Raw genomic sequence first — 99,508 nt, 5'->3', positions numbered from 1 at the left:
CTCGCAAGTGTTTTTTTTAAAATAATTTCCAAGTGCTGATTTATCACCCAAAACGGTTACTTTGTGATGCTTTTTAAGGCTTTTGGCAGGTCTGCAAGGCTATTAATCACCAGATCTGCACTCGCAATAGCGTCATCTGTAACAGGTTCTCCGCTTTTTACTAATACATTTGTCCCCACAAGAGCCGCTTTGCCCGCTTGCATATCTGCAAGCTTGTCGCCAATCATAATAGAAGAAGCCATATCAATGTTTAAAAATTGCTGGGCATCTAAGAGCATTCCTGGTTTTGGTTTGCGGCAATTACATTCTTGCTTATATTCTTCTACTGTTGCATCCAGATGATGAGGGCAGAAATAGATACCATCTAAATCAACACCACGGTCGGCAAGAGACCAATCCATCCACTCAGTTAGCGTCATAAACTGGTCTTCAGTATAGATACCACGGCCAATACCAGATTGATTAGTCACGACAACTAATGCATATCCCATTTTTTTGAGTTCAATCATGGCTTCAATAGCGCCATCGATAAATTCGAAGTCATCGATTTGGTGTACATAGCCATGGTCGATATTAATTGTGCCATCTCTATCTAGAAAGATTGCTGGAATGCCTTTGCTCACTGCTTTACTCCTCAAACTAAAATGGTTTTTAGTATCTCATGAAAAGAAATGAAATGAGAATAGAATAAATCCATCAAACTTTGTTGACTTAGACGTCTAGACGCCTTAACATCCAATACATGTTAGATACAGTATCTTGAATATAATTCGTCAGAGAATAGAAGATAGAATGATAAAGCTCTCAAATATTAATAAAGTGTTCCAGCAAGGAAACCGCAATATACAGGCGCTGACTGATATCAGCCTGCATGTTCCTGCTGGTCAAATATATGGTGTCATTGGTGCATCCGGCGCAGGTAAAAGTACCTTAATTCGTTGCGTGAATATGCTGGAGCGTCCAACATCAGGGCAAGTCATTGTTGATGGACAAGATTTAACGTCTCTGCCAGAGAAAGAAGTGACAAAAGCACGCCGTGGAATTGGCATGATCTTTCAACATTTTAATTTATTATCTTCGCGCACTGTGTTTGATAACGTGGCACTGCCACTAGAATTAGACAATACACCGAAAGAGACCATTAAACAGCGCGTTAATGAATTATTAGAGTTAGTCGGTTTATCTGAAAAGAAAGATGCTTATCCAGCGAATCTTTCTGGTGGTCAAAAACAGCGTGTGGCTATTGCCCGCGCCTTAGCAAACTCACCAAAAGTATTACTGTGTGATGAAGCAACAAGCGCATTAGATCCAGCAACGACGCGCTCTATTTTAGAATTATTGAAAGATATCAACCGTCGCTTAGGCTTAACTATCTTATTAATCACCCATGAAATGGATGTCGTGAAACGCATTTGTGACCAAGTGGCAGTAATCAGTGGCGGTCAACTTATTGAGCAAGATAAAGTGAGTGAAGTTTTCTCTCATCCTAAAACGCCTGTTGCTCAAGCATTTATTAAGTCAACATTAGTTATCGATATTCCAGATGACTATAAAGAACGTTTGCAGCCAGAATCAGGTAAAGATCTCTCCCCGTTATTGAAACTGGAGTTCACAGGGCAATCGGTGGATGCGCCATTAATCTCAATGGCCGTACGTAAATTTGATATCGATATTAATATTTTAAGCTCTCAGATTGATTATGCCGGTGGCGTTAAATTCGGTGTGATGCTGGCTGAATTACACGGTTTAGAAAATGGCATTGAGTCCACCATTACATTTTTGAAAGAGCACCACGTGAAAGTTGAGGTTTTAGGTTATGTCTGAGGGAATGATTTCACTGCTTATTTCAGGAACGATTGATACGATTATAATGACTTTCGTTTCTGCAATTTTAGGTTTTATTTTAGGTATCCCGACAGGCGTCCTACTTTATGTCACTCGTCGTGGGCAAGTGATGGAAAATACCGTTCTGTATAGCGTTATTTCTGCTGTCGTGAACGTATTCCGCTCAATACCGTTTATTATTTTATTAGTCTGGATCAGCCCGTTTACCAAATTCATCGTAGGTTCTGCGATTGGTATCGAAGGGGCGATTGTTCCATTGACTGTTGGTGCAATTCCATTTATTGCTCGCATGGTTGAAAACGCATTATTAGAAGTACCGAATGGTTTAATTGAAGCATCACGCGCTATGGGTGCAACACCGTTACAGATTATCCGCAAAGTATTACTGCCAGAATCTTTACCGGGGTTAATTAACGCAGCAACCATTACATTAATTATGTTAGTCGGTTATTCCGCAATGGGTGGTGCAGTAGGTTCCGGTGGATTAGGACAAATTGCAATGCAATACGGCTACTATACTTATAATCCATTAGTTATGAACACCGTTCTGGTTCTATTGATTGTCTTAGTATTCATCATTCAGTTCACTGGTGAATATTTAATGAAAAAAGTGTCACATAAATAGTCCGTAATCTAGATAGTCAGAAACAATAGCAGCGCCAAAAAACGCTACACAGTAGTTAAGGTGCTATAAATAGTGTCTAAAGGGGTAAATTATGTCTATTAAGTTGAAATCAATTGCAGTAGTTGGCGCGCTGTTAGGAACATTAGCTCTCGCTGGCTGTGGTGAAAAACAAAAAGATCCAAATAGCATCAAAGTCGGTGTGATCATGGGCAAAGAGTTTGAAGTTGCTGAAGTTGCACAAAAAGTTGCTAAAGAAAAATATGGACTGAATGTTGAATTAGTTTCTTTCAATGACTTCGTACTACCAAACGAAGCATTAAGCAAAGGTGATATTGATGCTAACGCATTTCAACATAAACCTTATTTAGATCAGCAAATTAAAGACCGTAACTACAAATTAGTGCCTGTTGGAAATACCTTCATTTATCCAATTGCGGGATATTCTAAGCAAATTAAATCTATTGATGAATTGGCTGATGGTTCACAAGTTGCGCTGCCAAATGACCCAACTAACTTAGGTCGTTCATTACTGTTACTGCAAAAACAAGGTTTAATTAAGTTAAAAGATGGCACAGGTTTAATGCCTACCGTGTTGGATGTTGTTGAGAATCCAAAAGGCTTAAAATTTGTTGAATTAGAAGCACCACAATTACCGCGTGCTCTGGATGATCAAAAAATTGCACTGGCTATCATCAATACAACTTGGGCTAGCAGCGCAACACCTAAATTGACTCCAGCAAAAGATGGTCTGTTTGTTGAAGATAAAGATTCTCCATATGTGAACATTATTGTGGCTCGTGAAGATAATAAAGATAGCGAGAATGTGAAGAAGTTTATTCAAGCATATCAATCTAATGAAGTGGCAGAAAAGGCCAACGAAGTTTTCGATGGTGGAGCAGTTAAAGGCTGGTAAGCTTTTCTCTTAAAAAAAATGTGTATAAAATGCTAGGTGACTTTATGTCACCTAGTTTTTTTGTATTATACCAACATGCTTTAAACCGATTTGTTTCAAATACATTAGCTTTAGACCGATTACATAATTAATGCGCTAGCGCAAATAATAAAAAGGTAATATCTATGAGATTGTTTTTGCTCGCCCTCGCTACATTTGCTTTAGCTGGGTGCGGAATTAATCAATACACCAGTCCAAGCATGAATAAAGGGTTTTCGAGCATGAAATTATCGAAACCTTTACCTGTAGAAACTGAAGAAGAAGATGTCAGTGCAGAAAACATTAAATTAATGAACAGCCCTGAAGAGTTATTAGGAATGCCATTTCGTGACTTAGGTATTGTCTCTGGTGAGTCATGCAGAAAAAATGCAAAGAGTCCGCCTATTAACCTTGATTCAGCTAAAAACAGCATGTTGACGCAAGCCGCTTATATCGCTGCGGATGCCGTGTTATTACATCAGTGCCAAACCAAATCAGCGCCGGGTTGTTACCAAGCAACGGTATGTGAAGGTAGTGCACTTAAAATTGTTGAATAATCAACTTATGCAATCTTTTCAATTTAATGTTATTGGGCATATCGAATCCCCTTATAAAGAAAAGTTTGCCATTCCTCGCCAGCCCGGGCTGGTTCAAAACGGCTTTGGGCGTTTGCATTTACATCCGCCATACAATGACCCTAATGCCGTTAGAGGATTAACTCAATTTAGCCATATTTGGGTGTTGTTTGTTTTTCACCAAACGATGGAAGGTGGCTGGAAACCTCTCGTACGCCCTCCCCGCTTAGGCGGCAATGATAAAATGGGTGTATTTGCCACTCGTTCAACCTTTCGACCAAACCCTATAGGGATGTCGTTAGTTGAATTAAAAGACGTGACTATCGAAAACAACCAAGTCATTCTTGAACTCGGTAGCTTAGATTTAGTTGATGGCACACCAGTGGTCGATATCAAACCGTATCTGCCTTTTGCTGAAGCTATTACAACAGCCAAAGCCGGTTATGCTCAAGAAGCACCATCAGAAGATATGCAGGTTATATTTAGCTCACAAGCTCAAATTGAATGTGATAAATACCAATCTCGCTATCCCGGATTAGCGTCTTTTATTGAGCAAGTATTAAAGCAAGACCCACGTCCTGCCTATAAGAAACAATCCAATGAAGCCCGTGATTATGCGGTTCATTTATTAGATTTCAATGTGCGCTGGCGAGTGACTAATAATATCACTGAAGTGTTTGCCATCGAACGTAATGAAAAATCGCGTTAACCTCTTTTGACAAAGCATCGTCACTGGTAGACTAGCTGTTTATTCCGCTGCTTAGCAGCTTTAAATTATTGGGTAGGCATAAGCCCTACCATAATTTGTTGTTCTAATGGAACCTATACAATGCGTACTAGCAAATATCTGCTCTCAACTCTAAAAGAGACCCCTGCGGATGCAGAAGTTATCAGCCATAAGCTGATGCTGCGTGCAGGGATGATCCGTAAACTTGCTTCTGGTCTGTATGACTGGTTACCCACTGGCGTGCGTGTTCTGCGTAAAGTAGAAAACATCGTTCGTGAAGAAATGGAAAATGCAGGCGCTATCGAGGTATCTTTACCCGTCGTTCAACCTGCTGACTTATGGCAAGAAAGTGGACGTTGGGAACAATATGGCCCTGAGTTACTGCGCTTTGTAGATCGTGGCGAGCGCCCATTTGTTTTAGGTCCAACCCACGAAGAAGTTATCACTGACTTAGTGCGTAATGAGATCACTTCATACAAACAATTACCATTGAATTTATTCCAAATTCAAACCAAATTCCGTGATGAAGTTCGTCCTCGTTTCGGTGTAATGCGTTCTCGTGAATTTATCATGAAAGATGCATACTCGTTCCACACAAACCAAGAGTCATTGCAAGAAACTTACGATGCAATGTACCAAGCTTATAGCAAAATCTTCACCCGCATTGGCTTTGATTTCCGAGCAGTACAAGCAGACACCGGTTCTATCGGTGGTAACGCGTCTCACGAATTCCAAGTTTTAGCACAAAGCGGTGAAGATGATGTTGTCTTCTCTACTGAATCTGATTTTGCAGCTAATATCGAATTTGCTGAAGCGGTTGCACCAAATGTTCAACGTGCAGCGCCAAGCCAAGAAATGCATTTAGTGGATACACCAAATGCAAAAACGATTGCTGAATTAGTTGAACAGTTCAATCTGCCAATCGAGAAAACAGTTAAGACTCTGATTGTTCATGCAGTGAAAGACTCTGGTCATACTTTAGTTGCCCTGTTAATTCGTGGTGACCATGAACTGAACGAAATCAAAGCAGAGAAACACCCGTTAGTGGCAAGCCCATTGCAATTTGCTACTGAAGAAGAAATCCGTAAAGTCGTGAATGCTGGTCCAGGCTCTTTAGGTCCAGTGAATATGCCAATGCCAATCGTCATTGACCGCAGCGTTGCAGTGATGAGTGACTTTGGTGCAGGTGCAAATGTTGATGGTAAACACTACTTTGGCATCAACTGGGAACGTGACCTCCCACTGCCAGAAGTTTACGACCTGCGTAATGTGGTAGCGGGTGACCCAAGCCCAGATGGTAAAGGTACCCTGTTAATCAAACGCGGTATCGAAGTAGGTCATATCTTCCAGTTAGGCACCAAATATTCTGAAGCAATGAAAGCCTCTGTGCAGAACGAAGAAGGTCATAACCAAATCGTGACAATGGGTTGCTATGGTATTGGTGTAACTCGTATTGTTGCAGCAGCGATTGAGCAGAGCCACGATGAACGCGGTATTGTATGGCCAGATGCTATCGCACCATTCCACGTTGCTATCCTGCCAATGAACATGCATAAGTCTTATCGCGTTAAAGAAGTTGCTGAAAAACTGTATGCAGACCTGAAAGCACAAGGTATCGATGTTATTTTCGATGACCGTAAAGAACGCCCAGGTGTGATGTTTGCCGATATGGAACTGATTGGAGTTCCATACACTATCGTCATTGGTGACCGTAATTTAGATACTAACCAAGTTGAATATAAATCACGCCGCAGTGATGACAAACAACTGGTTGGTTTAGATAACGTGGTTAGCTTCCTGAAAGAAAAACTAGCTAAATAACCGTTACGTTAGCCTAAATACAAAAAGCTCAGAGTTCAGTTTTACTGTCTCTGAGCTTTTTTATTGTCACTAAGCCTTTTTACAATATAACCAAAACGAATTCAGGTTATTTGCAAGAGCGAGTTTTATCGAACTGAATATTCCCAGTAGGAATAAATGCAGAATCAAATTGACCATCTTCCATGGATGGGCGAATAGAGTAGAAACCATCCACCTCTAAATAAACTGGCGTGCCGCCATCCACATCAGTATCACTATAAGCTTTCTCTAGTTCAATGCCTGACGTTGCATATTTACGTCCAGAACCACATTCAGTAAATATAGCGGCATCGGCCATATAACGATATTCACCACGTTTTTTACTTGGAGTGACCTGTTTTAAGGTATGGTTCATTGAACTCTCAATCGCTTTGCCTTCTAAATCTAGCAGTGTGATTGATTGGTTATCAGGAGATTGTGCGAAGTATGTTCGCTCTGCTTTCGAGTTAGTTAATGTTAATACATTTTCCGTGCTAGACCAGTTTCCTGTTTCATGGAACATTTGATTCCCTTCACGGGTTTCTAAATAAAGCAGTTGCTCAACATAGCTGCCATCTGGATTGACTAATAATGTGGCTTCAATACCTGAACAATCTGCACAAGGAAGTACACCACTATAAACATGGTCTACAGGAGCGAAGTTCGCTTCGTTCACGCTGCTTTGACAACCGGATAATGCCACGGCACCCGCCGAAATAAGAGCCAATAAAAGTACTTTCTTCATTATAATTCCTTTCAGATCATTCAATTATTACTGTTACGCTTATTAATACATCATAGCATTTCAAGAAATAAAAAAATAAGGTATGCAAAAATTTACAATCGGATAAATAACCAGCTAAAGATATCAGTTTAGTGAATAAGAATTTTCCTTTTCCCACGTCACTGATTATAGTTATTAAATTACTATGCTATTATCGAGCGAAGCACTTTTTGATTTAGCTTTTTATTTCATCGGTAAATGCTTAGTCGATAAATGCTAGTGTTTTTAGATAAAACAAACATGTTCAAGGCGGCAATAACCGCCACTAACACAGTGGTGAGGGAATATGTCTACAGATAATGAATATCAACCAATCAATTGTGATGATTACGAATATCTAGAAATCGCATGCCAGCGTCAATTAAAGCTGCAAATTAAGCTTAATGACGGCGAGAATATTGAAGGGCAAGCCAGTGATTTGCTCCTACGAAAAAAAATTGAGTACCTCGTCCTGATCACACAGGAAGGCACTAAGGAGCTACGACTGGATATTATCTCATCCTTCAGTCATCCTGAAATCGGCACTATCGTTGTCGACCACTCCCACTAATACTCGCTTTTTCTGAGTTTCTTCTATGCCCCTTATGATAGTCACAGTCATAAGGGGTTTCTAATTTATAGATAGTTTATTCGCGTTATTCGCAGGAAAACTCATCGGTATTTGTCCAATGTTCGGAATTTTTCCAATCAATAGCCATGCCAATATTCTCCTCACCCACAAATCCATCAGGTGTAATAAAGCAGCCTACCGCACAAATAAGCGTTTCATTATAGTAAATTAGTGGGGTTCTTTCCCTCATCCACGGTGCAACACCCAGCTCTTGCCAAATTTTCTTGCTGCTACGTGAATGGTGGCGACCGACAATATTTAGCGAACCTTGTAATCCAAAGCGAACTGTCACTTTTTCTGTTTCTTGTGGTGGGCGTATCTGCCCGTCGCCATCCATCACAACCAGCATTCCCAGTGATTCAGGTAATAAATAATCCTCAGGATAATTCCACTGATATTGTTTTCCCATCAGGCTATTAATGCGCTTAACCACCCACAGAGCCCCTTGATAACGGCGAATTTCCACGTTACCCAAACGACAGATAGGTTCTGCATCCTGCCGAGCAAGTGCCACTTCCTGCCAAATCCGTTCCAATTGATTAAATGGCGGCATAGGTAACTGGTGAAAGCCTATCCAGCGGCGGATCAAGGCATTACGCTTGGCAACTGAACAATGGATAAGCCCATCGATATATAATCCACCTCGATAATCAATGATGTCATCCAGTGAATCTTGCAGTAGCTCGTCCAGCAGCGCCTCTTGTTCTGCGCATAATGAGGCACTTCGAGAAACTGCAGTCGCAAAATGTGGCCAGCGTTCAGATAATCTTGGCATAATATGCAAGCGCAGGAAGTTACGATCATATCGGTCGTCTTGATTACTATCATCTTCAACCCAAGGAAGTTGATATTCCGCTCGATAGTTTTCTAATTCATGGCGAGAAATGACTAATAAAGGTCGTAATAGAATCGTTTTTCCATTTTTCGCTTGAAAAGGAAGTGACTCCGGCATCGCGGAAAGTCCTGCGGGTCCACTGCCTCGCTTAAGCGCCAGCATGAATGTTTCAGCTTGATCATCAAGATGCTGAGCCGTCACCAAAATCTCATTGTCGAGTAGCTCATCACGATATGCTTGATAACGTTCAGTTCTTGCTGCCGCTTCAACACCAATCTGAGAGCTATCTACGGTTACACGCTGGCAAATAAACGGGATATTCCATTGTTGACATAATGAAGCACAGTGAGTTTCCCACTTATCCGCTTGAATATTTAAACCATGATGAATATGAATGGCGCGGATTTCTAATGACGGTAATTCACTGATTTTTATCTGATAAAGAGCATGAAGTAATACCGTGGAGTCGATACCACCACTGAATCCAACCAGAATTTTTCGGTAGCTTCCGATTTTTTCTCGAACTGTTGCGAGAATATGCTGTGAGGATTTCGCCATTATCTTCCCTTTATTCCACCCACATCTTAATTCAATATTATATTAAAGATAATAAAAAACGGGAGCTGGCTAAACCGACTCCCGTTTCAAAATAGAATGGATTGCACTTAATAGGTTAGCTAATTAGCAGTAACCATATCCCATCAGACGTTGATAACGACGATTTTTCAGTGCTTCTTCATCCAGAGTTTCTAACTCATTCAAGTCTTGCGTGATTTGTGCTTTCAGAGATTCTGCAATTTCATCGTAGTTACGATGAGCGCCGCCCAGAGGTTCAGGGATCACGCTATCAATCAGCTTCAGCTCTTTTAAGCGAGGCGCCGTAATACCCATCGCATCAGCCGCTAATGGTGCTTTATCGGCGCTTTTCCACAGAATAGATGCACAGCCTTCTGGTGAGATAACGGAATAAGTGCTGTATTGCAGCATATTCACTTTATCACCCACACCAATCGCTAACGCACCACCTGAACCGCCTTCGCCGATCACGGTACAGATCACTGGAACGGATAAGCGAGACATTTCACGTAAGTTACGCGCAATCGCTTCGGATTGACCGCGCTCTTCTGCACCAACACCCGGATATGCACCCGGTGTATCGATAAACGTAATAATTGGTAGGTTAAAACGCTCAGCCATTTCCATCAGACGCAGTGCCTTACGGTAGCCTTCTGGTGCTGGCATACCAAAGTTACGGCGAATTTTCTCTTTCGTTTCACGACCCTTTTGATGGCCAATAACCATCACTGGGCGGCCATCTAAACGAGCCAGACCACCAATAATCGCTTTGTCATCGGCATATGCACGATCACCCGCTAACTCTTGGTAATCTGTAAAAATACGGGAAATGTAGTCCAAAGAGTATGGACGACGTGGGTGACGAGCGAGTTTAGCAATTTGCCAAGCCCCCAGATCAGAGAAAATCTTACGTGTCAGTTCAACACTTTTTTCACGTAAACGAGCAACCTCTTCATCTAGGTTGACTTCTAAGTTGTTATCTTGACGGCTAACTGCAGTTAGGGAATCGATTTTCGCCTCTAATTCAGCAATCGGCTGTTCAAAATCAAGAAAGTCCAGACTCATAATATTCCTATTTTAGTCAAATTCTAATTCTACCTGCTCACTACCCAGCAGAGTTCGAAGGTCGTTCAGAAGGGGATCCACGGGTGTCACACGCCAAACAACGCCAAACTTGAGCTTAGCTCTGGCATCATCCTTCTGATAATACAAATGAACCGGTATCGTGCCTGAGCGGTGAGGTTCAAGAGCATTGCGAAGCCGATTCAGTAATTGATCGTTAATTTGTTTATCGGACAGCGATATTGCAAGGCCGCGCGCATATTTCTCCCTTGCTTCTCCGATATCCATCAATTCGCGCACTGTCATTTTATTACCACCATTGAAATCATCAAAGCTGACCTGACCGGTGGCAATCAAAATATTGTCTTTTTCCAACATATGTTGGTATTTATCCAGCGCATCTGAAAATAACATAATATCCAGGCGACCGGAACGATCATCAAGCGTACAAATCCCAATTCTATTCCCACGCTTCGTGGTGATCACTTTTGCAGAGAGCACTAAACCTACCACAGTTGTCACTTGACCGCGAGGGGTTGGGTTCACATCTTTCAATCTCAAACCATTTGTATAACGCTCTATCTCACTTAAGTATCGCGTTATTGGATGACCTGTCAAATAGAGACCCAACGTTTCGCGCTCACCTTCTAGCACGACTTGCTCAGGCCACTTCGGCACACTCGCGTAAGAACTTTCAACCTGCTCAGGCGCTTCAGCAAGCACCCCAAACATATCCCCTTGCCCGATAGCTTCTGCTTTCGCATGCTGATCTGCTGCTTTTAATGCGTCTTCAAGGGATGACATCAAGGCTGCTCGGTGAGGACCTAAATGATCGAATGCCCCAGCCATGATCAGCTTTTCCATCACGCGGCGGTTGATCTTTTTAATATCCACACGAGCACAAAGATCGAAAATTTCTTTAAAGATCCCACCTTGTTGGCGAGCTTCAATAATCGCTTCGATTGGCCCTTCACCAACGCCTTTAATTGCGCCGATGCCGTAAACTATCTCACCTTCATCATTCACATGGAAGTGATATAACCCACTATTGATATCTGGTGGCAATACTTTCAAGCCCATACGCCAACATTCATCAACCAGCCCCACCACTTTTTCCGTGTTATCCATATCCGCAGTCATTACTGCAGCCATAAATTCAGCCGGATAGTGGGCTTTTAGCCATAATGTTTGGTACGAGACCAGCGCATAGGCCGCGGAGTGTGATTTGTTAAATCCATAACCGGCGAATTTCTCCACCAAGTCAAAGATTTTCATCGACAATTCGCCATCTACCCCGTTTTTGATGGAACCTTCTTCAAAAACAGAGCGCTGTTTTGCCATCTCTTCAGGTTTCTTTTTCCCCATCGCACGACGCAACATATCCGCGCCACCGAGGGTATAGCCAGCTAAAACCTGAGCAATCTGCATAACCTGTTCTTGGTATAAGATAATACCATAAGTTGGCTCTAGAACAGGTTTTAATGATTCATGCTGCCAATTTACATCAGGATATGAGATCTCTTCACGACCATGTTTACGGTCGATAAAGTTATCTACCATCCCCGATTGCAGCGGGCCTGGGCGGAATAACGCCACCAGAGCGATCATATCTTCAAAACAGTCCGGTTGCAGGCGTTTAATCAGATCCTTCATTCCTCGGGATTCTAATTGGAATACCGCCGTGGTTTCCGAGCGCTGCAACATATCGAAGCTTTTCTTATCCTGTAAAGGAATAGCTGCAATATCAATCGGTTCTAAATTTTTCTTGGCTCGACGGGCATTGATCATCTCCAATGCCCAGTTAATAATGGTTAGCGTACGCAGACCTAAGAAGTCGAATTTTACCAAGCCAGCATATTCGACATCGTTCTTATCGAATTGTGTAACGGGGTTATTACCTTCAGCATCGCAATAGAGCGGCGCAAAATCCGTAATTTTAGTTGGTGCAATAACTACCCCACCGGCGTGCTTACCGGCGTTACGCGTTACCCCTTCAAGCTTACGCGCCATATCGATTAGCGCTTTAACCTCTTCATCTGCTTCATAAATTTCAGGCAGCTGCGGTTCTGCTTCAAAGGCTTTTTCAAGGGTCATTCCCGGATCAGGGGGAACAAGTTTAGAAATTCTATCAACGAAACCGTAAGGGTGGCCCAGTACACGTCCCACGTCACGAATAACGGCTTTTGCTGCCATCGTACCAAAGGTAATAATCTGGGATACCGCGTCCCGGCCATACATTTGAGCAACGTGATCAATAACTTGGTCACGTTTTTCCATGCAGAAGTCAACGTCGAAGTCTGGCATTGATACCCGCTCTGGGTTCAAGAAACGCTCAAACAGTAGGTCAAGTTCAAGTGGGTCTAGGTCAGTGATTTTTAGAGCATAGGCCACTAAAGAACCCGCACCTGAACCTCGTCCCGGGCCAACAGGAACGCCGTTATCTTTCGACCACTGGATAAACTCCATCACTATCAAGAAGTAGCCTGGGAATCCCATTTGGTTGATAACGTTGAGTTCGATTTCTAAACGTTCATCATATTCAGGACGTCTTTCTGCTCGGACTTTCTCATCTGGGAATAGGAATTTGAGGCGCTCCTCCAGACCTTCTTTTGAACGCATGACCAGAAAGTCTTCCGTTTCCATATCCCCTGTTGGGAATTTCGGTAGGAAATATTCACCAAGACGAATAGTGACGTTACAGCGCTTAGCAATCTCTACACTATTTTCTAATGCTTCAGGGATGTCGGCAAACAGCTCGCACATCTCTTCTTCAGTACGTAAGTATTGCTGAGGACTATAATTTTTGGGGCGCTTCGGATCGGCTAACGTGAATCCATCATGAATAGCGACACGAATTTCATGGGCGTCAAAGTCGCTGCTTTCAATGAAGCAGACATCGTTGGTTGCCACTACAGGCAGACCACGTTGGGTGGCTAGCTCAACTGCTGCATGGAGGTAGCTTTCTTCATCCGGCCGCCCTGTCCGGATAAGTTCAAGATAGTAAGCATCTGGAAAATGGGTTTGATAAAACTCAAGGCTTTCATCCACTAACGCTTGATTACCGCGCAGTAAAAATTGCCCCACATCTCCTTTTCGCCCGCCTGATAATAGGATCAAACCTTCTTTATGTTTGACAAGCCAATCCCGGTGAATCGTTGGACCAATGGCACCATAGCCTTTTTGGTATGCTTCGGAGATGAGTAAAGTGAGGTTTTGATAGCCTTCGTTATTGCGAGCTAGAACGGTTAAGTGAGCAACCTCATCACCCAGTTGCTCACTTTCCATATAAAAATCAGCCCCAATGATTGGCTTGATACCCACACCATGAGCCGCACCATAAAACTTCACTAACCCACAAAGGTTAGTAAAATCCGTGATGGCAAATGCAGGCATGCCCATGGCGGCGACTTTTTTCACTAATGGACCGGTTTTTGCCAGTCCATCAATCATGGAGTAGTCACTGTGAACACGTAGATGAATAAAACGAGGAGAAGCCATTAACCTTATACCTATTTTTCTTATGCCGACTATTTAATGTCTAACGCACGTCTTACAGGCGCGAAGCTTTTACGGTGAAACTCAGTAGCGCCAAACTCAGCTAATTTTTCTAAATGATACGCTGTGGGATAGCCTTTGTGTTTCGCAAAACCATATTCAGGGAAAGCTTTATCAAGCTCGACCATTTCTCTGTCTCTGACCACTTTCGCCAGAATGGATGCAGCGCTGATCTCTTGGACTAAACTATCACCTTTAACAACGGCCTGTGATGGCATGGTCAGTTTAGGGCAACGGTTACCATCGACTAAAACAAACTCTGGTTGAATGGAAAGGCCTTCTACCGCTCTTTGCATAGCTAACATTGTGGCATGCAATATATTCAATTGATCGATTTCTTCTGGTTCTGCGCGGCCAATACACCAACACAGCGCTTTTTCTTTGATCTCATCGAACAGCTTTTCACGCTTTTTTTCGCTAAGTTTTTTTGAGTCCGCAAGCCCTTCAATCGGATTGTTGGGGTCTAAAATCACAGCAGCGGTCACGACGGCACCGACAAGCGGCCCACGCCCCACTTCATCAACGCCAGCAATTAAGTTGGCTTTTGGGTATATAAATTCCATTATTTTCTAACCAAATCTAATACAGCATCAGCGGCTTGTTGATCTGCATCACAACGAATCAGTTGATGCAATTGTAAGAAGGTTTCCTTCAGCGCATCGACTTGCTCTCCGCCTTCCAACAATGGAAGTAACTGGTCGGCAAGCTGCTGTGGCTGGCACTCTTCTTGGAGTAGTTCTTTCACGATTTCTTTCCCTGCCAATAAATTTGGCAAAGAAACATAAGGCGTTTTGACTAAGCGTTTCGCGAGCCAGAATGTAAAGGGCTTCATACGATAGCCCACTACCATTGGGCATTTGGTTAGCATACATTCTAAGGCAGCGGTGCCTGAAGCGAGTAATGTCGCATCTGACGCAGTCATTGCGTCGCGAGCCTGACCATCCAGAATATGGACATTCAACTCTGGAGCAACCTGTTGTTTTATCTCATCGAATTGTTGGCGTCGTTTCTGATTTACCAGAGGCACAACAATATGTAGATCGGCAAAGTGGCTACTTAATAGTGTAGCGGTTTTTAAGAAATCAGCACTGAGCATTTCCACTTCAGAATGGCGACTCCCCGGTAACAATGCTAAACATTTTGCAGTCGCAGGGATATTCAAACGTTCACGCGCGGCCTGTTTATCCGGATTTAAAGGGATAGAATCCGCCATTGTGTGCCCGATAAAACGGCAAGGAACATCAAAACGGTCATAAAATGCTTTCTCAAACGGGAGAAATGCTAAGACTAAATTGGTGGAGCGACCGATTTTGAACACGCGTTTTTGGCGCCATGCCCATACCGATGGGCTGACATAATGGATAGTTTTGATACCTTTTGATTTTAAACGACCTTCAAGGGTGATATTAAAATCAGGCGCATCAATACCGACAAACACATCAGGTTGTAACTCAGTAAAACGCTGAGTTAAATCTTTACGGATGGATAATAAACGCGGTAAACGCCCAAGGACTTCAACAATCCCCATGACGGCGAGCTCTTCCATTTCATACCAAGCTTCACAACCTTCTGCTTGCATGAGTGGGCCAGCAACACCGACAAAACGGGCATTGGGAACTTGTTGTTTTAAGGCACGGATAAGCCCTGCACCTAAGATATCACCAGAGGTTTCTCCGGCAACAAGGCCAATAGTAAGTGGGCGGTTGCTATTCACCAAAATTCGCTCCTTATTAAAGGCCTTTTCTTGTGTTCATCTACAGCTGCAAAAATTAACGAATAATTCCGCGCTTAGATTGTGCTGAGTCTTCTAAGAAATCACTAAATACTTTGACGTGTTCGTCAGTTTTTGCCATTTCAGCAATTTCTTCACGTGCTTCTTCTAAAGATTTCCCTGAACGATATAACGTTTTGTAAGCGTTACGAATAGCATGCAGAGATTCTTTTTCAAAACCACGGCGTTTTAAACCTTCAAGGTTTAAACCAAATGGAGTTGCATGGTTGCCCTGTGCAATAACGTATGGAGGTACATCTTGCGCAACACCAGAGCATCCACCGACCATTACGTGCGCACCAATCTGACAGAATTGATGCACCGCAGTCATGCCACCAATAATAGCGAAATCACCAAGAGTGACGTGACCACCTAACGTTCCGTTATTCGCGATAATACAGCGGTTACCAATGATGCAGTCATGCGCAATATGGACGTTAACCATCAGTAAATTATCATTACCAATTTTAGTTAGGTCGCCGCCTTGTGTGGTTCCACGGTGGATAGTCACACTTTCACGGATGCGGTTACGGTCGCCAATCTCAACGCGAGTTGGCTCACCTTGGTATTTCAGGTCTTGGTTAATTTCACCAATCGAAGCAAATTGAAAAATAACGTTGTCGCGGCCAATTTTCGTGTGTCCGTTGACAACAACGTGAGATTTCAGCTCAGTACCTTCACCAATTTCAACATTAGCGCCGATATAGCAAAAAGGACCAATGCGAACATTGGCACCAATAACAGCTCCATCTTCTACAATAGATGAGGGATGAACATAGGCAGTTTTGTCAATCATATCAGACCTCACGACGACGGGCGCACATCATTTCTGCTTCGCAGGCCACTTCTCCATCAACTTTTGCAACACCTTTAAAACGTGCAACACCGCGACGTTCTTTGATAAATTCAACTTCCAGGATCATTTGGTCTCCTGGCAGAACGGGACGTTTAAAGCGTGCATTATCAATCGCTGCAAAATAATACAATTCGCCAGGTTCAAGTTTGCCTACGCTTTTAAACGCAAGGATACCCGTAGCCTGAGCCATTGCTTCTAAAATTAAAACACCCGGGAAAATTGGTTTGCTAGGGAAATGTCCCTGAAAGAATGGCTCGTTAAAAGAGACGTTCTTTACCGCGCGCAAAGATTTACCTTCTTCAAAATCCAATACACGGTCAACCAAAAGGAATGGGTAACGGTGCGGAAGTAGTTCTAAGATTTCTTCTATATTCAGAGTATGATTATCACTCATCGAAATACTCTTCCTGTCTATTAATACTATCTAATTAATGAATCGGCCCGCTTTAACTCAAGGGTGAGTTAACAGGCAGGCCGGAAAAAACGTAACTCAAGAAACTATTTTAGCTTGAATTACCAAATAATTACTGATTTTTTTGATTTTGGCTATCTAATTCACGTTCAAGTGTCTTTAGACGCTTATTCATCTCATTGATGTTTAAGACTAAAGCCGCGGTTTTACGCCATGTTTTATTCGGCTGTAAAGGAATACCGGAAGAGTAAACTCCTGGCTCAGTAATTGGTCGCATGACCATTCCCATACCTGTTACGGTAACCTTGTCACAGATTTCCATATGACCATTGATAACACTGGCTCCGCCAATCATACAATAGCGACCGATTTTTAAACTACCAGCCATGATGACGCCACCCGCAACTGCGGTATTATCACCTATTGTTACATTGTGCGCAATTTGGCATTGGTTATCGATGATAACGCCATTACCAATGACTGTGTTATCTAATGCGCCACGGTCAATTGTTGTACACGCGCCGATCTCAACACGAGACCCGATGATCACGGTACCTAATTGCGGGATCTTGATCCAATTACCACGATCATTGGCATAACCAAAGCCATCAGAACCGATCACTGTACCTGACTGGATCAAGCAACTTTCACCAATCTCAACATGATGGTAAACACTGACATTCGCCCATAAACGGGTGCCTGCACCAATGCGGGTATTTTTACCAATAAAACAACCTGCACCAATCACAACGTTATCGCCTAGCACAACGCCACTTTCGATAACAGCATTCGCGCCAATTGCAACATTCTGGCCAAGCTGGGCATCATCAGCGATAACCGCTGATGCATGGATATTCTCAGCAGGGGCTGGAGTGGTATCCATAATTTGCGCCATATGCGCATAAGCAAGATAAGGATTATCTACAACCAGTGCAGCAACCTTACAAGCACTCAGATCTTTTTCAGTTAATACCACAGCAGCAGCTTGGCAATCTGCCAACTTATCGCTGTAACGGCTATCAGATAAAAAAGTAATCTGCTGATTGTTCGCTGAATACATCGGTGCAATACCGGTGATGACGATATCGCCATCACCGTGTAACTGTGCATTCAACTGCTGAGCGAGGTCAGCTAATCGAATTGAAGACATCTATTATTTAACCTGTTTTTGAACCTGACTGGTGATATCGATACCATCTTTTGCATACGCAACCGCGTTTGCATCGATAACAACGTCATAGCCTTCTTTCGCTGCAACAGATTTAATAGAATCTTGGATACGGCTCAGGATCTTATTACGCTCTTCAGCTTGACGACGACGGTTGTCTTCTTCAAATTTTTGAGCTTTCTCAGCGAACTGGTCACGTTTAGTGATTAATTCTTTTTCCTGCTTTTCACGATCGCTAGTGCTCATAGTCGCACCGTCACGACGCAGCTTTTCTACGCGTGATTGCAGGTCTTTTTCCAGATTCTGCAGTTCAGTAGCACGGCTTTTGAATTCACTCTCAAGCTGTTTAGCAACGGCTTCACGAGCAGGCATGTTTTGGAAAACTTCGCCAACATTAACAATAGCGATTTTTTCAGCATACGCACCCGCAGACATTGCTAAAGCAATACTCACACCCGCTGCACACAACAATTTTTTCACACTAAACTCCTTAACCCATTCTTATGGCTGGAAATTTTGGTAGCCCTCATTATCTTATGAGGGCTGATTTCGATAGAGACTGAATTATTACCAAGTTCTACCAATATTAAATTGGAACTGTTCTGATTTGTCGCCTTCGTAATCCTTGATAGGTTGCGCATAGGAGAAGACCAGAGGCCCAAGTGGCGAAATCCACTGTAAAGCAATACCCGTAGAAACACGGACGTTAGTTGCTGTACCGTAGTCAGGCATGCCTGCACGCCATGCTGGGTTAATACTGTTCCAATTGGTATCCCATACGGTTCCCGCATCTACAAACAGAGATGTACGGATCGTATTCGCATATTTTTCGTCGATAAATGGCGTTGGTGTAATCAGCTCAAATGAACCTGCATACATCGCATTACCACCAACCGCATCGCTAGATGGGCTACCTGGCTCTGGACCATCTTTCCCGTTCACATTCTTCAAATAAACAGCTTTAGGACCAATGTTATTCGAACGGAAACCACGGATGGTGCTAGAGCCCCCTGCATAGAAGTTCTCATAGAATGGCATTTGCTTGCTGCCGATACCATCACCATAACCCGCCTGCGCACGACCTAACACAACCCACGTTTCATCATCATTCAGTGGGAGATATTGGGCAGTATCAAAACGCAGTTTGTAGTATTCGTTATCCGAACCTGGAATTGTCACTTTACCTGAAACACTGGTTTTGTTACCCGATGTTGGGAAGAAACCACGGTTTAAGGAGTTGTACGTCCAACCTAAATTCAGTGTAAAGTCATCTGCTCTAAAGCTTTCCTTGTTACGACCGTCTTTAGTCACTGGTGGGTTTTCACCCATAGATTGTAGATAATCCCACATCGCGGCTTGCGCACGCATGTCAGACAGGTCGTTATGAACATAACCCGCACCAATACGGAAGGAGTTATTTTCATTGAATGGGAAGCTTAATGTACTATCTAAACCATACGTTTTGTTGTTATAGCCAGATAAGTCCGCATCTTTCGCACTAAAGTCGTTATAGAAGATACGTCCACCCAAACTTACACCGTTAACCGTGAAGTAAGGGTCTGTCATTGAAAACTCGACGTTTGTTGAGTAGTCATTTCGGCTGGCGTTAATTCCAACCGCATTACCTGTACCCAACCAGTTATCCTGAGTGACACCGACTTGGAAGCTCACGCCACTTTCAGTACCAAAACCAACACCAAAGTTCATTGAACCGGTATTACGTTCTTTAACTTTATAGATAACATCAACTTGGTCTGGGCTACCCGGAATACGCTGAGTTTCAACATCAACCGTTTCGAAGAAACCAGTACGGTTCAGACGCTCTTTACCTAATTCAACTAAATCGTTACCTAGCCAAGCACCTTCCATTTGACGCATTTCACGGCGTAAAACAGAATCTTTACTGGTATCGTTACCTTGGAAACGAATTTGACGAACATAGAAACGGTTACCTGCATCAACGTTAACATGCAGTTTAACAGTCTTATCAGCATCATTAATTTCTGGCTGAGTCATTACGCGCGGATAGGCGTAACCATAACGACCAAACAGGTCTTTAATTTGGTTTTCCATCTGAGTCACTTGAGCACCATTGTATAACTCACCTGGAGTGATGGTGATCAGCTCTTGGATATCCGCTAAATGCTCTGCCGTATTACCATTAACATCCACACCAGAAATCTTATATTGATCTCCTTCAGTGACATTAATCGTAATGTAGATATCTTTTTTATCTGGTGTCAGACTCACTTGCGTCGAGTCGATATTGAAACGTGCATAACCACGATCAAGGTAGAAACTGCGCAGGGTTTCTAAGTCACCCGCCAATTTTTGTTTTTGATATTTTTGGTCAGCCGCCAAGTTCCACCATGGCACATCGTCACGTAATTGGAGCTTATTCACCAATTCCGCTGTTGAGTAGTTTTTATTACCCACAATGTTGATTTGCTGGATTTTTGCAGACACGCCTTCAGAGAACACAAATTTCAAATCCACGCGGTTACGTGGTAATGGCGTGACCACCGCTTTTACTGTCGCGTTGTATTTACCAACACTGTAGTAAAAGTCCTCTAAACCTTTTTCAATATTCGCAATTTTAGTGCGGTCTAATGCTTCACCCACACGGACATTGGATGCTTCCAAGTTCTGCTTTAGCATGTCATCTTTTACAGATTTGTTACCTGTAAAAGTGATACTCGCGATGGTTGGTCGTTCTTTAACTTGAACGATCAGCGTATTTCCATCACGCAGGACCCTAACATCTTCGAAGTTACCTGTAGAGAATAGTGAGCGAATCGAACGACTAATATCTTCGTTATCGATTGAATCCCCGACCCTGACAGGCATGTTCAATAATGCTGCACCAACGGCGACGCGTTGTAGACCTTCGAAACGAATGTCTTTAACTACGAATCCGTCTGAACCGTATGCAGTGGCGCTACCTAAAAGCAGCGACGCTATGAGCAACTTTTTCATCGCCATCGTTGTTATGCGTATTCCTTACTGGTCCCAAGCTTACAAAATTAGAAGCGAGAGAAATCATTAAAAAGTGCAAGTCCCATTAACAGAATCAATGCCATTGCACCAATTCGAAAACTAAAGTCTTGTACTCGCTCAGACACTGGACTCCCTTTAATTTTTTCAATTAATAAGAAGAGTAAGTGCCCCCCATCTAACACAGGCAATGGAAATAGATTGATGATGCCTAAGTTCACGCTAATCAGCGCAATAAACATCAGATAATATACCAAGCCTGACTCCGCCGAAACCCCCGCACCTTTTGCGATAGATACCGGCCCGCTCAAGTTATTGAGTTTGACATCCCCAACAACCAGTTTACCCATCATATTGACTGTCAGTTTCATTAACTGCCAAGTCTTGTCGCTAGCTTGAAACAGTGCAGATACAGGGTTGTATTGCTGCACTGTTTTATATTCATCAGCTAGCGGTAATACAGTTAGTTCGACACCTGCAACGCCAAAACGCTCACCTTTTTTACCTTCCTGAACATCAGGAACCAAGGTTAAATCAATCAATGTCGAATCACGTTGTACGGCTAATTTTAATGGTGTCCCCGGATTATTTCGGATTATTCTCGTCACTGGATTCCAAGTATCCAGCAGCTCTCCGTTGACACTGATAATTCTATCTCCCGGCTTTAAACCGGCACGCTCGCCCGCTAAGCCTTCCGTCACCTTATGGATGACTGGGTCAACCTTCGCAGACACTGGCATAATCCCTATAGATAAAATAGGATCCTGCTTTTCAGGGTCAAATTGCCATGCGCTTAAATCCACTGTTTTAGAAACTGGCTCATTATATCCTTGAGGTAAAACTTGTGCAGTAAATTCCCTATCACCAATTTTACTCACTAGCGCTAAACGAACTGAATTCCAATCAGGTGTTTCGATACCGTCTATCGATTTTAGTTCCATTTGAGGCTCAAAATTTGCCTCAGCAGCAATGGAATTTGGCTTAATGTTATCAATGACTGGGCGAACAGACGGAATCCCAATCATAAAGACAATCCAGTAGACAACAATAGCGAGCAAAAAGTTCGCAAGAGGCCCTGCGCTGATAATGGCGGCACGTTGTCCAACGGTCTTATTATTGAAAGCTAAATGACGGCGTTCAGGGCTTACTTCACCAACACGCTCATCGAGCATTTTGACGTAGCCACCAAGTGGGATCAACGCTAAAACAAACTCTGTCCCATGTTTATCGACTTTACGCCATAGCGTCTTACCAAACCCTATAGAGAATTTTTCAACATAAACACCGCAACGGCGCGCGACCCAATAATGCCCAAATTCGTGCACTGTAATCAGCACGCCAATCGCAATAATAAACGCCGCTAAGCTCCAAATAAATCCCATTAATCTTCCTAAAGACCAAAACCGTTAAAAACTAACAAATTCAGCCCTGCAAATACAGGGATTGCCGCAGTTAGACTATCAATTCTATCGAGTATCCCACCGTGACCTGGAATTAAATGACTGCTGTCTTTAATACCGGATTGGCGCTTAAACATACTCTCTGTTAAGTCACCGAACACAGATACTACAACAACAATAATTGAAGTCACTAGTAAATAATCTGGCATTGCAGGGATTGGTGCATATAAGCTAAATAACCATGAGATAATTCCAGCGGTAATTAAACCACCGATTAACCCTTCCCATGTTTTCCCTGGAGAAACTTTTGGTGCCATTTTATTGCGACCAATTGTACGTCCAAATGCATAAGCACCAGAGTCAGCCCCCCACACCAATAACATAACGTAGAGTAACCACCATGCCCCTACAGAAGTATCAGCTTGGTAACCAATGGTTCTTAATACCATCATGCCACTATAGAAAGGCACAATAGTTAATACGCCGAACAGTAAGCGAATGATGACCGATTTGCCCCATGAGGCAGAAGTTGGGTATGTCACAACTAATAAAATGGCGGCAACCCACCAGATTAAACCTGCCCAGAGGCTATATAAAATAAACGGAGAACTTGAAAGTGCTATCATGTCTGGTAAAGAAAATTGAATTGCGAGTAATGCCGCCGCAAATACAACCGCTAAACCGATACGTTTAGTTTGTGAATGCCATCCTGCAAATTGCGCCCATTCCCATGCACCCAACGCGCAGACTGCGATCACCACTAAACCGAAATTTGCTGGGGACAGTAAAAAAAGTGCAGCTATAACAATTGGAATTAAAATCACCGCAGTGAGTAAACGATACTTCAGCACATCCATCCCCTTTTATTTGACGAGTTCGTCATCTGATTCTGCTCCACCATAGCGCCGTTCTCGCTTGCTAAAAGCATCGACTGCATCCTGAAACACCATTTCATCAAAATCTGGCCATAAAACGTTGGTGAAATAAAATTCCGCATAAGCAACCTGCCATAACAAGAAATTACTAATGCGATGTTCTCCACCTGTACGGATCACCAAATCGACACACTCTTGGTCATGCATACAAACATGGTCGCTAATCGTACTTTCAGTTACGTCATCAATAGATAACTCCCCACGACTCACTTTTTCATAAACTTGTTTAACGCTATTAACAATATCCCAGCGTCCACCGTAGTTAGCGGCAATATTCAGTTGTAAACCTGTGTTACCTGCGGTTAATGCTTCCGCTTTATCAATTCTTTTTCTTAAGGTTTCACTAAAGCGACTAACATCACCAATAATTTTCAGTTTTACGTTATTTTTATGCAGGTTTTTGACTTCATTATCTAATGCAAAAACAAACAGATCCATCAACGAACTGACTTCTTTTTCTGGTCTTTTCCAATTTTCACTGCTGAATGCGTAAAGTGTCAGGGAACGAATATTATTCTTTACTGCAAAACGCACAGAACTACGTACAGATTCAACACCTGCTCGATGACCAGTAATTCTGAATTTTCCTCTCTGTTTTGCCCATCGCCCATTACCATCCATAATGATGGCAACATGCTTAGGCATCATAGAATCAGAGAGATTTTCACCACTAGAGTTCATTAAATGTTAATCCTTGTCTGTACTACTTGGGAAATCTGACTCAATCATAACTCTTATGATTATAATTGCTGATAAGACACATCCTTAATATGCTTATTGTTGATAAGCTTTCTATTCTCAACACGCCACATATTAAAGATATATTATAGTTATCAGCAACTAAATAAATCACATATCAAGATTAAAATTCTTGAGTAATTAGCTGAGCTGCTTCACGACGAGCACAAGCATCGATTTCTAAGACCTCGTCAATGGACGTGGGTTCCGAAAAATCTAATTTATCCATAATCTTGTGATTGATTTTTGCAATATCTGTAAAGCGAATTTTCTCTTCTAAGAAAGCACCGACAGTAATTTCATTCGCGCCATTTAATACAGTCGTCGCCGCTTGCCCTTGGTGACATGCATCAATAGCCAGTTTCAGACAAGGATAACGTTGGTAATCAGGCTCCACAAAAGTCAGTGAAGATAACGTAGTGAAATCCAATGGCTTAGCGCCCGACATAATGCGCTGAGGATAAGCCATGCTGTACGAAATAGGCGTGCGCATATCCGGCGTTCCTAACTGGGCGATAACACTTCCATCACGGTAACGAACCATAGAATGGATTACAGATTGAGGGTGAATAATCACTTCCATCTGTTTTTCGTTAGCATTAAAGAAATAGCAGGCTTCAATATATTCCAGACCTTTATTCATCATAGTCGCGGAGTCTACTGAGATTTTACGCCCCATTGACCAATTAGGATGATTACATGCCTCATCAGGTGTCACCTGGTCAAAATAAGATAACGGCGTATCTCTAAATGGCCCACCAGACCCAGTTAATACGATGCTGGAAATCCCAGAAGCCGTCAGGTCGGCAAAGCCTAAATTCAATTGAATCTCTTCAGGTAGGCTTTGAAAAATCGCGTTATGCTCGCTATCAATCGGAAAAACTGTCGCTTGGTGCTCTCGAATCGCATTAAAGAATAAACGGCCGCTGGTAATCAGAGACTCTTTATTCGCTAATAATATTCTTTTCCCTTTGCGGATTGCAGACAACGTTGGGAGTAGCCCCGCCACGCCAGTAATTGCTGACATCACTTGATCCGCTTCATCCAATCCAGCAAGTTCAATTGCAGATTCTGTACCGGATAAAACCTCTGTTTTGCAGTTATTTTCCGTCAGAATAGTGCGTAACGCTTTCGCTGCGCTTTCGTCAGCCATTGAGACATACTTAGGATTAAATTCAAGGCATTGACTTGCCATCTCAGTCACATTTTTACCTGCGACTAATGCAAGAATTTGGAATTGATCAGGATTTTGACGAACAACAGAAAGTGTACTTGTACCGATTGAACCTGTAGAACCCAGGATAGTAAGACGTTTCATAGTGATCAGATACTCTGTATTAATTCAATACTGAGATTATATCAGCTTAGCGATGAGAAAGGATTGTTTAATAGAAATGATAAATAATAAAGCCATACTAAAGCACACTTTTAAAAAATGTGTTCAGATGGCTTTATTATCAAGATGGATTAAAACTCCATCAGCTCCGCTTCTTTCTGAGCTAATGCTTCATCCACTTTTTTGATGAAGTTATCAGTCAGCTTTTGGATGTCATCCTGTGAACGGCGCTCGTCATCTTCACTGATTTCTTTGTCTTTCAGTAAAGCTTTAACTTTATCGTTAGCGTCACGGCGAACGTTACGAATCGCGATACGACCTTGCTCTGCATCACCACGAACCACTTTAATTAAGTCTTTACGACGCTCTTCCGTTAATGGAGGAAGTGGAACGCGAATAACAGTACCTGCTGAAGATGGGTTCAGACCTAAGTCAGACGCCATGATCGCTTTTTCAATTGCAGGTGACATGCTACGGTCAAAAACAGAAATTGCTAATGTACGTGAATCTTCAACAGTCACGTTAGCTAATTGACGCAGAGGCGTCGCAGAACCGTAATATTCAACAGAAATGCCGTCTAACAGGCTTGGTGAAGCGCGGCCAGTACGAACTTTGCTGATTTGACTTTTTAGTGCTTCAAGGCTCTTTTCCATACGGTCTTGAGCATCTTTTTGGATTTCGTTAATCACGTTATCAACCCTTAAGAACTTGTTATTAAAGGCCGCAAAGCAGCCTCGCTTAAATTGTCTGAATTTATGTTAGATAATACATTCAAACTCAGGTCATGTCTCTGAGTATTAATTGTGAGAAATCAGAGTTCCTTCGTTTTCACCCATCACAACACGGCGTAATGCGCCTGGCTTATTCATGTTGAAAACACGAATTGGCAGGTTGTGATCGCGTGCTAGCGTAAATGCAGCTAAATCCATAACTTTCAATTCACGCTCAAGAACTTCTTGATAATTCAGGTTTTCATACAGAACGGCATCAGGATCTTTGGCAGGATCTGACGAGTAAACGCCATCAACTTTTGTGGCTTTCAGTACAACATCAGCTTCAATTTCAATACCGCGTAAGCAAGCTGCTGAGTCCGTTGTGAAGAATGGATTTCCTGTTCCTGCAGAGAAGATAACCACACGGCCGTGACGTAGTAAGCTGATAGCTTCAGCCCAGCTATAGTTGTCACACACGCCATTGAGTGGAATCGCAGACATTAGTCTTGCGTTAACGTATGCACGGTGCAGCGCATCACGCATTGCCAGGCCATTCATCACAGTTGCTAGCATCCCCATATGGTCACCAACAACGCGGTTCATGCCAGCTTGTGCCAGACCGGCACCACGGAACAAGTTACCACCACCAATAACCACACCGACCTGTATACCCAGTTCTATAAGTTCTTTGATTTCCTGAGCCATACGATCTAAAACGCTAGCATCGATACCAAAACCTTCTGCACCTTGTAGAGCCTCGCCACTTAGTTTTAGCAGAATACGCTGATAAACGGGTTTTGCATTGGTTGCCATGAGTTGTGTCCTAACAGGTCATTATTGGAGTCATACATATAGAGCCTCGCTCTATATGCCGAAAAATGTATTTGATACAGAATGCTACACAAAAATAGTTCAAGTTGCAGGAAGTTGAATCGCTACACTAAAAGAGGCGAATGCATGCAGCTTGAAATATGCAGTGTATTAAAGAAAGGCCGCCAATCGGCGGCCCTTTTCGTTGATTACTTGCTCATTGCAGCAACTTCTGCTGCGAAGTCAGTTTCAACTTTCTCGATACCTTCACCAACTTCAAAGCGGATGAAGTTAGTTACGTTAGCACCTTTTTCTTTCAGTAAGTCACCAACAGATTTGCTTGGATCCATTACGAAAGGCTGGCCAGTCAGAGAGATTTCGCCAGTGAATTTGTTCATGCGACCGATAACCATTTTTTCAGCGATTTCGCGTGGTTTACCAGATTGCATAGCGATGTCTAACTGAATTTGGTGCTCGTGAGCAACAACGTCAGCTGGAACGTTTTCTGGAGTTACATATTCTGGCTTGCTTGCAGCAATGTGCATAGCGATGTGTTTCAGCAGTTCTTCATCTGCGCCTTCGCCAGCAACCAGAACACCGATACGAGCGCCGTGCAGGTAGCTACCTACTTGTGCGCCTTCCAGAATAGCAACGCGACGGATATTGATGTTTTCACCAATTTTCGCAACTAAAGCTGTACGAGCTTCTTCGAATTTTGCTTTCAGAGCGTCGATGTCAGCGTTTTTATCAGCAACAACTGAAGCTAAAACTTCTTTACCGAATGCTAAGAAACCAGCATCTTTAGCAACGAAGTCAGTTTCGCAGTTCAGTTCAATCAGCGCACCAGTTTTACCGTCGTTGAAAACTTCAGTCAGGATAACGCCTTCAGCAGCAACACGGCCTGCTTTTTTAGCTGCTTTCGCTTGACCTGATTTACGCATGTTGTCGATTGCTAATTCGATGTCACCGTTAGCTTCAACTAATGCTTTTTTACATTCCATCATACCTGCGCCAGTACGTTCGCGCAGTTCTTTTACCAATGCAGCGGTAATTCCAGACATGTGATTTATTCCTCGATATGCCTCACGGGACTTTCCCACAAGGATAATTCTGATTCACAGAGACAAAAGGGGCCTAAGTAGGCCCCTTCTAACCAATATATAGCAATACCTGGTTAATAAGGGCTTTTGCCTTATTATTCAGCTTCTACTAAGCTTTCTTCTGCTTGAACAGCCAGATCTTGTGAACGACCTTCACGAACGGTGTTTGCAACAGCGCCCAGATACAGTTTGATTGCACGGATTGCATCGTCGTTACCAGGGATAACGAAGTCGATACCGTCTGGATCAGAGTTAGTATCAACGATAGCAAATACTGGGATACCCAGGTTGTTAGCTTCTTTGATAGCAATGTGTTCGTGGTCTGCATCGATAACGAACAGAGCGTCTGGTAAACCGCCCATATCTTTGATACCGCCTAAGCTGTTTTCTAACTTACCAAGTTCACGAGTACGCATCAGCGCTTCTTTCTTGGTCAGTTTGTCGAAAGTACCGTCTTGTGACTGAACTTCCAGATCTTTCAGACGTTTGATTGACTGACGAACAGTTTTCCAGTTAGTCAGCATCCCACCTAACCAACGGTGGTTTACGAAATATTGATCACAGCTTCCAGCAGCTTCTTGAACGGCTTCGCTTGCAGCACGTTTAGTACCAACAAACAGAATCTTGCCTTTACGAGAAGCAATTTTAGTCAACTCAGCCAGAGCTTCGTTGAACATTGGAACAGTCTTTTCCAAGTTGATGATATGAACTTTGTTACGAGCGCCGAAAATGAAAGGTTTCATTTTAGGGTTCCAGTAACGAGTCTGGTGACCAAAGTGAACGCCCGCTTGTAACATATCGCGCATGGAAACAGTTGCCATTTTATACCTCTGTATATAAGTAATTGGGGTTATGCCTCCACGAATCCCATGCTACCGACTCTATAGCTGCGTCTAAACGCATAAGAGCACCCCGGCGCACGTGCCGATTCGTGTGTGTTATTACACAATTGAGTTTTAGTTTACGCACATCCAATCGATGCCTTTAAGATTCACTCACTAATCCAAATTAGATTAAAAAATGAGATAAAGAGAAAAATATGGATTGCCGGCGCGCTTTATACCATAAAATGCAGTTACAATCCAATAATTGTTGTTTTTTTCGCTGATAAAAACCAAGACCATTATTTAAATCTCAACGAATTTTGCCCGTTACAAAAGAACCACTGAGCAAATATAGAGCAACAACAAAACGATAGCGAAAAATAGCCAAGATGAAAAACTCATCATCAAAAATCGACTGGTAATTTTGACAATTTGTGCTCTAAAAAGCTCAATTTGAACAAACCACGCCTGCGGCTTGGCTTACCCTGTGCTCCATTATCTGTTTTTAATCGGCTTGTATAATCGAATTGTGGGCATCTAAACATATCGCCTACTAGTTGGCAGAAAATGCGGTGACTGTTACCATACTCGGCATCAACGGTAAAAATGTCGCAACAATTGCCCATTTCCAAACCCTTTTTTTAACATGTCGCAAATCCCTGCTGACATATATGGACTGAACTCATGGCTATTATTATCAAAACTGAAGAAGATATTCAGAAAATGCGTGTTGCTGGTCGCCTAGCAGCTGAAGTGTTAGAAATGATCGCACCGCATGTTGTGCCGGGAGTCAGTACAGGTGAATTGGATCGCCTTTGCCACAAACACATTGTTGAGCAACAACAAGCGATCCCTGCCTGCCTTGACTACCATGGTTTCCCTAAGTCTGTTTGTATTTCTGTGAATGATGTTATCTGCCACGGTATTCCAAGCGACGATAAAATTCTGAAAGATGGTGATGTGGTTAACATCGACGTCACTGTCATCAAAAATGGTTTCCACGGTGATACCTCTAAAATGTTCATCGTCGGTAAACCGACTATCCAAGGTGAGCGCCTGTGCCAAGTGACCCAAGAGAGTCTGTATCTGGCCATCCGCATGGTAAAACCAGGTATCCGTTTACGCACCATTGGTAAAGCCATTCAAGAATTTGTTGAGAAACAAGACCTGTCAGTAGTTCGCGAATATTGCGGTCACGGCATCGGTGAAGGTTTCCACGAAGAACCACAAGTGCTGCATTATGATGCAGATGACAGCGGCGTTGTGCTGCAAAAAGGTATGACTTTCACTATCGAACCAATGGTGAATACCGGTGATTTCCGTATTCGTACCATGAAAGATGGCTGGACAGTCAAAACTAAAGACCGTGGTTGGTCTGCACAGTACGAGCACACTTTAGCGGTGACTGACAACGGCTGTGAAATTTTAACTCTGCGTAAAGAAGAAGAGCCATTTATTTCTGCGGTTCTGATCAACGAGTAATCGCATTTCAAGCTCCTCCTAGGGGGAGCTTAGTTTTTCTGTTCATCCCCCCTAAAAAAACGTAAGCTGATCATAATTTCTGTATGGCTCTCAACACGGACAGATGATGATGACGGCACCTTCAAACAGCTATTTATCCCCCACGCAATTCCAACCTTCCGATCTTGAGCTCTCAGCGCTTCGGCAACACGTTGACCAATTTGATGCTTGGCTAGAATCTGCTTTTCACCAAGGGAAAAATGTCGTGGATTTACTCCGCGCTCGCAGTGACTACCTTGATACCCTGCTCACCAAGCTTTGGCAGAATTACCATTTTGACCAATGTTCAGGGATGTCGTTAATTGCCGTCGGTGGCTATGGTCGTCATGAGCTACACCCGCTATCAGACATCGACATTTTAATTCTCAGCCAGCAACCACTTCCTGAAGAAATTGCCGCTAAAGTCGGTCAATTTATTACCTTACTCTGGGATTTACGTTTTGATATCGGGCACAGTGTTCGCTCATTGGAAGAGTGCATTGAAGCAGGAAAACAAGACTTAACCACAGCGACTAATCTGATTGAATCGCGCTTAATATGTGGTGATATCACCCTATTCTTAAGCTTACAGAAAACCATTTTTAGTGATGATTTTTGGCCTTCCGCCACATTTTTTGCCGCAAAATTAGCCGAACAGCAGGAACGCCATCAGCGTTATCACAGTACCAGCTACAACTTAGAGCCAGATATTAAAAGCAGCCCAGGCGGATTACGGGATATTCATACCTTACTTTGGGTAGGTCGCCGTCATTTTGGTGCGACAACCGTCGATGAAATGGTCGGCTTTGGTTTCCTCACCGAAGAAGAACGTCAAGAGCTCAAAGAGTGTTTATCGTTTTTATGGAAAATCCGCTTTGCTTTGCATTTAGTGGTCAAGCGCTATGACAACCGACTACTGTTTGATCGTCAATTTAGTGTCGCACAATCATTAGGTTACACTGGCGAGCGGAACCAACCTGTCGAGCTCATGATGAAAGATTTCTATCGCGTCACTCGCCGCGTCAGGGAATTGAATCAAATGCTGCTGCAACTGTTTGATGAAGCTATTTTGGCCTTGAATCCCAATGAAAAACCGCGTCCTATTGATGAATACTTTCAACTACGTGGCAACTTAATCGATGTGATTGACGAAATGCTGTTTATTAAACAGCCAGAAGCTATTTTGAAAATGTTCTATCAAATGGCTCGCAACCCCAATATTGAAGGGATCTACTCCACCACATTACGCCAATTACGCTTTGCACGGCGCGATCTGAAAGTCCCATTATGCGAAATCCCTGAAGCTCGCCGCATGTTTATCAAAATATTGCGCCACCCAAGAGCGATAAAGGGAGCCTTTGTGCCGATGCACTTACACAGTGTTCTCAGCGCCTATACACCATTTTGGAGCAACATTGTCGGACAAATGCAATTCGACCTGTTCCACGCCTATACGGTGGATGAGCACACTATTCGCGTCTTACAGAAAATCGACAGTTTTACACAGGAAGAGAATCGCCGCGAGCACCCGCTATGCGTCAGTGTTTACCCTAAGATTTTGCAGCCGGAACTGTTGCGCTTAGCAGCGATGTTTCATGATATTGCTAAAGGGCGCTCTGGGGATCACTCCGATTTGGGCGCTGAATTTGTCTATGAATTCGCCCTTCAACACGATTTTACAACCAAAGATGCCGAGCTTGTATCATGGCTGGTGAAAAATCATCTATTGATGTCCGTGACAGCCCAACGCCGAGATATTCAAGACCCTGATGTGATTAAACAGTTTGCAGGGGAAGTAAAATCGACAGCGCGCTTAAATTACCTAATGTGCTTAACAGTTGCCGATATTTGTGCCACCAACAGCACATTATGGAATAGCTGGAAGCAAAGCTTGATCCGCGAGCTTTATCTTTCAACCGAGCATCAACTCAACCAGGGTATGCAAAGCACTCCCGACCTTCGCGAGCGCATTCGTCACCATCGCTACCAAGCGCTATCGCTACTGCGCCAATCTCATGTCGATGAAGAGCAGCTCAACACTCTGTGGTCACGCTGTCATGCAGATTATTTTCTGCGCCACACGCCGATTCAACTGGCTTGGCACGCCAACCATTTGCTCAAACACGATTTAACCCAGCCTTTGGTGTTAATCAGTACTCAGCCGAAACATGGCGGAACAGAAATTTTTATCTGGTGCCACGACAAAGCACATTTATTTGCAGCCGTTGCCAGTGAGCTAGATAGGCGCAACCTAAGCATTCATAGCGCTCAAATTTTTACCAATAAAGATAATATGGCGATGGATACTTTCGTGGTGCTAGAACCTAACGGCTCGCCACTTTCGAAAGATAGATATGAACATATTCGCAAGGCGCTGTTACTTGCCGTTCAGCAACCTGAAATTCCGTTACCAAAACCACGAACACTCCCAGCGAAGCTACGCCATTTCAGCGTACCAACCAAAGTGAATTTTCTACACTCCAATAATGACCGCCGTACCTACATGGAGTTATTCGCCCTTGATCAACCCGGCTTGCTCGCCAAAGTAGGCCACATTTTCGCTCAGATGGAGATTTCTTTATACGGCGCCCGCATCACAACCATTGGTGAAAAAGTCGAAGACTTTTTTGTATTGGCAGATAAAGAACACAAAGCATTGGATAAAAATATGCAACAAGAGTTATCAGAAAGGTTGACAGAAGCCCTTAAATCGAAGGATAAAATATAGTGCCAGTCTAATTTATGGCATGTTACCTGACTGAGAACCATTGAAGGAGAAACAGCATTAATGCAACAATTACAAACAATTATTGAGCAAGCATTCGAAGATCGCGCATCCATTACTCCAAATACCGTTACCCCAGCGGTTAAACAAGCCGTGATGGAAACCATCGCTTTATTAGATAGCGGTAAACTGCGTGTTGCAGAAAAAATTGCAGGTGTTTGGGTCACTCACCAGTGGCTGAAAAAAGCCGTTTTATTATCTTTCCGTATTCATGATAACCAAGTCATCGAAGGCGCTGAAAGCCGCTATTTTGACAAAGTGCCGATGAAATTTGCGGATTACGACAAAGCTCGCTTTGAACGTGAAGGCTTCCGTGTTGTTCCACCAGCAGCCGTACGCCAAGGAGCTTATATCGCCAAAAACAGCGTATTGATGCCATCTTACGTCAACATCGGTGCGTATGTTGATGAAGGAACTATGGTTGATACATGGGCAACGGTTGGTTCTTGTGCGCAAATCGGTAAAAATGTTCACTTATCTGGTGGCGTTGGCATCGGCGGTGTTCTGGAGCCATTACAAGCAAACCCAACAATTATCGAAGATAACTGTTTTATCGGCGCACGTTCTGAAGTCGTTGAAGGCGTAATTGTTGAAGAAGGCTCCGTGATTTCTATGGGCGTTTATCTGGGTCAAAGTACCAAAATTTATGACCGTGAAACGGGTGAAATTTTCTATGGTCGCGTACCTGCTGGCTCCGTTGTCGTTTCTGGTAACTTACCGTCCAAAGATGGTAGCTACAGCCTGTACTGCGCCGTGATCGTGAAAAAAGTCGACGAAAAAACCCGCGGGAAAGTCGGCATCAATGAGTTGCTAAGAAGTATTGACGAGTAATTATAAATGAGTGGCTTACTCGTAAGTTACCGAATCAATTACTCATCAAACTCTACACCCTCTCACCTTCCCTGACATTTTAAGGGGCATAAGGTGTAAAACGCGAAGCTACCCCGAAACGCATGTCCATCTGCGAATCGGGTAGCCGAGTGTCCCATTAAGCTATTGTTCCACTTTTCCATTGATTCGCAATGGAAAATCCTGCATTTCAAGCATAAACCTCGCATTGAGTCAGCAGAAACCTCTGGGTTATAGATAGATAATGTAAATAATAAAGTAGATTCTATTACAAACAGAGGTTGGTCAAACTGGATTAATCGCGCATAATATGACCGAGAATTTACTGCCCTTGGTCAATTAGCTGCTATTATTAGATGGTTATTTTGTCACTCATCATTTTATAAGCAATTAGGGCTCAGTAAATGGTTATAAAAAGAGACCGCTTTGTTTATAGCCCTTATTTATAACCTTAAAAGTCATCGACACAGTCCCTTACGATTAAGCGAGCTAACATGTACGACAATTTGAAAAGTTTAGGCATCAGCAATCCGCAAGATATCGACCGCTATTCCCTGCGCCAAGAAGCTAATAACGATATTTTAAAAATTTACTTTCGCAAAGATAAAGGCGAGTTTTTCGCTAAAAGCGTGAAGTTTAAATACCCACGTCAGCGTAAGACCGTTGCAGCAACTGATGGCAGCAACAATTTCAAAGAAATTAACGAAATCAATACTAACTTACGTTATGTAATTGAAGAACTGGATCAAATTTGTCAAAACGACCAAACTGATATTGATTTAAAACACAAAATTTTGGATGACCTACGTCATTTAGAACACGTGGTGTCCAATAAAATCGCGGAAATTGAAGCAGATCTCGAGAAACTCACTCGTAAATAATCAGCTTCCTCACTGCACTGTAAGCCAATATGTTTACAGTGCAGATGCGTAATGCTCGCTATTTACAGCATGTCCGCCCAAGACTGTAACCACGCTTTGGCAAACTCTTCAGGCTCTTCCACTTCTGTCGCATCAATAAACAGCACATCACCAATACGGCTGCCAGATTGCTCAGCTAATAACTCATCAAACTGTTTACCAGCCCCGCAGAAGTTCTCATAGCTGCTATCACCTAAAGCAATCACGCCATATTTCAATTCAGGCTGATAGCCGACAACATCTTTAATTTCATAGAAAAGAGGCGCAATAGTGTCAGGAATGTCGCCTTGTCCGGTGGTGGAGGTGATCACTAAAGCAACGCCTTCACCCGCATTGTAGGTTTGCCAGTCTGCCAGCGTTGGCTCCTCAAAAACTTCAATTTCATGGCCTTGCTGTTCGAAAATCTCTTGCGCCACTTCAGCAACCGCTAATGCGTTACCATACACCGTCCCGACAAAAATTCCGATTTTGGACATTACGCCCTCCTTATAAAAACCTGTCAAATAGGATAATCAATCACATTAATGTCGAGCTTTGAAACAGTATCAACCCATCCAAATTGCTCAACTAATGACAGCCATTGTGCATCCCATGGCGCGACTAACGATATTTTTTCTTCTGTTATAGGGTGAATAAATATTAGCTGGCTAGCATGCAGCATCAAGCGAGAAACTGAAAAATGCTCACTCACACCGCGGTTTTGTCGTAAATCTCCATGTTTACTATCCCCAATAATTGGATGACGTAAATGGGACATGTGGCGTCTTAATTGGTGTTTGCGTCCAGTTTCAGGTTTAAGCTCAACAAGGCTAAAACGCGCAGTATCATAGCGGCCAATCGCCACAGGGCATTCGACTGTCGCCAAAGGCTGGTAATGGGTGACACACTCTTGTAACCGAGGCTCTTTAGTGGCATGTTTATCCGCAATTTTGTCGAGTTCCTCGAGCAACGGATAATCCAATCTGTCCCCTTGTGTAACGTAGCCTCGCACAATCGCATGGTACACTTTTTCCATGGTATGCTGCTCGAACTGCTCGGCGAGCGACCTTGCTACCTCACTGGATAATGCAAACAACAACACACCCGATGTCGGCCTATCAAGACGATGGATTGGAAAAACATGCTGCCCAATTTGGTCACGCAGTGTTTGCATCACAAACACCGTTTCTTTGCTGTCGAGCCAGCTGCGGTGCACCAACATACCTGCTGGTTTATTAACAGCAACTACATACTCATCTTGGTAGATAATATCCAGCATCCGTTATTCACCCATCACGGTGAATTGAAAGTAGCTATCTAACTCACGCAAATGATCGAGGAATGCAATAAAGCGCCCTTCTTCATCGTCTTTGTAGATCTCTTCAAAATATGGTGCGATAGCAAAATTGCTCGGCAACATGGCACCTTGATCAATCATCGCAGTCAACCGAGGAATTAAAATCCACTGTAACCATTGCGCAGCTTCCATCGTATCGATGGCGAAAGGTTCTACACTTTCAAACGCGTCTGGACTTGGTGGTACTTCTTCCCATAAGGATTTGGCTCTCATCTCTATTTCAAGATGACCGAGTTTCTCAAGGATGCGTTGCTCAATATTCATACTAAAACCTATTCAACTATAATAATTCAAAATATACCGTATTTTTGGACACCGTTTTGTCGCAAACATGGTTCTGTCATAAACATAGTCTGTCGCAAATATAGCTCTGCCGCAAACATGGGGATGAGACAAGCAAAAAACAATCATGAGCCTAAAAATTGACTTTCAATTTTCCATTCTTAACATTTATTAAAATAATGAATGTTTGTTTATCATTTGTTGTATGCTCAGCATTTATTATCAAATGTTTTTCTACACAGTTTGCTTTTTTTCATTATTAACATAAAGATGGTTTATCTATGGGACTATTAAAGCAGTGGCGTCAACAAAACAAGACATGGAAATCTTTCACTAACAAATACGTACAGCTAAAAAGAAAGATCCGCATTGCTAAGTTGCCTTCACAACAATATCAGCAATATCAATCGATGTGCGATACATACCAAAGCGCCCAGCTATCAGCGACTATCGTTGGTGTACCTCAATTTATTGAGCGACCAATCAACAAATATCTGCATAAAGCATGGAGCGGTAAACAGAAATTATCAACTGCAAGCCACACGTTAGATTTAATTGAAAAAACCTTTACGCCTGAAGCTATTAACGCCATGTTTTCGGATAAACGAGATGGCTTAACGGTGGCGAATATTGAGCTAAAATCCGGTGATTTTGCCCAATTAAAAATGATTTATTCTCAATATCCACGTGAAGGGGATCTCTCCATCCATTTACTCAATGAAACGGGTGATGAAATCTATTTGATGAGTTTCTCATTTGGTGAACAAGGCCAGCTGTATGTCTGCTCTCTACAAGGACCATCGACAGAGCAGAGTGTAGAGCAAGTGAAATCCATCACAAAGCAGATGCATGCAATGAGACCTAAAAACCTTTTGATGTCTGCTATTTATGCGGTAGCTGCTTATTTCCAAATCAAATCTATTCTCGGAATTTCAAATAACAGCCATATCAAAAGCCAGCATTTAAAATCTAGCTACGATACCTTTTGGGAGGAATGTGGCGGCGTTTTAAATGCCGAAGGTTGGTATCAATTACCACTTCAAGAGCCGATGCGTGATATTGAGTCAGTGAAAAGCCAGAGACGTTCCGAATTCCGTAAGCGCGAAGCACTGAGAGAAGCTATGTCTCAAAGCATTATTGAATCCCTTGCTCAATACTCCAATGCAGCCCAAAAATAAAAAAAAAGTAGCCAGTTAAAAACTAACTGGCTACTTATCTCTCAATTGACTTGCATCCTGCAATGCGACTTCCTGCCGCCTAACATCCTGTTAGATAAAAATTTAGCAGACCAACTGTTCCGCTAGGTTATCCATTCCCTTGTTTTTTATATGTAAAAAAGCTAAACAACTACCCTGTCCAGCCCGATAAGAATGTATTAAATCCATTAAGCAAACAACCTAGTACTCTACATTCGGCTTATTCAAAAAATAGTAAAAAACTTAAAATGGATAGTAACGCTATGAAATTAAAAGTTAAATAGTTCTCATTTCGATAATATGAAAAATTATTAAGATATGGCTTAACCCAATTGTAGGCAATAACCTACAACACCATGCTATAAATCTCTTACCCCTGAGATGATATCACGGGCTTCAGTTGTTGAATAAAGCTCGCAAGATTTTCTGCAATAACTTGTCGTTGCTTGCTTCCAAACGTTTCTACAATAATTTCTCCGGTTAAATTACACAGAGAAATCATCTCTAATTCAGAGTCTAACGTAGCAATAAACAGCGTTGGTGCTAACTTTAAGCGCTTTTGAGTCACCAAATGCCCAATCAAGTTTTCCTGTAAGCGAATAAAGTCCTCTTCGCTCCACACTTGCACCAAATTCAATGACAAGTCACCAAACGTCGCACTCATATCTCCAGCTAACTGAGTGGTATAAAAAGCGTGAATATCGTCCTGTAATTGGAGATCTAGCGCATTAGCCACATTATTTAAGCTTTTCTCTTCTAATGGAAACGGTTGAGGCTCCCAATAAACCACATCATCACCAGTACGAACGATGCAAGGAGAAGGTACCCCATACAACTCGGCAGACACAGGCGGAAGCCCCGTAGCTTCTTGCCACTTAGCCACATACTGGCTGGTAAAATTTTTAATTAAATCAGAGATTATTGTATTCATCGTTTTTCAATTGTGAGAAATGACATTATTGAAACCAATTTAAATTGGCAGACTCAATATTACGGATAAGTGGTATTATGACAGAAGTTAACCAGCGAATAAAACGCACTCAGTTTGCCAATGTTCAGCACTGACACACCGAAAAGATAAGGATCACAATGTCTCACTATCAAAATAACCCCGCTCTCGATAATTTAACTCTCGGGAAAAAGACGGCTTATCATGACCAGTATGATGCCACTTTATTGCAAGCGGTGCCACGTAGCCTTAATCGCGATCCTTTGAATATTCATGCTGATACACAGCCATTCCACGGTGCCGATATTTGGACACTGTATGAACTCTCTTGGCTAAATGCCCGTGGCGTGCCTCAAGTGGCGATAGGCTCTGTCAGTGTAGATGCGACAAGTGAAAATCTGGTGGAGTCAAAAAGCTTCAAGCTTTATCTGAATAGTTTCAATCAGACCCGATTCGAAACGTGGGAAAATGTGCGAAGCGTTTTGCAAAATGACCTAAGCCGCTGTGCTAATGGCGAGGTTAAGGTTACACTTTATAAACTTGATGACTTCACTCAGCAAGCCATTCACCAATTTCAAGGTGTTTGTATTGATGAGCAAGAGATTGACATCGATAACTATGAATTTAATCGCGACTATTTGGTCGATTGCACCCAACCAGAGGTCGTCGAAGAAACCCTCGTCAGCCACCTGTTGAAATCAAATTGTTTGATAACCAACCAACCTGATTGGGGCTCAGTACAAATTCATTATCGCGGTCCAAAAATTGACCGTGAAGCGTTATTACGTTACCTCGTCTCATTTCGTCATCATAATGAATTCCACGAACAGTGCGTGGAGCGCATCTTCAACGACATAACAATACTGTGCAAACCAGAAAAATTATCGGTGTATGCACGCTATACTCGCCGAGGTGGGCTTGATATCAACCCATGGCGCAGTAATGAACAATTCGAGCCTGACACGGGTCGTTTGGCACGGCAATAAGTACCTACTAAATTGAAAATCAGTGTAATTTAAGAGAATGCTATTTAAATCATTTTCAATGTAATTCACGCGTCAAGAGCCCAATTGGGCAAAGGAGTGTTACTTGATTACTCATATCAGTCCATTAGGATCTATGGATCTATTGTCTCAACTTGAAGTCGATATGCTGAAACGTACGGCGAGCAGCCATCTGTATCAGCTATATCGAAACTGCTCCTTAGCGGTATTACATTCAGGAAGCTTAACTGACAGCAGTAAAGAGCTTTTAGAAAAAAGTGCAGGTTTTGATATCAATATTTTACGCCGTGAGCGTGGTATCAAATTAGAGCTTATCAACCCGCCAGAAAAAGCGTTCGTTGACGGTAAAATCATTCGCTCATTACAAGCAAACTTGTTTGCTGTACTGCGCGACATTCTGTTTGTTCACGCTCAAATCACCAACGCCAAACAGCAGTTCCATCTCGATTTAGAAAACAGCACTCACCTCACTAATATGATCTTTTCCATCTTACGTAACGCCCGTGCGCTACATATTGGTGAAGAGCCGAATATGATCGTGTGCTGGGGTGGACACTCCATTAATGAAAATGAATACCTGTATGGTCGTAAAGTCGGTAATGAACTCGGCTTGCGCGAGCTGAACATCTGTACCGGTTGTGGACCGGGAGCCATGGAGGCACCAATGAAAGGTGCCGCGGTAGGCCACGCTCAACAACGTTATAAAGACAGTCGTTTTATCGGGTTAACTGAGCCATCCATCATCGCGGCTGAACCACCTAACCCATTAGTGAATGAACTGATCATCATGCCAGACATTGAAAAACGTCTTGAGGCATTTGTCCGTTTAGCCCACGGGATCATTATTTTCCCTGGTGGTGTAGGAACCGCAGAAGAGCTGCTGTATCTATTGGGTATTATGATGGATCCTGAAAATACCGAGCAGGTGCTGCCATTAGTCCTAACTGGACCAAAAGAGAGCGCTGAATACTTCTCTGTTTTGGATGATTTTATTCGCCATACTCTGGGAGATGAAGCGAGCAAACATTACCAAATCATTATCGACAACCCGCAAGAAGTGGCACGCGTGATGAAAAAAGGTATGTCTGCAGTGAAAGAGTGCCGTCGTAATACGGGTGATGCATACAGCTTCAACTGGTCGATTAAAATCGCCCCTGACCTACAGCATCCGTTTGAACCAACCCATGAAAATATGGCGTCACTGAATCTGCATCCGGGCCAATCCCCAGAAAAACTGGCTTCCGATTTACGCCGTGCTTTCTCTGGAATTGTCGCCGGTAACGTCAAAGAAGTCGGCATGAAAGCGATTGAAAAACATGGTCCTTTCAAAATTCATGGGGATAGCGACATCATGAAACGCATGGACATTTTACTCCAAGGTTTCGTGAAACAGCATCGTATGAAGTTGCCGGGTGGCACCGCTTACGAACCTTGCTATGAAATTGTGAAATAATCACCTACGTGCCAAGGATGGCGCGTTTAACCACCAAACGGCTTATGATCCATTTATTAATTATTGATGCTTTAAACTTAATTCGACGCATCCATGCGGTTCAGGGTAGCCCATGTGGAGAGACCTGTTTGTCCGCTATTTCTCAGTTGATTAACCACACTAACGCCACCCATATCGTGGCGGTATTTGATGAAGAAGGTCGCCACCATAGTTGGCGTCATGAGAAACTGCCTGACTATAAAGCCGGGCGTCAGCCTATGCCTGAAAACTTGCAAGCTGAGTTACCTCAGCTCGTTGCTCAGTTTGAGGAAAATGGTATTCATTGCTGGCAATCTGAAGGTGATGAAGCTGATGATTTAGCCGCCACTCTTGCCAAACGTATTGCCGATTCTGGGCATACCGTCACCATCGTCTCTACCGATAAAGGTTACTGCCAGCTACTTTCTCCAAACCTGCGTATCCGTGACTATTTTCAAAAACGTTGGTTGGACGTACCTTTCATCGAAAATGAATTTGGAGTCACGCCTGAACAACTTCCTGATTACTGGGGTTTAGCGGGGATCAGCAGCAGTAAAGTTCCTGGGGTGGCAGGGATTGGTGCCAAAAGTGCCACGGAGCTACTTCAGCGATTCCACACGATTGAAAATTTGTACGCCCACTTTGATGGTCTTGAAGAAAAATGGCGGAAAAAACTGATTAACCAACAAGAAATCGCGCTTATCTGTCGCGATATTGCCACATTAAAAACAGACATTGCCTTGAAAGGTAATCTGAATCAATTACGCTATCAAGCTAAATAGTAGGCACAAAAAAGGTCACTTCACAGTGACCTTTTTACTATTCAAGCCAACTTTGACTTAATAATATTCACGTGCCATTGGGTTTGCAGACCAAACACGTTGGACATGCACAGTGACTTCTTCACGGTCATGGTAAAGCTGTTTCGCTTGGATCAGAACGTTGATACCATTCTCTTTCAGCTGAGCTTTCATTTTTTCCAGAATATGCGCCACTTCTTCATAGCGTTTTTTCATCGGCAGCTTCAAGTTAAAAATGGTCTCGCGGCACCAGCCTTCTTGCAGCCACTGAGTCATTAATGCAGCCACTTTGGCTGGTTTTTCCACCATATCACATACGAGCCACGTGATGTTTTGAGAGGTTGGCTTAAATTTAAAACCATCTTCGCGGTGATGTCGAACTTGTCCTGTATCCATCAGGCTTTCTGCCATTGGACCATTATCTACCGCTTCCACCATCATGCTGCGTTTGACGAGCTGGTAAGTCCATCCTCCCGGACATGCCCCTAAATCCACGGCTTTCATGCCACTCGCTAAACGCTCATCCCACTCTTCATAAGGAATAAACACATGGAAAGCCTCTTCCAGCTTTAACGTCGAACGGCTTGGTGCATCCGATGGGAACTTCAAGCGCGGAATACCCATATAGAAATTCGAGCTATTATTCGAATAAGAATAACCGGTATAGCAGCACCCCGGCGCAATAAAGAACACGTGGACGACTGGGCGTTTAAAGTTCTCTTGCGCTAATAAGACTTTCTCTTGGCGTAATGCATTACGCAGAGGCACCGTAAATTTACGGCAGAATTTCATCAATTCTTTTGATTCGTTGGTATCCGCAACCTCAACACGCAGATCACCCGCTCTCTCAACCTGCTGGCTAAGCGCGTTCACAATCGGTGTGACTCTATCTTCTGGCGGTAAATCTTTTAATAAATCACCCACCACAAACATTTGACGAGCAAAAATCAATTCACGAAATGGAAGTGTGCGCGCAAGGATGTCTGCATCCTCAGATTGATAACATTCGAAAATAACATAACCGCTATTTTCTTTAACGCGGGCAAAACCGTATATTTCGCGTTGCCCTGCTTTATCTGTAATTTCTGCTGCGCACTCTTTTTCAAAGCCCGGGCGGCAATATAATGCAATTTTATTACTCATTGCGTGACGCCGATTTCCTTAGACGCATAGCGCCAATAACAACTAAAAGCCAGCCAACGAGGAAGCAAACGCCACCTATTGGCGTAAAATAAGAGAAGTATTTTACCTGCAATAAGGCCATACAATAAAGGCTACCGCTAAAAAGAAGTATCCCTACGGAGAAAAACACACCTGCCCAATAGAACCACAAAATGACTTTACGCAGTAATACCGCACCCAGCACCATTAATGAGACGGTATGAAACATTTGATAACGTAACCCTGTTTCAATCCAAGCCATTTGATGAGCGCTCATAATTGGAGAAAGTGCATGAGAGCCAATGGCACCAAATGCAACAATAAAAAATCCACTAATCCCTGCAAAAATTAACATCAAACGACTATTCACAATAGCACCTTCGTTTTAACTGTTTGATTATTGTATATGCGTCAAATCTTGGTCATTGGTAATAAAGCCAAGCTTTTCTTGCTCACTGGCTGCTTGCGCAAGGATCCATTGACGAAATGCCGCTATTTTCCCTAAATCGGCCTGACTCTCTTGGCAGACCAGATAGAATGCATTTTTACTGACTAATACTTCGCTAAACGGACACACCAATCTGCCAGCATCAATCTCATTCTTTGCCATCACATTATTGGTTAATGCTACCCCTTGCCCATGAACTGCCGCTTGGATCACCATAGCGCTATGGCTAAAAATAGGCCCTTGCTGCACATTCACAATATTTTGCAAATCTAATTGCTTAACATAAGCTTGCCAATCACGGCGAGAAGAGTCATGAAGCAACGTATGCTTCGCTAAATCTTCCGGGTTCTTCAGTTGATTCCCTCCGGTCATTAACGAAGGTGAACACACTGGCATTAAATATTCGGCGTAAAGTCTGTCCGTTCTTAAGCCTGTCCAGTTTCCTCTGCCATAAAAAATGGCTACATCCACATCATCCGCTAGCTTATCTTCTTCCCGATCAACTGCTTGAATACGAACATCAATGCCCGGAAAAGCTTGGTTAAATCCTGAAAGCCGAGGAACTAACCATTGTATCGCGAAACTTGGTGATAAGCTTACAGTTAGTGCGCCTTTTGCGCTTCTGGCTTGAAGCTTTCTCGTCGCTTCATTCAAAGACGAGAAAATTTCTTTGATATCAAGGTAATAACTTTGCCCTTCTTCCGTCAGCAGCAATGAACGATTTCGACGGCGAAATAGTTTTAATCCGAGGAAATCTTCTAAGCTTTTTATTTGATGACTGACAGCAGCCTGTGTCACAAATAATTCATCTGCCGCTTTAGTAAAACTTAAATGACGGGCGGCGGCATCAAACACTCTCAGAGCATTTAAAGGCGGTAATCTTTTAGACATAATCTCTTCGACTCAGCTTCGTTATACGCATTAGTTTTTCTCATCCGAAGCATTATAAATTGTCCCTTGAGGATACGCCAGTAAATACCTATAGTATGCGCACTTCCTAAGCCGGAACGAAAAGTTGCAGAGTTTAGTTACTTTGAAACTTTTGGCTTTGTGGTTGTGATGTTGTGTTTGCAAGTTGTCTGGTTAATCCAGGCTTTGTAGCGATTGCTACTGTTTTTTTCACTTCCTGTACATTTACCCTGTCTGTCCATAGTGATTTTTATAGTGCACCGCCTAAGCGCGGTGCTTTTTTTATTTTGGGCGCCATAAAATCCATTATGAAAGATAAAAAAACATTATCCCATCGGATTTCGAGTAAAAAGCCCATAAAGTGCATCTTAAATTAAATTTAACCATTAAGTTAAAAAGCAAACCTTCATCCGCTGAGTGCGTTAACTTTTTTCAGGCGCGCAATTATTCAAAAATTTGCGCAAAAATCTTCCTATTAAGTGTAACAAATTATTTCTAATAATCGATAACTGAATAACATTTTTTATCTCCATCTACTTATTCACTGTTTTCCGTTATTATCATAATCAACGCATATTCATAACCACAACTATAGCCACATTCACCTGTTGGATAGCTAACACCAAAGAATCAGCATAATGGATAACTTTAACGCTCCTCAATTTCGCCAGCAATTTCCAGCCATCGGCTCTGACATTGTTTTCCTTGATAGCGCCGCCACCGCCCTAAAACCCTTGGATATGATCAACGCCTCTGACGATTACTACCGTTTTTCAGGTAGTTCGGTCTATCGCGGGCAATCCCCTGAAGCATTAAAAATTACTCGCTTGTACGAACAAGGTCGCGTATTAACGGCAAAATATATCCAAGCGCCAGACGAAAAATCCATTATCTGGACACGTGGCACCACTGAATCTATTAACTTGATTGCGCAGAGCTATTTCCGTGAGAAACTTCAAGCAGGTGATGAAATTATCGTCAGTGAGACTGAGCATCACTCAAACTTACTGCCGTGGCTGATGTTGGCACAACAAACAGGTGCAAAGATCGTAAAATGGTCGGTGACTCCTGACTTAACCTTAAACCTCAATGCGCTGCAATCAATCTTGAACGCCAAAAGTAAAATTGTTGCAGTAACGCAAATGTCTAACGTAACGGGCTACCAGCCGGACATTAGCGCGATAACCACACTTGCTCATCAATTTGGTGCAAAAGTCGTTGTTGATGGTGCTCAAGGCGTTGTACACCATCCTCTTAACGTCATGAAAACTAATGTAGATTTCTACGCGTTTTCAGCACACAAATTATATGGGCCAACAGGTTTAGGCATCTGCTATGGAAAACCTGAACATTTAGCCAATATGAGTCCATGGCATGGTGGCGGTAAAATGTTAAATTACGTTGATTTTTCAGGCTTCACCCTCGCCCCAATACCTCAACGATTTGAAGCTGGAACCCCGAATATCGCAGGTGTAATAGCCTTTTCTGCTGTACTCAAGTGGCTTTCAACGCAAAACTTAGCGCAAGCAGAAGCCTATACTTGTGCCTTGATAGACTATGCCTATGAGCAGCTTTCTCAACTCGAAGGTGCGATTTGCTATCGCACGCAAAATTCGCCACTTTTATCTTTCAATTTCCACAATATTCACCATAGTGATTTAGGGCTTTTCTTGACCGAACAGAAAATTGCATTACGCTATGGGCAACATTGTGCTCAACCCTTGATGGATTCACTCAATATCAGCGGCTGTTTACGTATCTCCGCCATGCCATATAACAACAGGCAAGATATTGATAAATTTATTGATTCAGTGAAATTTGCACTTTCGATTTTAAATGATTAAAAGGTAATCTAATGACTTTGTCTCGACATGAACTGGCTTCTCATCCATTTGGCACAGAAATTGTCATTCACGAAATCGTTGAACAGTTTTCCAAACAAAAAGCGTGGGAAGATAAATATCGCTTACTTATTCAACTCGCGAAAAAACTGCCCTCTCTCACAGAAGAAGAAAAGCAGCAGACTCAAGAAGTTCATGGGTGTGAAAACCGTGTATGGATTGGCGCTATTCTCAATGATGATGACACATTCCATTTTTATGGGGATAGCGAAGGACGTGTAGTAAAAGGGTTATTTGCTATTTTGCTCGCCTGCGTTGAACAGAAAAATGCACAGCAAATTTTAGCAACTGACTTCGATGAGATTTTCAGCCAGACTGGCTTATCAGGGCAACTGAGTGAATCCCGCCAAAATGGGATCCACGCATTGATTACTGCAATCAAAAACATTGCGGGTGAAATGACCCCAGCAGAATGATTATCCCGTTGAGGCTACACCCTAGCCTCAACTCTACTGTTTAGCTTCTCTTTGTGCCTTTGCGACCATCTTTTTCAACGCATGGGACACCGCAATAAAGCCAAAACTGGCCGTCACCATCGTGACCGCACCAAATCCTGATGCACAGTCCATACGTTTTGAACCATCTGCCGTGCTTTTCGCTGCGCACACCGTTCCATCACTCTGTGGATAGACCAACTGCTCCGTCGAAAATACACAATCGATTCCCAATTTACCTTTGCCATTTTTCACGACATTAAAGTCTGATTTCAGACGTTCGCGTAATTTTGCTGCCAAAGGATCTTGAACTGTCTTTGCTAAATCTGCGACTTGAATTTGGGTCGGATCGATTTGACCACCAGCACCTCCCGTCGTCACGACAGGAATTTTAAAACGTCGACAATATGCCAGCAGCGCCGCTTTCGGTCTTACACTGTCAATGGCATCAATAACGTAATCAAATCCCAAAGAGAGGTATTCAGCCACATTATCCACCGTAATGAAATCATCGATAACATTCACGGTACATTCAGGGTTGATTGCCAAAATGCGCTCTTTCATCACATCAACTTTAGGTAGCCCCACCGTTGATTTCAATGCATGAAGTTGGCGATTCGTATTTGTCACGCAGATATCATCCATATCTATCAGGGTGATAGTACCAATACCTGAACGCGCCAATGCTTCAGCAGCCCACACGCCAACGCCGCCTACACCAATAACACACACATGTGAGCGTGCAAAAAGATGAAGGGCTTGTTGCCCATATAAACGCCCGATTCCAGCGAATCGCTGCATCCACGCATCAGAAAGCTGAGCTTGCATAATCACAAACAACCTTAGTTAAAACGAAAACCGAATAAACAGTAAATGGGGGCTACATCGCACTAAAAACAGGCTGGCTCTTTTTCAGAACCCATACTCGACCATAGTGGTTATAAAAACCGGCCATTTTACCTGCATCGTGCCCTGTTCCATGATAAATATCGAAATGGTGCCCTTTAATTGCGCCACCCACATCGAGAGCTACCATCATACGCATTTCGTATCTACCCGTAAATTTCCCATTTCCATCTAACACAGGAACTTCGGCTAGCAATGCGGTTCCCGGTGGGATCAAGGTTTTATCCGATGCTACCGACGCTTTTGCCACTAATGGCACCGCACTCGCGCCTCTGACAGGGACGAAAGATTGCGGTTTAAAGAAAACAAACGATGGATTACTTTCAAGTAATTCACGCACTTCTTGTTCACTGTGGGTGTTTGTCCAGTCGTGAATAGCCTGTAGGGACATTTTTTCTAAAGGCACTTCGCCTCTATCAACTAGCACCTTGCCAATACTTTTATATGCATGACCATTTTTGCCTGCATAAGCGAAGAAATTCAGTGGGCTACCATCGCCAAAATCCACGTAACCACTGCCTTGCACTTCCATCATAAAATTGTCGACAGGAGAATCGCTGTAAGCCAAGATCAAATTGTTACTGAGTGCGCCATTATATATTTGCGCACGGCTAGGTAAGCGCCCCTTGCTTTTTGACGGCATACCATACAATGGATGGCGGTAATTACCTTGCGGCGAGCGGCGAGCTTCAATGACTGGCGTGTAGTATCCCGTGAATTGGACGTTTCCGTAATTGTCCATTCCTTCCATTTGGAAAGCCGACAAATTGAAACGCGATAACTGAGCAGGATCGCCCCCTGCCATCAACCAGTTTTCTATTGCGTGGTAAGTTTCATTATTGTTGTTGAATAAGCGTGGCGATGCATTTTGAATTTCCGTCACCTGGCGATTAAAATCCGGCGCATTGATTGGTCGTCCTTGCACGTTAACTTGATTAACTTGTTGCAAGTCTCTATGCAATTTTCCGTCTTTATATTGTTGCCCTTTATCTGTTGGATGAGATTGACACCCAGCCAGCAAAGAAAAGAAGACGCCCGCGATTAACCCTTTCAGCCATGAATTCATCTTTATACCACCTAACACATATCCAATATGAAGCGCACAATAGCAAACCCAAATTGAGAATGAAACGGCTATAAATATTTAGTGAGGTTATTTTTGGATTAGAAACCTTTAAAGAACAAAAAAACTACATTTTGTGCGATTTTTAAACGCCACTTAATGAAAAATGAAAAAAAAACACGAAAAAACTTGCATCAGATCTCATCCCGAGTATAGTGCCCGCTATCGGACGCGGGGTGGAGCAGCATGGTAGCTCGTCGGGCTCATAACCCGAAGGTCGTTGGTTCAAATCCAGCCCCCGCAACCAATTTCTTGATTTAGTCAAACTTGATTCAGTCAAAGTAAATTCAGCAGTAAAATCAAAGTAGTATCCCAAAGTAGTGAAATATTCAGGCGCGGGATGGAGCAGCATGGTAGCTCGTCGGGCTCATAACCCGAAGGTCGTTGGTTCAAATCCAGCTCCCGCAACCAATTCCTGATATATTTAACCTCTTCAGTCGCGGGGTGGAGCAGCATGGTAGCTCGTCGGGCTCATAACCCGAAGGTCGTTGGTTCAAATCCAGCCCCCGCAACCAATTCTTTTTTCTTTTCTTATATACCCTTTACTTCATTTTCCTTAGCCATATCAAAACCAAAACTGATTCTTAATCATTTAATTTCTTGTTTTCAGCCAATAAAAAAGGCGACTCACATTGCTGTTTGCCACCTTCTTCGATATGTAAAATCTCGCGATTAATTACGGATAGCTAGCTCACCACCATTACGGAAATAAGCTTTGATTCCTTCAAAAATCGACTCAGCCATCTGCTGTTGAAACTTAGCGGTTTTGAGTTTGCGCTCTTCCTCTAAGTTACTGATAAAGGCTGTTTCCACTAAAATGGATGGAATTTCTGGGGCTTTTAATACTGCGAAACCAGCTTGGTCCACTTTGTTTTTATGTAGCCGGTTAACACGGCCCATGCGTTTTAAAACTTCATCCCCAAACTTCAAGCTGTCATTGATCGTGGCTGTTTGCACCAGATCTAACATGGTGTGGTCGAGATACGCATCGCCGCTTTTACTCACACCACCAATTAAGTCAGCTTCGTTCTGAGTTTGAGCAAGGTAACGCGCCGTGTTACTGGTTGCCCCTTTCGTGGACAATGCGAAAACCGATGAACCATTCGCTGAACGGTTGGTAAATGCATCCGCATGAATAGAAACAAACAAATCGGCCTGCATCTTTCTCGCTTTCGCCACGCGAACTTTTAATGGAATAAAGACATCCTCATTACGCGTCATATAGGCCCGCATTTTCGGATCTTTATCAATCAGCGTTCTCAAGCGACGGGCGATTTGTAAAACCACATCTTTTTCACGGGTCTTATACTTACCAATCGCACCGGGGTCTTCCCCACCGTGGCCTGGGTCAATCATAATGACAATCGGCCTATCGGTACCCGCTTTCCCCGGTTTTTTCGCCTGTACCGGCATACTCTCTTCTAAATCACCTTTGTTGTAATCTTCAAGGAGTGCCAATAATGGGTCGTCGTTGGTTTCAACACCTTTACCTGGATAGAAATCCATGACTAAACGGTGTTTAAATTCAGCAACTGGCGGTAGAGTAAAGAATCGAGGAGATACTTTGTTTTTAACTTCGAAAACCAAACGTACCGTTTTAGGATCAAACTGCCCGACTCTCACTAATTTTAAGTAAGGGTCTCTAGACTGAATTTGGCTACCCATATTCTTAAGAACGTTATTTAATTGAACGCCCTCTAAATCAACAACAATACGCTCAGGATTGTTTAAAACAAACTGGCGATACTTTAAAGGAATGCTGGATTCTAGCGTAATACGGGTATAACTCGAGGCTGGCCAAATACGCACGGCAACAACGCTACTACTGGCAGCAAAACCGAATGGGCTGACACTTAATAGCATAACTGCCGCCGCACCTTGCAATAGGCGACGTTTTGATGGGCTGTGATCTTGATGACTCATCAATAATTCCGAATCTATATCCTGAAAAGTTTAATAATATCTAAGACAAGAGGTAATATATTAGCGACTAATTCGCACTCTATCTAGTTCTTCATCCTTTGTCATTACCAATCTATTCTATTTATATCCCAGCACGCATCTATTCAATGCAATATAAACGCCACACTTGCGTAATTTAAATAGTTAATGATGCTCAATTGTCGAATAACATTTATTGGCAATTATCTGATATGCAGATTGTATTGTTGTGATTATATCCATTTATATTTAGAGATATGTAAACCTTAAAAATAAATTTGTTACTTTTATTGTCCTAACTTTTACTTGATATTTTCCGCCAAAAAGAATAAAAATACAGTTATTCCGAATAAAAATTCAGTTAAGAGGGTAATTATGAAAGAGCGCAGCACCGAGTTGGTTGATGAATTTCGCCATTCGGTACCTTATATAAACGCCCACCGTGGCAAGACATTTATCATCATGCTTGGCGGTGAAGCAATTGCGCATGAAAATTTTCCTAGCATTGTCAACGATATAGGTCTACTGCATAGCCTTGGCATTCGTATTGTCGTTGTTTATGGCGCTCGACCTCAAATTGAAGAGATCCTCGCTGAACATAATTATGATGCCATTTATCATAAACATACCCGCGTCACTGATGCGAATACCCTTGAATACGTTAAGCAAGCTTCTGGAGCATTGCAGCTCGACATTACCGCTCGTTTATCGATGAGTTTAGGCAATACGCCATTACAAGGGGCACATATTAACGTCGTGAGTGGTAATTTTGTGATTGCGCAGCCTTTAGGTGTCGATGATGGGATTGATTATTGCCATAGCGGCCGTATTCGTCGCATCAACGAAGATGCCATCAATGCCCAACTCGATAATGGATCTATCGTGTTAATTGGTCCCGTGGCTGTTTCTGTAACAGGTGAAAGCTTTAATCTTACCTCGGAAGAGATTGCGACTCAGCTTGCCGTTAAAATTAAAGCCGAAAAACTGATTGGTTTCTGTTCATCTCAAGGGGTAGCCGATAAAGACGGTAATATTCTGTCTGAACTCTTCCCGAATGAGGCGGAAACACGGATCCAAGAATTAGAGTCTGAAGGGGATTATTATTCTGGAACAGTTCGCTTCTTGCGTGGTGCAGCTTCCGCCTGCCGCCGAGGCGTACGCCGTAGCCACTTACTTAGCTACCAAGAAAATGGCTCGCTGATCCAAGAACTCTTCTCCCGTGATGGTATCGGTACACAGATAGTCATGGAAAGCTCAGAAAAGACTCGCCGTGCGAATATCAATGATATCGGTGGGATTTTAGAGCTGATCAGACCCCTTGAGCAGCAAGGTATTCTAGTTAGACGCTCACGGGAACAACTCGAAATGGAGATCGATAAGTTCACAATCATTGAACGCGATAATTTGGTGATCGCCTGCGCAGCACTTTACCCCTATCCTGAAGAGAAACTAGGCGAAATGGCTTGCGTGGCTGTTCATCCTGATTACCGTAGCTCATCACGCGGTGAAGAGTTACTACAACGGGTTATGGCACAAGCTAAACAACTAGAACTGGATAAACTGTTTGTCTTAACCACAAGGAGCATTCATTGGTTCCAAGAACGTGGTTTTATTCCAGCAGAAATTGAGATGCTTCCTGTCAAAAAGCAGGCACTTTATAACTATCAGCGTAAATCGAAAATTTTAATGCTGGATATTAAAAGCCAAGCCGCTTGAAATCTCCCAGAAAGTTGGCAAACAAATTAGTTCGCCATACTCTCTAACTAACGTTCATAAACCCAGATATTCAAGTAATACTCTGGGTTTTTCTTTGATGCGACCTAATATTAAGTTAAGCGATTTGTACAACTCGGCACTTCTCGCACAGTGGGTTTTGCTCTAATAGTGGACGTAAAATCGCTTCCATTTCAGCAAAAGAGGTACCGTAAAAATAGAATGCGGTTTCTGTTGGGCCATCCCAAACACCGTGGATCCCACCGATATCTTCAACCGCTTCATCAAGCTGATCAAAAAGATCGTTAATATCATTATTTTCATAGACTTCATCAGCTAAATCTGTGCCATTGAAATAAATCGCCAACCCTTCATCCGCTCCAAAATCGATTTGAACGTCTTCACCATGAATAGTTAAGCGGGAACCTTTAGGGGCTAACATCGCCGAAAACATTTGAATAATCAGGCTGATATTCTCATCACTTGCATCGCTTAGTGCCAATTCAATATCACACTCAGCAACTTCGCCATTTTCAGCTAATTGGGTACCTCCACCACTAACTTGGATTTGCCCTTCTTTACCTAATTTTTCCATGGCTTGATCAAATGCATCTTCCAAATCTGCACGGCGAGCAGGATCAATTTTGGCATTCAATGTTACTGTCACGGCGGTCATTTGTTGCTGGTTTTCCATATTGGTACCTTAAATGTCTAAGAATTAATTTAACTGCTCAAACCGTAGTGTTCAAACTGTAGCGCTAAGCCACTACGGCGTTTAGTCGGTGTTTCTATCGCACGGCGTAACACTTTCTTGCTGCCATACAATGAAAGTTCATTTTTAGCTCGTGTCATCGCGGTATAGACGAGCTCTCGGGTGATTACGGGCGAATATACATAAGGTAAAACCAAGGCGGTATGAGCAAACTCTGAACCTTGAGATTTATGAACCGTCATCACGTACGCCGTTTCATGTGTTGGCAGTCGATTGGGTTGGATCCCACGAATGGAGCCATCAGGGAACTGGAAATAAGCTCTCATTTGCCGCTCTTCATCTAACAAGATAATACCAATATCGCCATTAAAGAGACCTAGTGCGCTATCATTACGGCTGATCATGATCGGTCTTCCAACATAATGCTTATGCTGCAAGTTATACGGTTTTGTAATTAACCCTTGGCGATGGAGTAATTTCTCAAGTTTGTCATTTAAACCAGAAACCCCGTAAGCCCCTTCCCTCAATGCGGCAAGTAGACGGTATTGATTAAATTTATGTAGAACATCAGCAGGGTTTTCCCTTGCTTTAACGGCTAGTAAATAGTGCTGATAGAACCCGACCGCATCTAATAACATGTTAGCGTAGCTTTCGCTCATTTCAGCTTCAGCATCGTTTTCGTTATCTGGCATGGCGCTAGGGATATAGTTATGAATATCCGTGAAACCCTGTGTAAGAATATCATCCACCCGTTTCACATTTCCAGCATTGACGGCGAAAGCCAGCTGGCCAATTCCTGAATCCGCTGAAAAACGATAACTGTGTCTTAATAGACATAAACTATCACGGATAGCAGGCCCTTCATTTGAGGTAAATTCACTTAATGAGCATTCTGCCAATCGCTCCAGCTGAGCGGCTCGCTCAGGGCTATAGCCTTTATTCGCGAAGCGGCAGATATCCCCTAAAACCGCCCCCGCCTCAACGGAAGCAAGCTGATCTTTATCACCTAAAAATATCAGTTTGGCAGAGTCAGGCAGTGCTTCTATGAGCTTGCCCATCATGGGTAAATCCACCATTGAAGCTTCATCAACAATCAAGATATCGAGTGCAAGCGGATTATCACGGTGATAACGAAACTGCTGGCTTTCAGGCTGAGCCCCTAATAATCGGTGCAATGTTTTGGCTTGAGAGGGGAGTGATTCACGCTCATCGTCATTTAGCGGCAGCTGTTTCATCGCATACCCTAATGACTCGGTTAAACGAGCGGCAGCTTTACCTGTTGGGGCGGCTAATTCAATACGCAAACGATGTTGCTGTTGATGACCTAACTTAATCAGCCCCGCTAAAATTTTCGCGACCGTCGTCGTTTTCCCCGTTCCAGGTCCCCCTGAAATAACCGAGACTCGGCTAGTTAACGCAATAGCAGCGGCAATTTTTTGCCAATCTATCTGCGTTGATTCAGGGAAAAGCTCCGTTAAAATCGGCTGAATTTTCGAATCATTAACAATATTATCATTCCTAACATCGGCTAACTCAGTTTCTGAAAAGAAGTGAGCTACGCACTGCTCGTATTGCCACATACGCTGGAAATAAAGGAAATCACCTGATAGTAGCAATGGAGCAACAGACCCACCCCCAACTTCACACACGGATTCACTGGATAATAATGCAGCTCTGATAGCGGCTTGATTTGGCTCTCCAATCATTTGCCATAATTGCGCCGTAAACTCAGGATGTCTTCCCATAAATAGTACGTCAGGGCGAATATCCTCCAACGATAAGCAAACATGTCCAGACATAGTTTCTGCACTAAGCAGCGCTGCCACTAGCAATAAAATCGGGTTATCTTCATTCGCAACGTTATAGGCGAATTGCACATCAAGAGGCGTGAATATACGCGCTTCAATAGCTTGATTAAATAACGCTTTCATCATTGTGGCTCCTTAGATTGAGCATCATGAAATAGCGCATCAAACTCACTGATAAATTCAATTGTTGGTCGATAAAAGAAGATGCCATTTTGAGAATCTATGCGTTCAGTTCCCCGTAAAAATAGATAATAAACGCCACCAAAATGAGTTTCATAATCGTAATTTGGCATCCTCTGTTGTAAAAAACGGTGTAATGCCAGCGAATAAAGCTGATATTGCAGATCATATCGATGGTCAATCATCGCTTCAGCCATTGCCTCTTGAGTGTAATAAGAGGCATCTTCACCTAAATAGTTGGACTTATAATCCAATAAATAAAACTTCCCTTTCCAGCAAAAGGTTAAGTCTATAAAGCCTTTTAAAATACCTTGTACCTGCTCAAAATTAAGCGGAGGACAATGTTTTGATAGAGGATCATGTTTGTGGGTAACGCGATCAACCTCTTTTGCATTGAGCAAGCTATCAATCGGTAAATAGAACTGCATTTCATCCAGCCTATCTTGAGCTGGAATAGCCGACAAACAGAGCCCATCATCAGCTAACGGTACATTAAGAATGGCATTCAACCAGCCTTGTAACATCGAAACCCATTGAGTATCAAAGCCTGATACTTGTAGTTTTTCTTCTAGCCATTCGGATGAAATGTCACCTGAAAAATCAATTTCTTCCATCAAACTATGTAAAAATGTGCCAGGCGCAGCACCTTTAGGGAATTGGTGCGGAGTCAGTGTATTTTCTTGTGTTTCTTGCACCTCAACATCATGACTGACTTCAATATCCATCTTAGGGGCTAATGAGTTAGCAAATTGCTCAGCAGATAAGGTTTGCTCTTCTTCTCCATGGGAGGTGCTATAACTCAGACCAGAATAGCTTGTTACACGCCAGCTATCATCAAAGTGTCGAGAAACCGCTCTTGCTGATAATTCATCACTGGCCTCTTTAGTTAAATCCAGTTTTACCATTTCAGGGAGATCTATCGGTTGCACATCAATCACATCATTACTGAGTGCTTCAAGCGTACTGCTGAGTAAAACACTGTCGCCTTCTTGGCCTTGTTGCAGCAAATACCCCAGCGCGGATAGGTGCAAATCCGTATTACCTGCTTTTTTACGATTGCCTTTGATAAGCGGCGCGACTCCAACACTACAGTGATAAATAGCGCGAGTGAGTGCCACATACAATAAGCGTAAATCTTCAGCTAAACGCTCTTCATCCGCTAATTCGACATACTCTTGTGAATCATCAAGGTCGAGCTTCGTAACGTAATCATCACGGTCATGGAACAGGCCTTTTGATTGAGGCAAAAAGTTACTCGCAAACGGCAACCAGACAATTTTATATTCTAGCCCTTTAGACTTATGTATGGTGCTGATTTGCACCAAATGTCTATCACTTTCAAGGCGCATCTGTTGTGCATCTGATTGATGGTCTGGGTGAGCGATCTGCTGCGCTAACCAACGGGTTAGTGTATGCTCACCTTCAAGTTGGAGAGACGTCTCTTGCAGTAATTCGCCGATATGCATGAGATCCATCAAACGGCGTTCACCTTCAGAACCCGATAGTAAGGTTTCAGCGATATGTCGCTTAGACATAATCCCACGTAACATGGGTAAAACACCGCGTTTACGCCAAATTACAGCATAGTGAGCAAACTCATCAACTAAGTTTTCCCACGCTTTTTCATCGTAATTTAGGTTATCAATATCTTCTGCTGTTAAGCCTAATAACCCCGTCGCTAAGGCGCTGCGCAACACCCGTTCTTTTTCTGGTGTTAATACTGCCAATAATAGCCAGAGAATTTCTTTGGCTTCTTGGGTCGCAAACACGCTTTCTCGATTTGATTGGAACACCGATGGGATATTCAGTTGATTTAGCGCATCACGGATCAATATCGCCTCACGACGACTGCGCACTAATACGGTGATATCCGAAGCTTCTACAGGCGTTTGCTGCTGCTTATTTTCAAAGTAAGTGGTCCCTTTCAAACCACCAGCAAGATATCGTCCTATTTGTGCCGCACATTGCTGCGCAAGGGCTTGTTCATATTCAGAAACGGAAACAGCTTCAGCTTGCTGCTGCCAGAAAGTGAGCGCTTTCACTTCTTTCCCGTTATGGATCAGTTTTTTATGGCTATTATGAACCGCAAAATTAACGCCTTGAAATGGAATTTGCTCAAAAATAAATGGGTTTTCAGCATGGTGAAAAACCTGATTAACCGCCTCAACCATACTCTGGGATGAGCGATAGTTTGTCTCTAACGTATAGTGAGCACTAACTTGCTTTTTCGCCGCAATATACGTGAAGATATCCGCACCACGGAATGCATAAATAGCTTGCTTTGGGTCTCCGATAAACAGCAATGCAGTGCCTTCAGTTTTCCGATAAATACGCTGAAAAATACGGTATTGCTGGGGGTCGGTATCTTGAAATTCATCAATCATCGCCACGGGGAAGCGCTTAGCAATCGCTTCGGCAAGTAATGCCCCACCATCTTGATGCAGCGCTCTATCCAGTCGAGTCAGCAAATCATCAAAACCTAATTCACCGCGCGTTTGCTTTTCATGGGCGATGGTCTGGCGCACTTCAGTGATCGCCTGAGGAATAATCAAATCTTTGATCGTCAACGCTTGGGTGAGCAACTCATCCACTAATCTAAAAACAGCATGCGAAGGCCCTGAACCGCTTTTGGATTTTTCATCTAATCGAGATTGAGCAAAACGCTCTAAAATATCTCTTGGCAATTGATAATCATCGGTGCTTTGTTCTGCCCAACTGGTTATTTTTTCTAGCCACGCTGGTAAATAACGTGCGCTGTAGCTGCGTTTATCTACATCAGAATTAGAAATTAGCTTTTCAAAATCAGCGACATTTTTTGCCCATAAATCTTTTAAATTCTGAATTAAACCAATCAAACGTTGATGGCGCTCTTCAAGAGTTTCAGGTAATTCCGGCTGATTGATAATGGCAGGAATATCCCCTTGCAAAAACGGTTTAATATCGTTCAATAGTGCTTCAGGTCCACTCCACTCGGCATGAACCACTTTGGTCATCGAATAATCCAGGGGATAAAAATGACGACGCCAAAAGTCCGCACATGCTTGTTTCTGGATAGGAAATTCATCTTGGATCATGGTTTGTTCAAACAAAATGCCTGACTCAAATGCATTGTGCGCTAACATTCGTTGGCAAAAACCATGAATGGTGTAAATAGCCGCTTCATCCATTTGACGCTCAGCAGCTAATAGCCAATTCGCCGCAAAAGCGCGTTGTTCTTCGCTCGATAATTCTGTTAACAGTGTGAGATATTCTGGTTCCGATTCGAATCCCAAGCCATTTCGTAAACACGCCAAGCGCATCTTATGAATACGCTCACGAATACGCCCACGTAATTCATTAGTCGCCGCCTCGGTAAAGGTCACAACCAGAATTTCCTCAACACTTAAAGGTCGAGGGAATGCATTTTCATTCCCTAAACCTAATAATAGGCGCAGATAGAGGATCCCTATCGTATAGGTTTTGCCTGTACCAGCCGATGCTTCAATTAACCGCTGTCCACGTAACGGAAGTGTATAAGCATCTAACAATTGGGAACTCATCTGCACCTTATTCACTCAACATTTTCCTTGATAGGTAACATCTTCTGAAGATCTGACGCTTGTGGGTACAACACCCAATTTTTCAGTTTTGCATACCCTGATTTTTCATCAACACCCTGACCAATCACTTGAGATGCCATTGCTAAACCTTGGTGTTTTAAAACTGCATTTTCATAATATGCAATCACTTCAGCTTGAGTGGCTGTCGCTAATCTCGATAACACTTTATCTCTAGAGTCAAAACTGAAAATATTACGAGAAAAATCGGAACCATAGCGCCCCACTTCTTCATAGAATGTTTGTGGCGGCTGTTTCATTTCCGTAATAATCGATTGTTTATATTGTTCAAATTCAGCAGAAGGTAATTTCTTCAGCTTATCCAGAGTGACTTTATAGAAATCTTGATAGCGAGTATTGAGATAATCGGGGGCTTTGGCATTACTTTGCAGCAAGAAGCCAATACCCCACTGATCACCAAGCCCCACCTTAAAAGCAAATACGGCATAACCTAGTTGCTCATTGGTTCGTAATTGGTCGTAAAACCACGGCTGAACAATTTTAGATAAAATGCCAGACAGAACCGCACCATCGATACGGTCATAACCATCAGGAATAAATAACTCGGCCAATGCGTTATCGCTGCTATTACCTTGCTTATGGAAATCGGCTAGATAGGTTTTATTCACCACAACGATGTCACCACTCCACCAATTTTTACCTTTGCTCTTTAACAGCTTACTGACATCTTGGATAGTTTGAATACTTTGCTGCTGAGTAATGTTACCCACAACTAATGCTTGTAAGGCGGCACCTTCAACGACGGAACTACGGTAGTCCGTAATATCTTTCAAAGTGATCGTGTCTAAAGCGGCTAACCGTTGCTCCTGTTCAAAATACGGAACACTGTTAAGGCGCTGTAATGGCTGCATGGCTAGCTCATATGCTTTCGCATTGTTTGCCACTTCGATTTGTTCTTTGTACCAAGATTTTGCCTGAATCAACTCTCTTTCTGTTGGCTCAAAACTTAAATACTCCTTGGTCATGGATAAAAACAGCTCCGATAAATGCTGAGTATAACCGCTCGCATTTAACTGTAACCCAACCCCTTGAGAGACGGAGACGGACATCCCAGCCACGGAAGCTTGATACTGTAATTCATCCATTTTTAACGATGAAATATATTGCAGTAAAGAACCTACCACTTGAGATTTTGCTGTTTCATCTTGATCGTTATAGCGCAAATCTAACGTAATACTCGCCTTCGGTTCATCAGCAAAATACTGACTTGGCATATACAGCACACGTGTATTCCCTTCCTGATAAACCATTTCAGGATGCTTATATGCTTTATCCGTTTTAATCAGGGATAAGTTATCCGGAATATAAGGGTTCAATTTTGGCAATTTAAAGGTCATTTTTGACTCTAAACCAGCCCATTCCGTGAACTGTTTTTCACTGATTTTATCGACTTGATAAGGCGCATCGACAAAGTAAGCTTTTTTATTACTCGGTTCATTCGGGCTAATAAACCAAATACGTGCATTTTGTGCTGTCAGTTCAGAAAGTCTCTGTTTTATCGCTGCAGGATTATATTTATCTGCAACATAATCAGAATCTAGAACGTGATTAACAGGCATTGTGATCATTTGGTCAGAAAGCCATTCGATATAATTCATGTCTCTAACAATGGAACCATAACGAAATGATAGATTGAGCACTTTGGCTATTTCATCAAAATAATCTTGGTTAACACCTTGTTTTTTAATCAAATCAATATAAGCAAAAATAGCTGCGATAACTTGATCACGCTCTGCTAACCCTTTGTCCGTTAACGTGACATAGATAGAAAATGAGCCATAGTTACGATCAGCATTTGGTGACGCAGATGCGCTGATACCTTCTGCTAATCCTTGAGAAATAAGCCAATCAGATAACGTTCCCGGACTACGATTTCCAATTAAGTAGCTGATGTATTCATCACTCTTGCTACGAAAATCGGCCATATTGTTTTTGATGCTAAATTCGATTTGCAATGCTTTTTGTGGCTGAGAGGGAACATAGTGGATCACAATCCCCTTTTCTTTATCCGTCACTGCGGGGATCGTAACCGCTGGTACTGAAGCATTAAAATTAGGAATACGTCCAAAGGTTTCATTGGCAATTTTCGCTAATTGTTCAATAGATTGGTCACTATACAATACGCCATTCATTAAGTTTGCTGAGTAATAACGTTTGTAGAAACTCACTAACTCATCTTGGAGCTTGCTATTGGGTTTGTCCTTCAACGTTTCCAGATTTCCACCTGCAAAGCGAGAGTTTGGATGGGCAGGGTTTAGCGTTTCAGAACGAATTTGCCAAATACGCATACCATCACGAGCACGAGCCATGGTGAGTTCAGCGTTGACGGCATTACGTTCTTTGTCTGCATTCACGGGGTCAAGTAACGGCTCCGCGAGTGCATCCGCAAGTCTATCCGTAGCAGCCTCAAGAGCCCCATTTTCAACTTCAAAATAGTAAGCAGTGCGATGTGGTGCCGTGCTGGCATTATGGCTTCCGCCGTGTTTTTGTAAAAACTCAGAGAAGCTACTTGGCTCAGGGTATTTTTTAGAACCCATTAACACCATGTGCTCTAAGTAGTGAGCAAGCCCTAACTGGCTACTCGGGTTTTCAATACTCCCTACGGGTAATGAAACTGCCGCTAACGACTTAGTTGCTTTAGGGTCTGAAACCAGTAAAACAGTCATATCGTTATTAAGTTTGATTGCTTTATATTCTCGCGGATCACTGACGCTTTTATTGATAGTCTCTGGCAAAACTTGCCAAAGTGGCTGCGCAGCAATGGCACTACCGACAAACAGTAGTGATAACAAGAATAAATGAGCGATATGTTTCGATAATCGTAACATTCTTAGATGCTCTCCCTTATTTTAAGTACTCTGCCATCGGCAGTAAGAAGCGCCGAGTATTACTCAGCAGCGATTCAATCAATGAACTATTTATGCTTCTGCAAGCTCTCAATACATAATCATCTTCCATTTCACCCACTTTCATTTGGCTTCCTTGTAGGCTTTGCAGTAGCGCCGATAACGCCTTTTGCTGCACATCTTCTGACGTAAAGTCATATTCCTTCGTTTTTTTATCAAAACACGCCGAAATCCAATTCCAACCACTCTGATTTAACAGTATTAGCGGCGTATTCATTCCTTCACAATACCCTTCAATAAGCGTATTCAAGTGTACTTTTGCACACTCTGAGGATATGGCAGAAAAATGCCAAACACTGTTTTCTCGCCCTAATGCGATGCTTTCACCTTCACCAACAAACGCATTAAAAAACAAATGTTCTATCCATAATTGCACGCCATCATTGGCAGTAAGATAAGCAGGTCTATAACGCAATATTCCTGACTCGTGAACATTTCGCAATAAGCCTGTAATTTTGATCTCATGTATTTCACACTCAATCGGATAATCGACACGTCGATCGCCGTACTCTTTCACTTTTTCAGCTAATGGAGCAATATCATTCAATTGCTTCTCCCAAAATAGCTGGCCAAATTGTTTGGCGGGTAATTGCCCTGAGGCTTTTAATGCATGATAAAGGGGATTTGGGTCTTCATCTTTGACTAATAAATCTAGCACTTGGTCATTGATTTTATAGCGTTGTAATCCCCCCAATACAAATGGCTCCTCCTCTGGGAGTTCAGTCTCTTCAATTGAAAAATGCACTTTTAAGCGTTGTTGAAAGAAGCCACGTATAGGGTGTCGATAAAAACGTAAAATCTGTTCTAACGATAACTCTGTAATAGGTTCACGTTGTTCTAATACTGACGTAAACGACTTAGCCGTTTGCTCTGCACTTTTTGCGACTGGCAGCCATTCTTGTGCGAAGCTTTGATAAAGCGTGTTAGGGATAAAGTTTTCTTTCGCAAATGGCACTCGATTATGCTCAGTGACTAAATACTGTTTTAGCCGCAGTGAACTTTCATCGATGTTCAATGATTGGTCGCCCTGTAAGCAGAAACTCTGACAGATATACTCCAATAATTCAGTGACTAGCACCGATGGATTGCACTCTTGGTTATCTCGAATTGAACGTCCAATGTAGCTAATATAGAGTTGCTTCGTCGCTGAATTTAATGCTTCTAAGAATAGATATCGGTCATCATCACGGCGCTTTCTATCCCCTCGCTGGACTTTTTCTGCCATTAAATCAAAACCGAGGGGCGGTACATTACGTGGATATGCACCATCGTTCATACCCAGTAAACAAACGACTTTAAACGGTACAGAACGCATTGGCATTAGCGTGCAGAAATTCACTGCACCAGCAAGAAAACGCTGGCTGATTTTTTCGTCGTCAAAGCAAACCGATAGCTCGTCACGAATTAAACGTAATGGAATAGCTTCTTGATAATTGGCAGTCAGGGCATTTTCAATAATTTTGTGCCATTGTGTCGTGAGTAAGGTTAAGACGATTTCAGTTTCACTATCGACTTTGAAGCAGCTATCAATTAATTGCTGGCAGATCTCTTTCCACTCATCGAGTGTACGTTCTTGCTCTAAGCCTGTTCGCCATTCTCTAAGTGTATCGATGAGTAATGCTAATTTGCCTGCCAATTGAGCTGCGAGCCCACTGCATTCATCGTACGGAAGCACACCATTCCACGGGCCATTACGGCTATCCATCGCATAGCCAAGTAACATTCGGCTTAAACCAAACTGCCACGTATTTTGCCCAATAACCGGTAGCGATAGTGCTCTGACATTATCATCATCCAGCCCCCAGCGAATTCCGGATTCATTGACCCATCTCCTTAACAAACTCAGCTCACTCTCATCAATATCGAAACGCGCGGCAAACGCTGAAACTTCTAATAACGCCAGTACTTGCTCCGTTGAAAAGCGGCTTTGAGGCAAATCCAATAACATAATAAAAGCTTGTAAGATTGGATGGGCTTGTAGTGCCTTTCTATCTGAAATAGAGAATGGAATATAGTGTGATGAGCTAGTGTTACCGAACACAGCTTGAATATAAGGCGCATAACTGTCGATGTCAGCGACCATGACAATCACATCACGGGGGGTTAATGTAGGATCTTCTTCAAATAGAGCCAATAAGCGATCCTGCAAAACTTCAACTTCACGCTGAGCACTATGACATGAATGAAATGTCACGGATTGATCGCTTGGATGGAGTGAGCGCTTCTGGGAGCTACTTTCATACTCATCTAATGTCACGCCTAGCTGTGCGTGATTTTCAAGATCGAGAATATCTTGCTGTAAATTTTCGAGAAGGTTATTTCGCCCATTATCAACAAAGGCAGAGACTTCATTGGCGGCATCAATTTGAGAAATAAAATATAAGTTATCCCGACCAAGCTTGCCCCACGATGCTAACAGTGGGTTTGCTAAATTTTGTTCACCTTCAGCATTGAATAAGTTGATAGCGTGCTCATCAATTTTAAAACGGGAAATTTCGTGCTTATCCAAATAGTGGCGCAATTTTCGTTGCTGTAATCGCGCTAAAAAGGTACTGCTTTGAATGTCTCCCCAGTAATAGCGACACGGGTTGGTAAACATTAAATGGATATCTGAGTGTTCGGCAATTGCATTAAGCGCTTGTAAATACACAGGCGGCAACGAGGAAATACCACAAATAAATAGGCGCGATGGTAAATTTTTAGCTAACTCTGGCGATACTTTAAGCTTATCGATAAAACTCTGATAGAGGTTTGCTCGGTGCCAAGGAGATTGACCCAGCTGCTCTGTATATTCCACCAAACATAGCCATAATCTTTTTTGCCACAATTGATTTTCACTGAGCCCATCAATCAACTCATTACGTTGCCACAGAGCAATCCACTCCGGTCGGTAAACCAAATATTGGTCAAATAAATCGGCAATACGCCCTGATAATTGGTGCAACTTACGCTTGTCTGAATCGTCTTGCAGATAGTGACGTAGAGGCTCAAATTCAGCTTCATTAATGACATTGGGTAAAATCGTCATTAACTTCCACGTCATCGCCTGCTTAGTATAAGCGCTTTCTTTGGGGATATCAGGAAGCACTCGGCGGAACATATCCCAGATAAACGTAGCAGGTAATGGGTAGTTAATATTGGCGGCTATTCCAAAGCGTTTAGCGAGCTCTATCTGTAGCCATTGAGACATACCGGGGCTTTGTACTAATACAATTTCTTGCTCAAAAGGATGAGGTAGCGGGTCATTCTCCATTAAGTGTGCAATTAGCTCTTTGAGTAGATCTAATTGGTTAGAATGATAAACCTGAAACATGACTCTCTCCTTTTGCACACATCCAGCGACTTATCGAATACAGTTTCCCGCCCACTAACAAGGACACCTTAGATTCACTACAGTTCCCAAGGATTGTAGAATGCACGATTTTTATCTGTTCTCTCTGCGGCTGATACCCTATTTCCAATGGAACTTTATCATTAGAAGAGCGTTTACCTTCTAAAGTACCATGTAGAGACCGAACTGCCTGTGAACCTTGGTATATTTGATTAAAATTCAAAGCGATATATTGGCTGTAGTTTAGCAGAGCTATCAGCAAGATAGCAAAAACAACCACCGCAATCATCGACTCTACCAGCGCAAATCCTTGCTGTGAATTCTTCATTGGCAAAATCCTTTAATCGCCACAGGACAATAATCAATCCAGCCATTTTCTCGCGCTTGTAAGCGCCCTTCATTCCATATCGGCACAACCCATCGATATACCGTTAGCGATTGGTTTTTCGATAATTCACCTTTACCCGATAAAATGAATTGGTTATTTTTATAATGCTTAAGGCAACTCACCCACCCGTGATTTGTTTCTCGTTGACATACCCAAGGACTCGCTTTTTCTGCTTTTAATTTCCAATGTTGAGCGAGTCCCCATGACAATGCTGATTCTGCCAAATTGAATGATTGATAGTATTTTTCTTCGCGGCTTAATTCATGGCTAGCCCGCGCTTGGTAATAATTTAGTGCTTTCAGCAAGATAAGCCCGACACTCATTAGTACCATCACCATGACTAAGGCAATATTGCCTCGCTGCGCTTTTGTTTCCCTCATGGCACATTCCTTAACATCACGGAGGAATGATAATCAAACGTTCTATTCGGCAATAAAATACTTTCAACTGTCATCGACATGTCTAAAACTTTTGTTGCAGGCCGCCAATCAAAGGTCAGTTTATTAACTTTCACCATGTTCGGGTCAAACAACGAGTGCCAACGGGTACCATCGCAATTTGTCACATTACGGTTAGATTCCAGCTTATTGTTATGGAGCCTGAATCCAAAGAAATCGGAATGTAATGAATGACTTGGCCCTATAACCCATCCCCCAGATAAATCTTGGTCATAGGCAAAAATAATGCAGGAGTTAGCCTGACGACTTAAGAACTTAGTGCTGATGGTAATTGCCTTTCCTTCACAATGAGGTTTGGAAGGTGACTGGCTGCAATGACCAATTCGACGAAAATATTTTTCCATATTAATCAACACCTGCCTGACCTCTCTATCCAATTGATATTGAAAAAAAGCCTGAAATAGTTGCTTAAATAACACGGGGATCGTATTCATCGCTGCAATGCAGACTAGACAACCAATTAGCATCGCAATCAGTGTTTCTAGCAAAGAGAAACCTTTTTCTGCTTTATACTTTTTAGTGTGACTCAACATTTGGGCACACCTGCTAATATTTGTGGGCTGCAACTGCGAACCCGACCCGCAGATGAAATAATCACGGATATTTGGTCACTTTCATTGTTGAGCTCAATTCGAAAAGGGCTACTTGTCCCTTGCTTACCGTAAAAATGAATCGATTGTCTAGACGCGTGCTTGAGCTCAATACGCTCAAATTTGTCACCCTTAAATTGGCTAATTTGTTGCGCTGTATCTGCATCCGTAACCACTAAATGCCACTCTTTTGATGTGAAACTTACTGTCATAATACGGTGCTGATTTAAATAAATGCCTTCCATTAGATTACTGTAGATAAATTCGGCAGTTTGCCTAGCAGCATCAATAAGTTGTAGCCGTTTCACTTGCTGTTGCCATTGATAAAACGCAGGCAGAGCAACAATTGAGCACAGAAACAGAACAACCAGTATTTCAATTAAAGTGAATCCCTGCTCATCAATGTTGCGCTTTAGCCACTTTATTTTTCCATGTACCAAATTTGTCTGTTCTGGCATTTCCTTATCTCTCTCAACCGTTATCTACGGGGAGCTTGGATGAAAACTTCTCAGTCCAACAGACCTCATTTACCATTCTTCGTAGCGCTTCCCAGCAAAATGTCACTTTTGCATTTTCCTTGAATGCTTTTGGAAACGGCTTCGCAAAATTAATCGTAAAGATAAAAAAGTGTTCCCCCAAAATAAGAGAGACAGGTCAGAATAGCTTTCGGGGATAAGGCAAAAATGGGAAATAGCGGAAGTAATAAGGGTGAACGAGAGTAAGAGTTGACAGGGATGTAAAGGTATGGAGCAACTTAGAAAATCGAGTGAGCCGTAAAGATAATAAAAATAAAGGCATAAACCGTATTATTTACAGAGGCTATGCGTATCTATGCCTTTATATCAATCCACCCGAATTAGACCGTAAATGGATATTTTATTGCTTCGTGGCACTGATAACCGTCTAAGGTGAAATCATCAGTTGTTACCCACGTTTCAAGATCTTCCAATGATTTAATTGCAGGGTTAATCGTTAAGCTTGGAGATGGGTATGGTTCACGTTTTAATTGAACATCACGCATTAAAGGCAGTTGATTTTCATAAATATGTGCGTTCACAATTTTATGATAAGCCTTACCTGCTTTATGACCCGTAATTCGCGCCATTAAAGCCAGTAAAACAAAGCATTGAACCTGATTGAAGTTGAGACCAAGAGGCACATCGCAGCTACGTTGATAAGAGGTTAAATGCAGCGTATCGCCAAGTAGTGAAAACGTATGGGTGTGCATACAAGGACGTAAGCAGCCCATTTCGAACTCTCCGGGGTTATAGAAAGTCACGATTTCGGCGCGGTCATCAATACCGTTTTTCAGGTTATTAACCACTTTCTTTAATTGGTCAAGATGAGAGCCATCTGGGCGCTGCCATGAGCGACCTTGGACGCCATAAACGCGCCCCATATCATCTTCACCTTTACGATGCGGGTTATCTAACCATGCTTGGTTTTCATTAGCATTGGCATTCCAAGTATTACAACCAATTTCACGGAACTGCGCTGCATTATCATAGCCACGTAAGTACCCTAATAACTCGGCAATGGCGGCTTTATAAAAGCTTTTGCGCGTTGTAATTAAAGGAAATTGATTGTTGCCCACATCATATTCGAGATCGGCATTAATCACGGTTAAACAGCGGACACCTGTGCGCTTATTTTCAACCCATTGACCTTCATCGATAATACGTTGGCATAACTCAAGATACGGCTTCATAGTGGCTCTCTTACTCCGAAATACAGGCGGTTTGTGTTATCAAATATCCCTCAATAACACAAACCAAAAATGACTGAATTTACTGCTTATTAACGAGATTTACTGTCTGCGTTATTTGCTGTCTACGTTATTTACTGCCTACGTGACTAGCTATATACGCTACTTGCTATCAACACTTTTAGCAGGCTTATGGGCAGGGATATTTTTACCGTATTTGTAAGCCCAGATAATCATCAATACACCGATAATAATCATCGGAATCGAGAGAATTTGCCCCATACTGATACCACCGAATAAACCTAACTGCGCATCTGGCTGCCTGAAGAATTCAACGATAATACGGAATGCCCCATAACCGATAAGGAACAGACCCGATACGCTACCCATTGGACGAGGTTTACGTACAAATAAATTCAATATCAGGAATAAAACGATGCCTTCTAAAACCATCTCATATAGCTGGGATGGGTGTCTTGGCAATACACCGTACTGCTCGAGAATAGGCAACAGAGACGGGTCTTGTGCCGCAAGTTGGATATCTTCACTTCTTGAATGAGGGAATAGAAATGCCCATGGTGTATCTAGGGTAACGCGTCCCCACAGCTCGCCATTAATAAAATTACCGATACGTCCCATTCCAAGACCAAAAGGAATCAAAGGTGCAACAAAATCAGAAACTTGTAAGAAACGGCGTTTCGTGCGATAGGCAAACCACATCATGGCACAGATAACCCCAATCAAACCGCCATGGAAGGACATACCGCCATCCCATACCTTGAACAGATACAGAGGGTCATCTAAGAAAACAGGCAAGTTATAGAAGAAAACATAGCCAAGTCGCCCACCCACAAATACACCGACAAAGCCAATATACAACAAGTTCTCGACTTCATTTTTTGTCCAGCCGCTGTTTGGCTTAGAAGCGCGACGTCCCGCTAACCATAGCGCAAAAACGAATCCGACAAGGTACATAAAACCATACCAGTGCAAAGAGACTGGGCCAATCGAGAACATTACGGGATCAATTTCCGGAAATGCTAAGTAGCTGTTACTCATCGTTCCCCACTTTAAAATAATTGAGTCAAAAATTATGCCGCATAATAACACGAGGTTATTGTCCGCATATAATTACATATTAATAACATAGAAGATCAAACTAGATCCCGCCACGTACAAAACCACCAAGTCCATTTCTCTCCATAAACTCGCTGATCTTATGCCGGACATTTTCGCTGGTTTCTGCACCGAGCAAATCAGGTACTAACTCAGCCATCAATTGAGGATCAAGCTGACGAATTAAATATTTCATGCGAGGAACACTGCGCCCACTCATACTCAAACTACGATAACCTAATGCAATCAGCACCATAGCACTTAATGGTTGCCCCGCCATTTCACCGCACACACTAATCGGCAAACCTATACGCTGGCATTCCATATGTACCATGGATAGAAAACGCACCACCGCAGGGTGCAGGTTATCATAGAGCGCCGCCACATGAGTGTTATTACGGTCGACGGCGAGTAAATATTGTGTAAAGTCGTTGGTACCGATCGAAATAAAATCAACTCGCTGCTTTAACTCTGGCAGCAAAAACAGGAGTGAAGGCACTTCCAACATCACGCCAATTGGAGGTAAATCAATCGATTTTCCGAGTTGTTGGCTCACTTCATTTCTGGCGCGATTAATCAGCCCGATCGCCTCATCCACTTCATTAATGCTCGTGATCATCGGCAATAAAATACGTAAATTGCCCGTATCTTGGTTAGCTCTCAGCATAGAACGCAACTGGATCAAAAATATTTCAGGTTGATCCAGCATCACGCGGATCCCACGCCACCCCAAGCAAGGATTTTCCTCGCTGATCGGCATATAAGGCAGTTGTTTGTCTGCGCCGATATCTAAAGTTCTTAATACCACCGGTTTCGTTGCAAAAAGTTGCAGTACATCCCGATATAACTGCTTCTGTTCATCCTCAGATGGGAAACCGTTGTGCAGCATAAATGGCAGTTCGGTTCGGTAGAGTCCAACACCATCCACCCCATCATGAATTTGCTGTTCATAGCGAGGGCTCAATCCGGCATTGAGGCAAATATCCACATGCTCACCGTTTTTGAGTACTGCATCTTGAGAAAGTGTGCCTTCCGCTAATCTGCTAAGCACATTTTCTTCTTCAATAATTTGCTGGTATTCCTGAGCGATGAAGTTTTCCGGCTCAATAAACACTTCGCCACGATAACCATCCAAAATCAGATGGCGATTATGTAATAAAGAAGGCTCAATATCCGCCCCCATAATCGCGGGGATCCCCATTGCTCGGATCAAAATCGCAGAGTGGGAGTGCGTTGCACCATCGCGCACAATCACCCCCGCTAATTGTTCAAGTGGTAATTCTGCAAGAACGCTCGCACTTAGCTCATCAGCCACTAAGATAAAACGGTCTGGCCATTGGCTGGTTGGTATCAGTGAATCATCGAGATGAAATAATAAGCGCTGCCCTAAGGTACGAAGGTCGGAGCCGCGCTCTCTTAAATAGAGGTCACGTAAACGTGAGAATTGCAAAGCGTAATCTTCGATGACGGTTTTCACCGCCCATTCAGCCACCGCACCTTGATTAATCGCCGTAAATAACCGCTTTTTCAGTTGAGGGTCATTAAGTAAATGGTTATACAGGTCGAAAATAGCTGCGCTTTCTTTAGATGAGCTCGCCATAAACCGCTTACTAATACGACGAAATTCTGCTGCCGCACTTTCCAGCGCTATCACCAAGCGTTGACGCTCTTCATCAATATTTAATGTAGTCGCTTGATACACATTGTCTAAAGAAGGTTGGGAGGTATCTTGCCAACCATAAGCCATCGAAATTCCTTGAGAAACAGGAATAGCTTTGAGACGGTTTTGCCGATATTGCCCGAAAATACCTTTTGTTTGCGCTTGGAATAATATCACCGCTAACTGCATCGATAGCGTGACCATAAAGGATTCTTCGGTTTCGCTGAATAACCGTTTTTCTCGCTGTTGAACCACCAGCACGCCCAGCAATTGGCGTCGATAAACGACAGGCACGCCGAGAAAGGCTTTGAGCTGTTCTTCTTTGAGTTGGGGAAGATATTTGAATTGCGGGTGTTCGCGAATATCGGCGAGGTTCAACATTTCCGATTGTCGACCCACTGCGCCAACAACCCCTTCGTCGAATCCTAAACGAATAGCAATCCCGCTAGGCTTTTTCAGCCCGCGGGTTGCCATTAGGTAATAACATTGGCGAGGATGATCGGCTAAGTAAATCGAGCACACATCGGTACGCATCGCTTTGCACGTCTCATTGACCAAAACTTCAAGAGCTTGAGTCAGACTGGTCGCCATCGCGACTTTTTCGACAATGTCACGTAAACGCGTCAACATAGGCTTACTTAACTCCGCGCCTACGATTATTAAAAACAGGTCGTTGTGGTAATTTCTGTTCCTGCAAAGGCATAACTACGGGAGCGAATTCCTTCATCACGCGGCGATAAACTTCGCGCTTAAAAGAGACCACTTGCCTAACAGGATACCAATAACTGACCCACCGCCAGCCGTCAAATTCTGGCGATTTACTGCGCTGCACGTTTATATCGGCATCATTACATTGGAGTTGAAGTAAAAACCAACGTTGTTTCTGTCCAATACAAACAGGTTTTGTATCCCAACGCACCAAACGCTTAGGTAATTTGTAGCGTAACCAATTACGGGTAGATGCAAGTAACCTTACATCTTTACGCTGTAGTCCGACTTCCTCGTATAACTCACGATACATCGCTTGTTCTGGCGATTCCCCAGGGTTAATCCCACCTTGAGGAAATTGCCAAGAATGCTGACCATAACGGCGAGCCCATAAGACTTGACCTTGCCGATTACAAATTACAATTCCTACATTCGGGCGGTAGCCATCATCATCGATCACTAGACTACCTCAATAACCAAATTTGAAAGATGCCTAATTGTTTCACACATACCCAAACTGGTAAACCTATATCAATACAGTTTGCAGATATGTCTGAAGTAATTACAATAGTCTGCGTCTCAACGGGGTGCCAATTTGGGCTGAGAAATAACCCGTAGAACCTGATCCGGCTAATACCGGCGTAGGGATTTGAGCTACCGCCTACAAATTATTGTATCGGTCCCTCCTCAAATCCTGTGTTTTTTTATGATTTACGCAGGAATTACAATGACTAAAAATAAATTCTTTACCTCACTCATTGCTTTAACCACCTTAAGTTTCACTGCATTCGCCTCTGCCGAAAAACCAACGTTGACGGTGTATACCTATGATTCCTTTGCTGCGGAATGGGGCCCAGGCCCGCAAATCAAAAAGAATTTCGAAGCACAATGCGAATGTGAGTTAAAACTGGTTTCTCTAGGGGATGGTGTTGCACTACTGAATCGCCTACGTATGGAAGGGGAAAAAAGCAAAGCCGACATTATCTTAGGGTTAGATAACAACTTACTCGATTCCGCAGAAAAAACAGGATTATTTGCCCCTGCCGATATCAAAACGGATGCGCTTAAATTACCTATCGAATGGACAAGCAAAACATTCATTCCTTATGATTATGGCTATTTCGCCTTTATCTATGACACCAATAAAATCAAACAACCGCCAAAAAGCATGGATGAACTGCTTGATAGCAAAAATAATTGGAAAATCATTTACCAAGATCCACGTACCAGCACCCCTGGTTTAGGATTAATGTTGTGGATTGAGAAAATCTACGGCGATAAATCTGCCGATGCATGGAAGAAAATGGCGGCCAAAACACTGACCGTAACCAAAGGCTGGAGCGAGTCTTATGGCTTGTTCTTAAAAGGCGAGGGGGATTTTGTCCTGAGCTACACCTCCTCGCCGGGTTACCAAATTTTAAATGATAAGAAAGACAACTACGCAGCGGCACTGTTCGATGAAGGGCATTATATGCAAATCGAAGTGGCCGCAAGATTGAAACACAGCCCGCAGCCTGAACTGGCAAAACAGTTCTTACAGTTTATGTTAACCCCTGAATTCCAAGGCACATTACCGACCACCAACTGGATGTATCCAGTTATCGATATGCCGTTGCCTGAAGTGTATAACGTGCTACCGCTGCCTGCTAAATCTCTGCAATTTAGTGCGGCGGAAGTGGCTAAAGAACGTCAAACGTGGACGCGTTTATGGCAAACCGCCGTCAGTCGTTAATCAATTTAACCTTATTACCGGGGGTGATAGCCTCCGGTCTTTTAATCGTCGTTGCCCTACTTGCTTTTGGGGCACTGTGGTTTTTCGCCCCTGAAATTTCCCTCAGTGAGATAATCGACGACGATTATTTATGGCATGTCATCGGCTTTACATTTTGGCAGGCATTACTTTCCGCGATTTTTTCTATTATTCCCGCAATTTTTCTTGCAAGAGCTCTGTATCGTCGGCGCTTTTGGGGACGCACACTGTTGCTCCGCCTGTGTGCAATGACCTTAGTCTTGCCGGTTCTCGTCGCTGTTTTCGGTATTTTGTCGATATATGGGCAAACCGGATGGCTAGCAAAACTGTGCCTATGGCTCGGCGTAGATTATCAATTTTCGCCTTATGGTCTGCGGGGCATTTTGTTGGCGCATATCTTTTTCAATATGCCGCTCGCCACCCGTATGTTACTTCAATCCCTTGAAAATATTGCGATTGAACAACGACAAAGTGCCGCTCAACTTGGGTTTAATGAGTGGCAACAATTTACCATTCTAGAGTGGCCTTATTTACGCCGTCAGATGTTGCCAACAGGGGCGCTGATTTTCATGCTTTGCTTTGCCAGCTTTGCGACGGTACTCGCTCTGGGTGGCGGCCCCGCAGCGACCACTATCGAACTCGCAATTTACCAAGCACTAAGCTATGACTTTGATTTAGGGCGTGCCACACTGCTTGCGTTGATTCAGTTGGGATGCTGCGTGGGATTAATGCTTATTTGCCAACGTATTAACCATGCTTTTTCCGTTGGGTTTAGCCATCAAACATCGTGGTTTGATCCTGCCGATAACCTGTTTCGCCGTCTACGTGACTGGCTGGTGATCGCAGCAGCGATTTTGCTATTAATCCCGCCGTTATTAGCCGTTATTGTTGATGGACTCAACGGTCAATTACTGGATGTTTTACAGCAATCAGCCCTATGGCAAGCCACGTCCACCTCGCTGTTTATTGCACTCTGTGCGGGGGTTCTGTGTGTGATCCTCACGCTAATGCTGCTGTGGAGTAGCCGTGAACTGCGTTTAAGAAATGCATTAAAACTTGGACAAGCTATTGAGCTAAGCGGGCTGATTATTCTGGCGATGCCGGGCATTGTGCTGGCGACAGGCTTTTTTATCTTTTTCAATGAAACCATTGGAATACCCGAAACACCTTATCCGTTGGTGATCATGACTAACGCCTTACTTGCGATCCCTTACGCGCTCAAAGTGCTGGATAACCCTATGCGAGATCTGGCTCAACGCTATAACCCGTTATGCCAATCACTCGAAATTACCGGTTTTAACCGATTTAAAATCATTGAATTGCGTGCATTACGCAAACCTATCGCCCAAGCTTTGGCATTCGCTTGTGTGATTTCAATTGGGGATTTTGGTGTGGTTGCCTTGTTCGGAAATGAAGAGTTCCGCACCCTACCATACTATCTTTATCAGCAAATTGGGGCTTATCGAACCAATGACGGCGCAGTGACCGCAATGTTATTGCTATTACTCTGTTTCTGCCTGTTTAGCTTACTCGAACGCCTATCGGGAAAAACTCATGATTGAATTACAAAATCTAGATTATCAATACGATAGCCTGAATATGCATTTTGATATTGCGGTCGCTCAGGGGGAACGAGTTGCCGTAATGGGTCCCAGTGGCGCAGGCAAAAGCACGCTGCTCAGCCTAATTAGTGGGTTTCAATTTCCTCGCAGCGGCACTATCACCTTAAATGATGAAAACCATACATTTACGCCTCCAGCTAAGCGCCCTGTGTCCATGTTATTTCAAGAAAATAACCTGTTTGCTCATCTGACGGTTAGGCAGAACATTGGATTAGGTCTACAACCTAGTTTACGGCTCAGCTCATCACAAATGGCTGACGTCGAACAAATGGCACAGCAAGTTAGTTTAACCGACTGTTTAGACCGAACACCGGCGCAATTATCCGGTGGGCAGCGTCAACGAGCCGCGCTCGCCCGCTGTTTCATTCGCAATCAACCGATTTTATTGCTGGATGAACCGTTTTCCGCCCTTGACCCTGCGCTGCGCAGTGAAATGCTGCAATTACTCAATGACATTTGCGTTAATAAATCCATCACGTTATTGATGGTCTCCCATAGTATTGAAGACTCACTACAAATCGCCCCTCGCAGCTTAGTGGTTGCCGATGGCGCGATTGTGTATGACGGCGATACTGAAACACTGTTACAAGGCAAAACCGACGCTTCTGCATTATTGGGCATTTCTAATTATTAGCTCGATAAATAATACTGTATAAATTTCCACTACTCGCGTATATTAATTTGCAGATTATTTACGCGAGTTTCCTTTATGCCTCAGTCAAATACCCCCGCTGAAAAAGGCTTTATTCTTAGCCGCCATTGGCGAGATACCCGATACGGTGTCGAGGTAAGCTATTGGTTACTTACGGATAATCAGCCGCAAAAAGTTATTGTTCCCTATCAGCAAGCGGTCGGTTTTTTACCTGAATCCAAGTTTCCACTCGTACGCCATTTAATTGAAGGGCAAGCCGATATCAGTTATCGCGCCGTTGAACTGCGAGATTTTAAACGCGAAAAAGTCTATGCCATCTATTGCCAGCAATATCGTCAATTACAAAATCTGGATAAAAACTGCCAAGCGCTAGGTGTTGAGCTGCTGGAAACCGATATTCGCCCTTGTGAGCGTTATTTAATGGAGCGCTTTATTACCGCACCCGTGTGGTTTTCTCGCAATCATCAGGGGAAATATCAACTCAAACCCTGTGAAGGTTATCGCCCGACACTACGCGCCGTTTCCCTCGATATTGAAACTAGCCAACATGGAGAGCTTTACTCGATTGGGTTATCTGGCTGCGGTGACAATGTGGTGTTTATGTTGGGCCCTGAACAAGGTCCAGCCCTCAACAATGAACATCGGCTAGTGTACGCAAACAGTCGCCCTCAGTTACTCGAACAATTAAACGACTGGATTCAGCAATATGATCCCGATGCCATCATCGGCTGGAACCTGATCCAGTTTGATTTGCAAGTCTTACAAAAGCATGCGGAGCGCTATGGAATCCCTTTGTTACTCGGTCGGCAAGGGAAAAAACTCGAATGGCGAGAACACGGTTTTAAGCAAGGCGTTTTTTTTGCCTCCGCTGAAGGTCGCTTAATTATCGATGGTATTGATGCGTTAAAATCGGCAACATGGAGTTTTAGTTCATTCAGTTTGGAGTCCGTTGCTCAGCAGCTACTTGGGGAAGGGAAAGCCATCGATACCCCTTATGATCGCATGGATGAAATTAACCGCCGCTTTGCTCACGATAAACCCGCCCTCGCCCATTACAATATTCAAGACTGTATTTTGGTGCATCGCATCTTTGAGAAAACCGATTTAATGGCGTTCTTGCAAGAGCGTTCGACGGTCACGGGGCTCGCCGCCGATCGCATGGGAGGCTCAGTAGCCGCCTTTTCCCATTTATATATTCCTCGGCTACACCGCTTAGGGTTTGTTGCCCCTACGCTCTGTGAGCAAAAATTTCAGCTAAATCCCGGTGGATTTGTCATGGATTCTCAGCCGGGTTTGTATGACTCCGTTTTGGTGCTTGATTACAAAAGCCTGTATCCCTCAATTATTCGCACCTTTTTAATCGACCCTGCAGGCATGATTGAAGGGCTTGCACACCCAGAATCTGAACACTCTGTTGAAGGGTTTCGCGGTGCTTGGTTTTCCCGTACGACCCATTGCTTACCCGATATTGTTAGCCACATTTGGCAAGGTCGTGATAAAGCCAAACAACAAAAAAACGCCCCACTTTCTCAAGCCCTCAAAATTATTATGAATGCTTTTGCGGGGGTCTTGGGTGCCGATGGATGCCGCTTTTTTGATCCGCGATTAACCGCGTCAATTACCATGCGCGGTCATGAAATTATGCGAATTACCAAACAGTTGATTGAATCCCAAGGATATCAGGTGATTTATGGGGATACCGACTCCACCTTCGTTTGGCTGCGAGATCCCCACACCGATGAACAAGCTCAAAAAGTGGGTTATCAACTGCGTGACCATGTGAATAATTGGTGGAAACAGCATCTTAAAGAAGAGTGGCAACTTGATGGCGTGCTCGAACTTGAGTATGAAACCCATTATCGGCGCTTTTTGATGCCAACAATTAGAGGTACAGACCAAGGTAGTAAGAAACGCTATGCGGGTTTAAGCCAAGATACGATGGTTTTTAAGGGCTTAGAAACCATTCGCTCTGACTGGACGCCCCTCGCTCAAAACTTCCAAAAAGAGCTGTATACACGCATTTTTTATCGCCAGCCTTATCGGGAATTTATTCGCGATTATATTCATGCCATTCGTTCAGGAGAATATGACGATCGCTTGATTTACCGCAAGCGGCTACGGCGTAAATTGTCAGATTATCAACGTAATGTGCCACCTCATGTACGAGCCGCACGTCAAGCCGATGAGTACAATTTGCAATTAAAGCGCCCATTACAATATCAAAATGGGGGGTGGATCAGTTATATCATCACTCAAGCGGGTCCTGAGCCATTAGAGACCGTGACTGCGAAGCCTGACTATGAGCATTATATTCTTAAGCAAATCAAACCTATCGCCGATGGAATTCTGCCATTTCTGCAAGATGAGTTTGACGCCATTTTGACAGGGCAAATTAATCTTTTGTTTTAAAGCCTAACGAACAGCGAGAATTGTACAATTCTTATTACAATTGCCGCATTTTTAACAGGTGACGATAAGCGAATGTTGAATTAATATAACGCCCCTTTGATATCTCGACCTGTTATACGCACAGCTTGGCGAGAAAATCGGCTATACTCATCATAATTCGAGCAACGCGACTCGAAAGAGAAAAGAGCTATAATTGCCAAACGGCAAAACGATTAAAAAATTTCGCATCACCCTTGGTATATAACCGTTATATCAACACTGGGCAAAGACACCGGTTAGTTGTCTTAAACATCTAAAAATAAACAATCAAAATTATGGAATTAAATTAAACCTATGCCATTTACTCTTGGTCAACGCTGGATCAGCGACACAGAAAGCGAACTTGGGTTAGGCGCCGTCGTGGCTATTGATGCCCGTATGGTGACGTTGCTTTTCCCTGCCACTGGAGAAAATCGACTGTACTCACGTAGTGATGCCCCAATTACCCGAGTGATGTTCAACGAAGGTGATACCATCACCAGCCACGAAGGTTGGCAGCTAAAAGTTGAAAGTATTCAAGAAGATAAAGGGTTATTGACCTATACAGGAACGCGTTTAGACACCCAAGAAACGGATGTCAGCCTGAGAGAAGTGTTCCTTGATAGCAAGCTAACGTTTAATAAGCCACAAGATAGACTGTTCGCCGGTCAAATCGATCGTATGGATCGTTTTGCTCTGCGTTTTCGCGCACGTAAATTCCAAAGCGAACAAGTTAAACACCAATCTACGGGGCTGCGTGGTATCCGCGCGAGTTTGATCCCGCACCAATTGCATATTGCTAACGAAGTCGGTAAACGCCACAACCCTCGGGTTTTACTGGCGGATGAAGTGGGCTTAGGGAAAACCATCGAAGCGGGTATGATAATCCATCAACAATTGATGGCAGGTCGTGCTGAGCGCGTACTGGTTATTGTCCCTGATAGCTTACAGCATCAGTGGCTGGTGGAAATGCTGCGCCGTTTTAACCTGCGTTTCTCCCTGTTTGATGATAGCCGCTACAGCGAAGCCCAACACGACAGCGATAATCCATTCGAAACTGAGCAATTAGTCCTGTGTTCTCTGGATTTTGTTCGTCGTAATAAACAGCGTTTTGACCAACTCGTCGAAGCGGGCTGGGATATGATGGTGGTCGATGAAGCTCATCATCTGCAATGGAGCGAAACCGCCCCAAGCCGTGAATATCAAGTGATTGAAACCTTAGCAGAGCATGTTCCTTCCGTTTTACTGCTAACAGCAACACCGGAGCAATTAGGTCAAGAGAGCCACTTTGCGCGTTTGCGCCTCCTCGACCCTAGCCGCTTCCATGACTACCAAGAATTCTTAGCTGAACAAGAAAATTATCGCCCTGTCGCTGATGCGGTTTCACTGCTACTTTCTGGTGATAAGCTGACGAATGACCAACAAAACCTGCTCAGCGAGCTTATCAAAGAACAAGATATTGAGCCGTTATTAAAAGCCGCTAATCTTGAAGGCGATGACAGTCAAGCCGCTCGCCAAGAACTGATCCATATGCTGATGGACAGACACGGTACTAGCCGCCTGTTATTTAGAAACACCCGTAATGGTGTCAAAGGCTTCCCACGCCGTGAATTGCATTCTTTAAAAATGCCACTTCCAACTCAATACCAAACGGCAATCAAAGTCGCTGGCATTATGGGTACCAAAAAGGATGTGGAAACTCGCGCGAAAGAGATGCTGTATCCAGAACAAATTTATCAAGAATTTGAAGGCGAAAACGCGACTTGGTGGAACTTCGACCCGCGTGTTGAATGGCTGATGGGCTTCTTAACCGCGAATCGCCATGAAAAAGTACTGGTTATCTGTGCCAAAGCTGCCACCGCACTGCAACTTGAGCAAGTTCTGCGTGAACGTGAAGGGATCCGCGCGGCGGTATTCCACGAAGGTCTATCCCTGCTAGAACGTGACCGCGCGGCAGCTTATTTCGCTTCACAAGAAGAAGGTGCACAAGTTTTACTGTGTTCTGAAATTGGTTCAGAAGGCCGTAACTTCCAGTTTGCTAACCAATTAGTGATGTTTGACCTGCCATTCAACCCTGACCTGCTTGAGCAGCGTATTGGTCGTTTGGATCGTATTGGTCAAAGCCGCGATATCGTGATCAACGTGCCTTATTTGGAAAACACCGCACAAGCTGTGTTGATCCGTTGGTACCATGAAGGCTTAGACGCTTTCGAGCATACTTGCCCTACTGGTCGAACTATTTACGATAAATATTACCAACAACTGCTGCAGTTTATGGCAGAGCCAACTATCACTGACGGGTTTGATGAATTTATTAAAACCTGCCGCGAAGAGCACGATGCACTCAAAGCACAACTAGAGCAAGGTCGTGACCGTTTGCTGGAAATGCACTCAAATGGCGGTGAAGCAGGTAATAAATTAGCCGAAGAGATTGGTGAAGGTGATAACGAAACCGAGCTGGTTAACTTTGCATTGAACCTGTTTGATATCGTTGGGATCAACCAAGAAGATAAGAGCGATAACTTAATTATCCTCACGCCATCTGACCATATGTTAGTGCCTGATTTCCCAGGGTTACCGCAAGATGGCTGCACTATCACTTTTGACCGTGAACAAGCACTTTCCCGCGAAGATACGCAGTTTATTAGCTGGGAACATCCAATTATCCGTAACGGTTTAGATTTAGTATTATCCGGCGATACGGGTAGCTGTGCGGTTTCTGTTTTGAAAAACAAAGCGTTGCCAGTGGGTACCTTGTTGACCGAACTGATTTATGTGGTAGAAGCGCAAGCACCGAAACAGCTGCAAATCAGCCGTTTCTTACCTGCAACTCCTGTTCGTCTATTGATTGATTTAAAAGGCAATAACCTCTCTTCACAAGTGGAATTTGAGAGTTTTAACCGCCAACTAAATGCCATCAACCGTCATATGGCGAGCAAGTTGGTCAATGCGGTACAAAACGAGGTGCATTCTGTATTACGCCTCTCTGAGCCGATGGTCGAGAAAGAAGCGAAATCCATTATAGAGAATGCTAAAGAAGCGGCGGATAAAGCCCTGACTCTGGAGCTATCTCGCTTGGAAGCGCTAAAAGCGGTTAACCCAAATATCCGTGATGAAGAACTCGACATTATCGAGGAAGAGCGTCGCCAATTGATGACCAACATCGACCAAGCTTCATGGCGCCTCGACGCTATCCGCTTAGTGGTTGTCACGCATCAGTAGAGAATGTTGCTCGGCACTAGCGGTGCTGGCTGATAGCAGCCAACGCCGCTACAGCGTGAAGAATGAAGAACAAAAAGTAGATATTTATAGCCTGGCTTTTGACTTTATATCTCTATTATTAGCCAAAATTATTCGCGTTGTAGCTAGGCGGCAAATGAAGATATCCCTAGGAGCATACACAAGTATGTGACTAGGGTAGCTGATAGCAGCCAACACCGCTACAGCGTGAAGAATGAAGGATAAAAAATGTTACCCTATAATCCCCCTACGGAACCATGGCTACACATACTCTACCAAGACGAGCATATTATTGTAGTCAACAAACCTAGCGGCTTACTCTCTGTGCCGGGGAAAGCCCCTGAGCACCATGACAGCATCATGAGCCGTATTCAGCGGGATCACCCTGCAGCGGAGTCTGTTCACCGTTTAGATATGGCAACCAGTGGTGTTATGGTGGTGGCGCTGCATAAGGCGGCTGAGCGTGAGCTTAAGCGTCAGTTTAGGGAGCGGGAGCCGAAAAAGCACTATGTGGCTCGCGTGTGGGGGCGTTTGGAGAAGCCGGAAGGTTTGGTGGATTTACCACTGATTTGTGACTGGCCAAATCGCCCGAAGCAAAAAGTCTGTTTTGAAACGGGGAAATCGGCGCAAACCGAATACCAAGTTTTAGAATATGAAGAGCAGGCAACGCGAGTCAAACTTTCGCCAATTACGGGACGCTCTCATCAGCTACGTGTGCATATGCTTGCGTTAGGGCACCCTATTCTTGGTGACAGATTTTATGCCCATGAAGAAGCTTTAGCATTAGCGCCGCGTTTGCAGCTACATGCTCAGGAGCTGTATATCACTCACCCTGAGTATGGCACACCAATGCATTTTACTTGCCCGCCCGATTTTTAATCTTATTGAAGCGCTTAGGCGATTTAAGCGCTCCAATTATTTAAAAGCTTAAGTTATTTAAAACCCTTCTCTTTTTTAACAAGATCATAAGCTGCCTGAATTGACTGCGCTTTTTGCTTGGCGATTTCCATCATTTCTGGCGGTAACCCTTTCGCAACGAGCTTATCAGGGTGATGTTCGCTCATCAGTTTACGGTACGCTCGCTTAATTTTCGTTGGGTCATCATCGACGGCAACCCCAAGTACTTTGCAGGCATCTTCCAGCGTTGGCCCATTATTTTGTTGATAATAGCCCCCGGACTGCTGCTGGGAATAACCATGACCAAACTGGCGACCGCTTTGGATCATATCTAAGAATTGCTCAAACTGAATTTTGGAGATACCCAGCTCTTCAGCAATGATAAATAGCACTTTTCTTTCGTTAGGATGTAGAGTTCCATCCGCGAAAGCAGCTTGTAATTGAATTTCCAGAAACATCTGAACAAGGTCAAAACGACCATAACAAGCCATACGTAATTGTTTAAGAACATCACGCAGTGGAAAGTCTGGGGATTTCCCCTCTCTAAAGGCTTGTTGAGCGGCTTTGCGAGTTTCTCCGTGCAGTTGCATTCTGTCCATCAGGTTCGAGGCTAACTGGATGTCAGTCTCGGTGACACGCCCTTTTGACTTGGTTAAATGCCCTAATATTTGAAAGGTACTCGCGAAGAAAATAATTTGTCTGTCGCGCTTATTGAAGGCGCCAGCGAACTTACGTTGAGCCGAAGCCTTATCAAAACCGTGCCCAATCAGTAAGCCAGCTAATGCTCCCCAAAACCCTAAACCGGAGACAATAGCGAGTATCACCCCAATAATTTTACCCCAATAGTGCATATATCCCTCAATTCTTCAATGCTCAGAATGCAATTTTGCATTATCATACTATCCATTCTGCTTTTGTGCATAACGATAAAGAGCCTAACAAGTTGCTAACTACGTTTATTCCAGTTTTGATATTATACTGGCGAAAACGGGTTGGCTAAGATAGTCTTTGAGCGTTTGCCGACTGTGCCCATTTGACGGACTCCCTATTTAATGATGAAGAAAAGTTATCCCACAATAATCGCCACCATGGTATGGGCGGCTATTTATAGCCAGCAAGCACATGCTGATCTTGCAGCACAATGTATGCTTGGGGTGCCTGTTTATGACAAACCTATTATCTCTGGTGATCAAAATAGCTTACCGATTGAGATTCAAGCTGACGACGTCACAGGGGAATACCCTAATTTTGTCGAATATACTGGTAACGTTGATATTCAGCAGGGCAACCAGACTCTCACAGCAGATAACGTTAAACTGACACAAACCCAAAAAGAGGGTGAAGAACCGGTTCGTGAAGTGACGGCGACGGGGAATGTTCATTACGATGACCCTCAAATTATCCTGAAAGGCCCTTCCGCGTGGTCAAACTTAGATAATAAAAATACTGACGTTGATGACGGTAACTACATGATGGTAGGTCGTCAAGGTCGCGGTGAAGCGAAAAAAATGAAAATGCGGGGTGAAAACCGCTATTCCATTATGGAAAACGGGACTTTCACCAGTTGCTTACCGGGCAGTAATACATGGAGCGTTGCAGGCTCTGAAGTGATTATTGACCGCGAAGAGGAAGTCGCAGAAATTTGGCATGCTCGTTTCCGTATCGCCGATGTGCCGGTGTTCTATAGCCCATATATGCAGTTACCGATTGGTAGCAAACGCCGTTCTGGTTTCTTAATCCCCATGGGCAGCTATTCAAACAACGACGGGTTAGAGTTCACGCTGCCATATTATTGGAACATCGCGCCAAATTACGATGCCACAATCACACCTCAATTTATGACCCACCGAGGCGTTAAATTAAATAATGAATTCCGTTATTTAATCACACCAGGTACGGGCACCATGGCATTCGACTTTATTAATCACGATCGTGCTTATATTAAAGATAAAGAAAATGGTAAGCGTGATGCTCGTGACAGCGATGACCGTTGGTTATTCTACTGGCGCCACTCAGGTACCTTTGCTCAGCACTGGAACTTTGGTGCCGACTACACCAAAGTAAGTGACCGCCAATACTTTACTGACTTTAGCTCTCAGTACGGTAGCACCACTGATGGTTATGCCACGCAGAAATTTAACGTCGGCTATTCGGATACCAATTGGAACATGAAAGTGTCTCACAAGCAGTTCCAAGTCTTTGTTGATGACCCGAACCGTCGTGCTTATAAAGCTGAACCGCAAATCGATTTTAACTATTACCAAAATAACGTCGGTATGTTGGATTTCCATACCTATGCACAAGCGGCCCGCTTTACCAGCGTGGGTGAAAATAACCCAGATGCGACACGTTTGCATATCGAGCCAGAAGTCAGCATGCCACTGTCTAACGGTTGGGCCCAAATGAACAACAGCATCAAGCTGATGGCGACGCATTACGACCAAGATATTCCTGATGTCAAAAAAAATAGTAGCTTAGATAAAAATGTCACCCGCGTGCTGCCAATGTTTAAGAGTGATGCGAAGGTGGTATTTGAGCGCGACTTATTCCAAGGCAGTGATTTTGTTCAAACTTTAGAGCCACGAGTTCAGTATTTATATATTCCGTATAAAGATCAGGACAATATCAATAACTACGACTCCGCACTATTACAGTCTGACTATACAGGCCTGTTCCGCGATCGTATTTATAGTGGTTTAGACCGTATCGCTTCTGCGAACCAGTTCACCACCGGTTTAACCACCCGTATTTATGATGAAAATTTAGCTGAACGCTTCAATTTCTCCGTCGGGCAAATTTACTATTTAGAGCGCCCACGTGCAGGTAATTCAAACCTGAAAATCGATGATAAGAGTGATACCGGTTCATTAATGTGGGCAACCGATGCTATGTGGCACATTGATGAAAACTGGGGGGTTCGTGGCGGATTACAATATGACCGCCGCCTTGGTAGCGTCACCATGGGGAACGCAGTTACTGAATATCGCTTTGATGCCGATAGACTGATTCAACTGAATTACCGTTTTGTTGACCGTGACTATATTCAAGCAACGTTCCGCCGTGAAGATACTGCGGGTGGTTATACCTACACATTACCAGAATACCAACAAGGTATTTCACAAGTAGGCACCGTGGTAAGTTGGCCATTAAGTGATAACTGGGGCTTTGTCGGTTCTTATTATTACGATACCAAACAGCAACAATCCGCCAGCCAGCTTGTCGGATTACAGTACAATGCCTGCTGTTGGGCGGTGAATTTAGGGTATGAACGTAAGATTGTGGGTTGGCAAAAAGAGAAGTTCAACAGCGAATATGATAATAAATGGTCAATCAACGTGGAACTTAGAGGCCTAAATAACAATCATAGTTTAGGTAGTCAGGAGATGTTGAAACAAGGTATTATTCCTTATCAACGTGCTTTCTGATAACAAACAACATAACGATCACGATTAGCCCGCATATGCGGAATAAAAGTCAATTTTATAGGACCATTATGAAGAATTGGAGAACGCTTATTCTGGGACTGATGTTCGCAAGCTCTGCAAGTTTAGCTGCGCCACAGCAAATGGATAAAGTGGCTGCGGTTGTCAACAACGGAGTTGTACTTGAAAGCGACGTCCAGAATATGATCAATACAGTGAAGTTGAATGCACGTAATGCAAATCAACAAGTTCCTGATGATCAAACCCTGCGCCAGCAAATCATCGACCGTTTGGTTATGGATAACATCATGTTGCAGATGGCTAACCAAATGCAGATTAACATCCCTGAAGAAGCCGTGAATGCGACTATCGCGGATATTGCTCGCCAAAACAATTTAACCTTACCGCAGATGGAAAAACGCCTGACTGCGGATGGCATCAATATGGGCAAATACCGCAGCGAAATCCGTAAGGAAATGCTGTTAGCGGAAGTGCGTAACAACGAGGTTCGCCGCCGTATCACCATTTTGCCTCAGGAAGTTGATGCATTAGCTGAGCAAATGGATTCTCAAATGAATGCTCAGAAAGGCGTAAATTTAAGTCACATTCTGATTCCACTGCCAGAGAACCCAACGCCTGAACAGTTATCAAAAGCAGAATCGTTAGTTGATAAAATCTTAACTGACCTGAAAAAAGGCTCTGATTTCGGTAAATTAGCGATTGCTTACTCTGCTGACCCTCAAGCACTGAAAGGTGGAAACATGGGTTGGTCACGTCTGCAAGAGCTGCCAGTGGTCTTTGCTGATCAACTGAAAAACTCGAAGAAAGGCGATATCGTCGGTCCAATTCGTTCTGGTGTAGGCTTCCATATTTTACGTGTTAATGACGTTACTGGTGATACTCACCAGCCAATTTCTGTCACCGAAGTGAAAGCGCGTCATATCTTACTGAAATCATCACCAATTATGGATGATGCAACAGCAAGACAAAAACTGACTCAACTGGCTCAAGAGATCCGTAACGGCAGAATTTCATTTGAAGAAGCGGCTAAAGAGAACTCCGAAGACCCAGGTAGTGCATTAAAAGGTGGGGAATTAGGCTGGAATATGCCTGATGTTTACGATCCAGCATTCCGTGATGCACTGATGAAACTGAAAAAAGGTGAAATCAGCCAACCTGTACCTTCAAGTTTCGGCTGGCACTTAATTCAGTTAGAAGATACTCGCAGTGTCGATAAAACCGATGCCGCGAAGAAAGATCAAGCGTACCGTTTACTGTTCAATCGTAAATTTAACGAAGAAGCGCAGACTTGGATGCAAGAACAACGCGCTGCGGCTTATGTGAATATCGTTGATGGTCGCCAAAGCCAATCTAATGATGAACAAGCAAAATAAGCCAATCGTCATCACCCCCGGCGAACCTGCCGGGGTAGGTCCAGATCTTCTGATCCAACTTGCTCAGCAGGCATGGCCTGTCGAGCTTGTGGCTTGCGCAGATCCAGACCTACTTCTTCAACGCGCTAAAACACTCAATTTACCATTAACCTTACGTGGATATGATGCAAAACAGCCACAGACTTCTGTCGCTGGACAATTGTCGATTGTTCCCATTTCACTGAGTGTACCGGCAGAAGCTGGAAAACTCGATGTGCGTAATGGTGAGTATGTTACTGAAACTTTAGCTCGCGCTTGTGATGGCTGTTTGAATGGTGAATTTTCTGCCATCGTAACGGGGCCTGTTCACAAAGGCATTATTAATGACGCGGGTATTCCATTTAGTGGACATACCGAATTTTTCGCAGATAGAAGCCACTGCGACCGCGTTGTGATGATGCTCGCCACACAAGAATTACGTGTCGCTTTAGCGACTACGCACCTGCCGCTAAAAGATGTCTCCGAGGCAATTACCCAACAAAGCTTGCATGAAGTGATCACCATTTTGCATCATGACCTGCAAACCAAGTTTGGCATTGAAAACCCGCACATTTATGTTTGTGGGCTTAACCCTCATGCCGGAGAAGGCGGACATATGGGAATGGAAGAGATTGAAACCATCATTCCAGCCCTAGAAACCTTACGTAAACAAGGCATTAACTTAATCGGGCCTTTACCCGCAGACACGCTTTTCCAACCTAAGTATTTAACCGATGCGGACGCCGTATTAGCGATGTATCACGATCAGGGGCTACCTGTGTTAAAATATCAAGGTTTCGGCAGAGCGGTAAATATTACCCTTGGTCTGCCATTTATCCGTACTTCCGTCGATCACGGCACAGCGCTTGAATTAGCAGGTACGGGTCAAGCCGATGCGGGCAGTTTCATCACCGCATTGAAATTAGCTATCCAAATGACACAAAAGAATTCATGAATAATCGAGTCCATCAGGGGCACCTTGCCCGCAAACGTTTCGGGCAGAACTTTTTAACTGACCAATTTATTATCGACAGCATTGTAGATGCAATGCACCCACAACCAGGACAAGCCATTGTAGAAATTGGTCCGGGTCTTGGTGCATTAACTGAACCTGTTGGTAGCCGCATGGATAAAATGACGGTTGTCGAACTTGACCGCGATCTTGCCGCTCGTCTGCACGTCCATCCACAACTGAAAGACAAACTGACCATCATTCAGCAAGATGCGATGACCGTAGATTTTGGTGAACTGGCGAAACAAGCTGGACAGCCAATACGCGTATTTGGTAATTTGCCTTATAACATCTCAACACCGTTGATGTTCCACCTGTTTACATTCACCAATCAAATTTCCGACATGAATTTCATGTTGCAAAAAGAAGTGGTTAATCGATTGGTGGCAGGTCCAGGAAGTAAAGCTTTTGGTCGTTTAAGCGTAATGGCGCAATATTACTGCAATGTTGTTCCTGTGCTTGAAGTCCCCCCTACCGCCTTTGCACCACCACCAAAAGTAGACTCTGCAGTAGTAAGATTGATCCCTCACAAGGAAAATCCATACCCAGTGAAGGATATTAAAGTATTGAGCCGTATTACGACTCAAGCATTTAACCAACGTCGTAAAACTATCCGCAATAGTCTTGGGGATTTATTCAGCGTTGAGCAGTTAACCGAACTGGGTATCGATCCAGGAACACGTGCTGAAAATATCTCCGTTGAGCACTATTGTAAGATGGCAAACTATCTGTGTAATTTATCGGAATAGAGAATCTGAGGAGGCACTATGCTGAATGATCCCAATGTGAGCATCCAAGTTCAAAGTGTCTACATAGAAAGCCAGTCCCAGCCCGACATTGCTCGTTTTGTCTTTGCGTATACTATTTGTATCCGCAATTTAGGGCGAATTCCTATACAGCTAATGAGCCGTTACTGGCTCATTACCAATAGTGATGGCCGTAAAACTGAAGTGCAAGGTGAAGGCGTGGTGGGTGAACAACCCGTTATCCTACCGGGCAAAGAATATCGCTATACCAGTGGTGCAATATTAGAAACGCCAATGGGTACGATGGAAGGCTATTACGTTATGCTGAGCGATCAAGGAAATCACTTTCATGTTGATATTCCTGCATTTCGTCTCGCAATCCCAACACTGATTAATTAATTATGTCCACATATATTGTAGGTGATATACACGGTTGTTATCGTGAGCTGCGAGAGCTTCTCGATAGCGTGAATTTCGATCCACAGCAAGATACATTGTGGCTAACGGGTGACCTTGTTGCTCGTGGGCCCGATTCATTGCAAGTCTTACGCTATGTGAAAAGTTTAGGCTCATCAGCACGCCTAGTGTTAGGCAACCACGACCTACATTTGATTGGCATCTACTGCAAAATCAGTCGCAATAAGCCTAAAGACCATCTTGATGAGCTACTCAATGCGCCCGATATCGATGAGCTAATCAACTGGTTACGTCGTCAACCACTTTTACAAGTCGATGAAGAGCAAAAAATGGTCATGACCCATGCTGGTATTACGCCGCAGTGGGATCTTGAAACCGCAAAAATGTGCGCTCGCGAAGTGGAAGCCGTGCTTTCTAGCGATGCCTATCCGCTGTTTATTGACTCTATGTATGGCGACATGCCAAACAATTGGTCTGAAAGTTTGATGGGACTAGCGCGTTTGCGCTACAGCACCAATGCCCTCACCCGCCTGCGTTATTGTTTTCCAAATGGGCAACTGGATATGATCTGCAAAGAGAGCCCAGCTAAAGCGCCTGCGCCACTGAAGCCATGGTTTTCTCTACCTAGTCAATTCCCTGAAGATTACGCTATTTTCTTTGGCCATTGGGCATCACTGGAAGGCAAATTTACACCAGAACATGTGTATGCAATGGATACGGGTTGCTGCTGGGGAGGGGATTTAACGCTGCTTCACTGGGAAACTAAAACATTCCATAGACAGAAATCCCACCAAAAACGTCGCAAAGAGTGAGTGTTTTCTCTAGAAACCAGCATGATAGATAGCAAAATGGCACCTAACAGTGCCATTTTTGTTGACTAGACCAACGACGGTTAAACGCGACGAGTCAGAACTTCAATGCAGAAACCGTGGCTATTCGCTTCGTCTGCTTCATGATATTCAGTAAAAATAGAGTCCCATTCATCAGGCTCGTAAGCAGGGAAATGAGTATCCCCAATCACTTCAGCATCCACGTGAGTCAAATAGAGTTTATTCGCCATTGGCAGGAATTGTTGGTAAACCTTACCACCACCAATCACCATAATTTCATCAGCACCTTCAACTGCCTTCGCGGCCTCTAATGCTTCTTCAACTGATTTAACCCAAATAACGCCAGTTTCTGTGCCTGCTTGACTGCTCAAAACAATGTTGACACGCTGCGGTAAAGGACGACCTAACGCTTCATAAGTCACACGTCCCATAATCACAGGTTTATTCAATGTTTGACGCTTAAACCACGCCAAATCACCTGGTAAATTCCAAGGCATCGCATTTTCCATGCCGATAACCTGATCGAACGCCATTGCTGCGATTAAGCTAATATTCATCTAACCACCTTAGAAACGAAATATAAAAATTGTGCACACTATACGGAAACAGACATACTTCGTCGACTAAATTTAATCTTCCTTAAATACCACTCAATCCCTTATACTCGAACGACTCAAGTCAATGCATAAACGATGTTTACAACGCTTTTAGTCCCTTATTACTCAGTTTAGTTCAACCTAAAATAAAGAGATTACATTATGTATCAGACCAGTATCATGGTCGCGACGATTGCCGCCCTTGGCATGATCTCACCGGGTCCAGATTTCTTTTTAATTATCAAGAATGCAGCGCGTTACCAACGTTCCGCAGCCATGATGACCGCCCTCGGTATTATCGTTGCTATTGCACTTCATATGTCTTACTGCGTGGCTGGGCTTGCCGTGTTGATCACCACAACACCATGGTTATTTAACATTCTTAAATATGCTGGTGCGGCGTATTTAATCTGGATTGGGATTAAAAGCCTAATGCCGCAAAAAGCACAAGGCGTAGACTTAACTGCCAATCAGCATGAGCATGTCACATTCAAAAAAGCCTTTATGCAAGGTTTCTTGTGTAACGTCTTAAATCCTAAGGCAACTTTATTCTTCTTAGCGATTTTTACTCAAGTGCTTAATGTGGATTCGACATTCTCAGAAAAGCTCTGGTTCGCCTTTATTATTTGGGGTCTTGCAGTGATTTACTGGCCAATTTTAGTGTGCTTAATTCAAAGTGCACCCGTTAGAAAAGGGCTAGCGAAAGTACAAAAATATGTGGATAAAGTCCTAGGCGTGGTGCTAGTCGCATTCGGTATACGCGTAGCATTAAGCTAATTTTCAAAGTAAAAAAGCCCGCTAATTGCGGGCTTTTTTACAGACTTTCAATTAGTTGCTACCATCTTCAGGTGTAATAACCAACTGCCCCGCCGAGCCTAAATCTGCTTTTTCGAGGTTTTGGCTATAAAATAGGAATGGGAAATGGTTGTAAGACGGTTGTAGCATCTGCACAAGTAGCTCACAGCGCCCATCAATCCAAACGGTATCTTTCCATCCAAAGTTATCTGGTTGAGCCGGCTGCCCATTACAGTTGATCACTTTAAAGCGAACACCTTCAATGTGGAAAGATTGAGGCTGTTGGCTACTCACATTCCAACGTTCCCAACTGCCTTGGCGAGAAGTAATATCCACACGCCCCGTCTCCAATTTCACGCCATTGATACCTACAGGATCATTTAGCTGGATATCACGGTTAGTAATCGAAGAGGTAATTTGTGTTGTATCCAAGACTAATTGTTTTGGAACATCGTCCGTCACCAATGACATTAATCCCGTCGCTTTAATGGTTAATATGTTGGTGGAAATTAAATTATTCGACGGTTCAAACAACCCTTTAACGCGATCCATCAACGAAGCAGATTCCCCTGCCGTAATGGTCAGTTCAGCCGTTTTCGCCATATCAATTAGCACTTCACGGCGTTCTCCCGGTGCAAGTGAAAGTTCTTGAACGCTGGCAGGCACCGTGAGCAATCCTTGGTCTGACGCTATCATCACGAAAGGACGACCGTCGCTGATTTTCATTACATAGCGTCTGGAGTTAGAGGCATTTAATAATCGTAAACGCACCCAACCGCGAGACACTTCAATATAGGGATCTTGCACCCCGTTAACCACTAATGTATCCCCGAGGAATCCATTCTCATCCATGTGATACTCAGGAACGCCAAAATTATCCAAACGTTTGTCTTGAATAATAATCGGGAAATCATCTACGCCGTAATGTTTCGGTAGACGTAACTCTTTTGTGGAATCATCATCAATGATCCACATTCCCAGTAAACCATTGTAGATTTGCTGCCCCATTTTACCTTGGGTATTCGCGTGATACCAAAGCGTGGCCGCATTTTGGCGAATAGGGATCACGGGAGACCAATCTGCATTTGGTGAAATTTGTCTCGCTGCACCGCCAATTTGCGTGCCGGGGATCTGCAACCCACTGATCGTCATTGAAACGGCATCAGGTAATCTATTGCTATAGATTAACTTGAGATCATCACCATTTTTTACGCGAATAGTGGGCCCTGGGTAAGAACCATTAATCCCTAAAACTTCCGCTGAATATTTACCATCGAAAGACCAATGGATTTTTTGTAATGTTAAAAAGAGTGGCTGTCCCGAACGGGATTCTAGCAACGGTGGAACAGGGAGTGCGGTCGTTCCTTCTGCACTCGCATAAGTTGATAACTGCAATAAGCACACAGCCAACCCGCTAATCAGCAATGATCGGCAACGACTGAATAACATAGATTCTCCGCTAAATAAAAACCAGCAAATTATTTTAATAAATCATTATAAATTAGTGACTTATACGATTATTTTTAGGTGCATGCTGGTAATACCACTATTTGGAATTCAATAATTTATCTTGCGACAAATTTGCGAGCCATCATATCGCGAAAGGACATGGAATTCTAAAAATATATGTATCAATAATTGAAATATAATAAATTTGAATGGTAATAATTATGGATGAGATTAAGTAACGGCGGGAATAGGGTAATAAAAGTCTCACAGTGAAAATGACATAGCCAAAATAACACAGAGGGAAGTTTTGAATGAACGTCCCTCTGCCAATACCAGTAAACTTAGTAAAATCATTGAGTTTAGTAAAATTATTGAGACTAGCGTTTATTCAACTCTTCAACTTCTTTATCTAACTCTTTGATTTTCGCCTCCATCAAATCATGGCAATATTCCGATAGCTCACGAACCTGGTCTTTAGAGTATTTCGAGGTATCAATCGGATCCAACATTTCAATAATCACATGACCATTATTCCAACGGTTCAAGCTGATTTTGTTCTGTGTGGTAGACACACACACAGGCACAATTGGTACGCCAGCAGCAATCGCAGCATGGAATGCACCCGTTTTAAATGGCAGTAAGCCTCGGCCACGGCTACGTGTTCCTTCAGGGAACATCCAGACTGAAATCTTACGAGATTTAATCTGCTCAGCAACTTGGGAAATGGTGTTATGCGCTTTCGAACGGTTGCCACGATCAATCAAAATATTTCCCGTGATCCAATACAAAAAGCCAAAGAATGGGATCAAAACAAGGCTCTTTTTACCCACGGTAACGGTTCTTGGTTGAACACCATTCGACATCGTGACCATGTCATAGTTATTTTGATGGTTACCGATATAAATACTTGGACCGTAATCCTTCGCTTTTGCCGGAACGCGGTCAATCATTTTAATACCGAACACATGGGACAAACGCCCAAACATACGACCAAACGTCATCACATGTCTTGGATTACGTGGGCTAAATAGGCAGTAGATACTACCGCCTACACACACAAAAATCGTAAATATGATCACAATGATAGCTCTAATTAGCGCTAGCATAATATTCCTTAACTTATGAAAAGGGCTTTAACCAAGCCCTTGAATTATTGTTATTTTTACTCTGTATCCACAGAATCAACATCAATACGTTCAATGTTATGTAAACCACGCGGTAACGATGTTCCTTTACGCCCACGTTCTGCACGATATTTCTGTAAGTCTTCTGATTTAAATTTCAGTTTACGCTTACCAAAATAGAGTGTGATCGAGGCTCTAGGTGGGATCACCATTAACCAAACCAGTAAGTCTTCACCACTTGCGGCTTGCGCCCCTGTGATGTTAATGATTTTATTCCCCTTCCCTTTGGATAATTGAGGGAGGTCAGACACAGGGAATAATAACATACGACCGGCTTTCGTGATGGCTAATAACAAATCTTCTTTTTCGTTATTTAGCTCAATCGGCGCCATGACTTTTGCATTTTCAGGCAACGACATCAAAGCCTTACCGGTTTTATTCTTCGTCACCAAATCATTAAAGGTGCAAATAAAACCATAACCCGCATCAGACGCCATTAAGTATTTCTGCTCTTCCGGCGCCATCAGCACATGCTCAATCGTCGCCCCCGGTGGAAGTGTTAATTTCCCGGTTAACGGCTCACCTTGGCTACGTGCAGAAGGTAATTCCAGCGGGTCGACAGAATAGCTACGTCCTGTGGTATCAAGGAATACCGCCGCTTGGTTAGACTTACCACGGGCAGCGCCTTTGAAGCTATCCCCCGCTTTGTAGCTCAGATTACTTGGCTCGATATCATGCCCTTTCGCACTACGCACCCAACCCATGTCCGACAGGACGACAGTAATCGGCTCCGATGGCAGAATTTCATGCTCGCTAAGTGCTTTGGCCTCTTCACGCTCTTGCAGTGGTGAACGACGATCATCACCATAAGCTTTAGCATCTGCCTGAATTTCTTTTTTAATCAACGTATTCAGACGAGCTTCTGAGCCTAAAATAGCTTGTAGCTCATCGCGCTCTTTGGCTAATTCATCCTGTTCACCGCGAATTTTCATCTCTTCGAGTTTCGCTAAGTGACGCAGTTTTAATTCTAAAATCGCTTCGGCTTGGGTATCGCTAATATTAAATCGCGACATTAAGACGGCTTTTGGTTCATCTTCATTACGAATGATTTCAATCACTTCATCGATATTCAAATAAGCGATGAGTAAACCATCCAAAATATGCAGGCGTCTTAATACTTTTTCTAAACGGTGGTTTAAGCGATTACGTACCGTTTGACGACGATACGTGATCCACTCGGTGAGGATCTCCACCAGCCCTTTCACTGCCGGACGGTTATCTAAGCCAATCATGTTTAAGTTAACACGGTAGCTTCTTTCAAGATCTGTCGTTGCAAACAAGTGGGTCATCACTTGATCAAGATCCACGCGGTTGCTGCGCGGAACGATCACTAAACGCGTTGGATTTTCATGATCCGATTCATCACGCAGATCTTCGACCATTGGCAGCTTTTTCGCGCGCATCTGGTTCGCAATCTGCTCAAGGATTTTAGCGCCGGAAACTTGATGAGGCAGCGCGGTGATTACCGCATTACCGTCTTCTTTTTCCCATACCGCACGCATACGCACTGAGCCACGACCGTTTTGGTAAACCTTACGGATATCTTCCGGTGAAGAGATAATTTCAGCTTCCGTTGGGTAATCAGGCCCCGGAATAAACTGCATGATCTCATCAAGATTTAACTTTGGTTTTTCCAGTAGCGCCACCAGCGCACTTGCTACTTCGCGGGCATTGTGTGGTGGAATATCGGTCGCCATACCCACGGCGATCCCCGTAGTACCATTTAATAAAATATTTGGCAGACGGGCAGGCAACATTTTCGGCTCATTTAATGTGCCATCAAAGTTAGGTACCCAATCAACGGTACCGTGGCCTAATTCGCTTAACAGAACTTCTGCATATTTTGATAAACGAGATTCGGTATAACGCATCGCAGCGAAGGATTTCGGATCATCCGGAGCCCCCCAGTTACCTTGACCGTCAACCAAAGGATAACGGTAGGAGAATGGCTGCGCCATTAACACCATCGCTTCATAACAGGCGCTATCACCGTGTGGATGATATTTACCTAATACGTCACCGACGGTTCTGGCTGATTTCTTATATTTAGCCGTGTTGCTCAGCCCCAATTCGGACATGGCATACACAATTCGGCGCTGAACAGGTTTAAGTCCATCGCCGATAAATGGCAACGCTCTATCCATGATGACGTACATCGAGTAGTTCAGATAGGCGTTTTCAGTAAAGGCATGAAGCGGTAAACGCTCCACACCGTCATGAGTAATTTCACTCATTCAATACGTTCCTTACTCTTATTCATCCGATTATGATCAGACCTCAATTTCTGCCGTATCGCCTTTTTCTTGCAGCCAGTTACGACGATCTTCCGAGCGTTTTTTAGCTAAAAGCATGTCCATCTTCGACATGGTTTCTGTGTAATTATCATCATCGATAGTTAACTGAACGAGGCGGCGAGTATTTGGATCTAACGTCGTTTCACGCAATTGTGGCGGGTTCATTTCACCCAGTCCTTTAAAGCGCTGGACGTTTGGTTTGCCTTTTTTACGGCTTAATCTTTCCAATACCGCATTTTTTTCACTTTCGTCTAATGCGTAGTAAGTCTCTTTGCCTAAATCGATACGATACAGTGGCGGCATTGCCATATAGACATGCCCCTCTTTGACCAATTTAGGGAAATGGCGCACAAACAAGGCACACAACAATGTGGCAATGTGCAGTCCATCGGAGTCCGCATCCGCGAGGATACAGATTTTTCCGTATCGTAGCTGAGAAATATCTTCGCTATCAGGATCCATACCAATCGCGACAGAAATATCGTGAACTTCTTGGGAGGCTAAAACCTCGTCAGAAGAGACTTCCCACGTATTAAGGATCTTACCGCGCAGCGGCATGATGGCTTGATATTCACGATCACGCGCTTGCTTTGCCGACCCACCCGCAGAGTCCCCTTCCACTAAGAACAGTTCTGTCATGGAGAGATCTTGAGAGCTACAATCCGCTAATTTACCCGGCAATGCTGGGCCACTCGTAAGTTTTTTACGCACCACTTTTTTCGCCGCACGCAGGCGACGCTGGGCACTAGAAATCGCCATTTCAGCCAATTGCTCAGCAACTTGGACATTCTGGTTTAGCCATAAGCTAAAGGCATCTTTCACCACACCAGAAACGAAAGCCGCACATTGACGGGAAGAAAGGCGCTCTTTAGTCTGCCCTGCAAATTGTGGATCTTGCATTTTCACCGATAAAACATAGGCGCAACGATCCCAAATATCATCCGCAGATAACTTCACTCCGCGCGGCAAAATATTACGGAATTCACAGAATTCACGCATCGCATCGAGTAAGCCTTGGCGTAACCCATTAACGTGAGTACCACCCTGCGCTGTTGGGATCAAGTTAACATAACTTTCAGTCAGTAGCTCACCACCTTCAGGCAACCATAATAGCGCCCATTGAGCGGCTTCAACTTCAGCAGAGAATTCACCCGTAAACGGCTTGGTAGGCAGTGCTTCAAAGCCATCGACCGATTCCATCAAGTAGTCGGTTAACCCATCGCTATAGCACCAGCTTTGCTCAGTTTCATTGAGCAGATCCTTAAACGTAATTTGTACGCCAGGGCATAAAACGGCTTTTGCTTTTAAGTTATGAGTTAAACGCGAAACAGAGAAACGCGGGCTATCAAAATAGCTTTCATCAGGCCAGAAATGGACACTGGTTCCGGTGTTACGTTTGCCACAAGTACCAATGACTTGTAAATCTTCGACTTTTTCGCCATTTTCAAACGCAATTTGATAAACCTGACCATCACGACGCACTGTGACTTCAATACGCTTTGATAACGCATTGACCACAGAGATACCAACACCGTGCAAACCACCCGAAAATTGATAGTTTTTATTGGAAAATTTTCCCCCAGCATGCAGTTGCCCTAAAATCAGCTCAACCGCGGAGACTTTCATTTCTGGGTGGATATCAACAGGCATACCACGCCCATCATCAATCACTTCGAGGGATTGATCGGGGTATAAAATCACTTGGATGTGTCCGGCATGTCCAGCTAAGGCTTCATCGACACTGTTATCAATTACTTCTTGAGCCAAATGGTTCGGTCGGCTGGTGTCGGTATACATGCCAGGACGACGGCGAACAGGCTCCAAACCACTGAGAACTTCAATGTCCTCTGCGTTATAACTAGATTGAGTCATGTTGTCATTCTGCGGTAATAGATGATTAATTGAACTATACCCTAAATAATTCAAGAAGATTGGGGTTATTCAATCAGTAGATTACTGTTGATAATAACAGTGTATTGGCGTTTTCGCACTATTTCTCTGCGTTATCAACCAGAGACAAAAAGCGAATGATCTGCGGGAAATAACGTTCAAACCCAGCAAATGCATGATCCCCATCCGGTTCCACCGTTTGCTTACACTCTGAAAGATAGGCAACGGCTTGACGATAATCAAGTACCTCGTCCCCCATTTGCTGCAATAACCAAAGTAAGTTTGGCGAACGTATCTTTCCGAGATGCAGAGCCTTCAACTCATACATATGTTTGGGTTCTAACACATACGTTTCATGGGTATATGGATTGGTGTTTTCTCCAAGATAGTCACTGAGTAAATCAAACGGGCGCACCGCCGGATTCACTAATACTGCGGGAATTTGATAACGCTCAGAAAAATAAATGGAGAAATAACCACCCAGTGAGGAACCCACTAAACCGATTGTTTCATGCTGATGTTCCGCAAGGATATCATCGAGTAGCTTAGCTGCTTGCTGAGGAAAATTAGGCAATTGCGGAACAATCATGTTGATCTGAGGATAATGCTCTGCCAACCACTGTTTCAGATTATTCGCTTTCTCAGACAGTGGTGAGCTATTAAACCCGTGGATATACAGTAATGTTGCCATTAGTAACCATCTGAGTCAAAGTCAGGGCTAAATTCCTGAGTATTTAAACGATAAACTTGGGTTTCAATCACTTTTTCCCCTTGCTCATTCACCGTTAGCTCCAAATAGCGCCAGCCCGGAGCAACCGTATCTAAAGCAAAATTGGTACAGTGAGGCTTGAACTGTACACAGGTCGATGGCGTTGCTAATAAACGGATACCGTGCCAATTCTCATCCATCTCTTGGTGAATATGCCCACACAGCATCGCTTTCACATTAGGGTAGTTTTTAAGATAGTCCGCCAAAATATGTGAATTTCGTAAACTGTGCTGATCTAACCAAGTGCAGCCAGAAGGTAATGGATGATGATGCAGC

The 99,508-nt window shown here is 43.4% G+C and carries 82 protein-coding genes, 3 tRNA genes and 1 riboswitch (1 of these 86 only partly in view); of the genes, 34 read left to right on the top strand and 51 right to left on the bottom strand.

The genetic code is table 11. From position 1 onward, the window contains the following. Positions 1–56: 56 nt before the first annotated feature. A complete protein-coding gene (gene gmhB, locus PR799_RS11710; RefSeq protein ID WP_272522126.1) occupies positions 57–623 on the bottom strand; it encodes a D-glycero-beta-D-manno-heptose 1,7-bisphosphate 7-phosphatase in 567 nt (188 codons plus the stop codon). 169 nt (positions 624–792) lie between these two features. Here gmhB and metN point away from each other — a divergent pair, with 169 nt between their 5' ends. From metN to proS, 6 genes are all read left to right on the top strand, one after another. After that, positions 793–1,824, top strand: a complete 1,032-nt coding sequence (metN, locus tag PR799_RS11705) for a methionine ABC transporter ATP-binding protein MetN (RefSeq protein ID WP_006662999.1) — start codon at positions 793–795, stop codon at positions 1,822–1,824. Beyond that, positions 1,817–2,470 (top strand): methionine ABC transporter permease MetI, encoded by a 654-nt coding sequence (gene metI / locus PR799_RS11700; RefSeq protein WP_036968878.1) that lies wholly within the window; start codon positions 1,817–1,819, stop codon positions 2,468–2,470. The genes metN and metI overlap by 8 nt, the downstream gene beginning before the upstream one ends. A gap of 91 nt (positions 2,471–2,561) precedes the next feature. Continuing rightward, positions 2,562–3,383, top strand: a complete 822-nt coding sequence (locus PR799_RS11695; RefSeq protein WP_036956390.1) for a MetQ/NlpA family lipoprotein — start codon at positions 2,562–2,564, stop codon at positions 3,381–3,383. Positions 3,384–3,643: 260 nt separating this feature from the next. After that, positions 3,644–3,958 (top strand): Rcs stress response system protein RcsF, encoded by a 315-nt coding sequence (rcsF, locus tag PR799_RS11690; protein ID WP_272522123.1) that lies wholly within the window; start codon positions 3,644–3,646, stop codon positions 3,956–3,958. 7 nt (positions 3,959–3,965) lie between these two features. Next, entirely contained in the window at positions 3,966–4,685 is a 720-nt protein-coding gene (gene tsaA / locus PR799_RS11685; RefSeq protein ID WP_272522121.1) for a tRNA (N6-threonylcarbamoyladenosine(37)-N6)-methyltransferase TrmO, read from the top strand. Positions 4,686–4,805: 120 nt separating this feature from the next. After that, complete coding sequence (proS, locus tag PR799_RS11680) at positions 4,806–6,524, top strand: proline--tRNA ligase (RefSeq protein WP_272522120.1); 1,719 nt, start codon at positions 4,806–4,808, stop codon at positions 6,522–6,524. A gap of 106 nt (positions 6,525–6,630) precedes the next feature. Here proS and PR799_RS11675 read toward each other — a convergent pair whose 3' ends face one another. Next, positions 6,631–7,287 carry a copper resistance protein NlpE N-terminal domain-containing protein gene (locus PR799_RS11675; protein WP_154603336.1) on the bottom strand — a complete coding sequence of 219 codons (657 nt, stop codon included), beginning with the start codon at positions 7,285–7,287 and terminating at the stop codon, positions 6,631–6,633. 325 nt (positions 7,288–7,612) lie between these two features. Between PR799_RS11675 and rof the strand changes: the two genes are divergently transcribed. Further along, positions 7,613–7,876, top strand: a complete 264-nt coding sequence (gene rof / locus PR799_RS11670) for a Rho-binding antiterminator (protein WP_006658392.1) — start codon at positions 7,613–7,615, stop codon at positions 7,874–7,876. Positions 7,877–7,961: 85 nt separating this feature from the next. On the opposite strand, the gene tilS is transcribed toward rof, so the two are convergent. From tilS to rpsB, 18 genes are all read right to left on the bottom strand, one after another. Continuing rightward, positions 7,962–9,329, bottom strand: coding sequence for a tRNA lysidine(34) synthetase TilS (gene tilS, locus PR799_RS11665; RefSeq protein ID WP_154627642.1), 1,368 nt, complete (start codon positions 9,327–9,329; stop codon positions 7,962–7,964). A 123-nt stretch (positions 9,330–9,452) separates the two neighbouring features. Further along, positions 9,453–10,412: an acetyl-CoA carboxylase carboxyl transferase subunit alpha gene (gene accA, locus PR799_RS11660; RefSeq protein ID WP_036956378.1), complete on the bottom strand. Its 960-nt coding sequence runs from the start codon at positions 10,410–10,412 to the stop codon at positions 9,453–9,455. 12 nt (positions 10,413–10,424) lie between these two features. After that, the gene (gene dnaE / locus PR799_RS11655) at positions 10,425–13,907 is read right to left on the bottom strand and encodes a DNA polymerase III subunit alpha (protein WP_272522117.1); all 3,483 of its coding nucleotides are present in this window, start codon (positions 13,905–13,907) and stop codon (positions 10,425–10,427) included. Positions 13,908–13,936: 29 nt separating this feature from the next. Then, on the bottom strand, positions 13,937–14,527 hold the full coding sequence (gene rnhB, locus PR799_RS11650) for a ribonuclease HII (RefSeq protein WP_154603340.1): 591 nt from the start codon (positions 14,525–14,527) through the stop codon (positions 13,937–13,939). Further along, on the bottom strand, positions 14,527–15,681 hold the full coding sequence (lpxB, locus tag PR799_RS11645) for a lipid-A-disaccharide synthase (protein ID WP_272522113.1): 1,155 nt from the start codon (positions 15,679–15,681) through the stop codon (positions 14,527–14,529). Before lpxB ends, rnhB begins: the two co-directional genes overlap by 1 nt. 52 nt (positions 15,682–15,733) lie before the next feature. Beyond that, positions 15,734–16,531 (bottom strand): acyl-ACP--UDP-N-acetylglucosamine O-acyltransferase, encoded by a 798-nt coding sequence (lpxA, locus tag PR799_RS11640; protein ID WP_108478503.1) that lies wholly within the window; start codon positions 16,529–16,531, stop codon positions 15,734–15,736. Between the two features lies 1 nt (position 16,532). Then, positions 16,533–16,985 (bottom strand): 3-hydroxyacyl-ACP dehydratase FabZ, encoded by a 453-nt coding sequence (gene fabZ, locus PR799_RS11635; protein WP_006658399.1) that lies wholly within the window; start codon positions 16,983–16,985, stop codon positions 16,533–16,535. Between the two features lie 130 nt (positions 16,986–17,115). After that, on the bottom strand, positions 17,116–18,153 hold the full coding sequence (lpxD, locus tag PR799_RS11630) for a UDP-3-O-(3-hydroxymyristoyl)glucosamine N-acyltransferase (RefSeq protein WP_272522112.1): 1,038 nt from the start codon (positions 18,151–18,153) through the stop codon (positions 17,116–17,118). Between the two features lie 3 nt (positions 18,154–18,156). Further along, entirely contained in the window at positions 18,157–18,651 is a 495-nt protein-coding gene (skp, locus tag PR799_RS11625) for a molecular chaperone Skp (RefSeq protein ID WP_036956365.1), read from the bottom strand. 87 nt (positions 18,652–18,738) lie between these two features. Further along, positions 18,739–21,153, bottom strand: coding sequence for an outer membrane protein assembly factor BamA (gene bamA / locus PR799_RS11620; protein WP_154627647.1), 2,415 nt, complete (start codon positions 21,151–21,153; stop codon positions 18,739–18,741). Between the two features lie 41 nt (positions 21,154–21,194). Continuing rightward, on the bottom strand, positions 21,195–22,547 hold the full coding sequence (rseP, locus tag PR799_RS11615) for a sigma E protease regulator RseP (RefSeq protein WP_272522111.1): 1,353 nt from the start codon (positions 22,545–22,547) through the stop codon (positions 21,195–21,197). 8 nt (positions 22,548–22,555) lie between these two features. Then, positions 22,556–23,422, bottom strand: coding sequence for a phosphatidate cytidylyltransferase (gene cdsA / locus PR799_RS11610; protein WP_154627649.1), 867 nt, complete (start codon positions 23,420–23,422; stop codon positions 22,556–22,558). Positions 23,423–23,428: 6 nt separating this feature from the next. Further along, positions 23,429–24,181 (bottom strand): polyprenyl diphosphate synthase, encoded by a 753-nt coding sequence (gene uppS, locus PR799_RS11605; protein ID WP_036956360.1) that lies wholly within the window; start codon positions 24,179–24,181, stop codon positions 23,429–23,431. A 181-nt stretch (positions 24,182–24,362) separates the two neighbouring features. Beyond that, positions 24,363–25,556: a 1-deoxy-D-xylulose-5-phosphate reductoisomerase gene (gene ispC / locus PR799_RS11600; protein WP_272522109.1), complete on the bottom strand. Its 1,194-nt coding sequence runs from the start codon at positions 25,554–25,556 to the stop codon at positions 24,363–24,365. A 149-nt stretch (positions 25,557–25,705) separates the two neighbouring features. Beyond that, on the bottom strand, positions 25,706–26,263 hold the full coding sequence (gene frr, locus PR799_RS11595) for a ribosome recycling factor (protein ID WP_036956356.1): 558 nt from the start codon (positions 26,261–26,263) through the stop codon (positions 25,706–25,708). A gap of 108 nt (positions 26,264–26,371) precedes the next feature. Next, positions 26,372–27,100: a UMP kinase gene (gene pyrH / locus PR799_RS11590; protein ID WP_006814045.1), complete on the bottom strand. Its 729-nt coding sequence runs from the start codon at positions 27,098–27,100 to the stop codon at positions 26,372–26,374. Between the two features lie 206 nt (positions 27,101–27,306). Further along, positions 27,307–28,158, bottom strand: coding sequence for a translation elongation factor Ts (tsf, locus tag PR799_RS11585; RefSeq protein WP_036956353.1), 852 nt, complete (start codon positions 28,156–28,158; stop codon positions 27,307–27,309). Positions 28,159–28,292: 134 nt separating this feature from the next. After that, positions 28,293–29,018: a 30S ribosomal protein S2 gene (gene rpsB, locus PR799_RS11580; RefSeq protein WP_036956352.1), complete on the bottom strand. Its 726-nt coding sequence runs from the start codon at positions 29,016–29,018 to the stop codon at positions 28,293–28,295. 687 nt (positions 29,019–29,705) lie between these two features. Between rpsB and map the strand changes: the two genes are divergently transcribed. The 4 genes from map (at position 29,706) to PR799_RS11560 (ending at position 35,036) form a co-directional block, all read left to right on the top strand. After that, on the top strand, positions 29,706–30,503 hold the full coding sequence (gene map, locus PR799_RS11575) for a type I methionyl aminopeptidase (protein ID WP_036956350.1): 798 nt from the start codon (positions 29,706–29,708) through the stop codon (positions 30,501–30,503). A gap of 106 nt (positions 30,504–30,609) precedes the next feature. Continuing rightward, on the top strand, positions 30,610–33,249 hold the full coding sequence (glnD, locus tag PR799_RS11570; RefSeq protein ID WP_272522106.1) for a bifunctional uridylyltransferase/uridylyl-removing protein GlnD: 2,640 nt from the start codon (positions 30,610–30,612) through the stop codon (positions 33,247–33,249). Between the two features lie 60 nt (positions 33,250–33,309). Next, the gene (dapD, locus tag PR799_RS11565; RefSeq protein WP_132496506.1) at positions 33,310–34,137 is read left to right on the top strand and encodes a 2,3,4,5-tetrahydropyridine-2,6-dicarboxylate N-succinyltransferase; all 828 of its coding nucleotides are present in this window, start codon (positions 33,310–33,312) and stop codon (positions 34,135–34,137) included. A gap of 512 nt (positions 34,138–34,649) precedes the next feature. Beyond that, positions 34,650–35,036, top strand: coding sequence for a DUF3461 family protein (locus PR799_RS11560; RefSeq protein WP_154603346.1), 387 nt, complete (start codon positions 34,650–34,652; stop codon positions 35,034–35,036). A 62-nt stretch (positions 35,037–35,098) separates the two neighbouring features. Here PR799_RS11560 and PR799_RS11555 read toward each other — a convergent pair whose 3' ends face one another. Genes PR799_RS11555 through PR799_RS11545 form a run of 3 tightly spaced genes read right to left on the bottom strand, consistent with a single transcriptional unit; the run spans position 35,099 to position 36,675 of the window. After that, complete coding sequence (locus PR799_RS11555) at positions 35,099–35,551, bottom strand: flavodoxin (protein WP_154627651.1); 453 nt, start codon at positions 35,549–35,551, stop codon at positions 35,099–35,101. 23 nt (positions 35,552–35,574) lie between these two features. After that, the gene (gene truC, locus PR799_RS11550) at positions 35,575–36,333 is read right to left on the bottom strand and encodes a tRNA pseudouridine(65) synthase TruC (protein ID WP_272522103.1); all 759 of its coding nucleotides are present in this window, start codon (positions 36,331–36,333) and stop codon (positions 35,575–35,577) included. Positions 36,334–36,336: 3 nt separating this feature from the next. Next, on the bottom strand, positions 36,337–36,675 hold the full coding sequence (locus PR799_RS11545) for a YqcC family protein (protein WP_154603349.1): 339 nt from the start codon (positions 36,673–36,675) through the stop codon (positions 36,337–36,339). Between the two features lie 299 nt (positions 36,676–36,974). Here PR799_RS11545 and PR799_RS11540 point away from each other — a divergent pair, with 299 nt between their 5' ends. After that, the gene (locus PR799_RS11540; protein WP_272522101.1) at positions 36,975–37,871 is read left to right on the top strand and encodes a VirK/YbjX family protein; all 897 of its coding nucleotides are present in this window, start codon (positions 36,975–36,977) and stop codon (positions 37,869–37,871) included. Positions 37,872–38,259: 388 nt separating this feature from the next. Here PR799_RS11540 and syd read toward each other — a convergent pair whose 3' ends face one another. Continuing rightward, on the bottom strand, positions 38,260–38,820 hold the full coding sequence (gene syd, locus PR799_RS11535) for a SecY-interacting protein (RefSeq protein ID WP_272522100.1): 561 nt from the start codon (positions 38,818–38,820) through the stop codon (positions 38,260–38,262). A 158-nt stretch (positions 38,821–38,978) separates the two neighbouring features. On the opposite strand from syd, the gene queF reads away from it, so the two are divergent. The 3 genes from queF to xni all read left to right on the top strand — a co-directional run bounded on the left by queF (position 38,979) and on the right by xni (position 42,095). Next, a complete protein-coding gene (gene queF / locus PR799_RS11530; RefSeq protein ID WP_272522099.1) occupies positions 38,979–39,824 on the top strand; it encodes an NADPH-dependent 7-cyano-7-deazaguanine reductase QueF in 846 nt (281 codons plus the stop codon). A 103-nt stretch (positions 39,825–39,927) separates the two neighbouring features. Next, positions 39,928–41,295 carry a nucleotide 5'-monophosphate nucleosidase PpnN gene (ppnN, locus tag PR799_RS11525; RefSeq protein ID WP_154627656.1) on the top strand — a complete coding sequence of 456 codons (1,368 nt, stop codon included), beginning with the start codon at positions 39,928–39,930 and terminating at the stop codon, positions 41,293–41,295. Positions 41,296–41,339: 44 nt separating this feature from the next. Further along, positions 41,340–42,095, top strand: coding sequence for a flap endonuclease Xni (gene xni / locus PR799_RS11520; protein ID WP_272522129.1), 756 nt, complete (start codon positions 41,340–41,342; stop codon positions 42,093–42,095). Between the two features lie 57 nt (positions 42,096–42,152). Here the strand turns inward: xni and rlmM are convergent, their stop codons facing one another. Genes rlmM through PR799_RS11505 form a run of 3 tightly spaced genes read right to left on the bottom strand, consistent with a single transcriptional unit; the run spans position 42,153 to position 44,613 of the window. Continuing rightward, the gene (gene rlmM / locus PR799_RS11515) at positions 42,153–43,256 is read right to left on the bottom strand and encodes a 23S rRNA (cytidine(2498)-2'-O)-methyltransferase RlmM (protein WP_036956332.1); all 1,104 of its coding nucleotides are present in this window, start codon (positions 43,254–43,256) and stop codon (positions 42,153–42,155) included. After that, on the bottom strand, positions 43,249–43,644 hold the full coding sequence (locus PR799_RS11510) for a DUF423 domain-containing protein (protein WP_272522098.1): 396 nt from the start codon (positions 43,642–43,644) through the stop codon (positions 43,249–43,251). The genes rlmM and PR799_RS11510 overlap by 8 nt, the downstream gene beginning before the upstream one ends. Positions 43,645–43,671: 27 nt before the next feature. After that, a complete protein-coding gene (locus tag PR799_RS11505; protein ID WP_036956330.1) occupies positions 43,672–44,613 on the bottom strand; it encodes a transcriptional regulator GcvA in 942 nt (313 codons plus the stop codon). 656 nt (positions 44,614–45,269) lie between these two features. On the opposite strand from PR799_RS11505, the gene csdA reads away from it, so the two are divergent. Continuing rightward, on the top strand, positions 45,270–46,475 hold the full coding sequence (gene csdA / locus PR799_RS11500; RefSeq protein WP_272522096.1) for a cysteine desulfurase CsdA: 1,206 nt from the start codon (positions 45,270–45,272) through the stop codon (positions 46,473–46,475). 11 nt (positions 46,476–46,486) lie between these two features. Then, positions 46,487–46,948, top strand: a complete 462-nt coding sequence (gene csdE, locus PR799_RS11495; protein WP_154603357.1) for a cysteine desulfurase sulfur acceptor subunit CsdE — start codon at positions 46,487–46,489, stop codon at positions 46,946–46,948. 33 nt (positions 46,949–46,981) lie between these two features. Here the strand turns inward: csdE and tcdA are convergent, their stop codons facing one another. Together tcdA and mltA are read right to left on the bottom strand one after the other, a co-directional pair. Then, positions 46,982–47,794, bottom strand: a complete 813-nt coding sequence (gene tcdA / locus PR799_RS11490) for a tRNA cyclic N6-threonylcarbamoyladenosine(37) synthase TcdA (protein WP_154627659.1) — start codon at positions 47,792–47,794, stop codon at positions 46,982–46,984. A gap of 52 nt (positions 47,795–47,846) precedes the next feature. Beyond that, positions 47,847–48,938, bottom strand: a complete 1,092-nt coding sequence (gene mltA / locus PR799_RS11485; protein WP_154603359.1) for a murein transglycosylase A — start codon at positions 48,936–48,938, stop codon at positions 47,847–47,849. A gap of 227 nt (positions 48,939–49,165) precedes the next feature. Here mltA and PR799_RS11480 point away from each other — a divergent pair. The 3 genes from PR799_RS11480 to PR799_RS11470 all read left to right on the top strand — a co-directional run bounded on the left by PR799_RS11480 (position 49,166) and on the right by PR799_RS11470 (position 49,510). Next, positions 49,166–49,242, top strand: a tRNA-Met gene (locus tag PR799_RS11480). Positions 49,243–49,329: 87 nt separating this feature from the next. Beyond that, positions 49,330–49,406, top strand: a tRNA-Met gene (locus PR799_RS11475). Between the two features lie 27 nt (positions 49,407–49,433). Then, positions 49,434–49,510, top strand: a tRNA-Met gene (locus PR799_RS11470). Positions 49,511–49,667: 157 nt separating this feature from the next. Here PR799_RS11470 and amiC read toward each other — a convergent pair. Continuing rightward, a complete protein-coding gene (gene amiC, locus PR799_RS11465; protein WP_154627660.1) occupies positions 49,668–50,918 on the bottom strand; it encodes an N-acetylmuramoyl-L-alanine amidase AmiC in 1,251 nt (416 codons plus the stop codon). A gap of 393 nt (positions 50,919–51,311) precedes the next feature. On the opposite strand from amiC, the gene argA reads away from it, so the two are divergent. Then, positions 51,312–52,652 (top strand): amino-acid N-acetyltransferase, encoded by a 1,341-nt coding sequence (argA, locus tag PR799_RS11460; protein ID WP_272522094.1) that lies wholly within the window; start codon positions 51,312–51,314, stop codon positions 52,650–52,652. Between the two features lie 115 nt (positions 52,653–52,767). On the opposite strand, the gene PR799_RS11455 is transcribed toward argA, so the two are convergent. The 13 genes from PR799_RS11455 to rppH form a co-directional block, all read right to left on the bottom strand. Continuing rightward, on the bottom strand, positions 52,768–53,343 hold the full coding sequence (locus PR799_RS11455) for a hypothetical protein (protein ID WP_154627662.1): 576 nt from the start codon (positions 53,341–53,343) through the stop codon (positions 52,768–52,770). 29 nt (positions 53,344–53,372) lie between these two features. Beyond that, the gene (gene recD / locus PR799_RS11450) at positions 53,373–55,292 is read right to left on the bottom strand and encodes an exodeoxyribonuclease V subunit alpha (protein ID WP_154627892.1); all 1,920 of its coding nucleotides are present in this window, start codon (positions 55,290–55,292) and stop codon (positions 53,373–53,375) included. Continuing rightward, positions 55,292–58,903, bottom strand: a complete 3,612-nt coding sequence (gene recB, locus PR799_RS11445) for an exodeoxyribonuclease V subunit beta (RefSeq protein ID WP_442959363.1) — start codon at positions 58,901–58,903, stop codon at positions 55,292–55,294. Before recB ends, recD begins: the two co-directional genes overlap by 1 nt. Next, positions 58,900–61,794, bottom strand: coding sequence for a pitrilysin (gene ptrA / locus PR799_RS11440; RefSeq protein WP_272522092.1), 2,895 nt, complete (start codon positions 61,792–61,794; stop codon positions 58,900–58,902). Before ptrA ends, recB begins: the two co-directional genes overlap by 4 nt. Before the next feature lie 16 nt (positions 61,795–61,810). Beyond that, complete coding sequence (gene recC / locus PR799_RS11435) at positions 61,811–65,185, bottom strand: exodeoxyribonuclease V subunit gamma (protein ID WP_272522089.1); 3,375 nt, start codon at positions 65,183–65,185, stop codon at positions 61,811–61,813. Beyond that, positions 65,163–65,531 (bottom strand): type II secretion system protein, encoded by a 369-nt coding sequence (locus tag PR799_RS11430; protein WP_154603365.1) that lies wholly within the window; start codon positions 65,529–65,531, stop codon positions 65,163–65,165. Before PR799_RS11430 ends, recC begins: the two co-directional genes overlap by 23 nt. Beyond that, positions 65,528–65,971, bottom strand: a complete 444-nt coding sequence (locus tag PR799_RS11425; RefSeq protein ID WP_272522087.1) for a DUF2509 family protein — start codon at positions 65,969–65,971, stop codon at positions 65,528–65,530. The genes PR799_RS11430 and PR799_RS11425 overlap by 4 nt, the downstream gene beginning before the upstream one ends. After that, a complete protein-coding gene (locus PR799_RS11420; protein ID WP_272522085.1) occupies positions 65,968–66,582 on the bottom strand; it encodes a prepilin peptidase-dependent protein in 615 nt (204 codons plus the stop codon). Before PR799_RS11420 ends, PR799_RS11425 begins: the two co-directional genes overlap by 4 nt. Continuing rightward, complete coding sequence (locus tag PR799_RS11415) at positions 66,576–67,097, bottom strand: prepilin-type N-terminal cleavage/methylation domain-containing protein (RefSeq protein WP_154627666.1); 522 nt, start codon at positions 67,095–67,097, stop codon at positions 66,576–66,578. Before PR799_RS11415 ends, PR799_RS11420 begins: the two co-directional genes overlap by 7 nt. Before the next feature lie 398 nt (positions 67,098–67,495). Continuing rightward, positions 67,496–68,347, bottom strand: a complete 852-nt coding sequence (locus PR799_RS11410; RefSeq protein WP_154627667.1) for a thymidylate synthase — start codon at positions 68,345–68,347, stop codon at positions 67,496–67,498. Between the two features lie 159 nt (positions 68,348–68,506). Beyond that, entirely contained in the window at positions 68,507–69,403 is an 897-nt protein-coding gene (lgt, locus tag PR799_RS11405; protein ID WP_154603370.1) for a prolipoprotein diacylglyceryl transferase, read from the bottom strand. 100 nt (positions 69,404–69,503) lie between these two features. Then, positions 69,504–71,750: a phosphoenolpyruvate--protein phosphotransferase gene (gene ptsP, locus PR799_RS11400; protein WP_272522084.1), complete on the bottom strand. Its 2,247-nt coding sequence runs from the start codon at positions 71,748–71,750 to the stop codon at positions 69,504–69,506. 4 nt (positions 71,751–71,754) lie between these two features. After that, positions 71,755–72,288, bottom strand: coding sequence for an RNA pyrophosphohydrolase (rppH, locus tag PR799_RS11395; protein ID WP_006659219.1), 534 nt, complete (start codon positions 72,286–72,288; stop codon positions 71,755–71,757). A 113-nt stretch (positions 72,289–72,401) separates the two neighbouring features. Next, positions 72,402–72,494, top strand: a riboswitch (TPP riboswitch). Positions 72,495–72,555: 61 nt separating this feature from the next. On the opposite strand from rppH, the gene thiB reads away from it, so the two are divergent. The 6 genes from thiB to rluA all read left to right on the top strand — a co-directional run bounded on the left by thiB (position 72,556) and on the right by rluA (position 82,398). Beyond that, a complete protein-coding gene (gene thiB, locus PR799_RS11390) occupies positions 72,556–73,560 on the top strand; it encodes a thiamine ABC transporter substrate binding subunit (RefSeq protein ID WP_272522083.1) in 1,005 nt (334 codons plus the stop codon). Then, positions 73,536–75,140 carry a thiamine/thiamine pyrophosphate ABC transporter permease ThiP gene (thiP, locus tag PR799_RS11385; protein ID WP_272522082.1) on the top strand — a complete coding sequence of 535 codons (1,605 nt, stop codon included), beginning with the start codon at positions 73,536–73,538 and terminating at the stop codon, positions 75,138–75,140. Before thiB ends, thiP begins: the two co-directional genes overlap by 25 nt. Next, positions 75,133–75,834: a thiamine ABC transporter ATP-binding protein ThiQ gene (gene thiQ / locus PR799_RS11380; RefSeq protein WP_154627671.1), complete on the top strand. Its 702-nt coding sequence runs from the start codon at positions 75,133–75,135 to the stop codon at positions 75,832–75,834. The genes thiP and thiQ overlap by 8 nt, the downstream gene beginning before the upstream one ends. 75 nt (positions 75,835–75,909) lie before the next feature. Further along, a complete protein-coding gene (locus PR799_RS11375) occupies positions 75,910–78,261 on the top strand; it encodes a DNA polymerase II (RefSeq protein WP_272522081.1) in 2,352 nt (783 codons plus the stop codon). Positions 78,262–78,594: 333 nt separating this feature from the next. Further along, positions 78,595–81,501, top strand: coding sequence for an RNA polymerase-associated protein RapA (gene rapA, locus PR799_RS11370; RefSeq protein ID WP_272522080.1), 2,907 nt, complete (start codon positions 78,595–78,597; stop codon positions 81,499–81,501). A 246-nt stretch (positions 81,502–81,747) separates the two neighbouring features. Continuing rightward, on the top strand, positions 81,748–82,398 hold the full coding sequence (rluA, locus tag PR799_RS11365) for a bifunctional tRNA pseudouridine(32) synthase/23S rRNA pseudouridine(746) synthase RluA (protein ID WP_154627674.1): 651 nt from the start codon (positions 81,748–81,750) through the stop codon (positions 82,396–82,398). A gap of 53 nt (positions 82,399–82,451) precedes the next feature. On the opposite strand, the gene djlA is transcribed toward rluA, so the two are convergent. After that, complete coding sequence (djlA, locus tag PR799_RS11360) at positions 82,452–83,267, bottom strand: co-chaperone DjlA (RefSeq protein WP_154627675.1); 816 nt, start codon at positions 83,265–83,267, stop codon at positions 82,452–82,454. 204 nt (positions 83,268–83,471) lie between these two features. Between djlA and lptD the strand changes: the two genes are divergently transcribed. From lptD to apaH, 6 genes are all read left to right on the top strand, one after another. After that, on the top strand, positions 83,472–85,841 hold the full coding sequence (gene lptD / locus PR799_RS11355) for an LPS assembly protein LptD (RefSeq protein WP_272522127.1): 2,370 nt from the start codon (positions 83,472–83,474) through the stop codon (positions 85,839–85,841). Between the two features lie 68 nt (positions 85,842–85,909). Continuing rightward, complete coding sequence (surA, locus tag PR799_RS11350; RefSeq protein WP_154627677.1) at positions 85,910–87,232, top strand: peptidylprolyl isomerase SurA; 1,323 nt, start codon at positions 85,910–85,912, stop codon at positions 87,230–87,232. Then, a complete protein-coding gene (gene pdxA, locus PR799_RS11345) occupies positions 87,213–88,205 on the top strand; it encodes a 4-hydroxythreonine-4-phosphate dehydrogenase PdxA (protein ID WP_272522078.1) in 993 nt (330 codons plus the stop codon). The genes surA and pdxA overlap by 20 nt, the downstream gene beginning before the upstream one ends. Then, positions 88,202–89,011 carry a 16S rRNA (adenine(1518)-N(6)/adenine(1519)-N(6))-dimethyltransferase RsmA gene (rsmA, locus tag PR799_RS11340; protein ID WP_036956293.1) on the top strand — a complete coding sequence of 270 codons (810 nt, stop codon included), beginning with the start codon at positions 88,202–88,204 and terminating at the stop codon, positions 89,009–89,011. The genes pdxA and rsmA overlap by 4 nt, the downstream gene beginning before the upstream one ends. Before the next feature lie 18 nt (positions 89,012–89,029). Next, complete coding sequence (apaG, locus tag PR799_RS11335; RefSeq protein ID WP_036956291.1) at positions 89,030–89,407, top strand: Co2+/Mg2+ efflux protein ApaG; 378 nt, start codon at positions 89,030–89,032, stop codon at positions 89,405–89,407. A 2-nt stretch (positions 89,408–89,409) separates the two neighbouring features. Next, a complete protein-coding gene (apaH, locus tag PR799_RS11330) occupies positions 89,410–90,237 on the top strand; it encodes a bis(5'-nucleosyl)-tetraphosphatase (symmetrical) ApaH (protein WP_154627679.1) in 828 nt (275 codons plus the stop codon). A gap of 80 nt (positions 90,238–90,317) precedes the next feature. On the opposite strand, the gene folA is transcribed toward apaH, so the two are convergent. Beyond that, positions 90,318–90,812: a type 3 dihydrofolate reductase gene (folA, locus tag PR799_RS11325; RefSeq protein WP_036956287.1), complete on the bottom strand. Its 495-nt coding sequence runs from the start codon at positions 90,810–90,812 to the stop codon at positions 90,318–90,320. Positions 90,813–91,013: 201 nt separating this feature from the next. Here folA and PR799_RS11320 point away from each other — a divergent pair, with 201 nt between their 5' ends. Further along, positions 91,014–91,628 (top strand): LysE family transporter, encoded by a 615-nt coding sequence (locus tag PR799_RS11320; protein WP_154627680.1) that lies wholly within the window; start codon positions 91,014–91,016, stop codon positions 91,626–91,628. A 51-nt stretch (positions 91,629–91,679) separates the two neighbouring features. Here PR799_RS11320 and ftsP read toward each other — a convergent pair whose 3' ends face one another. The 6 genes from ftsP to cpdA all read right to left on the bottom strand — a co-directional run. Then, positions 91,680–93,095 carry a cell division protein FtsP gene (ftsP, locus tag PR799_RS11315; protein WP_154627681.1) on the bottom strand — a complete coding sequence of 472 codons (1,416 nt, stop codon included), beginning with the start codon at positions 93,093–93,095 and terminating at the stop codon, positions 91,680–91,682. Positions 93,096–93,472: 377 nt separating this feature from the next. Beyond that, positions 93,473–94,201, bottom strand: coding sequence for a 1-acylglycerol-3-phosphate O-acyltransferase (locus tag PR799_RS11310; protein WP_154627682.1), 729 nt, complete (start codon positions 94,199–94,201; stop codon positions 93,473–93,475). Between the two features lie 56 nt (positions 94,202–94,257). Further along, positions 94,258–96,513 carry a DNA topoisomerase IV subunit A gene (gene parC / locus PR799_RS11305; RefSeq protein ID WP_036956278.1) on the bottom strand — a complete coding sequence of 752 codons (2,256 nt, stop codon included), beginning with the start codon at positions 96,511–96,513 and terminating at the stop codon, positions 94,258–94,260. A 36-nt stretch (positions 96,514–96,549) separates the two neighbouring features. Next, entirely contained in the window at positions 96,550–98,445 is a 1,896-nt protein-coding gene (parE, locus tag PR799_RS11300; RefSeq protein WP_154627684.1) for a DNA topoisomerase IV subunit B, read from the bottom strand. 118 nt (positions 98,446–98,563) lie between these two features. Then, positions 98,564–99,154, bottom strand: a complete 591-nt coding sequence (gene yqiA / locus PR799_RS11295; protein WP_272522076.1) for an esterase YqiA — start codon at positions 99,152–99,154, stop codon at positions 98,564–98,566. Beyond that, positions 99,154–99,508 carry the 3' end of a 3',5'-cyclic-AMP phosphodiesterase gene (cpdA, locus tag PR799_RS11290; protein ID WP_154627686.1) on the bottom strand. It continues 485 nt past the right edge of the window, so 355 of the gene's 840 nt are visible here — the last part of the coding sequence; its start codon lies off the right edge, out of view — the gene reads right to left on this strand; its stop codon occupies positions 99,154–99,156. The genes yqiA and cpdA overlap by 1 nt, the downstream gene beginning before the upstream one ends.

Origin of the sequence: Providencia sp. PROV202 (genome assembly GCF_028479565.1) — a bacterium.
GTDB lineage: Bacteria > Pseudomonadota > Gammaproteobacteria > Enterobacterales > Enterobacteriaceae > Providencia > Providencia zhijiangensis.
The sequence above is the reverse complement of the archived record's forward strand: the minus strand, read 5'-3'. Positions and strand labels throughout refer to the sequence as shown.

What these genes read in the sequence shown, in the direction of transcription:
- dapD (WP_132496506.1), top strand. Translation starts at nt 33,310, where the DNA reads ATGCAACAATTACAAACAATTATTGAGCAAGCATTCGAAGATCGCGCA.
- PR799_RS11375 (WP_272522081.1), top strand. Translation starts at nt 75,910, where the DNA reads ATGCCTCAGTCAAATACCCCCGCTGAAAAAGGCTTTATTCTTAGCCGC.
- PR799_RS11310 (WP_154627682.1), bottom strand. Translation starts at nt 94,201, where the DNA reads ATGCTAGCGCTAATTAGAGCTATCATTGTGATCATATTTACGATTTTT.
- yqiA (WP_272522076.1), bottom strand. Translation starts at nt 99,154, where the DNA reads ATGGCAACATTACTGTATATCCACGGGTTTAATAGCTCACCACTGTCT.
- truC (WP_272522103.1), bottom strand. Translation starts at nt 36,333, where the DNA reads ATGCTGGATATTATCTACCAAGATGAGTATGTAGTTGCTGTTAATAAA.
- PR799_RS11675 (WP_154603336.1), bottom strand. Translation starts at nt 7,287, where the DNA reads ATGAAGAAAGTACTTTTATTGGCTCTTATTTCGGCGGGTGCCGTGGCA.
- parE (WP_154627684.1), bottom strand. Translation starts at nt 98,445, where the DNA reads ATGACTCAATCTAGTTATAACGCAGAGGACATTGAAGTTCTCAGTGGT.
- PR799_RS11540 (WP_272522101.1), top strand. Translation starts at nt 36,975, where the DNA reads ATGGGACTATTAAAGCAGTGGCGTCAACAAAACAAGACATGGAAATCT.
- csdE (WP_154603357.1), top strand. Translation starts at nt 46,487, where the DNA reads ATGACTTTGTCTCGACATGAACTGGCTTCTCATCCATTTGGCACAGAA.
- syd (WP_272522100.1), bottom strand. Translation starts at nt 38,820, where the DNA reads ATGAATACAATAATCTCTGATTTAATTAAAAATTTTACCAGCCAGTAT.
- rnhB (WP_154603340.1), bottom strand. Translation starts at nt 14,527, where the DNA reads ATGGAATTTATATACCCAAAAGCCAACTTAATTGCTGGCGTTGATGAA.
- PR799_RS11545 (WP_154603349.1), bottom strand. Translation starts at nt 36,675, where the DNA reads ATGAATATTGAGCAACGCATCCTTGAGAAACTCGGTCATCTTGAAATA.
- PR799_RS11555 (WP_154627651.1), bottom strand. Translation starts at nt 35,551, where the DNA reads ATGTCCAAAATCGGAATTTTTGTCGGGACGGTGTATGGTAACGCATTA.
- recC (WP_272522089.1), bottom strand. Translation starts at nt 65,185, where the DNA reads ATGTTTCAGGTTTATCATTCTAACCAATTAGATCTACTCAAAGAGCTA.
- lpxD (WP_272522112.1), bottom strand. Translation starts at nt 18,153, where the DNA reads ATGTCTTCAATTCGATTAGCTGACCTCGCTCAGCAGTTGAATGCACAG.
- accA (WP_036956378.1), bottom strand. Translation starts at nt 10,412, where the DNA reads ATGAGTCTGGACTTTCTTGATTTTGAACAGCCGATTGCTGAATTAGAG.
- mltA (WP_154603359.1), bottom strand. Translation starts at nt 48,938, where the DNA reads ATGAATTCATGGCTGAAAGGGTTAATCGCGGGCGTCTTCTTTTCTTTG.
- folA (WP_036956287.1), bottom strand. Translation starts at nt 90,812, where the DNA reads ATGAATATTAGCTTAATCGCAGCAATGGCGTTCGATCAGGTTATCGGC.
- PR799_RS11695 (WP_036956390.1), top strand. Translation starts at nt 2,562, where the DNA reads ATGTCTATTAAGTTGAAATCAATTGCAGTAGTTGGCGCGCTGTTAGGA.
- cdsA (WP_154627649.1), bottom strand. Translation starts at nt 23,422, where the DNA reads ATGGATGTGCTGAAGTATCGTTTACTCACTGCGGTGATTTTAATTCCA.
- ptrA (WP_272522092.1), bottom strand. Translation starts at nt 61,794, where the DNA reads ATGTTACGATTATCGAAACATATCGCTCATTTATTCTTGTTATCACTA.
- bamA (WP_154627647.1), bottom strand. Translation starts at nt 21,153, where the DNA reads ATGGCGATGAAAAAGTTGCTCATAGCGTCGCTGCTTTTAGGTAGCGCC.
- PR799_RS11320 (WP_154627680.1), top strand. Translation starts at nt 91,014, where the DNA reads ATGTATCAGACCAGTATCATGGTCGCGACGATTGCCGCCCTTGGCATG.
- PR799_RS11560 (WP_154603346.1), top strand. Translation starts at nt 34,650, where the DNA reads ATGTACGACAATTTGAAAAGTTTAGGCATCAGCAATCCGCAAGATATC.
- djlA (WP_154627675.1), bottom strand. Translation starts at nt 83,267, where the DNA reads ATGCACTATTGGGGTAAAATTATTGGGGTGATACTCGCTATTGTCTCC.
- map (WP_036956350.1), top strand. Translation starts at nt 29,706, where the DNA reads ATGGCTATTATTATCAAAACTGAAGAAGATATTCAGAAAATGCGTGTT.
- pyrH (WP_006814045.1), bottom strand. Translation starts at nt 27,100, where the DNA reads ATGGCAACCAATGCAAAACCCGTTTATCAGCGTATTCTGCTAAAACTA.
- lpxA (WP_108478503.1), bottom strand. Translation starts at nt 16,531, where the DNA reads ATGATTGACAAAACTGCCTATGTTCATCCCTCATCTATTGTAGAAGAT.
- thiP (WP_272522082.1), top strand. Translation starts at nt 73,536, where the DNA reads ATGGCAAACCGCCGTCAGTCGTTAATCAATTTAACCTTATTACCGGGG.
- tcdA (WP_154627659.1), bottom strand. Translation starts at nt 47,794, where the DNA reads ATGCAAGCTCAGCTTTCTGATGCGTGGATGCAGCGATTCGCTGGAATC.
- rlmM (WP_036956332.1), bottom strand. Translation starts at nt 43,256, where the DNA reads ATGAGTAATAAAATTGCATTATATTGCCGCCCGGGCTTTGAAAAAGAG.
- parC (WP_036956278.1), bottom strand. Translation starts at nt 96,513, where the DNA reads ATGAGTGAAATTACTCATGACGGTGTGGAGCGTTTACCGCTTCATGCC.
- ispC (WP_272522109.1), bottom strand. Translation starts at nt 25,556, where the DNA reads ATGAAACGTCTTACTATCCTGGGTTCTACAGGTTCAATCGGTACAAGT.
- apaG (WP_036956291.1), top strand. Translation starts at nt 89,030, where the DNA reads ATGCTGAATGATCCCAATGTGAGCATCCAAGTTCAAAGTGTCTACATA.
- uppS (WP_036956360.1), bottom strand. Translation starts at nt 24,181, where the DNA reads ATGAACTCTAGTGGTGAAAATCTCTCTGATTCTATGATGCCTAAGCAT.
- rpsB (WP_036956352.1), bottom strand. Translation starts at nt 29,018, where the DNA reads ATGGCAACTGTTTCCATGCGCGATATGTTACAAGCGGGCGTTCACTTT.
- PR799_RS11505 (WP_036956330.1), bottom strand. Translation starts at nt 44,613, where the DNA reads ATGTCTAAAAGATTACCGCCTTTAAATGCTCTGAGAGTGTTTGATGCC.
- amiC (WP_154627660.1), bottom strand. Translation starts at nt 50,918, where the DNA reads ATGAGTCATCAAGATCACAGCCCATCAAAACGTCGCCTATTGCAAGGT.
- recD (WP_154627892.1), bottom strand. Translation starts at nt 55,292, where the DNA reads ATGAAAGCGTTATTTAATCAAGCTATTGAAGCGCGTATATTCACGCCT.
- dnaE (WP_272522117.1), bottom strand. Translation starts at nt 13,907, where the DNA reads ATGGCTTCTCCTCGTTTTATTCATCTACGTGTTCACAGTGACTACTCC.
- rsmA (WP_036956293.1), top strand. Translation starts at nt 88,202, where the DNA reads ATGAATAATCGAGTCCATCAGGGGCACCTTGCCCGCAAACGTTTCGGG.
- thiQ (WP_154627671.1), top strand. Translation starts at nt 75,133, where the DNA reads ATGATTGAATTACAAAATCTAGATTATCAATACGATAGCCTGAATATG.
- rcsF (WP_272522123.1), top strand. Translation starts at nt 3,644, where the DNA reads ATGAAATTATCGAAACCTTTACCTGTAGAAACTGAAGAAGAAGATGTC.
- metI (WP_036968878.1), top strand. Translation starts at nt 1,817, where the DNA reads ATGTCTGAGGGAATGATTTCACTGCTTATTTCAGGAACGATTGATACG.
- rseP (WP_272522111.1), bottom strand. Translation starts at nt 22,547, where the DNA reads ATGGGATTTATTTGGAGCTTAGCGGCGTTTATTATTGCGATTGGCGTG.
- PR799_RS11410 (WP_154627667.1), bottom strand. Translation starts at nt 68,347, where the DNA reads ATGAAGCCGTATCTTGAGTTATGCCAACGTATTATCGATGAAGGTCAA.
- apaH (WP_154627679.1), top strand. Translation starts at nt 89,410, where the DNA reads ATGTCCACATATATTGTAGGTGATATACACGGTTGTTATCGTGAGCTG.
- surA (WP_154627677.1), top strand. Translation starts at nt 85,910, where the DNA reads ATGAAGAATTGGAGAACGCTTATTCTGGGACTGATGTTCGCAAGCTCT.
- tsf (WP_036956353.1), bottom strand. Translation starts at nt 28,158, where the DNA reads ATGTCTGGAATTACCGCTGCATTGGTAAAAGAACTGCGCGAACGTACT.
- thiB (WP_272522083.1), top strand. Translation starts at nt 72,556, where the DNA reads ATGACTAAAAATAAATTCTTTACCTCACTCATTGCTTTAACCACCTTA.
- ftsP (WP_154627681.1), bottom strand. Translation starts at nt 93,095, where the DNA reads ATGTTATTCAGTCGTTGCCGATCATTGCTGATTAGCGGGTTGGCTGTG.
- metN (WP_006662999.1), top strand. Translation starts at nt 793, where the DNA reads ATGATAAAGCTCTCAAATATTAATAAAGTGTTCCAGCAAGGAAACCGC.
- tilS (WP_154627642.1), bottom strand. Translation starts at nt 9,329, where the DNA reads ATGGCGAAATCCTCACAGCATATTCTCGCAACAGTTCGAGAAAAAATC.
- rluA (WP_154627674.1), top strand. Translation starts at nt 81,748, where the DNA reads ATGTTACCCTATAATCCCCCTACGGAACCATGGCTACACATACTCTAC.
- PR799_RS11455 (WP_154627662.1), bottom strand. Translation starts at nt 53,343, where the DNA reads ATGGAAAACCAGCAACAAATGACCGCCGTGACAGTAACATTGAATGCC.
- rapA (WP_272522080.1), top strand. Translation starts at nt 78,595, where the DNA reads ATGCCATTTACTCTTGGTCAACGCTGGATCAGCGACACAGAAAGCGAA.
- lptD (WP_272522127.1), top strand. Translation starts at nt 83,472, where the DNA reads ATGAAGAAAAGTTATCCCACAATAATCGCCACCATGGTATGGGCGGCT.
- fabZ (WP_006658399.1), bottom strand. Translation starts at nt 16,985, where the DNA reads ATGAGTGATAATCATACTCTGAATATAGAAGAAATCTTAGAACTACTT.
- glnD (WP_272522106.1), top strand. Translation starts at nt 30,610, where the DNA reads ATGATGACGGCACCTTCAAACAGCTATTTATCCCCCACGCAATTCCAA.
- xni (WP_272522129.1), top strand. Translation starts at nt 41,340, where the DNA reads ATGATCCATTTATTAATTATTGATGCTTTAAACTTAATTCGACGCATC.
- ptsP (WP_272522084.1), bottom strand. Translation starts at nt 71,750, where the DNA reads ATGTTGACGCGTTTACGTGACATTGTCGAAAAAGTCGCGATGGCGACC.
- tsaA (WP_272522121.1), top strand. Translation starts at nt 3,966, where the DNA reads ATGCAATCTTTTCAATTTAATGTTATTGGGCATATCGAATCCCCTTAT.
- csdA (WP_272522096.1), top strand. Translation starts at nt 45,270, where the DNA reads ATGGATAACTTTAACGCTCCTCAATTTCGCCAGCAATTTCCAGCCATC.
- pdxA (WP_272522078.1), top strand. Translation starts at nt 87,213, where the DNA reads ATGATGAACAAGCAAAATAAGCCAATCGTCATCACCCCCGGCGAACCT.
- PR799_RS11420 (WP_272522085.1), bottom strand. Translation starts at nt 66,582, where the DNA reads ATGTTGAGTCACACTAAAAAGTATAAAGCAGAAAAAGGTTTCTCTTTG.
- rof (WP_006658392.1), top strand. Translation starts at nt 7,613, where the DNA reads ATGTCTACAGATAATGAATATCAACCAATCAATTGTGATGATTACGAA.
- proS (WP_272522120.1), top strand. Translation starts at nt 4,806, where the DNA reads ATGCGTACTAGCAAATATCTGCTCTCAACTCTAAAAGAGACCCCTGCG.
- lgt (WP_154603370.1), bottom strand. Translation starts at nt 69,403, where the DNA reads ATGAGTAACAGCTACTTAGCATTTCCGGAAATTGATCCCGTAATGTTC.
- PR799_RS11415 (WP_154627666.1), bottom strand. Translation starts at nt 67,097, where the DNA reads ATGCCAGAACAGACAAATTTGGTACATGGAAAAATAAAGTGGCTAAAG.
- queF (WP_272522099.1), top strand. Translation starts at nt 38,979, where the DNA reads ATGTCTCACTATCAAAATAACCCCGCTCTCGATAATTTAACTCTCGGG.
- argA (WP_272522094.1), top strand. Translation starts at nt 51,312, where the DNA reads ATGAAAGAGCGCAGCACCGAGTTGGTTGATGAATTTCGCCATTCGGTA.
- PR799_RS11425 (WP_272522087.1), bottom strand. Translation starts at nt 65,971, where the DNA reads ATGAGGGAAACAAAAGCGCAGCGAGGCAATATTGCCTTAGTCATGGTG.
- PR799_RS11430 (WP_154603365.1), bottom strand. Translation starts at nt 65,531, where the DNA reads ATGAAGAATTCACAGCAAGGATTTGCGCTGGTAGAGTCGATGATTGCG.